General features: G+C 39.2%; 107 protein-coding genes and 1 tRNA gene (2 of these 108 cut by a window edge). 50 read left to right on the plus strand and 58 right to left on the minus strand.

The window, feature by feature from the left end:
* On the minus strand, positions 1 to 945 hold the 5' end (the start) of the coding sequence (locus GQR45_RS07535; RefSeq protein ID WP_165725580.1) for a pitrilysin family protein. Its footprint begins 1,938 nt before the window's first position; the window shows 945 of its 2,883 coding nt (coding positions 1-945); its start codon is at positions 943 to 945; its stop codon lies beyond the left edge, outside the window.
* Between the two features lie 250 nt (positions 946 to 1,195).
* Between GQR45_RS07535 and GQR45_RS07540 the strand changes: the two genes are divergently transcribed.
* A complete protein-coding gene (locus GQR45_RS07540; protein ID WP_024593278.1) occupies positions 1,196 to 2,152 on the plus strand; it encodes a methylenetetrahydrofolate reductase in 957 nt (318 codons plus the stop codon).
* Positions 2,153 to 2,482: 330 nt separating this feature from the next.
* Here the strand turns inward: GQR45_RS07540 and GQR45_RS07545 are convergent, their stop codons facing one another.
* The 3 genes from GQR45_RS07545 to GQR45_RS07555 form a co-directional block, all read right to left on the minus strand.
* Positions 2,483 to 3,463, minus strand: coding sequence for a sensor domain-containing diguanylate cyclase (locus tag GQR45_RS07545; protein ID WP_165725581.1), 981 nt, complete (start codon positions 3,461 to 3,463; stop codon positions 2,483 to 2,485).
* Between the two features lie 58 nt (positions 3,464 to 3,521).
* Positions 3,522 to 4,769 carry a DEAD/DEAH box helicase gene (locus GQR45_RS07550; protein ID WP_165725582.1) on the minus strand — a complete coding sequence of 416 codons (1,248 nt, stop codon included), beginning with the start codon at positions 4,767 to 4,769 and terminating at the stop codon, positions 3,522 to 3,524.
* A gap of 177 nt (positions 4,770 to 4,946) precedes the next feature.
* Positions 4,947 to 5,648 (minus strand): DUF3581 domain-containing protein, encoded by a 702-nt coding sequence (locus tag GQR45_RS07555; protein WP_165725583.1) that lies wholly within the window; start codon positions 5,646 to 5,648, stop codon positions 4,947 to 4,949.
* 112 nt (positions 5,649 to 5,760) lie between these two features.
* On the opposite strand from GQR45_RS07555, the gene GQR45_RS07560 reads away from it, so the two are divergent.
* Positions 5,761 to 6,630 (plus strand): CPBP family intramembrane glutamic endopeptidase, encoded by an 870-nt coding sequence (locus tag GQR45_RS07560; protein ID WP_165725584.1) that lies wholly within the window; start codon positions 5,761 to 5,763, stop codon positions 6,628 to 6,630.
* 104 nt (positions 6,631 to 6,734) lie between these two features.
* Entirely contained in the window at positions 6,735 to 7,127 is a 393-nt protein-coding gene (locus GQR45_RS07565) for a hypothetical protein (RefSeq protein ID WP_024593283.1), read from the plus strand.
* 16 nt (positions 7,128 to 7,143) lie between these two features.
* On the opposite strand, the gene GQR45_RS07570 is transcribed toward GQR45_RS07565, so the two are convergent.
* The 4 genes from GQR45_RS07570 to proB all read right to left on the minus strand — a co-directional run bounded on the left by GQR45_RS07570 (position 7,144) and on the right by proB (position 10,710).
* On the minus strand, positions 7,144 to 7,443 hold the full coding sequence (locus GQR45_RS07570) for a 2OG-Fe(II) oxygenase (protein WP_165725585.1): 300 nt from the start codon (positions 7,441 to 7,443) through the stop codon (positions 7,144 to 7,146).
* A gap of 163 nt (positions 7,444 to 7,606) precedes the next feature.
* Positions 7,607 to 9,091, minus strand: coding sequence for a glutamate--tRNA ligase (gltX, locus tag GQR45_RS07575; RefSeq protein ID WP_007581594.1), 1,485 nt, complete (start codon positions 9,089 to 9,091; stop codon positions 7,607 to 7,609).
* A 39-nt stretch (positions 9,092 to 9,130) separates the two neighbouring features.
* Positions 9,131 to 9,490, minus strand: a complete 360-nt coding sequence (locus GQR45_RS07580; RefSeq protein WP_165725586.1) for a glutathione S-transferase N-terminal domain-containing protein — start codon at positions 9,488 to 9,490, stop codon at positions 9,131 to 9,133.
* 116 nt (positions 9,491 to 9,606) lie between these two features.
* Entirely contained in the window at positions 9,607 to 10,710 is a 1,104-nt protein-coding gene (proB, locus tag GQR45_RS07585) for a glutamate 5-kinase (protein WP_165725587.1), read from the minus strand.
* Between the two features lie 119 nt (positions 10,711 to 10,829).
* Between proB and GQR45_RS07590 the strand changes: the two genes are divergently transcribed.
* The gene (locus GQR45_RS07590) at positions 10,830 to 11,789 is read left to right on the plus strand and encodes a DMT family transporter (protein ID WP_024590057.1); all 960 of its coding nucleotides are present in this window, start codon (positions 10,830 to 10,832) and stop codon (positions 11,787 to 11,789) included.
* On the opposite strand, the gene GQR45_RS07595 is transcribed toward GQR45_RS07590, so the two are convergent.
* The 3 genes from GQR45_RS07595 to pdsO are packed head-to-tail and all read right to left on the minus strand — an operon-like array spanning position 11,684 to position 15,105.
* A complete protein-coding gene (locus GQR45_RS07595; protein WP_165725588.1) occupies positions 11,684 to 12,289 on the minus strand; it encodes a class GN sortase in 606 nt (201 codons plus the stop codon). The genes GQR45_RS07590 and GQR45_RS07595 overlap by 106 nt on opposite strands.
* Positions 12,290 to 12,306: 17 nt before the next feature.
* Positions 12,307 to 14,328, minus strand: a complete 2,022-nt coding sequence (locus tag GQR45_RS07600; RefSeq protein WP_165725589.1) for a marine proteobacterial sortase target protein — start codon at positions 14,326 to 14,328, stop codon at positions 12,307 to 12,309.
* 45 nt (positions 14,329 to 14,373) lie between these two features.
* Positions 14,374 to 15,105: a sortase-associated OmpA-like protein PdsO gene (pdsO, locus tag GQR45_RS07605; RefSeq protein ID WP_165725590.1), complete on the minus strand. Its 732-nt coding sequence runs from the start codon at positions 15,103 to 15,105 to the stop codon at positions 14,374 to 14,376.
* A gap of 204 nt (positions 15,106 to 15,309) precedes the next feature.
* Between pdsO and pdsR the strand changes: the two genes are divergently transcribed.
* The 3 genes from pdsR (at position 15,310) to GQR45_RS07620 (ending at position 18,583) form a co-directional block, all read left to right on the plus strand.
* Positions 15,310 to 15,999: a proteobacterial dedicated sortase system response regulator gene (gene pdsR / locus GQR45_RS07610; protein WP_165725653.1), complete on the plus strand. Its 690-nt coding sequence runs from the start codon at positions 15,310 to 15,312 to the stop codon at positions 15,997 to 15,999.
* On the plus strand, positions 15,999 to 18,137 hold the full coding sequence (pdsS, locus tag GQR45_RS07615; protein WP_165725591.1) for a proteobacterial dedicated sortase system histidine kinase: 2,139 nt from the start codon (positions 15,999 to 16,001) through the stop codon (positions 18,135 to 18,137). The genes pdsR and pdsS overlap by 1 nt, the downstream gene beginning before the upstream one ends.
* A 281-nt stretch (positions 18,138 to 18,418) precedes the next feature.
* Positions 18,419 to 18,583, plus strand: coding sequence for a hypothetical protein (locus tag GQR45_RS07620; RefSeq protein ID WP_007581574.1), 165 nt, complete (start codon positions 18,419 to 18,421; stop codon positions 18,581 to 18,583).
* A gap of 5 nt (positions 18,584 to 18,588) precedes the next feature.
* Here the strand turns inward: GQR45_RS07620 and GQR45_RS07625 are convergent, their stop codons facing one another.
* Positions 18,589 to 19,839, minus strand: a complete 1,251-nt coding sequence (locus tag GQR45_RS07625) for a multifunctional CCA addition/repair protein (RefSeq protein WP_165725592.1) — start codon at positions 19,837 to 19,839, stop codon at positions 18,589 to 18,591.
* Positions 19,840 to 19,971: 132 nt separating this feature from the next.
* Between GQR45_RS07625 and GQR45_RS07630 the strand changes: the two genes are divergently transcribed.
* Positions 19,972 to 20,199 (plus strand): hypothetical protein, encoded by a 228-nt coding sequence (locus GQR45_RS07630; RefSeq protein WP_007581571.1) that lies wholly within the window; start codon positions 19,972 to 19,974, stop codon positions 20,197 to 20,199.
* Between the two features lie 30 nt (positions 20,200 to 20,229).
* Here the strand turns inward: GQR45_RS07630 and GQR45_RS07635 are convergent, their stop codons facing one another.
* The 4 genes from GQR45_RS07635 to GQR45_RS07650 are packed head-to-tail and all read right to left on the minus strand — an operon-like array spanning position 20,230 to position 24,095.
* Positions 20,230 to 20,730: a DUF1543 domain-containing protein gene (locus GQR45_RS07635; RefSeq protein ID WP_165725593.1), complete on the minus strand. Its 501-nt coding sequence runs from the start codon at positions 20,728 to 20,730 to the stop codon at positions 20,230 to 20,232.
* An 8-nt stretch (positions 20,731 to 20,738) separates the two neighbouring features.
* Positions 20,739 to 22,088, minus strand: a complete 1,350-nt coding sequence (locus tag GQR45_RS07640; RefSeq protein ID WP_010553151.1) for a sigma 54-interacting transcriptional regulator — start codon at positions 22,086 to 22,088, stop codon at positions 20,739 to 20,741.
* A gap of 2 nt (positions 22,089 to 22,090) precedes the next feature.
* Positions 22,091 to 22,636 (minus strand): hypothetical protein, encoded by a 546-nt coding sequence (locus GQR45_RS07645; protein ID WP_024607489.1) that lies wholly within the window; start codon positions 22,634 to 22,636, stop codon positions 22,091 to 22,093.
* Between the two features lies 1 nt (position 22,637).
* Positions 22,638 to 24,095, minus strand: coding sequence for a HAMP domain-containing sensor histidine kinase (locus GQR45_RS07650; RefSeq protein ID WP_165725594.1), 1,458 nt, complete (start codon positions 24,093 to 24,095; stop codon positions 22,638 to 22,640).
* Positions 24,096 to 24,425: 330 nt separating this feature from the next.
* Between GQR45_RS07650 and GQR45_RS07655 the strand changes: the two genes are divergently transcribed.
* From GQR45_RS07655 to GQR45_RS07670, 4 genes are all read left to right on the plus strand, one after another.
* Positions 24,426 to 24,659 carry a cag pathogenicity island protein Cag25 gene (locus tag GQR45_RS07655; RefSeq protein ID WP_007581561.1) on the plus strand — a complete coding sequence of 78 codons (234 nt, stop codon included), beginning with the start codon at positions 24,426 to 24,428 and terminating at the stop codon, positions 24,657 to 24,659.
* A gap of 24 nt (positions 24,660 to 24,683) precedes the next feature.
* Positions 24,684 to 24,911 (plus strand): hypothetical protein, encoded by a 228-nt coding sequence (locus GQR45_RS07660; RefSeq protein WP_007581559.1) that lies wholly within the window; start codon positions 24,684 to 24,686, stop codon positions 24,909 to 24,911.
* Positions 24,912 to 25,098: 187 nt separating this feature from the next.
* Positions 25,099 to 25,335 (plus strand): hypothetical protein, encoded by a 237-nt coding sequence (locus tag GQR45_RS07665; protein ID WP_007581558.1) that lies wholly within the window; start codon positions 25,099 to 25,101, stop codon positions 25,333 to 25,335.
* 9 nt (positions 25,336 to 25,344) lie between these two features.
* Positions 25,345 to 25,581: a calcium-binding protein gene (locus tag GQR45_RS07670; RefSeq protein WP_007581557.1), complete on the plus strand. Its 237-nt coding sequence runs from the start codon at positions 25,345 to 25,347 to the stop codon at positions 25,579 to 25,581.
* Between the two features lie 57 nt (positions 25,582 to 25,638).
* Here the strand turns inward: GQR45_RS07670 and GQR45_RS07675 are convergent, their stop codons facing one another.
* Positions 25,639 to 26,091 (minus strand): energy transducer TonB, encoded by a 453-nt coding sequence (locus tag GQR45_RS07675; protein WP_165725595.1) that lies wholly within the window; start codon positions 26,089 to 26,091, stop codon positions 25,639 to 25,641.
* Positions 26,092 to 26,271: 180 nt separating this feature from the next.
* On the minus strand, positions 26,272 to 26,793 hold the full coding sequence (locus GQR45_RS07680) for an energy transducer TonB (protein ID WP_165725596.1): 522 nt from the start codon (positions 26,791 to 26,793) through the stop codon (positions 26,272 to 26,274).
* 172 nt (positions 26,794 to 26,965) lie between these two features.
* Here GQR45_RS07680 and GQR45_RS07685 point away from each other — a divergent pair, with 172 nt between their 5' ends.
* Positions 26,966 to 28,648: an amidohydrolase gene (locus GQR45_RS07685; protein ID WP_165725597.1), complete on the plus strand. Its 1,683-nt coding sequence runs from the start codon at positions 26,966 to 26,968 to the stop codon at positions 28,646 to 28,648.
* A 52-nt stretch (positions 28,649 to 28,700) separates the two neighbouring features.
* On the opposite strand, the gene GQR45_RS07690 is transcribed toward GQR45_RS07685, so the two are convergent.
* Positions 28,701 to 29,540 (minus strand): HDOD domain-containing protein, encoded by an 840-nt coding sequence (locus GQR45_RS07690; RefSeq protein WP_024590070.1) that lies wholly within the window; start codon positions 29,538 to 29,540, stop codon positions 28,701 to 28,703.
* A gap of 296 nt (positions 29,541 to 29,836) precedes the next feature.
* Between GQR45_RS07690 and GQR45_RS07695 the strand changes: the two genes are divergently transcribed.
* A complete protein-coding gene (locus GQR45_RS07695; RefSeq protein WP_165725598.1) occupies positions 29,837 to 31,537 on the plus strand; it encodes a Zn-dependent hydrolase in 1,701 nt (566 codons plus the stop codon).
* A gap of 41 nt (positions 31,538 to 31,578) precedes the next feature.
* Here GQR45_RS07695 and GQR45_RS07700 read toward each other — a convergent pair whose 3' ends face one another.
* Positions 31,579 to 31,983 carry an HIT domain-containing protein gene (locus GQR45_RS07700; protein ID WP_007581544.1) on the minus strand — a complete coding sequence of 135 codons (405 nt, stop codon included), beginning with the start codon at positions 31,981 to 31,983 and terminating at the stop codon, positions 31,579 to 31,581.
* A 111-nt stretch (positions 31,984 to 32,094) separates the two neighbouring features.
* On the opposite strand from GQR45_RS07700, the gene GQR45_RS07705 reads away from it, so the two are divergent.
* Positions 32,095 to 34,320, plus strand: coding sequence for a S9 family peptidase (locus GQR45_RS07705; protein WP_165725599.1), 2,226 nt, complete (start codon positions 32,095 to 32,097; stop codon positions 34,318 to 34,320).
* A gap of 142 nt (positions 34,321 to 34,462) precedes the next feature.
* The gene (locus tag GQR45_RS07710; protein WP_165725600.1) at positions 34,463 to 36,100 is read left to right on the plus strand and encodes a methyl-accepting chemotaxis protein; all 1,638 of its coding nucleotides are present in this window, start codon (positions 34,463 to 34,465) and stop codon (positions 36,098 to 36,100) included.
* Positions 36,101 to 36,172: 72 nt separating this feature from the next.
* Here the strand turns inward: GQR45_RS07710 and GQR45_RS07715 are convergent, their stop codons facing one another.
* A complete protein-coding gene (locus GQR45_RS07715) occupies positions 36,173 to 37,693 on the minus strand; it encodes a leucyl aminopeptidase family protein (protein ID WP_165725601.1) in 1,521 nt (506 codons plus the stop codon).
* 129 nt (positions 37,694 to 37,822) lie between these two features.
* A complete protein-coding gene (gene dinB / locus GQR45_RS07720) occupies positions 37,823 to 38,875 on the minus strand; it encodes a DNA polymerase IV (protein ID WP_024590076.1) in 1,053 nt (350 codons plus the stop codon).
* A 727-nt stretch (positions 38,876 to 39,602) separates the two neighbouring features.
* Here dinB and GQR45_RS07725 point away from each other — a divergent pair.
* The 3 genes from GQR45_RS07725 (at position 39,603) to GQR45_RS07735 (ending at position 42,139) form a co-directional block, all read left to right on the plus strand.
* Positions 39,603 to 40,037 carry a thioesterase family protein gene (locus tag GQR45_RS07725; RefSeq protein ID WP_010553137.1) on the plus strand — a complete coding sequence of 145 codons (435 nt, stop codon included), beginning with the start codon at positions 39,603 to 39,605 and terminating at the stop codon, positions 40,035 to 40,037.
* Positions 40,038 to 40,046: 9 nt separating this feature from the next.
* The gene (locus GQR45_RS07730) at positions 40,047 to 41,099 is read left to right on the plus strand and encodes an aldo/keto reductase (protein ID WP_165725602.1); all 1,053 of its coding nucleotides are present in this window, start codon (positions 40,047 to 40,049) and stop codon (positions 41,097 to 41,099) included.
* A 116-nt stretch (positions 41,100 to 41,215) separates the two neighbouring features.
* On the plus strand, positions 41,216 to 42,139 hold the full coding sequence (locus GQR45_RS07735) for an ABC transporter substrate-binding protein (RefSeq protein ID WP_165725603.1): 924 nt from the start codon (positions 41,216 to 41,218) through the stop codon (positions 42,137 to 42,139).
* Here GQR45_RS07735 and GQR45_RS07740 read toward each other — a convergent pair.
* From GQR45_RS07740 to GQR45_RS07765, 6 genes are all read right to left on the minus strand, one after another.
* Positions 42,090 to 42,710: a fumarylacetoacetate hydrolase family protein gene (locus GQR45_RS07740; protein WP_165725604.1), complete on the minus strand. Its 621-nt coding sequence runs from the start codon at positions 42,708 to 42,710 to the stop codon at positions 42,090 to 42,092. The two genes, GQR45_RS07735 and GQR45_RS07740, sit on opposite strands and share 50 nt — an antisense overlap.
* Positions 42,711 to 43,089: 379 nt before the next feature.
* Positions 43,090 to 45,057, minus strand: coding sequence for a hybrid sensor histidine kinase/response regulator (locus GQR45_RS07745; RefSeq protein ID WP_165725605.1), 1,968 nt, complete (start codon positions 45,055 to 45,057; stop codon positions 43,090 to 43,092).
* A 10-nt stretch (positions 45,058 to 45,067) separates the two neighbouring features.
* Positions 45,068 to 45,529, minus strand: coding sequence for a response regulator (locus GQR45_RS07750; RefSeq protein WP_007581526.1), 462 nt, complete (start codon positions 45,527 to 45,529; stop codon positions 45,068 to 45,070).
* On the minus strand, positions 45,530 to 47,014 hold the full coding sequence (locus GQR45_RS07755) for a sensor histidine kinase (protein WP_165725606.1): 1,485 nt from the start codon (positions 47,012 to 47,014) through the stop codon (positions 45,530 to 45,532). It lies immediately after the preceding gene.
* A 38-nt stretch (positions 47,015 to 47,052) separates the two neighbouring features.
* Positions 47,053 to 47,262 carry a histidine kinase dimerization/phospho-acceptor domain-containing protein gene (locus GQR45_RS07760; protein WP_007581523.1) on the minus strand — a complete coding sequence of 70 codons (210 nt, stop codon included), beginning with the start codon at positions 47,260 to 47,262 and terminating at the stop codon, positions 47,053 to 47,055.
* Between the two features lie 14 nt (positions 47,263 to 47,276).
* Positions 47,277 to 48,617, minus strand: coding sequence for a sigma-54 dependent transcriptional regulator (locus GQR45_RS07765; protein ID WP_010553131.1), 1,341 nt, complete (start codon positions 48,615 to 48,617; stop codon positions 47,277 to 47,279).
* Positions 48,618 to 48,850: 233 nt separating this feature from the next.
* Here GQR45_RS07765 and GQR45_RS07770 point away from each other — a divergent pair, with 233 nt between their 5' ends.
* The gene (locus GQR45_RS07770; RefSeq protein WP_010553130.1) at positions 48,851 to 49,366 is read left to right on the plus strand and encodes an NUDIX hydrolase; all 516 of its coding nucleotides are present in this window, start codon (positions 48,851 to 48,853) and stop codon (positions 49,364 to 49,366) included.
* A gap of 218 nt (positions 49,367 to 49,584) precedes the next feature.
* Positions 49,585 to 50,961, plus strand: coding sequence for an NAD-dependent succinate-semialdehyde dehydrogenase (locus GQR45_RS07775; RefSeq protein WP_007581517.1), 1,377 nt, complete (start codon positions 49,585 to 49,587; stop codon positions 50,959 to 50,961).
* 759 nt (positions 50,962 to 51,720) lie between these two features.
* Here GQR45_RS07775 and GQR45_RS07780 read toward each other — a convergent pair.
* The 4 genes from GQR45_RS07780 to GQR45_RS07795 form a co-directional block, all read right to left on the minus strand.
* Complete coding sequence (locus GQR45_RS07780; protein ID WP_029751226.1) at positions 51,721 to 52,035, minus strand: hypothetical protein; 315 nt, start codon at positions 52,033 to 52,035, stop codon at positions 51,721 to 51,723.
* A 243-nt stretch (positions 52,036 to 52,278) separates the two neighbouring features.
* Positions 52,279 to 53,352, minus strand: coding sequence for an endonuclease/exonuclease/phosphatase family protein (locus GQR45_RS07785; RefSeq protein WP_024593313.1), 1,074 nt, complete (start codon positions 53,350 to 53,352; stop codon positions 52,279 to 52,281).
* 23 nt (positions 53,353 to 53,375) lie between these two features.
* Positions 53,376 to 53,738, minus strand: coding sequence for a hypothetical protein (locus GQR45_RS07790; protein WP_165725607.1), 363 nt, complete (start codon positions 53,736 to 53,738; stop codon positions 53,376 to 53,378).
* Between the two features lie 76 nt (positions 53,739 to 53,814).
* Positions 53,815 to 54,063 carry a TIGR03643 family protein gene (locus GQR45_RS07795; protein ID WP_007581511.1) on the minus strand — a complete coding sequence of 83 codons (249 nt, stop codon included), beginning with the start codon at positions 54,061 to 54,063 and terminating at the stop codon, positions 53,815 to 53,817.
* Between the two features lie 123 nt (positions 54,064 to 54,186).
* Here GQR45_RS07795 and GQR45_RS07800 point away from each other — a divergent pair, with 123 nt between their 5' ends.
* The 3 genes from GQR45_RS07800 to GQR45_RS07810 all read left to right on the plus strand — a co-directional run bounded on the left by GQR45_RS07800 (position 54,187) and on the right by GQR45_RS07810 (position 57,696).
* Entirely contained in the window at positions 54,187 to 54,876 is a 690-nt protein-coding gene (locus GQR45_RS07800; protein WP_165725608.1) for a transporter substrate-binding domain-containing protein, read from the plus strand.
* Positions 54,877 to 54,904: 28 nt separating this feature from the next.
* The gene (locus GQR45_RS07805; RefSeq protein WP_165725609.1) at positions 54,905 to 55,561 is read left to right on the plus strand and encodes a YoaK family protein; all 657 of its coding nucleotides are present in this window, start codon (positions 54,905 to 54,907) and stop codon (positions 55,559 to 55,561) included.
* Between the two features lie 74 nt (positions 55,562 to 55,635).
* Positions 55,636 to 57,696 (plus strand): TonB-dependent receptor, encoded by a 2,061-nt coding sequence (locus GQR45_RS07810; protein ID WP_165725610.1) that lies wholly within the window; start codon positions 55,636 to 55,638, stop codon positions 57,694 to 57,696.
* A gap of 36 nt (positions 57,697 to 57,732) precedes the next feature.
* Here GQR45_RS07810 and GQR45_RS07815 read toward each other — a convergent pair whose 3' ends face one another.
* On the minus strand, positions 57,733 to 58,524 hold the full coding sequence (locus tag GQR45_RS07815) for a helix-turn-helix transcriptional regulator (protein ID WP_033038023.1): 792 nt from the start codon (positions 58,522 to 58,524) through the stop codon (positions 57,733 to 57,735).
* A gap of 106 nt (positions 58,525 to 58,630) precedes the next feature.
* On the opposite strand from GQR45_RS07815, the gene GQR45_RS07820 reads away from it, so the two are divergent.
* Entirely contained in the window at positions 58,631 to 59,827 is a 1,197-nt protein-coding gene (locus tag GQR45_RS07820; protein ID WP_165725611.1) for an MFS transporter, read from the plus strand.
* Here GQR45_RS07820 and GQR45_RS07825 read toward each other — a convergent pair.
* The 4 genes from GQR45_RS07825 to GQR45_RS07840 form a co-directional block, all read right to left on the minus strand.
* The gene (locus tag GQR45_RS07825; RefSeq protein WP_007581505.1) at positions 59,816 to 60,037 is read right to left on the minus strand and encodes a hypothetical protein; all 222 of its coding nucleotides are present in this window, start codon (positions 60,035 to 60,037) and stop codon (positions 59,816 to 59,818) included. The two genes, GQR45_RS07820 and GQR45_RS07825, sit on opposite strands and share 12 nt — an antisense overlap.
* A gap of 96 nt (positions 60,038 to 60,133) precedes the next feature.
* Entirely contained in the window at positions 60,134 to 60,547 is a 414-nt protein-coding gene (locus GQR45_RS07830) for a GFA family protein (RefSeq protein ID WP_007377055.1), read from the minus strand.
* Positions 60,548 to 60,781: 234 nt separating this feature from the next.
* Positions 60,782 to 62,074: an amidohydrolase gene (locus GQR45_RS07835; protein WP_165725612.1), complete on the minus strand. Its 1,293-nt coding sequence runs from the start codon at positions 62,072 to 62,074 to the stop codon at positions 60,782 to 60,784.
* A 216-nt stretch (positions 62,075 to 62,290) separates the two neighbouring features.
* Positions 62,291 to 63,187: a LysR family transcriptional regulator gene (locus tag GQR45_RS07840; protein WP_165725613.1), complete on the minus strand. Its 897-nt coding sequence runs from the start codon at positions 63,185 to 63,187 to the stop codon at positions 62,291 to 62,293.
* Between the two features lie 137 nt (positions 63,188 to 63,324).
* On the opposite strand from GQR45_RS07840, the gene GQR45_RS07845 reads away from it, so the two are divergent.
* Positions 63,325 to 63,924, plus strand: a complete 600-nt coding sequence (locus GQR45_RS07845) for a short chain dehydrogenase (protein ID WP_165725614.1) — start codon at positions 63,325 to 63,327, stop codon at positions 63,922 to 63,924.
* A 118-nt stretch (positions 63,925 to 64,042) separates the two neighbouring features.
* Here the strand turns inward: GQR45_RS07845 and GQR45_RS07850 are convergent, their stop codons facing one another.
* Positions 64,043 to 65,149, minus strand: coding sequence for a hypothetical protein (locus GQR45_RS07850; RefSeq protein WP_165725615.1), 1,107 nt, complete (start codon positions 65,147 to 65,149; stop codon positions 64,043 to 64,045).
* A 229-nt stretch (positions 65,150 to 65,378) separates the two neighbouring features.
* Here GQR45_RS07850 and GQR45_RS07855 point away from each other — a divergent pair, with 229 nt between their 5' ends.
* The 4 genes from GQR45_RS07855 (at position 65,379) to GQR45_RS07870 (ending at position 69,235) form a co-directional block, all read left to right on the plus strand.
* On the plus strand, positions 65,379 to 66,293 hold the full coding sequence (locus GQR45_RS07855; protein ID WP_165725616.1) for a LysR family transcriptional regulator: 915 nt from the start codon (positions 65,379 to 65,381) through the stop codon (positions 66,291 to 66,293).
* A 108-nt stretch (positions 66,294 to 66,401) separates the two neighbouring features.
* Complete coding sequence (locus GQR45_RS07860) at positions 66,402 to 68,357, plus strand: TonB-dependent receptor (protein ID WP_165725617.1); 1,956 nt, start codon at positions 66,402 to 66,404, stop codon at positions 68,355 to 68,357.
* Between the two features lie 117 nt (positions 68,358 to 68,474).
* Positions 68,475 to 68,942, plus strand: a complete 468-nt coding sequence (locus GQR45_RS07865) for a DUF4405 domain-containing protein (protein ID WP_165725618.1) — start codon at positions 68,475 to 68,477, stop codon at positions 68,940 to 68,942.
* Positions 68,942 to 69,235: a hypothetical protein gene (locus GQR45_RS07870; protein ID WP_165725619.1), complete on the plus strand. Its 294-nt coding sequence runs from the start codon at positions 68,942 to 68,944 to the stop codon at positions 69,233 to 69,235. Before GQR45_RS07865 ends, GQR45_RS07870 begins: the two co-directional genes overlap by 1 nt.
* A gap of 104 nt (positions 69,236 to 69,339) precedes the next feature.
* On the opposite strand, the gene GQR45_RS07875 is transcribed toward GQR45_RS07870, so the two are convergent.
* Positions 69,340 to 70,332 (minus strand): fatty acid desaturase, encoded by a 993-nt coding sequence (locus tag GQR45_RS07875; RefSeq protein ID WP_165725620.1) that lies wholly within the window; start codon positions 70,330 to 70,332, stop codon positions 69,340 to 69,342.
* Positions 70,333 to 70,722: 390 nt separating this feature from the next.
* Here GQR45_RS07875 and GQR45_RS07880 point away from each other — a divergent pair.
* Positions 70,723 to 70,807 (plus strand) — tRNA-Leu (locus tag GQR45_RS07880).
* Between the two features lie 217 nt (positions 70,808 to 71,024).
* On the opposite strand, the gene GQR45_RS07885 is transcribed toward GQR45_RS07880, so the two are convergent.
* The 4 genes from GQR45_RS07885 to GQR45_RS07900 form a co-directional block, all read right to left on the minus strand.
* The gene (locus GQR45_RS07885; protein ID WP_010553103.1) at positions 71,025 to 71,498 is read right to left on the minus strand and encodes a VOC family protein; all 474 of its coding nucleotides are present in this window, start codon (positions 71,496 to 71,498) and stop codon (positions 71,025 to 71,027) included.
* 100 nt (positions 71,499 to 71,598) lie between these two features.
* Positions 71,599 to 72,069, minus strand: a complete 471-nt coding sequence (locus GQR45_RS07890; RefSeq protein ID WP_165725621.1) for a GFA family protein — start codon at positions 72,067 to 72,069, stop codon at positions 71,599 to 71,601.
* A 103-nt stretch (positions 72,070 to 72,172) separates the two neighbouring features.
* The gene (locus GQR45_RS07895) at positions 72,173 to 74,245 is read right to left on the minus strand and encodes a catalase (RefSeq protein WP_165725622.1); all 2,073 of its coding nucleotides are present in this window, start codon (positions 74,243 to 74,245) and stop codon (positions 72,173 to 72,175) included.
* 243 nt (positions 74,246 to 74,488) lie between these two features.
* Positions 74,489 to 75,322, minus strand: a complete 834-nt coding sequence (locus tag GQR45_RS07900; protein WP_007581470.1) for a mechanosensitive ion channel domain-containing protein — start codon at positions 75,320 to 75,322, stop codon at positions 74,489 to 74,491.
* Between the two features lie 301 nt (positions 75,323 to 75,623).
* On the opposite strand from GQR45_RS07900, the gene gss reads away from it, so the two are divergent.
* The 5 genes from gss (at position 75,624) to GQR45_RS07925 (ending at position 84,480) form a co-directional block, all read left to right on the plus strand.
* Positions 75,624 to 77,492, plus strand: a complete 1,869-nt coding sequence (gene gss / locus GQR45_RS07905; protein WP_165725623.1) for a bifunctional glutathionylspermidine amidase/synthase — start codon at positions 75,624 to 75,626, stop codon at positions 77,490 to 77,492.
* A gap of 133 nt (positions 77,493 to 77,625) precedes the next feature.
* The gene (locus GQR45_RS07910; protein WP_121953954.1) at positions 77,626 to 77,994 is read left to right on the plus strand and encodes a DUF2237 domain-containing protein; all 369 of its coding nucleotides are present in this window, start codon (positions 77,626 to 77,628) and stop codon (positions 77,992 to 77,994) included.
* Positions 77,995 to 78,230: 236 nt separating this feature from the next.
* On the plus strand, positions 78,231 to 78,755 hold the full coding sequence (dps, locus tag GQR45_RS07915) for a DNA starvation/stationary phase protection protein Dps (protein ID WP_010553097.1): 525 nt from the start codon (positions 78,231 to 78,233) through the stop codon (positions 78,753 to 78,755).
* A gap of 624 nt (positions 78,756 to 79,379) precedes the next feature.
* On the plus strand, positions 79,380 to 82,319 hold the full coding sequence (locus tag GQR45_RS07920) for a TonB-dependent receptor (RefSeq protein ID WP_165725624.1): 2,940 nt from the start codon (positions 79,380 to 79,382) through the stop codon (positions 82,317 to 82,319).
* Between the two features lie 421 nt (positions 82,320 to 82,740).
* Positions 82,741 to 84,480, plus strand: coding sequence for a SulP family inorganic anion transporter (locus GQR45_RS07925; RefSeq protein ID WP_165725625.1), 1,740 nt, complete (start codon positions 82,741 to 82,743; stop codon positions 84,478 to 84,480).
* Positions 84,481 to 84,532: 52 nt separating this feature from the next.
* Here the strand turns inward: GQR45_RS07925 and GQR45_RS07930 are convergent, their stop codons facing one another.
* A complete protein-coding gene (locus GQR45_RS07930) occupies positions 84,533 to 85,210 on the minus strand; it encodes a glutathione S-transferase family protein (protein WP_165725626.1) in 678 nt (225 codons plus the stop codon).
* Positions 85,211 to 85,387: 177 nt separating this feature from the next.
* Here GQR45_RS07930 and GQR45_RS07935 point away from each other — a divergent pair, with 177 nt between their 5' ends.
* From GQR45_RS07935 to GQR45_RS07950, 4 genes are all read left to right on the plus strand, one after another.
* A complete protein-coding gene (locus GQR45_RS07935; RefSeq protein WP_165725627.1) occupies positions 85,388 to 86,158 on the plus strand; it encodes a DUF1223 domain-containing protein in 771 nt (256 codons plus the stop codon).
* Positions 86,159 to 86,464: 306 nt separating this feature from the next.
* A complete protein-coding gene (locus tag GQR45_RS07940; protein ID WP_165725628.1) occupies positions 86,465 to 87,145 on the plus strand; it encodes a CsgG/HfaB family protein in 681 nt (226 codons plus the stop codon).
* Positions 87,145 to 87,492, plus strand: a complete 348-nt coding sequence (locus tag GQR45_RS07945) for a DUF4810 domain-containing protein (protein ID WP_008165258.1) — start codon at positions 87,145 to 87,147, stop codon at positions 87,490 to 87,492. Before GQR45_RS07940 ends, GQR45_RS07945 begins: the two co-directional genes overlap by 1 nt.
* Before the next feature lies 1 nt (position 87,493).
* Complete coding sequence (locus GQR45_RS07950; RefSeq protein ID WP_008165257.1) at positions 87,494 to 88,171, plus strand: DUF799 domain-containing protein; 678 nt, start codon at positions 87,494 to 87,496, stop codon at positions 88,169 to 88,171.
* Positions 88,172 to 88,295: 124 nt separating this feature from the next.
* On the opposite strand, the gene GQR45_RS07955 is transcribed toward GQR45_RS07950, so the two are convergent.
* Complete coding sequence (locus GQR45_RS07955) at positions 88,296 to 88,604, minus strand: hypothetical protein (protein WP_165725629.1); 309 nt, start codon at positions 88,602 to 88,604, stop codon at positions 88,296 to 88,298.
* A 184-nt stretch (positions 88,605 to 88,788) separates the two neighbouring features.
* Between GQR45_RS07955 and GQR45_RS07960 the strand changes: the two genes are divergently transcribed.
* Both GQR45_RS07960 and GQR45_RS07965 read left to right on the plus strand, forming a co-directional pair.
* Positions 88,789 to 89,919, plus strand: coding sequence for a beta-lactamase family protein (locus GQR45_RS07960; RefSeq protein ID WP_240920182.1), 1,131 nt, complete (start codon positions 88,789 to 88,791; stop codon positions 89,917 to 89,919).
* A gap of 433 nt (positions 89,920 to 90,352) precedes the next feature.
* Complete coding sequence (locus tag GQR45_RS07965) at positions 90,353 to 91,627, plus strand: alpha/beta hydrolase (RefSeq protein WP_165725630.1); 1,275 nt, start codon at positions 90,353 to 90,355, stop codon at positions 91,625 to 91,627.
* Positions 91,628 to 91,651: 24 nt separating this feature from the next.
* Here the strand turns inward: GQR45_RS07965 and GQR45_RS07970 are convergent, their stop codons facing one another.
* Positions 91,652 to 92,473, minus strand: coding sequence for an AraC family transcriptional regulator (locus GQR45_RS07970; RefSeq protein ID WP_165725631.1), 822 nt, complete (start codon positions 92,471 to 92,473; stop codon positions 91,652 to 91,654).
* Between the two features lie 126 nt (positions 92,474 to 92,599).
* Here GQR45_RS07970 and GQR45_RS07975 point away from each other — a divergent pair, with 126 nt between their 5' ends.
* Positions 92,600 to 93,070: a YHS domain-containing (seleno)protein gene (locus GQR45_RS07975; RefSeq protein WP_008165251.1), complete on the plus strand. Its 471-nt coding sequence runs from the start codon at positions 92,600 to 92,602 to the stop codon at positions 93,068 to 93,070.
* A gap of 111 nt (positions 93,071 to 93,181) precedes the next feature.
* On the opposite strand, the gene GQR45_RS07980 is transcribed toward GQR45_RS07975, so the two are convergent.
* Positions 93,182 to 93,523, minus strand: coding sequence for a YajD family HNH nuclease (locus GQR45_RS07980; RefSeq protein WP_007581433.1), 342 nt, complete (start codon positions 93,521 to 93,523; stop codon positions 93,182 to 93,184).
* A 144-nt stretch (positions 93,524 to 93,667) separates the two neighbouring features.
* Here GQR45_RS07980 and GQR45_RS07985 point away from each other — a divergent pair, with 144 nt between their 5' ends.
* On the plus strand, positions 93,668 to 94,144 hold the full coding sequence (locus GQR45_RS07985; RefSeq protein ID WP_007581432.1) for a YqhA family protein: 477 nt from the start codon (positions 93,668 to 93,670) through the stop codon (positions 94,142 to 94,144).
* A gap of 95 nt (positions 94,145 to 94,239) precedes the next feature.
* Here GQR45_RS07985 and GQR45_RS07990 read toward each other — a convergent pair whose 3' ends face one another.
* From GQR45_RS07990 to GQR45_RS08000, 3 genes are all read right to left on the minus strand, one after another.
* Entirely contained in the window at positions 94,240 to 95,175 is a 936-nt protein-coding gene (locus GQR45_RS07990) for a hypothetical protein (RefSeq protein WP_165725632.1), read from the minus strand.
* 85 nt (positions 95,176 to 95,260) lie between these two features.
* Positions 95,261 to 95,875 (minus strand): ACP phosphodiesterase, encoded by a 615-nt coding sequence (locus tag GQR45_RS07995; protein ID WP_165725633.1) that lies wholly within the window; start codon positions 95,873 to 95,875, stop codon positions 95,261 to 95,263.
* A gap of 154 nt (positions 95,876 to 96,029) precedes the next feature.
* Complete coding sequence (locus GQR45_RS08000; protein ID WP_007378461.1) at positions 96,030 to 96,524, minus strand: hypothetical protein; 495 nt, start codon at positions 96,522 to 96,524, stop codon at positions 96,030 to 96,032.
* Between the two features lie 468 nt (positions 96,525 to 96,992).
* Here GQR45_RS08000 and GQR45_RS08005 point away from each other — a divergent pair, with 468 nt between their 5' ends.
* Positions 96,993 to 97,376 carry a hypothetical protein gene (locus tag GQR45_RS08005; RefSeq protein WP_165725634.1) on the plus strand — a complete coding sequence of 128 codons (384 nt, stop codon included), beginning with the start codon at positions 96,993 to 96,995 and terminating at the stop codon, positions 97,374 to 97,376.
* Positions 97,377 to 97,570: 194 nt separating this feature from the next.
* On the opposite strand, the gene GQR45_RS08010 is transcribed toward GQR45_RS08005, so the two are convergent.
* From GQR45_RS08010 to GQR45_RS08020, 3 genes are read right to left on the minus strand one after another with little or no spacing between them, the layout of a single operon-like run.
* Positions 97,571 to 100,273: a hypothetical protein gene (locus tag GQR45_RS08010; protein ID WP_165725635.1), complete on the minus strand. Its 2,703-nt coding sequence runs from the start codon at positions 100,271 to 100,273 to the stop codon at positions 97,571 to 97,573.
* Positions 100,266 to 100,985, minus strand: a complete 720-nt coding sequence (locus tag GQR45_RS08015) for a PP2C family serine/threonine-protein phosphatase (RefSeq protein WP_165725636.1) — start codon at positions 100,983 to 100,985, stop codon at positions 100,266 to 100,268. The genes GQR45_RS08010 and GQR45_RS08015 overlap by 8 nt, the downstream gene beginning before the upstream one ends.
* Positions 100,985 to 101,659, minus strand: coding sequence for a VWA domain-containing protein (locus GQR45_RS08020; RefSeq protein WP_165725637.1), 675 nt, complete (start codon positions 101,657 to 101,659; stop codon positions 100,985 to 100,987). The genes GQR45_RS08015 and GQR45_RS08020 overlap by 1 nt, the downstream gene beginning before the upstream one ends.
* A 481-nt stretch (positions 101,660 to 102,140) precedes the next feature.
* Between GQR45_RS08020 and GQR45_RS08025 the strand changes: the two genes are divergently transcribed.
* The 3 genes from GQR45_RS08025 to GQR45_RS08035 all read left to right on the plus strand — a co-directional run bounded on the left by GQR45_RS08025 (position 102,141) and on the right by GQR45_RS08035 (position 104,546).
* Positions 102,141 to 102,386 carry a DUF4235 domain-containing protein gene (locus GQR45_RS08025; protein WP_002958040.1) on the plus strand — a complete coding sequence of 82 codons (246 nt, stop codon included), beginning with the start codon at positions 102,141 to 102,143 and terminating at the stop codon, positions 102,384 to 102,386.
* Between the two features lie 400 nt (positions 102,387 to 102,786).
* On the plus strand, positions 102,787 to 103,095 hold the full coding sequence (locus tag GQR45_RS08030; protein ID WP_007579961.1) for a hypothetical protein: 309 nt from the start codon (positions 102,787 to 102,789) through the stop codon (positions 103,093 to 103,095).
* Positions 103,096 to 103,397: 302 nt separating this feature from the next.
* Complete coding sequence (locus tag GQR45_RS08035; RefSeq protein WP_165725638.1) at positions 103,398 to 104,546, plus strand: hypothetical protein; 1,149 nt, start codon at positions 103,398 to 103,400, stop codon at positions 104,544 to 104,546.
* 724 nt (positions 104,547 to 105,270) lie between these two features.
* On the opposite strand, the gene GQR45_RS08040 is transcribed toward GQR45_RS08035, so the two are convergent.
* The 5 genes from GQR45_RS08040 to GQR45_RS08060 form a co-directional block, all read right to left on the minus strand.
* The gene (locus GQR45_RS08040; protein WP_165725639.1) at positions 105,271 to 106,581 is read right to left on the minus strand and encodes a hypothetical protein; all 1,311 of its coding nucleotides are present in this window, start codon (positions 106,579 to 106,581) and stop codon (positions 105,271 to 105,273) included.
* A 739-nt stretch (positions 106,582 to 107,320) separates the two neighbouring features.
* A complete protein-coding gene (gcvP, locus tag GQR45_RS08045; protein ID WP_165725640.1) occupies positions 107,321 to 110,212 on the minus strand; it encodes an aminomethyl-transferring glycine dehydrogenase in 2,892 nt (963 codons plus the stop codon).
* 161 nt (positions 110,213 to 110,373) lie between these two features.
* Positions 110,374 to 110,763: a glycine cleavage system protein GcvH gene (gene gcvH / locus GQR45_RS08050; RefSeq protein ID WP_024590231.1), complete on the minus strand. Its 390-nt coding sequence runs from the start codon at positions 110,761 to 110,763 to the stop codon at positions 110,374 to 110,376.
* A gap of 73 nt (positions 110,764 to 110,836) precedes the next feature.
* On the minus strand, positions 110,837 to 111,919 hold the full coding sequence (gcvT, locus tag GQR45_RS08055; protein WP_165725641.1) for a glycine cleavage system aminomethyltransferase GcvT: 1,083 nt from the start codon (positions 111,917 to 111,919) through the stop codon (positions 110,837 to 110,839).
* A gap of 117 nt (positions 111,920 to 112,036) precedes the next feature.
* Positions 112,037 to 112,636, minus strand: a complete 600-nt coding sequence (locus GQR45_RS08060; protein WP_010554322.1) for a hypothetical protein — start codon at positions 112,634 to 112,636, stop codon at positions 112,037 to 112,039.
* A gap of 126 nt (positions 112,637 to 112,762) precedes the next feature.
* Here GQR45_RS08060 and GQR45_RS08065 point away from each other — a divergent pair, with 126 nt between their 5' ends.
* Together GQR45_RS08065 and GQR45_RS08070 are read left to right on the plus strand one after the other, a co-directional pair.
* A complete protein-coding gene (locus tag GQR45_RS08065) occupies positions 112,763 to 113,614 on the plus strand; it encodes a LysR family transcriptional regulator (RefSeq protein ID WP_007579940.1) in 852 nt (283 codons plus the stop codon).
* Between the two features lie 188 nt (positions 113,615 to 113,802).
* A protein-coding gene (locus tag GQR45_RS08070) for a TonB-dependent receptor (RefSeq protein WP_165725642.1) crosses the window boundary here: on the plus strand, positions 113,803 to 115,343 show its 5' portion. Its footprint extends 625 nt past the window's final position; only the first 1,541 of its 2,166 coding nucleotides appear in the window; its start codon is at positions 113,803 to 113,805; its stop codon lies beyond the right edge, outside the window.

Raw genomic sequence — 115,343 nt, forward strand, 5'->3', positions numbered from 1 at the left:
AAGCTGTGAGATTAAATCAAGTGCCGCTCTGTCTTTTTTAGCAGGCTCCCACGCAGCGCCTTTGTACGATACAAGTAACCAATGCCCTGGTAGCGCTTCATCTTGCTGGTGCAAATATTTTGGTGCTTGTTGAACAGGTTCTGCTTTAATGTCAGCAACATAGTTACCCTTTTTCCAGCTGCCCCAATGCTTTTTAACCATTGCCATTGTTGCTTGTGGATCTACATCGCCCACAATAACAAGTGACACATACTCAGGTTTATAAAATTTAGCAAAAAACTCTTTCCCGTACGCCATTTGATCTGGCATGGCTTCTATGTCTTTAAAAAAGCCCATAGTGGTGTGTTTATACGTGTGCTTATCAAACGCTTCTTCGCGTACAGCGCTTAATAATTTACGAATTGGACTCGCGTTGTTTTTTAAGTACTCACCTTTTACCGTTTGTGCTTCTGTTCTAAATTGCTCTTCGGTGTAGGTTAAATTTTGAAAAATATCAGCTTCAAGCTCAAGTACTTTATCAAGATGCTGCTTTGAAAAGTTTAAATGGTAGTTTGTATAATCGTTTGTTGTATATGCGCGGTTATCGACACCTGAATTTTTTAATATGTCTGAATACACATCTTCAGGGTATTTTTGTGAGCCTTTAAACATCATGTGTTCAAAAAAGTGAGCAAAGCCTGTTTTACCCTCTTCAACTTCGTTACGCGATCCAACCGATACCGGAATTTGCAGCGACACTACGTCAGGGTAATCAGTTTTAACAACCATGACACGTAGGCCGTTTTCTAGCTCTTCAATGACATAATCTTGTGAAAAAACACGATCATCAGCTTTATTTACTTGTTCTTGTTGTGCTGTTGTTTGCGTGCTTTGATTTTGTTGCATTGCGCAACCCGTTAATGCCAGCGATACCGCTAAGCTGGTTGCTAATAATTTAAATTTCATTGTTGTCCCTTTTTAAATTGAGCAAATTTGTTGTCAGATTTAACTCTCTAATTATGCCCCAAAGCCAATAAATATAAGAGCCCCAAGGGAATTTATTATGTAAACAACTGTGTCAATTATAAATTATGGGAACAAGCACTATGAATAAACATCATGTTAGTTGAAAAACTTTCACTAAATAAATCTATCTAGACGTCTAAATGGCTGCTATATTAAATCCATCAAAACAAACTTAGCTGGAATGAGGATTATGGCTTTATCACTAAAAGAGAAGATAGTGGACACCAACCAAGGTGTTTATCTTATTGGTACTACCCCGCCTAAAATTGGCACCGATAAAGCGCAATTAAAAACCATTGCAGAAAAGCTATTAGGTCGCTTACACGAAATTGAATACGACGGCGTGATAATTTACGACATTCAAGACGAAAGCAGCCGCACTAATCAAGACCGCCCATTTGCGTTTAAACAAACCGTTGATCCGCGTGAATACAGCCATTTACTTCGTAATTTATCTGCACAAGATGTGATTACTTATAAAAGTGTTGCGCAGCGTGGCGTAGGCGAATTTAAAGATTGGCTAAGTGAGACTAAAAACGACTACGATTTACAAAATGTTGTATTAGTAGGTAGCCCGTCATCAATAGGCGATATAAAGCTAAGCCTGCCAGATGCTTATAAAGCAATGGCTGAGCAATCAGATGATTTCTTTTTAGGTGGCGTTACGATTGCCGAGCGCCATTCAAGTAAACGAAATGAGCACGAACGATTAATAGAAAAAACAGCACAAGGTTGTCAGTTTTTTATATCGCAAGCTGTTTACGACGCACAAGCTACTATAGAGCTAATTACTAGCTACGCACGTACATGTAAAGCACAAGGGATTACACCTCAACGTATTATATTAACGTTTACCCCGTGCGGCGGCGAAAAAACCTTAGACTTTATGCAATGGTTGGGTATCTCAGTGCCAGAGGCAACTAAATGGCGCATGCTTGATGCAGACAATACATTAAGCGAATCAGTCCGTATTTGCCGCGAAAACCTCGACTTAATACTTAAAAGCTGTGCGCATTTAGATGTACCGCTGGGCCTAAATATTGAAAGCTTAACAAACCGTAAAGAAGAAATTGACGCGTCAATTAACTTATACCGTTTATTAAAAGCCATTATGGAATTAAACCTTGCGGAAAAGCTAATAGCTTAAAAGCTAGGTAAGAGCTAATTAACACCCTTCTTGGCAAGCCTCATGGCTTGCTTTTTTATGTCCGTTCTTTGAAAAATTAATTAATAAATACAAGTAAAGATTTGCAGCTTAAGCTATTTATTGAAGGTGTTTTTGGTTATTACTCTCAAGCCTTTTTAAGGCAAACCCCATAGAGGAGCACATAACACCAAAAATAATTCCCTCATTAGATATAAATCTAATGCTAGGGACGTTTCAAATAAGCTTATTATTGCTAAGGAAAAAATAAAACCCATCGCAGAAGAAACCAACCAAGTTTGTGTGGCATGAGTCATGACGAACCTCCTTTTATTATTGTGCTTTTTTAGCGAGCTTATACGCTTGTTTATTTTTATACATTGCGTGGTCTGCATCATTTAATAGCGCTTCAAAGGGCTGCTTTTGTTTATTAGTAAAACTATAACCAATACTAAGCGATAAATCGCAAACGTCTTCTTTGAGTAAAGCTTTTGAATACTCAGAGGATATTTTATCCATAATGTAGTTAATTTTACTCTTATCGCTTACTTGCATTACTGCAACAAACTCATCGCCACCTAAGCGTCCTACTATATCAGCATCTCTTAAATGCGTTTTTAGCGTATCTGCCAATATAATTAAGGCTTTGTCGCCCACCTCATGACCAAAGGTGTCGTTTAATTTTTTAAAGTCGTTTATATCAATAAACAAACAGCATACGTCAAAGCCTAAACGTAGCGCTAAGTTAAGTTTTTGCTGGGCTAATAAGTTAAGTGCTCGGCGGTTATAAATATTCGTTAATGAGTCTAACATGGCTATTTCGCGCATTTGCTCATAGCTATACACAAGCGCTAGGTCGTCTTCAATCAAATCGCGTAGTTGTTCTATGAGTTCAAAATATTCATCGGTATAGCTTGTTATTTTAGTGTCTTTTAAACATAACGTGCCAAACACTTCGCCTTCAGGCCAATGAATAGGTAAACCTAGGTAGGATTCAACACCGTCTTCAACTACTTCTGGTAGGGTATTCCATGTATCGTTATTACTTGCATCATTAACATATAATGTATTGTTAGTTTCAGCTACGTGGCGACAAAACAGAGGTGTTTGAGGAGGAAGTATAGGATTGGTCTCAAAGTTAGAGCCACCTTCGTTACTTCTAATAACAACGCGATAGCCTTTGCTTGTTGCCTGAACTATATAACCAGACGGGGCTGAAAAAAGCCCCGTTATAAGGTCGATTGTTTTTTGCCATTTATGCAAAGATATTTGGCCATCAATACCAGAAAATGCCCATTGATCAATTTCAAACATTGCTTTACCTCGGCTATTTAGTAGCTCCAGTATAGGCAAAAAAGCAAAGTAAAAGCTATTATTTACGACGTCTGCTTGGCTCTCTTTTACCAGTGATGCGTTTTTTATCGCGATCTTTTCGCGACTTGTTAGTATTTTTACGATTATCTTTTGGCTTTTTATTAGGATCTGGCTCGTAACCTTCTAACCACTGCGGCGTTAAACGCGTATCGAGTAGTACTTCAATTTCTTCTAGCAGCCATTGCTCATCAAGACTTACCAGCGACATAGCAAGTCCTTGTTCACCAGCACGACCTGTACGGCCAATACGATGCACGTAATCCTCGGCAATGTACGGTAGTTCAAAGTTAATTACGTATCTAAGTGTAGAAATATCTAAACCACGCGCAGCTACATCGGTTGCAACAAGTACGCGTGTAATACCTTCTTTAAAGTTTTGCAATGCACGGTCGCGTGCGCCTTGCGATTTGTCGCCATGGATTGATTCGGTTTTTAAACCATCTTTACACATTTCTTTAGCAAGCTGATCAGCCATTTGTTTTGTGCGAGTAAAAATAAGCACTTGGCGCCAGTTTTTCATGCCAATCATGTGCGATACAAGTTCGCGCTTACGATCCTCATCTACAGCGTAAATAACTTGCTCTACTTCAACCGCGGCTGAGTTACGTTTATCAACTTCAATTAGTTCTGGGTTTTTAAGTAACTTTTTACTGAGTTCAAACACGCTGTCATCAAACGTAGCTGAAAATAGTAAAGTTTGGCGATCGCCCGGGATATGTCGCAATATACGTCTAATTTCATCAATAAAGCCCATATCAAGCATGCGGTCAGCTTCGTCAAACACTAAGGAGTCTACGCTTGAAAGTACCACACTGCCTTTAACTATATGATCAAGCAAACGCCCAGGTGTTGCCACTATAACTTGCGCTGTTTTAAGTGCTTTTATTTGAGGGCTAATACTTGCGCCACCATAGGCTAAAGCGCCATTGATATTAGTGCCTTGTGCGTACTTTTCAAAGCTTGCAAATACTTGCTGAGCAAGCTCACGGGTTGGCGTTAAAATTACAACGCGGGCAAGGCCTTGCTCATCTTTTTTAGGGGTATTTAAAAGCTTATGTAATAAAGGTAAAACAAAGGCGGCGGTTTTACCCGTACCTGTTTGCGCGCTGCCCATTACATCACTTCCGGCTAAAATAGGCGGAATAGTTTTAATCTGAATTGCGGTAGGTTGAGTGTAATTATTTTGCTCAATCGCTGTTAATAATAACGGGTCGAGATTAAGTGATGAGAACGTAGTGGCAGACATAGGCTTAGCTTTAAAATAACAAAGAGCGCTATTGTACGCATATTACTGTACTGCGTAAATTAACCAGTCCAGAAAAGTATTTAATCGTGGTTGCTCACTTTCACTTTAGCGCTAAAAACAATAAAAAAGGCGCTAAATAACAGCTGTATTTAGCGCCTTTTATAATTTGCTGTAGCTTTAAGCTGGCTTTAGTGTCGCTTTACGCTCGTTGTAAAACGCGATTAAATCGTCAACTGTTGCTTGGCAGTATTCGCGTATACCCGAAACTACCATATGCTTTTCACCACTACCCACTTTAACGCCATTTTCTAACAGGTTAAAACGTAGTGTAATTTTTCCGCGCTTACCGGCATACTCAAAACTAGGCTCTGCAAACTCAAGTTCTGGTTCTGTAATATCAAGATTATCAAGATTGATAAGCATTGATTCGTAAATAATCATTGGGCGAGCAGGGTTTATCATTACCTCTTGCTTGCCCATTAATGGAATAATTACATGCGGAAAAGTAGTACCAGAAAACTCAACATAATTTTTTATAAGACTATTAGTTAGTGCTGGGCATTGGCTGGTTTTACCGCTGCGCTTTACCTTTAAAATAACTTTTTCGCCATTGGTTACATCAAACTCATCAGCCCCTTCAGGGAAGTTAAGTTTGGTGTTTTCATCAACCATACCGGCAAAAGTAAATTCCATTTGTTCACTAATACCGTAGCGGTCTAGTACCAATGAAAAAAGTAAGTCTCCTGGCGCGCAAAACTTTTTGGCATCTTTGTCATGAAGTGGATTAAAATCGTCAGCAACGCATTTAGCGAATCGACAACCTTGCTCACGAGAGATAGAAACATAATCAGCATGCTGCTGAAAAAAAGGACTTAACATAGTGTGTTCACTGCTTAAACTGCTTATAACCTATCTATATTACCAGAAAAAAAATACTGAGAGGTCGAATCTGTTAGATTAGTTGCTAAATAAAACAGAGCAATAAAAAACAATGACCTTTTATTTATTAGCGCTATCAATTATATGTGTTTTTCCGTACTGCAAAATATCAATAATGCGGCAACCCCTTTGGCACTACTTACTAGCTTTAAGTGTTGTAAGTGCATATTTTCAAGGTTATATAAATTTATATGCCCTGCTGTTAACCGGGCTTTACGTTGTTTTATACTACTGTGCGCTAAATACAAAGCAGGCAATAATACGCGCTACTTTAAGTACTGTTTTTATAGTTTCCTCATTAGCATTAGCACTTCATTGGGTACCTGGTTTTAATAACCTCCCTATTGTTATAAACGAGCGTATTACAAGCGATGCGATTGCTTTTACCCTTTATGCTAACTTTGATAAAGCTATGGCTGGGTTATTTCTTTGTGCTTACTTTTATTCGAATAAAAAAACTTTAAAAGCAGACTCTAATAAAGCAGACCCATTAAACGTTAAACAAGCTACTTTAATAATTATTACTACTGTTTTAGCTTCGCTCACTGCGGCTTTAATGCTTGGACTTGTAAGCTTTAACCCTAAGGTTCCTGGCTTTTGGTTAGCCTTTATGGCTATTAATCTTTTATTTACCTGTGTTGCCGAGGAAGCTTTATTTCGAGGTTTACTACAAACTAAGCTTAGCAAAATAATTACACCGACCCGTTTAGCAATACTTGCCCCTTTAATTACTGCAGGTATTTTTGCTTTGGCACATTTTGCTGGAGGAATTAACTATGTATTGGTTTCATTTATTGCAGGCTTGGGGTATGGCTATGTTTTTTATAAAACGCAGCGCTTAGAGTGGGCTATTTTATGCCATTGGTTGGTTAATGTTTGCCACTTCTTTTTGTTTACTCACCCTATGCTCAATAAAATCTAAATACATTTACAAATGCTAACAATTTACTTAGTAGTAAACATTGCCCGCATTTGATTTTGTTAGTAATTTACTATTTCAAATAATAAATTAAGGGACTAATAAATATGCTACGTTTTATAACGGCAATAACAGTGCTCGCCACAATAACGGGTTGTTCAAGCATGACTTATCATACAGATATAGACAACGGCGTTTTATCTCAAGAAATTGGCACCTACGTTAATAAAAGAGATTTACAGCAATTTTATAGCGACCAAGAAGCACACGAAAGTGGCGCTACACTCCTAGGCCGAATAGAAGGTGAAAGCTGTGATGGCGACGGTATGGGTAACAATAATGTAAGCTATAACCGCTCTAAATCAAACGCAATTGATTTACTTAAAGCTGATGCCATGCGCAGAGGCGGAAATGCTTTTACTATTAATTCTTGTAGTGAAACGTCTGTATCGTATTGCGACCTATCTGTTTTATGCACCGGACAGGCCTACGACTATTAATAAGTAAAAGTGCAAATTATATATTAAGCGCAAAGCTAAGTAGTACACGCTTTCCAGACTCGATTTTAGATACGCAGTGTTCGTACTTATCGGGTCTGAATAAATACACGCGATTAAATAAATTTATAATGCATTTTGAGCATTTAAATACCCCACCCGCTTTAGGTTTTTCTAATACAAAGTTGAGCTTGTAATAGCGCCCTTGCTGCACAGGGTCAATATGGTTCATTACGCTGTGATTAGTTGGGTAAGTAACAAGGTTTATCGAAAATGTATTACTGCTAAAAATGGCTTTGTTTTTAACGGTTGCAATCATACTGCCTCCTATGAGTTTACATGCCCTATTGTATCATTGGGCTAAGTACTAATACTTTAGTTAAACAATATCAAAATACGATGTCATATAGCTAAACAGCCTGAAACAAAAAAGCCGAACTTATTTTACTAAGCTCGGCTTTTAAAAGTACATTGTTTAGCAACTATGCACTTGGGTATTCGCGGTACGCACGCTCTATATTTTTAGCCTGCTTTTTAGAAATACCTAAATGAGCAAGTGCAACACGTAAACGAGCACGTGATAAGTCAGACCCCAATATTTCCATTGCATCAAGCACTGACGTACTTGACGTTTTGCCAGTAATTGCGACAAATATTGGCTCTAAAAAGTCTTTAATCTTAAGCTCGTGGAATGTTGCAACTTCTTTTGCAATTGCAAAAATAGCGGGCTTTTCAAAGCTACGTAAACCTTCAAGCTGCCATACAAAAAATTGTAGCGCTTGGCGAATCACGTTTTCGTCTGCTTTGCCGGCTGTTAATAGCGCAGGATCGTAAGTTGGAATACCACCTACAAAGTGCCCTGCAAGCTCAACCATATCCGACAGCGTATTAATACGAGTTTTAACTTCTGGTAATATTTTAGCGAGCATTTCGCCATTAAACTTCCAATCAACAAAGCGCTGAATTAACTGCTCGTCGGTTAGATTTTCGCGGATCCACATGCCGTTTAACCAGCTTAATTTATCTACGTCGAATACTGGACCACCAAGCGATACGCGCTTCATGTCGAAGTTTTCAATCATCTCGTTTAACGTGAACTTTTCACGCTCATCTGGCATTGACCAACCCATACGGCCTAAGTAGTTAAGCACGGCTTCTGGCAGGTAACCCATTTCTTTATAGTAGTTAATAGACGTTGGGTTTTTACGCTTAGACAGCTTTGATTTATCTGGGTTACGTAGTAATGGTAAGTGACCAAGTACTGGCGCTTCCCAACCAAAATCTTCATATAGTTTTAATAACTTAGGTGCTGAGTTAATCCACTCTTCGCCACGGAAAATATGGCTAATTTCCATATGGTGGTCGTCAACTACGTTCGCTAAAAAGTACGTTGGAAAACCATCTGCTTTTAAAAGCACTTGCATGTCTACGTTTTCCCACGGGATCTCAATTTCATCACGTAGGTAGTCGTTAAACTTAAATGTGCCTTCGCTTGGGATTTTCATACGTATAACGTAAGGTTTGCCTTCAGCTAAGTTTGCTTTAATTTCTTCATCTGTATGGTTTAAACCACGACCGTCATATTTAGGGCGTAGGCCTTCTGCCATTTGCTCTTCACGCATTTGATCAAGCTCTTCGCTTGTTGCAAAGCAGTAAAACGCTTTACCATCATCAACTAACTGATGCGCGTATTTTTTATATAAATCGCTACGCTCAGATTGACGGTAAGGACCAAATTCGCCCCCCACATCAGGACCATGATCCCACTCAAGCCCTAACCAACGTAGGCTATCCATAATCGCAAGTTCAGACTCTGGCGTGCTACGTACTTGGTCTGTATCTTCTATACGAAGTACAAATTCACCGCCTTGTTGTTTAGCAAAACAGTAGTTAAATAAGGCGATATAAGCGGTGCCAAGATGCGGGTCACCAGTTGGCGACGGGGCAACACGGGTGCGAATTGTCATGGTATATTCTCTTTAAATAAGTGAGATAATAAAAGTGGTTTATGCAGCTACTTTGTTTAAGTAAGCAATAATATCGTTTGATTCATACAGCCATTGTACTTGGCCGTTTTGCTCTATACGCAGGCAAGGCACTTTAACTTTTCCGCCTTGTTCTAGTAGCTCTTGACTATATTGCTCATTGTCTTTTGCATCACGCGTTTCTATGTTTAAGCCTTCGCGTTTAATGGCGCGGCGTACTTTTACACAAAACGGGCATGCTTTAAATTGATACAGTTTAAATTGTGAGGTTTGCTGATCAAGCTGTGCTTGCTCGTCGCTTGCACGCTTTTTACTGCGAGGAGTAAATACAAAATTAAAGAATAAGATTATACAACCTAAAAACCAACGAACTAATTTCATGTTCTGTGCTCTGCTTACAACAATTTAAGGAGCCAGATTTTAGCACAAATTTACAATCAAAAAAGTGTAATACTGCGAGAATTACACTCAAGTAATTTAATTTACTAAAAGTGCTTCTATAGCAAGACCATATCATCCCTATGAAGTACTTCTGCGCCACTATCGTAATCGAGTAATTGGCCTATTTGACTAGAATGCGCACCCTTTATTTTGTTTACCTCGGTACTACTAAAGCGCGTTAAGCCCCGTGCAATTACTTGATTTTTATTATCTATTAAATCAATTAAATCACCGCGTTCAAAACGTCCAAATGCATTAGTAACGCCTTTAGCAAGTAAGCTTGCGCCTTTATTTTGCAGCGCTGTAATAGCACCTGTATCAATAACAATTTGGCCGGTACTTTTAGGCCCGGCTAGTAACCATTTTTTACGGCCATCTTTTGGAGCGGTGAGTTGTAAAAAACGCGTGCCTGGTAACTCGTCACTCATGCATTTTAAAATAACGTTTTTACCTGCGCCTTTAGCAATAATAACTTCAACACCTGCGCGCCTTGCAATGTCGGCGGCTTGCAGTTTAGTCGCCATACCGCCGGTGCCTAAATTTGTACCACTGCCACCAGCAAGTTGGCGCAGCTCATCGTTTATATGTGTTACTTCACCAATGAGGGTGGCATCGGCGTTTGTGCGCGGATCGCTGGTAAATAACCCTTCTTGATCGGTAAGTAGCAGTAACTTATTAGCATTAGCCAAAATAGCGACAAGTGCCGATAAATTATCGTTGTCGCCTACTTTTATTTCGCTGGTAGCGACTGCGTCATTTTCGTTAATGATGGGTACAACGTCGTAATTTAATAATGCATTGAGTGTATCGCGGGCATTAAGGTAGCGCTCTCTGTCGTCTACATCAGCGCGAGTAAGCAGCATTTGCCCCACATTTACCCCATATAAAGCAAACAAGCTCTGCCAAATGTGAATAAGTTGACCTTGTCCAATTGCAGCAAGCATTTGTTTATCAATTAAGCTTCTGCCACAGGGTTTTAATAGTTGTTCGCGCCCAGCAGCAACTGCACCGCTCGATACTAAAATAACGTGATGACCCTGCTTTTTAAGCTCGCAACATTGGCGTACTAATTCAACCATATGTGCTTTGTCTAGCTTATCGGTGCCGCCAGTTAGTACGCTTGTACCAAGCTTTACAACTATTACCTGTTCCCTTTGCATGTGCTTTTTACTAATGATTAATTAAAGATGAATTAATTTATACCAGCTCGGTATTTTTGAACAAGTTAAAAATTTTCATGCTAGGATCTGATTTTATTAAATTAAGTAAATTACTCTCTATGCCTGCCAGTTTATGTTTAATTATTGCCACCTTTTTATGGGGCAGCTCTTTTATTGCGCTCAAATACGCCATTGCTATTTACGACCCTGCATTGGTGATATTTTTACGCATGCTCACCACGTTAGTTTTGTCGCTTTGTTTATGGCGCTACGTTATTCGGTTTGAGTATTTAAAAGGTGACTGGAAGTATTTAGTGGGTATGTCGCTTGCTGAGCCTTGCTTGTACTTTTTATTTGAAGGCCATGCAATGGAATACACATCGGCCTCGCAGGCTGGGGTTATTGTGTCGTGCTTGCCCATTATTATTGCGCTACTTGCCTTTTTATTGCTTAAAGAATACATAAGTAAATCCATCGTAGTCGGTTTTACGCTGTGTATTGGCGGCAGTATTTTACTTACGCTTCTTTCACCAAGTACCGACCAAGCACCTAATCCGTTGCTGGGTAACTTTTTAGAGTTGATGGCTATGGTGTGCGCTGCATTTTATACCGTAAGTATTAAACATTTAGCTAATCGCTACTCGCCGCTTACTTTAATTGCGTTGCAAGGTATTAGCGGCAGCTTGTTTTTTGCTCCGTTTTTATTTTTTATCGACCTGCCAAGCGAAAACCAACACGACTTAACCGCGCTTATGAGCATTTTGTATTTAGGTTCGTGTGTAACCCTTGGTGGCTACGGCATGTACAACTATGCAATTAGCAAAGTATCGGTATTAACCGCTGCTGCGTACTCTAATTTAATTCCTATTTTTACACTTATTTTGTCAGCTATTATTTTGGGCGAAGTGCTCAACGTTTGGCAATGGCTGAGCATATTTGTGGTATTTATTGGCGTAATGATAAGCCAGCGTCATCAAGAACTTGTGGTTGATATACCGCTTAGTGAATCAGGCGAAGACATTTGCGCAGATACAAGCAATCTTAAATCAGTACCCGAGGCAAGCGAATCAAAAGGGTAACAGGTAAGCAAATACAGCCCGGGTGTTTGTAAAAATGTGTTTTGGGATTGATGAATAACCTTAATCCCCGTTACCTTATAATTTTGTATCACCCCACTTTGCAGCTGCAAAGTAAACGCTTCCCCCACTTTGGCATTTTGTAAAAATGCAAAATGGGTGTCGTTATGCCCTGCTATTAGCGCGCCTTTTTCGTTTCCAAATTCTTTTCCGCCAAGCTCCCCTGCGGGTAAAAATTGGCTAGGCGCAAACGCTAAGTTACGGCCACTCGCTCCAGCCAATACACTTAATGTTTTATTATGATTTGGCCAATCAAGCTTTGCAGTAACGTAGCTGTCGGCGTAATACCAAGGCTTTACTTTAGTACTGGGTGATTTAAGCGCCTCTTGCCATGCTTGTTCAATTAATACTTGAGCAAGCCACGCTTTTGCCTGCATATAAGTACCGTGACCAAATAATCCAAGCCCAGCTATTAGTAAGCCCGCACTTAGCCACTTTTTCATTTTAAGTCTCTTTTCATTTAGGGATTCGCTCTGTGTTTAAATTTAAGAGCGCCAAATCCCAATAATAAAATACAGCCTAATAATATGTGCAGCCTACTTTGCCCATCGGTTTGTGGTAAACGCATTGCCATACCTTGTGGTACTGCATTACTAGCTTGCGCCGTTTGCTCTGCCACTTCTTTTATTTGAGTTTGTTCAATTGCTATAAAAGCAGTAAACGGGCTAAGTAATTGATGAGTAAGCGCAAGCTCCTGTACTTCATCTTTAACTGTATTTTGCTCGTTGTATAAAAGTAATGACTTAATTTTTTGGCGCGCCCACAGTTTTGCTACACCTTGAGCGCTTGAGCTATTTTGTGTACTTAATTTAATACTTAAAGGCCCTTGTGCTGTTTGCCCAGCAAGTACCACACTTTTAGCATTATTAAGTTTTATAGCGACCATGATAGGCTCGCCAAAATATAAATCAGGTAGTGGTGACGGCCAAAAATCTAAACTGTTACCGCTTTCATCGCTTAGCGCCAAATTAGTAATAGCCGGATGCGCAAGCTTATCAAACAACTGCTGCATTTTAGGTTGCACCTCGTTTGTGCTGCCTATAAACGTAAATGACCCCTTACCGACATCTGCCGCTCGGCGCATAAAAAAGCTGTTAGGTGCGCTGCCAATACCTACCGTAAATAAGCGGCTATCGCCTAATTTACTTTGAATGTTTTTAAATAATGCATCTTCGTTGCTTACGCTGCCATCAGTTAAAAATACAACTTGGCGTACAAAACCATCAAACTCGCTGCCATCAAGTACGGCATTAAGCGCACCTTGTATTTCAGTGCCGCCGTCGGCTTCTAGGCTATAAATAAATCGCTCTGCACGGCGTAAATTAAAGTCACTGGCTATAAGTGGTTTATCGCTCATTGGAGTTACTATGTTGTCAAAACCAATAATGTTAAAGCTGTCGTCGCTATCGAGTAATGACAGCGCATAAAACAAGGCTTTTTTAGCTTGCTCCATAGATTGCCCGTGCATAGAGCCAGACGTATCAACTACAAATACCATTTCACGAGGTAAGCGTTGAGTTTGTGTAAAGTGATCCCCTGGTGGCATTAGCATAGCAAGTCCGTATCGGTCACCATTTTCAAACTGCTGAGTAAAAAATGCGGCTTGAGCTTGCTCTTTTTGCAGCGGTTTAAACTCAAGTACAAAGTCGCGATTAACTGCATTTGTCTCATTTAACGCTATTTTATATTGCCCAAATGCTGTGTTTTGTACATCAACATTATGAAATTTAGAATTGATATCCACCAGTTCTAAGCCTACATCTATATCAATGTTTAAGCTAAATTGGCTGCTTGGTACGTTATCAATTTGAGTACTATTTTGAGTGATGTTTTGAATGCTGTAAACAGGGCTTAACCATCCCGTTGGGAGCGGATTAACATGCGCTTGATTTTGAGTATTAACCTCAACTTCACCACTAATCGCATGATAACGCGGTGTAATAGTAGTAGGAAATCTAATAGCAAATGTGCCGCTGCTGTAGTCAATTATTTCTTGATACTCAAGCTCAATAATCACTTGCTCACCAGGACCAATATTTGCCACATTCGTAATAAACATATTGGCGCGTTGCTGGCGTACTAGGGCAGCTTGCTTACCTGCTTTTTTAGCCTCCTCGTATTTTTTTTCGGCCTCTACCTTTTTATCAATTTGGCCTTTAATGACTCGCTCACCTATACGCATCGTCATCGCATGTACGGCGCTTTCATCAGGCAATGGAAAAACGTAGCGCGCGTTAACTGCAAACGGGTTTTCGTTTTGATAAGTCTGCATTACTACAACATGATTAATTAGGCCAGTTAAGGTCATATTGGCGTCGCTTTTTAATATTATTGCTGGGCCTGCTGGCGCACCATTGCTATCAAAAAGCTCTAACTTGGGTGATTGCGCATGGCTTTTAAAGCTAGCTAACAGCACAATCGCTATGAATATAAAAATGCTTACTTTAGTAAGCATTTTGGTTGGTTTACTCAATTTAAACATAAATCACTCCATCGAACGCTTAGCTTTACTTAGATTCAGTTAGTTTTAGTTACTCGCCGTTTGGCCATTTACACTATTCATTGAGCGAGTGGTAAGCGTTACGCGTCTATCAAAAAAGTTATCTTCCACCGTGTTGCTGTTAGCCAATGTTTGCTGCTCGCCAAATGCCTGCGTGCTTAAGCGTTTATGGCTCACACCGTGTTTTATTAAATAGCTTTGCACGGCATTTACACGCGCTTTAGAAAGTAAAAGGTTAGCTTGCTCATCGCCGCGTTGATCGGCAAAGCCACTTAAATCAAGTGCGAGTTGTGATTGGTTGTTTAACAAGGTAACGAGTTGATCTAACTGCAGCGCAAAATGCGGGGCAATAACACTTGAACCTGTTTTAAATTGCACCGTCATCGCCAATAAGTTATTAATTTGAACTTGAGTTAACTGCTCATTTTGATTGGCAAGCACTTCTAGCTGTTGCTCTAACATATTATTGTGGTTAAGCACGTGTTGGTAATCGCTGGTTTTTTCTTTCATGACCGTAATTGCACGCTCTTGCTCTGCAATTTTGTTATCAGCTACTTTTGAATCACCTATTAAGCCACCGGCAAATGCACCAATAAACGCACCAATTGGTCCGCCCACTACGCCGCCAATAATAGCGCCTGCACCTAGCCCAATAGCCGTTTCTTTATGGGCTTCTTTTGATGGCGTGTTAGATGTTGAGGCAATTGCTGGAGTACAAAAACTAGCAACCAGTGTTAACGCGATTAATGTCTTCTTCATGATTTGATCCTTAAACTTACTTTTTAATTTGTGATGTTTTGTTTTGATGGCTTTATTAAAACAAGCTCAAGTGGCAATAAAGGGGAGCAAAAATGGCAAACTGCTGAGCAATTGTGGCAAAAAAATGGCAATTGCCTTTTTAAGCGTACTTAGCTTAAAAACTTCGTTATAGTGCACAGCAGAGGCAATAGGATAATGATTAGAATGAAAAAAATAGCCATCGTTGAAGATGAAACCGCAATCCGCGAAAACTACATAGAAATGCTGAGCGCACAGGGCTACCAAGTAAGTGGCTTTGCCGATCGCGCTAGCGCAGAAGCTGCATTTAAAAATGCCCTGCCCGATTTAGCTATTGTTGATATTGGCCTAGGCCATGAAATAGATGGCGGTTTTTTACTGTGCCAAACATTGCGATCGCTTTCTAAAACACTGCCTATTATTTTTTTAACCGCCCGCGATAGCGAAATAGATACTGTATGCGGCCTGCGCATGGGCGCCGACGACTACCTAACAAAAGACATAAGCTTGGCTCACTTGGCTGCGCGTATTGGTGCGCTGTTTCGCCGAATGGAAGCACTTGAACAACCTGCTGATGCAAACGCACTCATAACACGCGGGCAGTTAACGCTCGACACACAACGCATGCAGGTATTTTGGCTGCAACAATTAGTTGATTTAACCGTAACCGAATTTTGGATGCTGCATTCACTCGCCCAGCGACCTGGCCATGTTAAAAGCCGTAACGAATTAATGAGCGATGCAAAAATTTATGTAGACGACAGCACCATTACTTCACACGTAAAACGTATTCGTAAAAAATTTATAGCACTCGATAGCACCTTTGATTGCATAGATACCGTGTATGGCATGGGCTATCGGTGGGAACAACACTAATGCTACGATTTGGTCTGCGCAGTAAATTTATATTACTTTCATGTTTTTTGTTTTTGCTACCGTGGCTTGGCTACGAGTACGTGTGGGAAATGGAAAAGTTTTTACGCCAAGGCCAAGAAAAAACCCTCGTAGGCACCACTCGAGCACTTGCTACTGCATTACATGAGCGCCCCGCATTATTTGACGAGCAAACCAACTTTTTAGACCAAGTAGTAAAAGGCCGCGATTTATACGCTTATAATCTTAAAAACCCTATTCAGCTCGACGGTAAACTTAACGATTGGGACAGCTACCAGCCGTTATTTTGGCACTACGACAAGCGCTACTTACAAAAAACAGATAACAAACATCAAGCCAGTGACTTATCGTTTGATCATATGGTGGGAAAATTTGATAACTACTTATACGCCGTATTTAAAGTCACCGACAATACCCTTATTTATCGCGCTAAAAATAGCTTAAGCATTACCAATAACGATTATTTACAAATTGGCCTAAAAACGCCAGACGGTCAGTTTAATACTTACATTATTGCGCCGCGCCAAGATGGTTGGGTTAATGCGTTTGATGCAAATACCAAAGCCCCTTTTACAAAAATTCAGGGCTATTTTGAAAGTACCAAATCAGGATATAACGTAGAGCTGCGCTTTCCTATTAACATGCTGGGCAACAAACTTGGCTTTGCCATTGTTGACATTGATAGTAAAGAGGCATTGTTAGAGCCTAAAATAATGTCGACCTCAAACTTAAATAACCCAAACGATTTAGGCTCTGTATTAGTCCCTTCTCCAGAAATTAGCCGTATTTTAAAAGGCATGGGCCACAGTGGTAGCCGCATTTGGGTGGTCGATAACCATCATCGCGTACTTGCGCAGTCGGGTACTATTCAAAATGCAGATGGCGTTTGGGCTGATGGACTTGCTAACCAAGCACCTGAAACTTGGTGGCAGCGCTTTGAGAAAAATTACTTACACCCAATTTACTATAAAATATTAACGCGCCCCGAAAATGAGTTTTTAGATACCCTGCACGATGTAGCTTCTATGCAGGGCACACATTTAGCGAAAGCATTAAAAGGACAACCAGCATCGTCTTGGCGCTTAACCCCCGACAGCAAAGCCGTTATTTTATCGGCCGCTTACCCTATTTGGATTCAAGACCAAGTAATTGGCGCGGTAATAGCAGAGGAAACCACAAACGGCGTACGTACGCTGCGTAATAAGTCACTCGAAAAACTCTTTAACGTTATTTTAGCTGTGATGCTAATTGGTACTGTGACTTTATTCTTTTTTGCCTCACGTATATCGAACCGAATTAGGCGGCTGCGCGATACAGCTGAACAAGCAATTGATGCACAAGGGCGTGTTACCGGCAGTATTAATTACAGCGATGCTAACGATGAAATTGGCGATCTGTCTCGTAGTTTTTCAAACATTGTGAGCCGACTTGGTGGCTATACCGATTACTTAGAGAATATGTCGTCGCGATTGTCACATGAGCTGCGCACGCCTGTTGCGGTAGTACGCTCATCACTCGAAAATTTACAAAGCTTGCCACAAAATGAGCTAAGTCAAAAATACCTCGATCGCGCCAGCGAAGGCGTTGAACGCTTAGGTAAAATTATAACCACCATGAGCGAAGCCACTCGCCTTGAGCAAAGTATTCAAAGCAACGAACCTGAACCTTTTGATTTACAAAAAGTAATAAATGGCTGCATGCAAGGCTATCAGCTTACTTACCCAAACCAGTTATTTACGCTTGATGTATGCCAAAACAAATTACCTATGCAAGGTGCACCGGAGTTTATAGCTCAGCTACTTGATAAGCTTATTAATAACGCGCTGGAGTTTAGTGAGGCCAATACGGCTATTAATGTAGGCCTTAAGCAGAGCGAAAATAAAGCAACATTAACAGTGAGTAACACAGGCCCTGCGTTACCCGAAGGATTAACTGAGCATATTTTTGACTCTATGGTGTCGGTACGTAGCCAGCAAATGCAGCAACAGCCACATTTGGGGTTAGGTCTTTATATTGTAAGGCTGGTGTGCGACTACCATAAAGGCAGTGTAACAGCGCAAAACAACGAACAAGGTGATGGTGTAGTGTTTACCGTAACACTGCCGTTAGTTAATGGTTAAGGCTGTATTTATACCGTTATATTCGTACCGTTATATTTATAGCCACAGCATTATATGCAAATAGTAAGTACGTAATAAATTAAATTCAGCTGTATATTTTTAGTTAAAAAAAGTTATTTTAATTTACCTTAACTCCATATAAATTAACAAATAAACCCCTCTCATCCCTCAAAACCTGCCGGTTACAATTTAGTACAACTTCAAATGTAACTATTCACTTTTAATTCAGTCGAATGACCATACCCTACATCATATTAAAGTATTAAATTGAAGGAATACTCATGAAACCATCACTAGAGCGTGAAGAACTAGACTTTATTTTTGACTTATACAGGCCCTCTAAAAAACCTGAGTCTGAAAATGTAAAACCAAAAAGTACAAACTACAAAGAGCTAAGAAAGCACGACGCGACTAAAAACCAAGGCGTATCGCACTACTTAGTCTAATTTTATTACGCTTGGGACTTCTCATGTTCTAAAAATGCTTTAATGCAGTTTATTTCTGCAAGTTTTACTTCTTCGCCTATTTCAGGGCCTTTTTTGCCATTTTTAAGTGCATTTTGCACTACCTGCTTCTTATCCATTTTTTGCAGTTCAGTATGAATTGCTCGCAGCTTAGCTGATTGCGGGTATGGCTTATCAACAAGTGTTTCACCACGCCCTTGTGCATCGCATTGGCATGCTTGGGTAAACGCTATAAAACGTTCTGGGTGTACCAACGCATTTAAGTTAGTCACTATTAGCTTGTGAATGGTTTGCGGCCTTAACTGATCAATCGTGTGGCAAAGGGTGTGATTATCACTGGTGAGTACACCAACATCGCGAAAACGGTTAGGCACTTTTAAGCGCTCACAAAACGCCTCAATAACTGCAACACCTTCGCGTTCGTGCCCACGTAGGTTTCCATATTTTTTAAAACTAAGCGCTTTTCCAAAATCATGGGTTAGTGCAGCAAAACGAGTTTCCAAGTTAAAATTCAAATCCGCTGCACGCCTAAGTACCAGCATAGTATGTACAAATACATCACCTTCAGGATGATGGTTTGCCGGTTGCGGTACATTAACCATGCGCTCAAGTTCTGGAAAAACACCTAAGCCTTGCAGTGCTTCAAAATAAAGCTCAGGGTACTTTTCACCCAGTGCTTTTTCAGTTTCAAGCCACACGCGCTCAGGTACTAAATGATTTAGCTCACCTTTATTTTTAAGCTCGCGCATTAATGCATACGTACTTGGGTGAATACGCCAATCACTGCCATAGCGCGCTAAAAAACGGGCAATACGCAGTACTCGAACAGGGTCTTCTACAAATGCCTCAGTGGTGTGGCGCAGTGTTTTATTTTGTAAGTCAGTTTGGCCATTAAACGGGTCAATAATATTACCGTGTTCATCAAGCGCCATTGAATTTATGGTTAAATCACGCCTTGCTAAATCTTCTTCTAGCGTCACTGTTGGGCTGGCATCAACCACAAAGCCTGTATAGCCTTTGCCGCTTTTACGCTCTGTGCGCCCTAGCGCATATTCTTCTTTTGTTTTTGGGTGTAAGTAAACCGGAAAGTCGCTACCTATTGGCACAAAACCAAGCGACTGCATTGTGTCTGGCGTTTCACCAATCACTACATAATCGTTATCTTTTGATTTTATATTTAGCAGTTTGTCGCGCACTGCACCACCAACGAGGTAAACTTTTTTTAAGTTACTTTTCACTTTATTCCCATAAACATTAATAAAATTGTTTGATACTAATCATAACATTAATTAAAAAATTCTGCGGTGTTTGCCAAGCTTAAGTAAGCTCATTACAATGGCGCATTATTTTCAGCTATAGCCTCACAATTAATGAAAAACCATTCATCAAAAAAAGAACTTATGTTACTACCTATTTTATTAGTGGTTATTTTAATGTGTGTGGCGGGTCACTTTTTACTACAAGCAAATTTTCAAGACAGTAATGTGGTTGAATACATGTTAGCAGCACTGCCGTTTGCTATGTTTGGATTGGTTATTGTGGCGTTTAAAATGGCGGCTAAAAGCGAAAAGGATGAACAAAACGAGCAGGACTCTTAGTCCTGCTTAGTTTTAGCTACTTATTATAATTTAAAGTATGTGATAGCCAAACCAGTCTGGCTTTATAGGCTGCGATATACCGCTGGGCGTGAGCTTAATGTTTAGCTGGCTGTCAAGTAAATCAATGGCAAAGCAATCGTCTACGTCATGTAAATCATCTTTATGGATATGGCTAAGCCCTGCTAGCAAATCGCTTTTAGCTCGCTCTTTCGCTTCATGGCTACTGCTTGCAACATACAGTGCAAAGTCGTGTTGCTCAGCCATAGAATCACTTCTGTAAGCGCCTAAATTTACAAAATAGAGTTGTTTATTTTGCTCCACATAGCTATCGACTACTTCTATTTTAAAACCATCTATATGATTAATTGCCATGTAGCTATCCATGTGAACACTACTTCTGTCGCCTACCCATTGGCTTTTTAACTTTGAATAAGTTTGCTCTATGGTTTGCCCTACAACAAAACGAATATCATGCATTTCAATGTGGCAACCTTGAATCCGGCCACCTAAATACACCATAAATAACTGCATGCTTTTCCTTAACCTAAATTATCAACATCAATATTATGCTTTTTAATCAACTTATAAAAATCTGAGCGATTGCGCTTAGCAAGCTTAGCGCCTTCGGCTACGTTACCACCTGCCATTTTTAAAGTGTTAATCACATAGTCGCGCTCAAACTCTTTTTTAGCGTCGTTTAGTGATAATGGTTCTACGTTTGTTTCATTACTATTTAGCGCAGCTAACACTAAGTGCTCTGAAATAACATCGCTTGGCGTTAATGCTACAACCTGCTCTACTACGTTTTGTAATTGGCGGATATTACCTGGCCAGTCGTAACGCACAAGCGCATGCATAGCATCGCTGGCAAAGTGTTTTTCAGTTTGCTTCATGCGCTTAGCAATGCTTGCACTAAAGTGCTGTGCTAATAAGCTTATATCTTCGCGGCGCTCACACAGTGGCGGTAATTTTAAATTAACTACGTTTAAGCGATAGTATAAATCTTCTCTAAATTGCTGGTTTAAAATAGCTTCAGGAAGATTTTTATGTGTTGCCGATACAATACGTACATCAATCGCTATTTCTTCTTGAAAGCCTACGGGGCGAATTGTTTTTTCTTGTAATACGCGCAGTAACTTAACCTGCAAGTTAAGTGGCATATCGCCTATCTCGTCTAAAAATAGCGTGCCGCCCTCAGCTTGTTGAAACAAACCTTGATGATCTTTAATTGCGCCCGTAAAAGAGCCTTTTTTATGACCGAATAATTCAGACTCTAAAAGCTCCCCTGGTACAGCGCCGCAGTTAATTGCAACGAAAGGGCCACCGCTTACATGACTATGCTGATGAATCGCCTGTGCGAGTAGCTCTTTACCTGTACCACTAGCCCCCGAAATCAATACATTAACTTGCGTTGGCCCAAGTAGTTTTACTTGCTCTAACAAGTGCAGCATTGCACCACTGCGCGTAACTATGTTACTTTTAGGTGCTGCTTCATCTGCATTAACACCATGTATTTCTATCGCTTTAGCAAGGCTGTCAAATAGCTCATCTTTATCTACAGGTTTAGTTATAAATGCAAAAATGCCCTGCTTAGTTGCCTCTACGGCATCAGGAATTGAGCCATGCGCTGTCATCATAATGACAGGTAATGCAGGGTAGCGGCTTTGCAACTGACGATGCAATGCCATGCCATCCATTTCATCCATACGTAGGTCGGTTATTACGGCGTCAAACACTTGGCTTTTAAGTATTTGTAGTGCGGTTAAGCCGCTTTCACAGGTCGTTACTTCGTATCCTTTTGATTCGATACGAATAGCGAGCAGTTTTAATAAGCTAGCGTCGTCGTCAACGAGTAATACTTTTGCACCTTGCACTTTAGTTGCTGCCATAGTTACTGCTCCTTAGTTTCTTCTCGTAGTAAAAGCTGCTGCTCAATAGTTGCTAACGATGAGAGGGTTTCTTGCATTTTATTGTTAAGTGCTTGCTGCTCTTTTTTAGCATTTATTTGCATAGTCACTTGCTGCTTTTGAAGCCATAAATATTGCTTTATATCATCTGGCCAAAAGTAAGCAAGATCGAGTTTTAGCAACTTAGTCATTACCGTATTTGGATCATCATTTATGTTTAAGCACATAAATTTAAAAAAACGTTTAAGATCGTTTTCACCTGTAAAAATATCTTTTTTTGGCACCAATTTAAATCCGCCACACTGATTAGCGTGCCATGCAATAACTTGCTCTGCAGGCGGATAGCTAGGTTCAATTTTTGGTCTGGGTTTTGGACTAGGTTTACTGTTTTTGTCATTCGTTATTTTGGTATCGACCACAGGTGCAGGTGTAATTGACACACGCTCTTCTTGCCCATTATTAATTTCACAACCTGATATAACCATGCTGCTACTGAGCACACATAAAATAGCGATTAAACGCAAGCGCATGTTAATTAACTCCTAGATTTTTTGTTATGGGAATTTTAATTGAAAACCGGCAACCATGCGGCTCGTTATGCTCAACAGTAAGTGTACCTCTTAGCTGTTCAACAGATTCTTTCACAATAGTTAAGCCAAGCCCACTGCCTTGCAGCGTAACATTTTTACTGTGTTTACCTTGATAAAATGCGCTGAAAATTTGAGTTTTTTCTTGCTCTTTAATACCGCACCCTTTATCAAGTACAGCAATGCAAAGTTGGTTTTGCTCAAGCGCTAAATTAATAGTAACGCTTTGCTTATCTTGTGAAAATTTTAAGCCATTTGAAATAAGCTGAATTAAAATCATCTCAATAAGCTCACTAGGTAAAGCAAGCTGTTTATTAGGTAAGTTATTTTGCCATTGCAGAGCTTGCTGACGCGCACTTAAGCGATGTTCAAAATGGCTATTAATTTTATTAATAAGATAGCTAAACTCAACTTCGCTTAGGCTGTCTTTACTGGTGCGAATCGCATTATAACTCAGCAGGCTGTCAATCATTGTACGAAGGCGCACCATAGATTGGCTAATAAGCTCAAGCACTGCTTTTTGCTCAGCAGTAATTGGGCCTACTATTTCATCAGTTAGTAAGTCAGTGCCTTCGACCATTGAAGCAAGCGGCGTTTTTAGCTCATGGGTAACATGGCGTAAAAAGGTATCTTTTTGCTGCTCAAGCATATGAAGTTGCTCTTGCACCCATTGGAGTTTTTCTCCTAGCTCAACTAGCTCAGCGGAGCCTTTCACAGATATTTTTTGCTGCCAATGCCCCTGCCCTAGCTTATCAATAACTGTAGTTAACCCTTTTAGTCGCCCACTTATACGCCATAAAAAACCACCACCAACAATTAAAGTAAGCGGAATAAGTGCCACCAGCCAGTTTATAAATGAAGTTTGTAGGCTTGTAAGCTCATTTTGGTTATTGGTAATTTGCGCTTCATTTTTATCACGTAACCATAAAGTAAGCTCAGCAACTAAATCGCTCACTGGCACAAATAGCTCCGCTTGCTGTTGTTTTTGCTCAACAAGCTCTACATGCGCTGTTTGTAAGGTGACATATAAGCGTTGCCATTGGTGGGTGTAATCTTTATCCGTGTTTACAAATTTAAGTTCATCAATACTTTGCAGGGATGATTGCCATTTATCGACAATGAGCTTATCTAACGATTCGCTTTTTAATACCCAGTTTTGCCGAGTGGCGCGCTCAAGGCTGTTGAGTTCTTGTTTTAGAGTATTAAACGATTTGGTAACTTGGTAGTTGTTACTCACGATACTTTGAGTCACTGCTAATTGCTTGTTAAGCACATTTAAAAATACAATCACCACTATAGAAAGCGGGAGTAACGAAAGCAGCATACTCATTGCAAATTGCCCAATTAAATTAGGCCGCCAGTTAAGCATTGCATGGTATTTTTTAGCTATGGTTGCTGGCATTTCGTTTAGTCCTTTTAAGTTAAGCGTTCTATTATTAAGTGCTTACCTTATACACTAGCTGAACCAGCAATTATATTTAATACGATTAACAGCCAGCGCTACAAAAACAATGTGTCGCCAAATAGAGACAACGTAAATCATTGATTTTTAAACCCTACCTTTAATCTCACTACATAGTGTTGCAAAAGGCACACAAAAATTACAATAAACCCCGTAAAAACTTCCCACCCCTTTTAAGTTAAAAATATAAACACTTGAAAATTAACAACAATTATTTTTGGCATCATTTTTGTAGTAGGAGTAATAACTTTAATCAATAAGGAAATAATTATGAACAAACGCATTTTAGTAATTTCATCATTACTGGCTTTAGGCTTTTTAGGCGCTAACGCACACGCAATGGACGTTCACGCGACTTTTAACGAGCTTGATAAAGACAGTAACGGCACATTAAGTGAAGCCGAAGCAGGTGAAGATGCCGTTCTACACGAAAATTTTTTACAAATTGATACTAATCAAGATGGGCAATTGTCGCTAGATGAATTCAAAAAATTTATTCAATAAACTCATTTAATAAGGAACGTGATTATGAAACAACTTATAGCCGCTTTTTCATTAATGTTTTTAGCAATTAGTGCTACCGTAATTGCATCGCCAACAAACGTGCGCTTTGCCCATTTAGATAAAGATATGGATGGACAAATATCAATTGTAGAAGCTAAGGAAGACAAGGAAGTAATGAGACAATTTGCCGACTTAGATGAAGACGGTGATGAAAAAGTCTCAAAAAAAGAATTTGAAAGCTTTAAGCCTTAATGAGTAATTACTGATTAAGCTTTACTTAAGCTTGTTACAAGTAAACTGAATTTAAAAGCATTTGCCATAATCCCTGAGGGAGTGTGTAAAAGGATTTAATGTTGGGAGTTAAATTACGGCAAGTGCTTTTTTCCTTTTTACTTTATTTTAGCCACGAACTTTTAATACATCTTTTGGAAGGAAGACCATGAAGATACTTTCCCTTGTTATAAGCATTTTAATGCTATTAAGTTTTGATGCCGCGGCACTTGATGTAAAGCAGCGCTTTGATCACCTAGATAGTGACAAAAGTGGCTATTTAACACACGACGAACTTGATCCCCAACCACAACTTTTAAACACCTTTGTAAAATGGGACAAAAACCAAGATAATCAAATTTCGCTAGTCGAATTTAAAAGTTATCTAACTAACAACCTTTACTAAGTGATTTGTATGAAAAGTATTAGCTATATAACGCTGCTGGCGTTTAGTATTTTTAGCGCATTTAGTTTTGCCGCAAGTAACGACATTGCAAAGCAATTTAAAAAGCTAGATAGGAATAAAGACGGTTTTTTATCACGTTCAGAAACCGCTATAGACCCGGCTTTGTGGTCACGGTTTTCAAGCTACGACAGTGACAAAGACGGTAAATTAGCATTAAATGAATATGGCTTATATGCAAGTAAGTAGTTTTATAGCTAGGTAAACAAGCACCTAGCTTATTATATTTATATCTATTAATTACGTTCAGGCTTTATTTTTAGAACAATGCGCCAAATACTCTGCATCAGTAGGTTTTGGGCTCACCATAAAATCCATTTTGAGATAAGTTAGAATAGATTGCTTACTCATATTTTCAGTTGTCGCTTTCCAGCGCCATAAACCCACAGCAGCTGCCGCATTATTATCAAACACACCCTCAGGGTAAGACGAGATAACCTTATACCCTTGGGCTTCACCTTGTGAATTAATTAACGTAGCAAGCTCAACACAACCTGAAATACTTCTTTTTGCAGCTTCTATCGGATATCGCGGCTCTACTCTTTTAACAACATCCCAATACTCACCTGCCTTACTTCGCAGTTCAGGACTCGATAAATCAATAATACTCAGCATTTCATCGCTTACTTGTTTATCAGACGTTGAACTACAGGCTGTTAGCATCATACTCAAGGGGAGTAATAAATAGAGAGCTTTCATAGCATTTCCTTATTCTTGATGCTTATTTAGTTATTTGTAATATTCGTATTAAACTCATACCCATCAGATTTTATAAAGGTTCGATCCAAAATGTTACACACACCGAAAGTAACTTTAAAGTGAGGTAAATAAGTACTTTTTTTCAAACCTTGTAATTTTCTCGTTACTTGAAATGTTTCATCAGTAGGAGATTTTTTTAATTTCACCTGTTACTTGAAATGTTTCGCCAGCCGGACAATTTTTTAAATATTTTTTACCTACTGGTATTGAATCAATCATGAAATCAATTCTGATATGAGTAAGTACAGGTTGTTTAGCTACATTTACGGCAGTAGGTAGCCAAGCCCATGCACTTAAAGATCTCGCTGCGGCTTCATCAAATAATCCTTTAGGATATGAGGAAATTACTTTATACCCCTGCGCCTTACCCTCAGAATTAATAATAGTCATTAACTCTACACAGCCCGCTAAGCCTTTTTTTGCTGCCTCTACTGGGTATCGTGATTCAACTTTTGTAAAAATACTCCAATAGTCTTTCACCCTATCGCGCAGCTCAACACTTGATAAATCTATATAATCGCGTATTTCAGCATTGGATACATCAGTATGGTTTAGCTTTTCTACACTTTTATCTGCAGTAGGTGTCGATCCACATGCCGCAAGTAATGAAGTTAATGGGAGTAATAAATAGAGGGCTTTCATAGCGTTTCCTTATGCTTTATTGATTATTTTACATACTAAATAATCACATTAATTACCTATTTTGTAAACAGTTAATATAGAGAAAAGCCTTAAAATGAGGTCTATCAATTCATTGGTATTATAAAATCAAGTTTGTTAATGTAAGTAAATTAACAATAAAAATTAAGTAACTATGCCACTCAAAAAAATAATCAAACCACTCATACTAGCCAGCCTTTGCGCTAGTTCTAGTTACACTCTCGCACAAACAAAAGTAATTTATAACGCCAATGGTTATACCCCTTTATACAAAGGTGAAGTACAGCAGTTTTCTACCCTCGTTATTAAAAATGGCAAGGTAGTTAAGCTCGGTAGCGAAACACTTAAAGATAGCTACCCAGATGCCAAGCTAATTGACGCGCACGGTAATACCTTATTACCTGGCTTAATTGATGCTCATGGGCACGTTATTGGCCTAGGAGATAATTTATCGCAACTTGACGTACGCGGCGCAACATCGGTTGATGAAGTAACAAATAAACTAAAAGTATTTGCCGATAACAAACAAGGTTGGATTATTGGGCGAGGTTGGAACCAAGAGCTTTGGGCTGATACACGCTTTCCTACGGCTAAAGATTTAGACAAAGTAGTGAGCGATCAACCTGTGGTTCTTTCGCGGGTTGATAGTCACGCCATTTGGGTTAATTCAAAAGCGCTCGAACTTGCTGGTATTACCGCCCAAACAAAAGCGCCTGAAGGCGGTGAAATAATTAAAGACGAATTTGGCAATCCTACGGGTATTTTTGTAGATAAAGCAGAATCGCTAATTACCCAGCATATGCCAGCCCCTTCAAAGCAAGATATAAGTGACTCACTAGATGCAGCAGGTAAGCATTTATTAAGTTTAGGCATTACCTCTACTCACGATGCAGGTATTGATAAAGCCACATGGGAGGTTTACAAAGAGCGCGGCGACCTTGGTAATTTACCGCTACGTATTGTGGCAATGTTAAGTGGTGCAAGCCCTGATTTAGGCGCAATGTTAAAGGCAGGCCGATACCACGACAAAAATGACTTTATGGAAATTCGCAGTGTTAAAGTTTACGCCGATGGCGCACTTGGCTCTCGCGGAGCCGCTCTGATTGAAGAATACGCAGACAGACCTGGTCACCATGGTTTAATGCTTGAAACACAAGAAAAACTCGAAGCGCTCTTTACACAAAGCTTTAAAAGCGGCTTTAGCGCAAATACCCACGCAATTGGCGATAAAGCAAATAAAGTAGTACTTGATGCTTATCAAAATGTGTTTAAAAAAACGGGCGGTATATTACTACGTAACCGAATAGAGCACGCACAAATTGTAACGCCTGAGGATATCCCTCGCTTTAAAGCGTTAAAAATAATCCCTTCAATGCAGCCAGTACATGCCACATCTGATATGCATATGGCAGAGCAACGCTTAACTGAAAAACAATTAAGCGGTGCCTATGCTTGGCAAACATTTTTAAAGCAAGGATCGGTTGTTGCAGCAGGCTCTGATTACCCGGTAGAGCTTGCAAATCCATTTGATGGTTTGTATTCAGCCATTACACGCATGGATCATAACAAACTACCTGAAAACGGCTGGCGCGCAAGTGAAGTACTAAGCCGCGAAGATGCATTACGTGCATTTACTCTCGGTGGCGCTTATTCAGCTCATCAAGAATTTAAGGTGGGTAGTTTAGAAAAAGGTAAATGGGCCGACTTTATTTTAATTGATAAAGACTACTTTAAAGTACCTGTTGACGAGATATACAAAACAAACGTACTGCAAACATGGGTAGCAGGAATAAAACGGTACGAAAAAACCAAAACAGAAAATACTATCGATAAATAAATAAAAAGGGTTAACGCAAGTTAACCCTTTTTATTTGTGTAATAAAACATGTTTAGCTAAACATGTTTTTCACATCTTTTAGCATATCGTTGTATTCATCACTTGTGAATAATTGCATAGACGGTATTACACCTTTATCTATGTACGTTTGCAGCGCTGCTGACTTATCAGAAACCTGTAATGTTCCCTCTAAAATAGCGCCTACTCGAATAAAGTCTACGTAACTAACTTTATCAGGTTTGTAACTTGGATCTGCCCAGCTTAGAGCTACATCAACAAACTCTTTAGGAAATTCCCACGCTTGCATAATCGATGAGCCAATTTTCCCACTCAGCTTTTGAATTGCGTGCGCTAAAAAGCTTGGGTTGGCAAACACTTCAGGGTGGCGCTCAGCTTCTGTTAAAATTGGTAATACACCAATATTGTAAACAAGCGCAGCTAATGTAATTGAATCACGATTTAATGAAGTGTGTTTATTGTTTTTTAAGTAAAACTCCATGAGTGTTATTGAATGGCTAGCAACGGTTAATGTTTTTTGCCAAGCCTTGCCCATGTAGCCTTTAATTAGCTCATTGTTTGATACAAATAATTGCTCCATAGCCATAGCTGTTGCAATATTTTTAATTTGGCGCAACCCAATGCGAGTCACTGCTTGTTGTAAATTAGATACTTTTACAGAACGTCCCATAATCGCACTATTAGCTACTTTTATCATACGAGCTGAAAGCGCTGGGTCTTGTGAGATTACATCTGACATTTGCATTAAATTCACATCAGGGTTATCTGCAGCTTGGCGAACCTTAATCGCTACTTCAGGTAGCGTTGGTAAAACCAACGTATCGTTATTTATTCTATCGACTAGAATCGTTAATAAAGCGTTTTCTGTAGACATAAAGCTGCCGTCCTTTTGTGTTCAGCCTGTAAAGTAACTGCAAACTCAGGCAGTTAATTTTCGTATTAGTAATATAATTAGTATTGTCTAACTTACCGATAAAGTTAAGAAAATTATAGAAGTTTATTTTTATTTATAATGCTTTATCGCTCATGCCTGCCTTACAACGCCAAATACTTGCTATTTACTATTTAGTTTTGCTTTAATGCACTCACAATAAGGAAGCGTTTGTACATATTTAGTCTTTTAACTAAAGCAGTACAAATTATTAAACTTACTTTTTAACAGGCAATATAATGATCTTAAATAAAATTAGCCAAGCAATTATGCTCTCTGGTGTCGTTTTTCTTAGTGCATGTTCTGAACAAGCGCCGTCTTCTACCGACAACACAGCCACAGAGCTTGCTCAAAAAAGCAGTGCACAATCAGGCCCTGAGCTTATTAATGCAAATAACCAACGTTTAGATATTTACACCGACTTTAGCCTACAAAGTGATTTATCGCACTTAAGCGATAACCAACGAGCAATGGTTGCAAAGCTTATTGATGCTTCAAAAATAATGGATGAGTTATTTTGGAAACAATCTTTTGGCGAAAATAAAGACGCTTTTTTAGCAAAACTAAACGACGACAAAGTACGTAAATTTGCCGATATTAACTACGGTCCATGGGATCGTTTAAATGGCGATGAAGCGTTTTTATCCAGCTATAAAGAAAAACCTCTTGGCGCACAGTTTTACCCTGCCGATATAACCAAAGAAGAGTTAAACAATGCAGATGTTGAAGACAAAACAGGCCTTTACTCTTTAATTAAGCGTGATGAGCAAGGTAAGCTTTACAGCGTGCCATATTCAAAAGAATACGCTAATGGGCTTGCAAAAGCCGCTGACCTTTTACGTCAAGCAAGCAAACTTGCTGACGATAAAGAATTTGCTAACTATCTAAACTTGCGTGCTGATGCTCTACAAAAGGATGACTTCCAAGTATCTGACTTTGCTTGGATGGACATGAAAAACAACCCAGTAGATGTGGTTATTGGTCCAATTGAAACTTATGAAGATCAATTATTTGGTTACCGCGCAGCTTATGAATCTTACGTACTTATTAAAGATTTAAAATGGAGCGAACGCTTAGCTAAGTTTGCCGCATTTTTACCGGAGCTTCAAAAAGGCTTACCCGTTGATGCTAAGTACAAACAAGAAGTACCAGGCTCTGACGCCGACCTAAATGCATATGATGTTGTTTACTACGCTGGGCATTCAAACGCGGGGAGTAAAACAATTGCAATTAACTTACCAAACGATGAGCAAGTACAGCTAGAAAAAGGAACTCGTCGCCTGCAACTTAAAAATGCGATGCGTGCTAAATTTGATAAAATTTTAGTACCAATTTCAAAGCAGTTAATTGTACCTGAGCAGCGTAAACACATTACTTTTGATGCATTTTTTGCCAATACGATGTTCCATGAAGTCGCTCACGGTTTAGGTATTAAAAATACAATCACAGGTAAAGGTACTGTTCGTCAATCATTACAAGAACACGCAAGTGCGCTTGAAGAAGGTAAAGCCGACATTTTAGGCCTGTACATGATTGAGCAATTACTTAAAAAGGGCGAAATTACAGAAGGAACTATTGAAGATTATTACACGACCTTCATGGCGGGTATATTCCGCTCAGTTCGTTTTGGAGCATCAAGTGCGCATGGTAAAGCAAATATGATTCGCTTTAACTTTTTTGCTCAAGAAGGCGCTTTTTCTAAAAATGAAGAAGGCCTGTACCGCGTTAATATGGAAAAAATGAGCATTGCAATGGCCAAGCTTTCTCGCTTAATTTTAACCTTACAAGGTGATGGCGATTACGAAAAAGTAGATCAACTAATTGCAACGCATGGCGATATAAAAGAAGAACTTGCTGAAGACTTAGAAAAACTAAGTAAAGCAAATATCCCTGTAGATGTAACGTTTAAACAGGGTAAAGAAGTACTAGGGCTTAAGTAGTTTTAGTTAAACTTAGCTAAACCCTAAAAAAGCGTTGCAGCTTAAAACTGCAGCGCTTTTTTTAACGCTGTAATTTGTACATCTGTATACGGCACAGCTGGATACTTTCCCCAAATTGGCGCAGGCCAAGCAGCATCAGTAGTAAAGCGTGCAATATGGTGAATATGTAATTGCGGCACCATATTACCTAAAGCCGCTATGTTTAACTTATCAGGGCTAAACACATCCATTAATAATTTACTTAGCTTGGCTGACTCTTTTAAATACACAATTTGATCATCCTCAGATAAATCAATTATCTCTTTTAAGTTAGCCTGCCTAGGCACTAATACAAACCACGGATATTGGCTGTCGTTCAATAAAAGTACTTTACACAGTGGCCAATCGGCAAGCTCTATACAGTCGCGTTTAAGTTCTGGCGCTAGTTTAAATTCAGGGTTAGTCATTGTTATTTCCTACTTTGTCTTTAATAATCGCCACTTTATAGCATTTAGTTGCAGTTGCACACGCTTGGCTTTACCATCAAAGCAATATTTATAATAAGCTAAGGCAACCTTGTGCTAAAAAAAATAAAACACCTCTCACTAGCCCTCCCATTAATGGTTGGCGCTATTAGTGTTCAAGCAAAACCTTTATCGTTGGAGCGTATTTTTGACGATCCGAGCCTTTCAGGTAAATCACCTGTACAACTTAAATTTTCGCCTGACGGCAGCCGTGTAACTTATTTACAAGGCAAAAGCGATGACTACAACCGCTACGATTTATGGGAATACAATCTAAAAGATAACACCAACCGTGTGCTAGTTGATTCGGCAAAGTTATTTTCAGGCCCAGAAAACCTATCTGATGAAGAAAAAGCACGCCGCGAACGCCAACGTATTTTTGGTAAAGGCATATTAGAATACAAATGGTCTAAAGACGGTAAAGCACTTTTATTCCCACTTAACGGTGACCTTTACTATTACGATTTAGCCTCTGCTAAAAGTAAAAAACTAACCGACACTGAAACATTTGAAACCGATGCACGCTTTTCACCTAAAGGTAACTACGTATCGTTTATTCGAGAGCAAAACCTATTCGCTTTAGAGCTTGAATCAGGTAAAGAGATTCAGCTTAGTAAAGATGGCGGCGGCGTAATTAAAAACGGCATGGCCGAATTTGTAGCTCAAGAAGAAATGAGCCGCATGACCGGTTACTGGTGGTCAGGTGATGAAACTAAAATTGCTTATACCCGCGTTGACGAAACTCCAGTAAAAGAAGCTATCCGTAACGAAATTTACGCTGATGAAGTTAAATTATTTAACCAACGCTACCCGTTTACAGGTACTGATAACGTAAAAATTCAACTCGGTGTGGTTAAGCTAAATGACCAAAAAGTAGATTGGATTGATTTAGGTAAAGATGAAGACATTTATATCGCGCGTGCTAAATGGCTAAAAGACAGCAATACACTGTCGTACCAATGGCAAAATCGCTCGCAACATAAATTAGAGCTTCGTTTTTATAACAGCGAAACTAAAGTCCAAAAAGTAGCATTAACCGAAAACAGCGAAACGTGGATTAACCTACATTTTGATCTTGAGTTTTTAAAAGACAAAAAACATTTTGTATGGGCATCTGAGCGCGACGGTTTTAAACACTTATATCTGTATCGTACAAACGGTCAACTTGTACGTCAAATCACCTCTGGTGATTGGGCTGTTGATAGCTTAAAAGGTATTGATGAGAAAAAAGGCATTGTTTACTTTGCCGGTCGAAAAGATACACCGCTTGAAAGCCATTTATACAGCGCGCCTTTATTTAAAAAAGGCGATGCCAAACGTATCACCGAAAAAGGTCAGTACCATAATGTTGTGCTAGCAAAAGACAGCAAAACCTTTATCGATAATAGCTCGTCTGATAATAAACCAAACTCAGCAGCGCTTCGCAAAGTAAACGGCGAATTTATTACATGGCTTGAAGAAAATAAGCTTGATAGTAACCATCCGCTTACTCCTTATTTAAGCGACTTAACAAAACCAGAATACGGCACAATTAAAGCCGAAGATGGCCAAGTTATGCATTACCGTTTATTTAAGCCTAGCAACATTACTGATGGCAAAAAGCACCCTGTTATTGTTAACGTATACGGCGGCCCGCATGCTCAACGAGTGACGAATAGCTGGCGCAGTAAAAACTTGTACTTTCAGTACATGGCGCAACAAGGTTACGTAATTTTTCAACTGGATAACCGTGGTTCGTACAACCGTGGTAAAAAGTTTGAAGATGCTATTTATAAAAACCTAGGCGTGGTTGAAGTTGCCGATCAAATTAAAGGCGTAGAGTTTTTACGTACACTTGATTACGTAGACCCACAACGCATCGGTGTTTATGGCCACAGCTACGGCGGCTACATGGCACTTATGACTATGTTTAAAGCAGGCGATTACTTTCAAGCCGGCGTATCGGGTGCTCCTGTAACCGATTGGGCTCTATACGATACGCATTACACAGAGCGTTATTTAGGTCACCCTGATACGAATGCTAAAGGGTATGAAGACAGCGCAGTATTTCCATATGCTGATGGCTTAAAAGGCCCATTAATGATTTATCATGGAATGGCTGACGACAACGTGCTGTTTACTCATTCAACTAAATTGTTTAAACAACTGCAAGATAACGAAAAACAGTTTGAAATGATGACCTACCCAGGCTCTAAGCACAGCCTACGTGGTAAACAAGTGCAAACACACTTACATCAAACAATTACAAACTTCTTTAATCGTCATTTTGATGTTAAATAAGCAAGTAAAGTAATAACAGACTAAAGGCTGATTGATAAATCAGCCTTTTTTTTGCATTAATGGGCGTTAAGCCTAGATTAAACTCTTTTTTTAGCTACGCTTATTCTATGCGCTAAAGCGCACACTTTTTGAGGATAAATGTATGCCTAGTCTACGTAGTTTTAGTATATTCCAACGTTTCTCGCTGCTCATAGCTATTGTTGTATTTGGGCTTATAGCGCTTAGTGTAGCCAGCCTAACTCACCAATATAGCTCTCTTAAAAACGAGCAGTACCTTAAAACACAAAATGTAGTAGAAACTGCGTACAGTATAATCGAGCACTTTTATGACCTTGAGAAAAATAATACTCTCACTCAACAACAAGCTCAATCGCAAGCACTTAATGCAATAAGAGCTCTGCGCTACGACAAAACCAATTACTTTTGGATTAACAATTACCAGCCAAAAATGGTTATGCATCCTATAAAACCTGCTCTTGAAGGAAAAGATTTAACCAATAATAAAGACCCTGACGGCAAAGCATTGTTTGTTGATATGGTTAATATAGTTAAACGCTCTGGCGAGGGATTTATTCCTTATAAATGGCCAAAACCAGGTAAAGAAAAACCAGTTGAAAAAATCGCATTTGTTAAAGGTTTTAATCAATGGCAATGGATTATTGGCTCAGGTGTTTATCTTGATTCAATTGACGAAGCATTTAGCGAGCAACGTAATCTAATAGTCGTCAGTGCAACAATTATGATTATTGCTGTTATTTTACTTAGTTACTTTATAGGCAAGAGCATTTTAATACCTACTCGTTTAGCAGCCGATATGATGAAAGATATTTCACAAGGTGAAGGCGATTTAACTCGTACATTAAATGAATCCGGTAACGATGAAATATCTGAACTATCACACTCATTTAATTTATTTGTTTTAAAAATGCGAGAGTCTCTTGTTCATGTATCACAAAGTGCAAACGATGTAAGCGAGCATGCGCATACAGTTGATGATTCAAGTAGAACAAGCCACTCGTTTATTGAGCTTCAAAACGATAGCTCAACCCAAGTTGCAGCTGCCATGGAGCAAATGACTCACCAAATACATGATGTAAGCCGTAACGCCGAAGCCGCAGAGCAAGCAGCTAAAGATGCAGCACAAAACGCATCAACGGGTAAAAATGTAGTTGCGCAAACAATTACAGCAATAGAAACACTCTCAAGCAACATAGAAACAGTCAGCCGTGTAACAGAAGATTTAGCCAACGAGAGCCATAATATAGGCTCTGTACTTGATGTAATAAGAAGCATATCGGAGCAAACAAACTTACTGGCATTAAACGCTGCCATTGAGGCTGCTCGCGCAGGAGAGCATGGCCGAGGGTTTGCTGTTGTTGCAGATGAAGTAAGAACATTGGCCAGTCGTACAGGGCAAAGTACCGACGAAATTCAAACCATGATCACTAAACTTCAAGAAGGTGCAAAAGCAGCAGTAGAAGCAGTTAAATCAAGCCAAGCACTTTCAGTTTCTACCGTAGATCAGGCGTCATCAGCCAATACTTCACTTAATGAAATAGAACGACTTGTTTCAATTATTACCGAAATGAACAGCCAAATCGCACGCGCCACAGAGCAGCAAACTCAAGCTGCCGACGAGGTTAATTTACGTATTAATGAGCTATCTCAATCAACTGAGCAATCATTAAATAATACTAAACAGCTTACCGATGCCAGTGATAATCTTAAACAAAGTAGCCAAGAGCTTTCGAGCGTAGTTAATCGTTTTAAATTAGATTAATCGATACCGTTCTCATAAAATGCAAAAAGCCCTGAATTAACAGGGCTTTTTTATTGCATGTAAGTTTTTAGCTTACAAACAGTAACGTGCAAACAAGCTCGTTACTGATGCAGCCGTTGGCTTGCCATGCTGCCAATCACCGCCTTCAACACCGCTTCCTGCAATGTCCATATGCACATAAGGCAAAGGTTGCGCAGAGTCGTTACCGTGCTTATCAAGCCCACCAACAATAGCCATAAACGCCATAGGGAACTGATGTCCACGCGCAGTAACTGCAGATGCCGCATTATTGCTCGAGAGTACATCGTCTGCTAGCGTGCGTGGTTTAATAAAGTCGTAATCTTCACGGCGAGAGCGCGATACTTCTGCGCCATCGGCCCACAAATCTCCAAGGTCAGCTATTTGACGTGAAACACCAGCGCTACGAGCTGGACCGTTTTCAACATACGCACCGTAAGGACCCATTGCACGTGCCGCGTGACCCGTTAATGTAGCAACAGTAAACAACGTTGGGTTTATTTCGCCTTTAGCTAAATCTTTCATTTCGCTAAGCAGGTCGCCCATTGCTAAGCGCCCTTCTGCATCGGTATTACCAATGCGTACACGGATACCTTCGCGGCTAGTAATAATTTCATCTGGCACAAAACAATCAGAACCAATAGAGTTACGAACAACAGCCAAGTACGATACTACTTTAACGCCTTTAGGCTGATAATCCGCAACGGCTTTCATAAAGCCCGCAACAGAAGCAGCGCCGCCTTTATCACGGCTCATGCCTGCCATATGGCCACCTACTTTTAAATCTGCACCGCCTGTATCGTATACAAGACCCTTACCTACAAACATAAGTGTACGAGTAATTTCGCCCTCTGGTACATATTCAAGCTTAACAACACGTGGGTGATGGCGCTCAACTGCATACGATGCACGAGCAACAGTGCTTAGCATTGGGTAGTTTTTATCAATAGCTGCAATATCATCAATTACGTCAACTGCAATGCTTGAGCCTTTAAATAAATCAACGCAGTAATCAGCAAAACGTGGTGGAGCCATACGCTCAGGTTCGGTGCCACACAAGTCACGCGCGGCATATTGGCCTGCAGCAATTGCATTAACAGCTTTGATTGTTTGCTCGCTTGCGCCAACTAAACCAATTTGAGTAATAGGTTCAATACTTTTACCGTGATATTCACGCGCTTCTAATGGCTGCCATAAGGCTTGGCAAGCGCCTAAATAAGCAACTTCTAAAGCATGCTGATAACGGCTATCGCCATTTAAATTTGGTAAAAATAATGCAGGGTTAACACTACCCGACGCTTTTGCTTCGTTAATTGCTAATTTAGCAGCATCAAAATAACGGCGAACATCGTCGTAATCTCTATTTAACGGACCCGTTGGCGCAAGTACAACGCGTTTGTTTTCAATCACTAATAAAGTAACTTGTTTACCAATACGAGAATCAACTTTTGCTTGGTCTAAAATAGCATCACGTAATGAGTTATTTGGTAATAGAGAAAAGTCATCACTAATAATAATAAGCGCATCATGAGATGTGCATTCAAGGCTTGCACTAACCGCTTGAGGGTATGCCATAAATAAAGTCCTGTTAGAAAACATAAGCCCCTATTATCGTCGATTTAAATATTGAAGACCAGCAAGGTGCGATGAGCTAATTATACAACTTGCCAATAAATGGCAACTTGGGGTTACAGGCTTTACAGCTTAATCGAGAATACTCAGTTGGAAGTTTTGTTCTGGCTCGCTTTTAATGCCAACGCCTATGCCAAGTAATCTTACAGGTTGTTGTAGCCCTCGTTGATAGGCCTTAGTAAGGAGTTGAATAAATATTTCTGTGTTTAGCTCGTGGTATGCCTGATCGGCTGAGGTCACTACAAAATTTGCAAACTTCACTTTAACACTCAGCTTATTAATACGGTTTTGTAATTGCTGTTTATTAAGCCTTAAAACTAATTCGTCTAACAATTTTGGCAGCTCATCTAAGCACTCTTGCAAACTTGTTTTATTGTATTCGTAGGTATGCTCAACACTCAGCGACTTTCTGATGCGATCTGTTGATACTTTACCAACATATTCACCTGCACATTTTTGATAAAGCGACACACCAAAATTACCCACATGTTGCTGCATCCAGTTAACGCCTTTTTCACGTACATCCTTGCCGGTATATAAGCCTTTTAAATTTAGCTTTTCGAGCGTTACTTTACCCACCCCCGGAATTTTCCCCAGCGGTAATTGCGCTAAAAAGTCATCGACCTCATGAGGCAAAACGACAAATTGACCATTCGGTTTTTTTTCGTCGCTGGCTATTTTGGCAATAAATTTAATCGGTGCAATGCCTGCTGATGCAGTGAGCCCGGTGGCATTGTAAATATCGGCTCTTATTTGCTGTGCAATAAGTGTGGCACTGCCTTTACAAGCGGTGCTGTCTGTTACATCTAGGTAGGCTTCGTCTAAAGAAAGAGGTTCAACTAAATCTGTGTAGCGGCTAAATACTTCACGTATTTGATTTGAAGCTTCTTTGTATACAGCCATGCGCCCAGGGACAATAACTAAATCGGGGCATAATTGTTTAGCATGATAGTTCGACATAGCCGATCGCACGCCATATTCTCTAGCTATATAGTTAGCGGTTGAGAGTACGCCTCGTCGGCTATTGCCTCCAATAGCAAGCGGTACACATGCAAGTTTTGGATTATCTCGCATTTCTACTGCTGCATAAAAGCAATCCATGTCTATGTGAATAAACTTCTTCATCACCACAACAATAACTGGTTATTTATACAGTCATTATTATAGAATCAAATGTGATAAGCAAGCCTAGGGCCTGTTTATCTTTCGAGGTTAAATTTGCAGCAGTATGTTTGGTATTTAGGCAAGGCAGAGCCTATGTAGTGTGGTTATTCCCCATAAATAGGCGATAACGTAGCACAAATGCCAAACATACGCTGCCCGAAGGGTTCTGCCTAGGGGCAATTTACTCTTTGTTGCCTACATGGATGTAGGTAAGGGGCGTGAGCAGGACGCGGAAGCTTTGCTCGGTTTTTACTTAGCCCACTAGGTCACAAACCTCGCGCCGCGATTAAATAGCCCCTAGATTGAAAAAATTTTAATCCTGAAAGGTCAACAGGCCCTAGTTAACTATTAAAAAAAGCGCTTATTACCTTCTTGCTCTTTATAACCGCGCAACCAAAACATAACCTCGAAAAAAAACCCCGCTAACATCAAAATAATAGCGCCTGATTCGTTACCCATTGCGTAACAGGTAAAAGAGGCTATAAAAACCAAACAAGCTAAGGACCAGTTAATTATGTTCTGCATATTTCTACCTCTGTGTGTTTTCTGTGTTTGTCTGTGTAATTTAACTGTAGACCTAAAATTAAATAGGTACAATCATCTTATAAAAAAACATGCCATTAATTACCTTGAGCTCGTAACCCCATGTTGATAATCTAAGTACTTTAAAATTAAGGGCCAATAAATAATGCAAACGTTTAAAGATCAGCACCCTATCCATACCGACATCACCGTAGCGTGGGCTGATATGGATGCACTACAACACGTAAATAATGTAGTGTATTTACGTTACTTTGAAATAGCCCGAATCGACTTCTTAAATAAAATAAATCTGTTCGATACAATAAGCCCTAATGGCGTGGGCCCGGTAATAAGCGAAAATAACATTCGTTATAAACGCCCAGTTACATTCCCAGATACGCTTACAGTCGGTGTTACTATTTCTGATATAAAAACAGACCGATTTGTTATGAATTACACCGTATTTAGTCACGCACAAAACGCTATAACAACAACAGGCACTTCAAAAGTGGTTATGTTTGATTTTGAAACAGGCCAAAAAGCCCTCATTGCAGAGCCTCTTTTATCGGCGTTAGTTAGCTACTCTCAAGACGAGCAATAAGGAATTCTCATGCAATACAGCCCACTTGGCAGCAGTGGTATTAACGTTTCAAGAGTATGTTTAGGCAGTATGACTTGGGGTAAACAAAATACTCAAAGCGATGCTGATGAACAAATAGCCTACGCGCTAGAGCAAGGCGTAAACTTTATTGATACAGCCGAAATGTATGCAGTACCGCCCTCTCCAGAGACCTACGGAAAAACTGAGGAAATTATTGGCGATTGGCTATCACGTAATCAGCAAAAGCGCAGCGATGTGGTACTTGCTACAAAAATTGCAGGCAATGGATTATCGTGGGTACGTGATGGTGGCAATATTACGCGCCAAACGGTAATAGAAGCCGTAGACGATTCACTTAAGCGCCTTAAAACCGACTACATTGATTTATATCAGCTGCATTGGCCAAACCGCTCTACCCCGCACTTTGGCAGACAATGGCCCGGCACTCTTAAATTTACCGACGTAAATACACAAGAGCAGCAAGCTAGTATGCTTGATATTCTAGAGGGCCTTAATGAATGTGTTAAAGCAGGTAAAATTAAGCACTGCGGTTTATCTGACGATACGCCATGGGGTATAAGCCAGTTTTTAAGTTTGGCCAAAGAGCATAACTTACCGCGTATGGTATCTATTCAAAATGAGTTTAGCTTAGCGCACGCTAAAGACTGGCCGTATTTAATAGAACAATGTGTACACGAAGATATTGCCTACTTACCGTGGTCGCCTTTAGCGGCTGGTTTATTAACGGGTAAATACCTAAACGGTGCTCGCCCAGAAGGATCACGTTGGACCTTCATGCAGCGCAACGGTATTTTTAGAGATACACCCAATGCAGAGCAAGCCACTAAGCAGTATGTTGATCTGGCTCATGCAAACAATATTACTCCAGCACAACTAGCACTCGCATGGTGTAACCAAGTAGATGGCGTAACCTCTTCAATTATTGGTGCAACAAGCATAGCCCAATTAAAAGAAGATATTGATGCATTTAACATCACGTTAAGCGACGAAATTCTTAGTGAGATTAACACTATATTTAAAAACTATCCTATGCCTTATTAAGCATATACCAGTTAAAAGCAGCCTTGAACAAGGCTGCTTTTAACTAAAATATTTGACCCTACTACAACCAACACTATACTTTAATTAAGTTTTCTTAATTCAATGAACACTTATCAATGCTGAAAAGCGGATACTATGCATTTTGTCTATTAATTGTATTTAACGCGCATGCTGTTGAACAAAAATTACAGCCTCTAGAAGAAATTATTTGGCTGCAAAGTTACACGCCCCCTTTTCATATAGCTAAAAGCGAAAGTGCACCACAAGGCGGTATTTGCGACAACCTAACCGAGCAACTCATTAGAACCATAACAGATGTAAAGCATACCCGCTTAATTGTCTCTCAGCAGCGTATAAATAAATATTTAAGTGAAGGAAAAAACGTATGCTTCCCGTGTGTTATTTATAAAAAACATAATAACCAACTACTTAACTACTCAAATCCAACAACGGTATATCCCCCATTTTCAATTATCACGACTAAAGAGCTAAAGCCCAAATTAGAAGAAAAGCACGGCTCGCCTATTCACCTTATTAATTTATTAACCGACCCGCAATACGTATACGGGCAAGCTGCTGCACGTAAATTTACAACTAAAATTAATACAATTATTGAAAATACAAAACGAGATAAAGAGTCGTCGTTAAGTTGGAGTAGCGAAAATGAAAGTCAGGCTGTTATAGCACGCTTGAGTCACGGCTTTTTAGACTACTCAATTGATTACCCGTTTATGGCCGATTACTTTAATAAACAAGGAGAATATACGAATATAGAGAGTGTACCAATTGCAGAAAATGACATTCAATTTATACGAGGAGCAATAGGTTGTGCGGCTAACGCACCTAATAATTTTGCACAGCAAGCGCTTAAAAAAATTAACCGCGCACTAAAAAACAATGTACTACAATCGCCTGAGTATCAACAAAGTCAGCATAATTGGCTTAAAACTACCTTTGCCGACTTTGATCAACACTACCAACAGCAAGTTATTAATTTTTACTTACTTGCCACTGATGCTCAAGCAAGCACTGATCGTTAGTATAAAGTGCCACAGCAAAAATACTTTTAGCTGTTACCTCACCTACGCCCGACGGTGTGCCTGTCATTACTACGTCACCATCTTCTAAGCTCATAAATTCACTAATTTCTTGTAAAATTGAGTCCGGGCTATGCAACATAAAATGAGTATCGCCTTGCTGAACTACTTTATTATTAATTTTAAGTTCAAAGCTAAAGTGCTTCATTACATCAGTTAGCGCTACAAAATCAGTTAAAATTACAGAGCCGTCGAACGCTTTAGCGCGCTCCCATGGAAGTCCTTTATTTTTTAATTTACTTTGCACAGTACGCTTAGTTAAATCAAGGCCGAGTCCAACCCCTACAAATTTTTTATTTTTAACTACAAAACATAGCTCGGTTTCATAATGCAGTGTATCGCCGTTATGAGCCGCAAATAACGTATTTGTAATCGCGCTATTTGGTTTGTTAAATAAAACCATTTGATCTGGTGTTTCGTTGTTTAGCTCTGCAATATGTGCGGTATAGTTTCGACCAACACAGACTACTTTTGATGGTGTTAATTCTTCAGATACTAACTTTATTGAATACATATAAATAATGTCTCAGTTATTGGACCTGTTGACCTTTCAGGATTAAAATTTGTTCAATCTAGGGGCTATTTAATCGCGGCGCGAGGTTTGTAACCTAGTGGGCTCGATAACTGCTCCTGCGTTATTCTACTGACTTACATCCATGTAAGAATAAGTAAAAACCGAGCAAAGCTTCCGCGTCCTGCTCACGCCCCTTACCTAAATCCATGTAGGCAACAAAGAGTAAATAGCCCCTGGGCAGAACCCTTCGGGCAGCGCATGTTTGGCATTTGTGCTACGTTATCGCCTATTTATGGGGAATAACCACACTACACAGGCTCTGCCTTGCCTAAATACCAAACATACTGCTGCAAATTTAACCTCGAAAGATAAACAGGCCCTAGCTAATAAGCGTTTCAAGTAAGCTCAAATTAATAGGTTTAAGTAAAACTCGGTCAATATTTAAATCTTTTATTTCTCTAGGGTCTGGCTCTGCGCCACTTACAATCACCAAGCGTAGCTCTGGATATCGCTCATTAATCTGCTTGCCTAAATCAATGCCACGCCCATCGGGTAAATGCATGTCTAACAATACCTTATTAAATTGCTGGTCGTGATTAAGTATTTGCAAACATTGTGCGCAGCTAGACGCAATGACGGTTTCAACGCCTAGACTTTCTAAAAGTAGCTGCGTAATTTGCGCTGCATCGTGATCGTCTTCAACAAGTAAAAAGCGCTGCTTTTTCTCGGTTAAGCCCTTACTACAATTTATATCTTTAGCTTGCGGTGCATGCTCTGGCGCTACCAAATAATCTTGCAAACATTGATATAAAGCCGCGCTATCAACAGGTTTTGGTATTACATCGTTAAAGCCAAGTGCAGCAAGCTCCTCATGTATGCCTTTCATAGTAGCGGCAGTGAGCGCGATTATTGGGCCTTTGTAACCCATTTTCCTAAGCTCTATGGTAGCTTCCTTGCCGCCCATTACAGGCATATGAATATCAATAAAAATAATGTCGTAAGGCGCTTTATACGCATCTGCAATACGCACTTTTTCAAGCGCTTGTTGGCCATGTTCGGCATAATCGACGCGCGCACCACAGGTACTGATCATATGACCAACTAGCATGCGTAAATCACGTAAATCATCAACTACTAATACTCGCCCATGCACTTTACATGGAGCCGATTTACTTTGTAGTTGCGGCGCACTGCTAAAATTAAGTACCTGTCGTTCTACTTCGCTAATATCACCTGGGTAAACCGAAATAGTAAACGTAGAGCCTTTACCAATTTCAGAATGCAAACTAATATCACCGTGCATACGTGCTAACAATTCAGCACATATTGCCAAGCCTAAGCCTGCGCCACCTACAGAGCGTGATTCTACATCAGCTATTTGTTCAAATGGCTTGAATATTAGTTCTTGTTTTTCAGGGGCAATGCCCATGCCTGAGTCTTTAATGCTAAAAAATAGCATTTCACGATCATCAACCCACTGCGTCCACGCATTAACAACAATTTCGCCTTTATCGGTAAATTTAACCGCATTGTTTATTAGATTTATTAAAATTTGGCGAACTCTTGTTGCATCAAGTCGTGCAACCAAAGGTAATGGCTGATGAGATTCAAAGCGCAGCGTAAGGCCCTTATCTAGCACCGATACGCGCATTAGCGTGTATACATCGGCAAGCATGCTATCAAGGTTAACTTCGCTTAGGGTAAGTTCCAGTTTATCGGCGGCTATTTTAGATAAGTCGAGCACATCGTTTAACAGGCTCAATAAATGTTTACCGTTTCGATAAATAACACCCAATTCATTTTCTGCTTGCTGACTAAAGTCGCTCTGCATTAATAGTTCGGTGTAACCTAAAATAGACGATAGAGGAGTACGTAATTCGTGGCTTAAATGAGCTAAAAAGCGGTCTTTTGAGCGATTTTCAGCTTCGGCCTTTAAACGCTCTACTCGCTCGCCTTCAACATCTTTACGAGCAAGTGCATAACGAATAGCGCGCGCAAAGCGGCTCGAACTCATTTCTGTTTTTATTAAGTAATCTACTGCACCGGCATCAAGCGCTGCCGAGTCTAACTCGTCGTTTGACTGCCCGGTAAGCATAATTATGGGACCGCTAAAGCCATTAGCAATCGCTTCTTTTAATACATCTAAACCATTAGATGCACCCAAGCGGTAATCAAGCAGGCAAATGTCATGCTCGTTTTTACTAAGCGTTGCAATTGCCTGCTCTGGGGAACTTATCCATTGAATGTTAAACGTGTGTGAATCCAATTGGTCCAGATAGTCGCAGGTGAGTATGTAATCATCTTCATCATCTTCTACAAGCAGCAACTGAGTCACTTTATCTAACATACAATCTCCATTAATCGTTAAATGTTGTCGGTAGCTCTACAAACTCTACCCAGTATTTTCCTAGCGTTTTCATCAAATCAACTAAACCATCAAACGTCACTGGCTTAGTAATATAAGATGCGGCACCTAAGTTATACCCTTTAACCATGTCTTCTTCTTGCTTAGACGTAGTTAAAATAACAACCGGAATTCCCTTTAAATTAGGGTTTGCTTTTATAGCTTCAAGTGCTTCACGACCATCCATTCTTGGCATGTTTAAATCAAGTAATATCAATCCTGGTCGTGGCGACACTGTTTTGTCTTCAAACTTACCTTTACGTTCTAAATATTCAAGTAACTCAACGCCATCTTCAACAAAATGAAGTTCGTTAAGTACACGGCTTTCAGCAAGGGCATCTTGTGTTAACAAACGATCATCTTCATCATCATCTGCCATTAAAATAGTAATAGGTTTTACTTTTGAATAGGGCATTTAAGCCTCTCCTTGCAATGTGAAAAGCGCAGCTTCCACAGGTAGTTTTATAATGAAGGTTGCACCTTCACCGTCTTTACTTTTTGCTGTAATTGTTCCGCCATGACGTTCCACAATACGCCTACATACAGAAAGGCCAATACCTGTGCCTTTATATTGTGAGCGACCGTGCAAACGTTGAAACGGTACAAATATTTTATCGGCATAGTCTTGTGAAAAACCAATACCGTTATCTTCTATGGTAATAACTTGAAAACTTAAATGTGCATTATGATCCGCACTAAATATGTCTTTATCCTGATAGCTGATTTTTATATGTGGACTTACATCTGGGCGCCTAAATTTAACAGCGTTCGACAATAAGTTTAAAAACAGCTGCTGCATTTGGCTTTTATCAGCCTGAATAACCGGCAAGTCTTCTACATCAATTTGTGCATCTGACTCTTTTATCGCAATCTCTAAATCACTTAATATATCGGTTACTACTTCGTTTAAATTTGTATCATCGAAGTCTTTGCCGCGTGTAGTAATACGCGAGAACTCTAATAGGTCATTAATTAAGTTAGACATACGTTGCGCTGCATTTTTCATGCGGCCAATGTAATCAATCCCTTTTTCACCAAGCTCATCTTTAAACATGGTTTCTAGGCGGTCACTAAAGGCTTGAATTTTTCTAAGCGGTTCTTGTAAATCATGGCTCGCTACAAAAGCAAACTCTTCAAGCTCTCGATTACTTCGGCTCAGTTCGTCAGAATACAACGTTAATTCTTGCGTACGCTCAGACACTTTAGTTGCTAAAGTCTCGTTTTGTTTTTCAAGCTCAAAACGATACTTAGCTGCATTTCTTAAATTAAGACGTGTCATTACAAACATACCGATAATAAGTAATAAGCTTGTGATTGCTGTAATAGCAAACGTGATTTTAGCTTCATTCTTAATTTGCGCTAACTTTGAAAAATGGCTCACTTTAAAGAGTAATTCACGGTCTTGAATTTCATTAACATACTCTCTAATTTGCTTATAAAGCTCCCGACCTTTATGTGTATTTAACACATAAATTGCACGTCGCTCTTTGTCATCCAATGCTAGGTTTACAGTTTGCTTCAGCTCTTTAATTTTGCTATCAACTAGTACTAACAACTGAGCAATACGCTCAGCTTGGCCGTCAATCTCAGAGTGTAGTGACTTAACATGATCTGTTTGAGCTTCAATTTGTTCAATAGCATCGTAATAAGGCGTTAAATAGTCAGTCTCTTCTGTTAATAGATAACCGCGCTGACCAGACTCAGCCTGCACTATTGATAAATGCAGTTGCTCAATTGCCGTTGTCAGCATATTAGTGTTATCTAAACTCTTTTGGGTTTGCGTTAAACCTTGAATCGTATTCAATGCTAAAACTGCGTTACCTACAATAATACTTAACACAACAACTATAAAAGCTGCCCAAGTAACATTCGCTTTACCTTGCTGTTTTTGCTTGCTCATTTAGCTTCCCGAATTAGAGTTTGTACAACACTTACTATTTATTGAGAGTCAGTTATTTTTTGTAAACTTTCACTACACTGTTGGCAATTGTTAATAATTTTATCAAGTGCATCTAGCGCTTTTTCTTTTGGCATATCGTTTTCAAGTACCAACTTAATAAGCTCTGCATTCATCGATATACGATTAAGCGGCGCTCTTGCATCGTGTACTAATTTATTTAGTTGCTCTGTTTGGTTATCGGATGTCATGCCCTTCCTCAAATCTATTTATATTCGCCAATACCGCCATATGCATTAAGGCGGTTATAAAGTGTTTTGGTGCTAATACCCAGCATTTGTGCAGCAAGCGTTTTATTACCTTGCACCTTATCAAGCGTTGCATGAATAAGTTCTTTTTCAACTTCTTCAATGGTTTGTCCTGCTGATACTGGCTTTTCGGCCGCTTGATTATTAACGCGCGAAAAAGGCGACTCTAAGTTATCAGGTAGAGTAATATCGCTAGTTTGCGGATCGCTCATAATAAATGCACGGTGTATAGCGTGGCGAAGCTCTCGCACATTACCTGGCCATTCATAGCTTTGTAACTCTTTGAGCTGCGCTGGCGTCCAACTAAATGGGGTACCGTTTTCATCATTAAGCTGATCTAAAAATGCTTTAGCTAATAAAGGAATATCTTCTTTTCTATCGCGAAGTGGCGGTATATCAATAGGAAAAACAGCCAACCTAAAGTAAATATCTTCACGAATAATATTATTTTGCGCTAAATCGGTAAGCGAGCGGTTAGTGGCTGAAATAACACGACAATTGGTTGGTATTTCTCTGTTACCACCTACGCGTGTTACTTTTTTAGTTTCAAGCACTCGCAGTAAATTTGGCTGCATATCAATTGGCATTTCGGTTACTTCATCTAAAAACAAAGTACCGTTATTTGATTGCTCAAACACACCTTCTTTACGTGCAATTGCGCCTGTAAATGCGCCTTTTTCGTGGCCAAATAACTCACTACCAATTAACTCTTTTGAAAGTGCGCCACAGTTGCTAGCAACTAATGGGCCTTCGCACTGGCTTGCGTTATGAATAGCTTGAGCCACTACTTCTTTACCTGCACCACTTTCACCCATAAGCATCACGTTAGCGTTTGTTTTAGCTACGCGTTCAATCATGTTGTATAGTTTTTGCATTGGCTCAGACTCACCAATTAACCCACCAAAGTGGCGTGTAATACCGCTCGACTTGGCTTTTTTAACTGTTTTTTTAGGGCCATTTAAAACGAGTTCTAAATCTTCGCGTTGTAATGGTTTTAATAAATGCCCTACATTTGGCTCACACATTTCAGCTAAAATGCCTTTAACTGAAGGATGACCCGATATAAGTGTAATTTTTGGAGATTGCCCAATCGTTTTTAAATGATCAAGTAAGTGCAAACCGCTACCATCAGGTAACATAAAATCAAGTAGCACATGGTCAAAGGTATTATTTTCAAACCATTGATGTGCTTCTTTTAAACTGGTGGCGGTGCTTATATTGTGGCCGAGGAATTCGACTATGTGGCAAACAACGTCACTAAATTCAACGTCATCGTCTACTAAAAGTATGTCTAACATGATAAATCCCTATGCTTTTTTTCTTATTCTACGCATCCTAAATATTAATTTAAAGGCACGCCTAGAATCTAATTACTTAAATAGCTAAGTAATCCAATGCTATTTATTTTACCAACCTTACATTTACGTATGCTTAAAAAAAACGATCACAAATTACGAAAAATAATTAAAATCGTTTCTATTTGTAGAATGGTAGCAACTGTTATCATTAGAAGCTTAAAAAAGGAGACGAAATGCAGCAATTAAAAACCTTAGTTCATTCAGGTATTAATATTGACCACGGTAGTCAGTTTACGCGCTTAACAGCTCGCGCCATTGTTATTAAAAATAATAAAATACTTTTAATGTATACAAACCGCTATGAAGATTACAGCTTACCTGGTGGCGGAGTAGATGAAGGCGAAAGTATTGAACAAGGCTTAATTCGCGAACTAAGCGAAGAAACCGGTGCACAACAAATAAGTGTAGTTAAAGCCTTTGGACTCTATGAAGAGTATCGCCCTTGGTATAAAGAAGACTTTGATATTATCCATATCAAATCGTATTGCTTTGTATGTAATATTGCCGACGAGTTTGGCAAAGCACAGTTAGAGCATTATGAGCAGCAAAATGGCATGACTGCTAAATGGGTTGATATTAACGATGCAATTGCTCATAACGAGCGCACACTTGCTAACAGTGAAAAACAAGGACTCTCCATTTTACGAGAAACCTACCTACTAAAGCGCATTGCTAAAGAACTTCTATAAGTTGAATAAGCATGAGCAGTCAACCTTGTAAATTTTGCATCAATCAGAACTTTTTACTGCTTTGGATAATATATTCATAGTAGTAAAAAGTTATTAGCAGAATAAAAAACCCAAAATAGATAATACATTTCAATAGCTTGAGATTAATTAATACTGTTTTTTTGATATTGGCTTTCGTTTTGCACCCTTATAGATAATTAATTTGTAAGGAGATAGAAATGAGTAACACAGTTAAAACGATTAATCCGGCAACTGAGCAAACCATTGAAACCTACACGCTACTTTCTCAAAAAGAAGCAGAACAGGTAATCGAAAAATCTCACGAAACATATTTAAAATGGCGCTTAACGTCGTTCACTGAACGTGCGAGATATCTTAATAAGTTAGCCTCACTTTTCGAAGAGCAAAAAGAATCTATCGCAAAACTCATGACCGAAGAAATGGGTAAAGTATACGAGCAAGGCTTTCAAGAAGTTGAACTATGTGCAGGAATTTGTCGTTACACAGCCGAACAAGGCCCACAAGTACTTGCTGACGAAGAACGTGATATGGACGGCGGCCGTGCAATTATCAGCTACCAACCAACAGGTGTACTGTTAGGTATTCAACCGTGGAACTTCCCGCTTTATCAGGTAATTCGCTACAGTGCTGCCAACATAATGGCGGGTAACACAACCGTATTAAAACATGCTGGTAACGTATTTGGCATGGCTGAAAAAATTGAAGAGCTATTTAAACAAGCCGGTTTCCCAGAGTACTGTTTCAGCAACTTACTCATCGACGGTAAAACCGCCAGCTCACTCATTGCGCACAAAGCAATTAGCGGCGTAACCTTTACGGGTAGTGATGCCACAGGTAAAAAAGTAGCTGCAGAAGCGGGTAAACACGCTAAAAAAACAGTGTTAGAACTGGGTAGCAACGATGCATACTTAGTACTTGATGACGCTGATTTAGAGCTTGCAGTTAAAACCTGTGTAACAGGTCGCATGATCAATAACGGCGAAACGTGTGTTTCAGCTAAACGTTATGTTGTTGTTGAGTCACTTTACGATGACTTTAAAGCACAAATTAAAGAGCAGTTCGAAGCCATGAAAATGGGCGACCCAATGGCAGATGGCACAGACTTAGGCCCAATGGCTCGTGAAGATTTACGCGACGGCATTCACGACCAAGTAATGGAATCAGTTAAAGCAGGTGCAAACATAGTAACGGGTGGCGAAATACCATCGCAAACAGGTTACTACTACCCACCAACGCTACTCGATAACTTATCACCTGGCATGCCGGCCTACGATGACGAATTATTTGGCCCTGTCGCTTCGCTTATTAAAGCGAAAGATAACGACGATGCTATGCGCATTGCCAACGATTCTCGCTACGGTTTAGGCGGTGGTATTTTCTCAAAAGATGAGAAAAAAGCCATTGAGCTTGCTAAAAAGTACTTCGACACCGGCATGATCAACATTAACGGCTACGGTTTAGCACAACCTAACCTACCATTTGGTGGCGTTAAAGGCAGTGGCTACGGCAGAGAACACGGCGGTTTTGGTATGCGTGAATTTGTTAATGTTAAAAGCATTATGATCGCCAACTAATTTAGCTGCATAAATGTTTTAAATACAGATTCTAATATGTGTTTAAAACACAAAATTACTAAGCCTAAAAGTGGGTAACCACTTTTAGGCTTTTTTATGACTTTTAGAAAGTAGTTTTCAGGAAACAATACTTAGTTTTTAGTAAGAGACAGTACCAAATTTTAAGAGATAGTACCGAGTTTTGGATATATTCGTAGGTGCGATTTTACATCGCGCTTTTAATCTGAGGAGTCAAAGACTGCAAACATAGCCTTCAATGGGGAATAAATATCGTGGTCTAATTTTATATTTAATCGTAGACACTTATATCACCTAAGTGTTTAGTCGTTTTTCAATGCTCTAGCTAAATCATTTACTGCGGCCTGAACAACTAGCCAAGAAATATCACATGTATCTGCATCAGGGTACATTTTACTAGCCATTTGCTCATAAGGATGTATTAGATTTCGGGACCCTCAAAGTGCATGAGAGGACTGTCTAGTATTTAAACCTAACCAACCTACATGATGTGTTACATCAATTACTATTTTTCGCTTACTAGCGTTACTTATAGCTGGCTCTTGGTATTTTACGAGAAAGTTTGATGAGGAATGGAGAATGATTAGGTAATATTTAGCTAGGTACTCAAAGCGCTTTTTCTCAAGCCCTAGTATTAGAAAAGCTATCGAACGCTTAGTGAATAAACTAAATTGCATAATAATCGAGTTAATTCGTTTATCTGATTTATATTTTCCAACTTCAATAAACTTTGTGCCCATTTTACGTTTCGTATTTTGCTGGAGCATCCATAAAGTGAAAACTGCCCCAGAGTAATAGTAAAAAAAACATGGGCAGAGAAGCCAATATAAGGTCATATTCTACAAAATTGTCGCTAAGCCAATAGCATCCAAAAAACACCATGGGATATATTAAAACGCCCCATAGAAAAAATTTATTCATGATTCTATTAAACAATGGAATATTAATACTAGGCTTACTTCCTAAGCCCATAAGACTAGCGATAACTGCAAATGGGTATACAAGTAAAGGAATAGCACCTAAAACCAATAAAGTAAGCCGAAAAAACTCAAACATATAATCGAACATCCAACGTTTTGAACGTATTAACGCTATTCTCAATGACTAAAAAGTACAAACAAGGCAAGTTAATTGCCAGCGCTTATTTTGAGAGCTTTACCACTCTTTACTTCTAAGAAAACAAGTATATATATTAAAAATAAAGTATAAACCAAATAACACAGTAACAATTCAACACAAGTCAGGCTTCAGCTATTAATAACTCAATGCTTTATATAAATACCGCTATATCTAACGTTACTAATCAAACCTCGGCACTTTTCGCTTGTCGGCCTTACTCATAGCAAGCTCTTGAATTTCTTCTTGCTTGTGCTGCGCCGATTTAGTTTCTAATGATTGCTGATTAGCGTTTTCGTAAGAAAGCTCAGTGAGTAGCGCAAAGTGATCAGAGCCATATTTAGCTAAGCGCTTAATACGCTTTACTTTAAAGCCTTCGCTGTGAAATAAGTGATCGAGCGGCCAGCGCATAAAAAAGTAGCCTGCATGAAAGGTGTTATAAAAACCACGGCCTTTTCGAGGGTCTAAAAAGCCACTTATTTGCATAAACAAACGCGTGCTGCGCGACCACGCTACGTCGTTTAAATCTCCGGCAACTATGGTAGGTCGTGTAGGATTTTTAAGTGCTTTAGCCACCATTATTAGCTCTGAGTCGCGCGGACGTGATGAGTCTTCTTCGGTCGGGCTTGGCGGTGCGGGGTGAATAAAGTGCCCTTGCATTTGCAGGCCTTCATCGTTTTCAAACAAAATATGAATTGAGGGAATATCTTCTTCTATAAGCTCACATATTTGTGCATCGAGTATTTTAAACTTGCTGTATAAGTGCATGCCATAACGATTGTCTTTAGGGCATTCTATGTAATACGGGTAATTTTTTTTAATGACTGATAATTTATTTTCCCACCAGCTATCGCTCTCAAGCGTAATAAGTAGGTCGGGTTGATGCTCATCAACAAGACTAATTAACTGCTCACTTTTATGGTTCGACATAAGTACATTTGCCGACATAATTCGAATGCTATGGTCGATGTGCTTAGGTGCGCTTTGCACTTCTTTTTTAGCAAGCCACGTATACGGGTAAATCCATTTACCTTGTAAAATCATTATAAGTAATGAGGTTAAGGCTATAAATACATAGCCTATTGCGCTACTTTGCCATAATAAAAACAACGAAGTAACAGCTACAAAACTGGCAATATAAAATACCTGCAAACGAACAAAGTCGCAGCTACGCACTAAATAATGCTGGCTGTACGACATAGGTAATAAGGTAACCAGTAAAAAAAAGCCAATAATTATAGCCAGCGCAATGAGCATTTTAATATCCTTATAAAGTTAATTTAGCGACTTAAAATTGAAAGTATTTCTCGAGTATCGTGCACCATATGGATAACTGTACGGTCTATTTCAATACTCACTGTACCATTATCTCTAGAGCGTTCAATCACTCTACCTCGTTTGTATAAATCACGATCTAAATAGTCGCCTCGATGATAGCTTTTACTTAGCCCTGGTGGCGTCCAACCTGCGCGGATTAGCTGCTTTGCCTCTTTTTTAGAAAGGTAGTCATTGTCATTATGCTTATGTGAATGATGCTTTTTATGGCCGTGTTTATGACCATGCTTATCTTTATGCGGTTTTGCATCTGCGCTTATTGAACATAAAGCCAATGCTATTAGTGCTGTGTATATAGGTGCTTTCATAAATAATCTCTAGCATAATTAATAGCTAAAGATTAACAAACACGGATGAACATCATATGAAACAACTAACACCTATTTAACGTTGTTTATATTGTGTTTTACAGTGGCTTCGCATAATAGCGGGATCGCGTAATTTTAAATGTTTTGTTTTACGACCTGCATGGCGCTTACGCCAAACTTTAAAACTGCCTTTTGAAACATTGTCTCGCATAAAAACCACCAGCTGCGGATACTTTAATCCGTATAGCTGCTCTATAGCCTCGTAGGGGGTTCTATCTTCCCACGCCATTTCGATAATGCGTGACTGCTGCTCTGCGTTAAACATGGTATATCTCACAAAATTTAACTTATACGCTAGGTAAAAATACTTAGATCAATGCAATTAAGCTCAGTAACTGTATAATTGGCGTTCAAGTTATGTACTTTAAAAGATATCGAATTTATATTTATGCGCGCAATATTCCTGTTTTTAGCTTTAACTTTACCTTCGTTATTACTTGCAGCGCCAAGTAAAACCCTGCGCTGCGTAACAACCCACTACCCGCCTTTTACTATATTTGATGAGAAAAGCGATACGTTCACGGGTTTAGATATTGAATATTTAACGTTTATTGAGCGTAATTTAAATCTTAAAATTAACGTAATTCATCTGCCATGGGCGCGCGTTAAAAAAGAAATGGCGCTGGGTTACTACGACTGCTATTTCTCTTTGGCCAATACAGAGGAACGTGCAAAGTATTTAGATTTTACAAGCGTGCCTTTGCACACTACTAAGTATGGTTTATTTACTTTAAACAAAGATAAACTGCTCACTGACGATTTATCAAATACCCCAATAGCGATGCTGCGCGGTGTTGCTTTGCCTGAGGTTATTGCTACAAAATACACAATTGATGAAAATAATCTGCTTCGTTCACTTTCAACTAAAGACACTTTTGAGCTACTAGAAAAAAAACGTGTTGAATACGCGATAACTAATTATGAAGCAGGTATGTGGTACTCAAAAGAATATAAAAACATTTATGCTCGGCAACTAAATGAGTTTACATTTCCTACTTACATTGCTTTTAAGCGTGGCGTAATTGATACAAAATTAGTTGATGAACAAATAAAGCGTTTTAAAGCACAAGCTCAATAATTAACTTTGCCATATTAAGAGATAACCAATGTTTACAAAACTACCAAAGTGGGTTGAATATGGCGCGTTTACGCTCGCATTTATAGCGGGCATAGTAAACGCTGTAGGCTTATTAGGATTTGAGCACCAGGCTATTTCGCATGTATCTGGCTCTGTTACTTTACTTGGTATTAAAGCAATAACTAACCCCAGTACTGCCTTATTGCTACTTTCAATAATTGTTAGCTTTATGTTGGGCTCTGCACTGTCGGGATTTTTGCTCTCTGGTGGCTCATTAAAACTTGGTCGTCATTACGACACTTTGCTTTTTATTGAAGGATTGCTACTACTTGCGAGTGCTTATTTACTCAAAAACACATTCGTTTACGGCATTGTTTTAACGTCTGCTGCGTGTGGGTTACAAAATGCGCTAGCCACTAATTACAGTGGTGCTGTTATTCGAACGACACATTTAACCGGTATTTTTACTGACCTTGGTTTAATGCTAGGTAAAGCACTTAAAGGTGAGCAATTTGATACCCGTAAAGGCGTTATGTTTTTACTCATTATTGCAGGCTTTTTACTAGGCGGTATAACCGGCTACGTTTTATTTAAGCATTACTTAGTGCTGGCTTTGGTGTTTCCTGCTGTGGCTTGTTTTGTTTTATCAATTACGTATCGGGTTTATAGGTTACGTACGCTTTAACGCAACGAGTTTAAATGCATATTAAAACCGCATATTATAGAGGTAATGCAATATAGATTACTTTCAAGGAATGTATGAAACCTTATTTTTTGCCGCTGATATTACCCTTTAGCCACACTGCGTTTGCCGATAATCAAAATAATGATGTAATAGAAACCATAACTACTACGGCATCACGTATTGAAGCACTATCGACCCCACTCCCTTTATCAATAAGTACACTAACGCAAGCGAAGCTAAATAGCATAGCGCCTACCCATATTGAAGAAGCCCTGCAACGTGTAGCAGGGGCTAATATTCAACGCGGAAATGGCCAAGAATATTTACCCGCGCTGCGCTCACAAGTACTTTCGGGCGCAGGCGCTTGTGGTGGCATATTGACTCTAGAAGATGGCATACCACTGAGAGCCGCTGGGTTTTGTAATATAAACGAGCTATTTGAGGCGCACAGCGAAATGGCGCAGCGCATTGAAGTGCTAAAAGGCCCTGGCTCTGCACTTTATGGCTCAAATGCTGTGCATGGTGTTATTAATGTAATAACGCCCGACACTACTCAAGGCGGTGGTTTAGTTGGTTTAGATTATGGCTCGTACGGTTATACTCGCTACAAATTACGTGCAGGACAAGATTACGGCAACAGCGGCATAGGCATTAACGCAAGTGTTACCGACGATAGCGGTTACCGCGACGACGAAAGCGTAGAGCAACAAAAAGTTAATATTCGCCATCGCTATTCAAATAATAATTTATTACTTACCTCTGGGCTTACTTACACAAACCTAGATCAGCAAACTGCGGGATTTATTACAGGCTTTGAAAGTTATAAAAACGAAGACCTAGCGCAAAAAAACTTTGACCCAGACGCATTTAGAAAAGCACGTTCATTTAGAGCGTGGAGCAATGCAACATGGCAATTAAATAACAATGATGTGCTCTCTACAACGCTGTATTTTCGCGACCAAAGTATGGACTTTTTTAAGCACTTTTTACCCGGCACACCGCTTGAAAAAAACAGTCAAACCGGCTTTGGTGTGCAATCGCTTTATCAACATAATTTACAAAGTAATGTAAAAGTAAACCTAGGGCTTGATGGCGAATACACGCAAGCCGACTTTACTCAAAGCCAAAATGAGCCCACTCAAGGTTCTGCATTTTTAGTTGCTACAGTACCCCAAGGTAAGCATTACGATTACGATGTAAACGCCACGCTTTATGCCCCTTTTGCATCTATTGATTGGCAATTAAATAAGTGGTTACTTACCGCAGGTGTGCGCTACGAGCATATGCAGTACGACTACACCAATAATATGCTAGCAGGCAGAACAAAAGACGACGGCACAGAATGCGGCTTTGGTGGCTGCCGATACAGCCGCCCTGAAAGTGGGAAAAATAGTTTTAGTAATCTATCGCCAAAGCTTGGGGTTAGTTATCAGTACAATACAAATAACACGCTTTATGCAAACTTTTCTCGCGGTTACAGAGCGCCACAAGCGGCTGAGCTATACCAATTACAACGCGAGCAAACCACTGCAAATTTAAGCGCCGAAATAGCCAATAACGCAGAGCTGGGTATTAAAGGGATTTACGAAAAACTACGTTATGGTGTGTCTGTTTACGCTATGAGTAAACACAATACGATTTACCGCGATAGCGACTTTTTTACGGTAAATAATGGCAGCTCTCGCCATCGTGGTATTGAGCTTGAGCTTGACTACCAGCTCACTAAGTCGCTTGCGCTTAACTTTGCTGGCACTCACGCAAAGCATACTTACACTAACAACCAAATACTTAACGGTTTAAATATAAACGGCAACGACATAGATACCGCGCCGCGTAATATTGCTAATCTCGATTTAACATGGCAAGCACTCAGTAATACGCAATTTGCTTTGCAGTGGCATCGCGTTGGTAACTACTACACCGACCCAGAAAACTTAAATAAATACCAAGGGCATGATGTTCTAAGCCTACGCGCACAGTGGCAAGTTACTAATAACCTTGAAGTGCTTGCCCGCATTATTAATTTAACTAATGAGGCTTATGCGGAGCGCGCCGATTACACCAGTTTTACCGGCGACAGGTACTTTCCTGGCAAACCACGTAACGCGATGCTTTCGGCAACTTATACGTGGTAATGCTTATTTAAGGGCTAAACTTATTTAAGAGCTAAGCTAATTTAACTGATTTAAGTCGCTCATGTATTTCATGGGCGACTTTTTCATCACTTTTTTAAACATAGTAATAAATGCACTCACCGACTCATACCCTAGTAACTCCGACACCTGCTGCACACTTTGCTTATCTGAAAGCGCTTTTAGGGCTGTAATTATATGTAATTGCGTACGCCACTTTCCAAATGTCATACCGGTTTCTTTTTTAATTAACCGCGCTAATGTGCGCTCAGTTAATGCAAACTGCTTAGCCCATTGTGGTAGTGTTTTTCGATTGTTTGGCTTGTTTATAAGCTGATCGCTCATAGTTTGAATTACCTCGTTTTTAGATAATACAAAATCCAGTGGCTGTACAGGCATTTCAATAAGTTGATCAAACAACACCTGCGCTAAACGTGCTGTTTTACTATTTAAAGTATAGTGCTGATTATGCCCAGCCAACTCACACATTAGCTCTTTAACCAGTGGCGTAATGGCTAACGTACAGGTATTTAGCGGCATACCGTTTTTACTACTATCTATAAATAAATGACAAAGCTGCGCGTTATCAGACGCCCTATTACTATGCACCTTTTGTGCTGGGATCCAAATTGCACTGTGCGTAGGCACCATCCACATTTTGGCCGACACTTCACACGTTACATAACCATGTAGCGCTAAAATTAATTGCCCTTTTGGATGGGTATGTAGTGGTATTTCGTGACTTGCATGCGCGTGCTCTATTTTGGCTATTATAGGCTGCGCCATAGTTTCAAAATTTTTAATGTCGTCCCAACCAATTGCATCAAACATAGTTTTGTCTGTTTTTAGTTATTTAATGTCATTATCTCTAAATTATAGTTTTTGCTAAGCCTTTATACTAGCGCCCATTAAGTATTAGCTTTAATGGTCTTCCCTTTTGTTAAATAACACACCTAAATCACGCTTTGCTGGCATATTACTTGTGCTTGGCATATTACTTATTGCCGCAAATTTACGCGCCACATTTACAGGTATTGCACCTGTGCTTGAACAAATTATTAATCACTTTGGGCTTAGCGCATCGCAAGCTGGTTTTTTAACAACACTGCCACTCATTGCCTTTGCGGTTGTATCGCCAATGGCCGCAACTCTTGCTAAAAAGCAGGGGCTAGAGCGCACCTTGTTTGTGGCTTTGTTATTTATACTTGCAGGGGTTGCAGCGCGGGTAATAAATACCTCAGCCATGCTTTTTGTAGGCACCGCTATTATTGGTGTGGGCATTGCCATTGCAAACGTATTATTACCAAGTTTAATTAAGCGCGACTTTCCTGCAAAGGTTGCGTTAATGACCTCAGCGTACGTGCTTACTATGGGCGTGGTATCGGGTGGGTTTTCCACTTTGGTATTTCCGCTTAGTCAGTTAAACGGATTAGGATGGCAACTTGCGCTGGGCTCATCAGCTCTTATTACTTTGGCGAGTATTATTGTATGGATGTCACAATTAAGTAAGCACACAAAACCCGCGAGTATTGCTCAACACGCTGACACGTCAAAAAGTGTATGGCGTTATTTACTAGCATGGCAAATTACCCTACTGCTGGGCTTAAACTCGTTTTTAAATTATATAATTATTACGTGGTTACCTAGCATATTAATCCAAACAGGCCAAAGTGCCACGCAAGCAGGTGCTTATCATGGGGCTTTTCAAATAGCGACTGCATTACCGGGTTTAATATTGATTCCCCTATTGGCAAAATTAAAAGATCAAAGCGCGCTTAGCTTTATTTTAGCCATGTTGAGTGCACTTAGTGCATTGGGACTGCTTTACATGCCTAACTTTGCCTTTGTGTGGACCCTAATGTTGGGCTTTTGCTCTGGAGCGTGTTTTATATTGGGGCTGTCGTTTATTAGTTTACGAACCGATGATTCACAACAAGCGGCGTCACTTTCAGGTATGTCGCAAAGCGTAGGTTATTTACTCGCGGCTATTGGGCCTATGCTAGCTGGTGCATTACACACTACAACAGGCAGTTGGAGTGCGCCATTATGGCTGTGCGCTATTGCCGGAGTACTGTGTGCATTATGTGGTTTGGGCAGTGGTAAAAACACCACTTTAGCTAAATCAGCTAACTAGCTGCTGTAACCACGAAAATAAACCAGACGAAGTTTTGTTGCTCGTGTGTTTTTGCTCATAGCGTTTATTAGTTGCTTCACGCTGTTCACGGCGCTCTTGTGCTAAATTAGCTTTTGCAGCAAAACGCAAGCGCTGCTCTTGAGTAAGCTCATCATTAAAACTAATGGCTGTTTTTTTCACTGCTCGACTGCTTTTAGGTGAACTACACATATTATTCTCCAAATGACTGACTTATAAGTAGACAGTCATTTGGTTAAATAAATTTCAAACCGCTTACTAAAAAGTAATACTGATAACCCCAACTAACTAGTTTTGTGGGGTTGTATCAAACGCAGGTACTTCGTGTAAGCCGCTCAACCAGCTCAATGTTGATTTAGCCCAAATTTGTGCTGTTGGCGTAAATTGATCACGCTGATCAACCGCACCAATACGCAAACCATATACACGGTCAGCTTTAGCTTCGTTAGTTGCATAAAGTGTTGTACCACATGTGCCGCAAAAACCTTGCGCACGCTTGTTACCACTTTGCGCTGTTTTAACAAACTCTTTTGGCTCACCTTGGGTAAATACTACCGAATTTGGCTCTGCAATTATAACGGCTCTAAATGGGCCGCTCGACATACGTTGGCAATCGCTACAATGGCAAACAAGTGCATTATTATTTTGAGACTTTGCTTGGTATTTAATTTCACCACAGTAACAGCTTCCAGTAATTTCCATTATTTAAATCCTTAATGCTTATGAAGATTGAATCGAGATATAAGACCGGCAGTATCGATTCATTATTTTTAAAATATAAAAAAACTGCTCGCCGGTTCATTTGTATATTCGGTTAGGTTTTTAATTTTTGAAAGTGATTTTTAAAAGTTGAGCAAGTGCTACAAACATGATCCGATGTTTTAAATAAAACAGCAATACCACGTTAAGCTAATAGCGTAACGTGGTGCGTTTAAGCTATCTTTTATGTGCGTTTAAATAATCAACAGCTAACAGGCTAAGCGCCTTAGTGCCTACTTTAAACGATGATTCGTCGGCATAAAAATAAGGGGAGTGATTACTAGCCACTGTATTTAAATCTTGCTCACTGGGTGTGCCGCCTAAAAACACAAATACACTTGGCACTTCTAATGCGTAAAACGAAAAGTCTTCTGCGCCGGTTATTTTTCCCATTTCAACTACGTTTCCATTACCCGCTGCTTTTTTAAGACTAGGTAACATTTGCGCGGTTAGCTCTGGGTTATTAATCGTTACCGGATAACCTTCGTGAATGTGTACCTCTGCAGTTGCACCCGACGATTTAGCAATGTGCGTGGCTGTGGTTTTTATTTTTTCAAATATTTGTGCTCGGTTATCCATATCAAAGTTACGAATTGTACCTACCATTTCAACTTCTTCAGGAATAATATTATTGCGTACGCCTCCCGCTATTTTTCCAAACGAGACAATAGCGGGCTCTTTGGTAATGTTGATTTGGCGACTAACAATATGATTTACGCCTGTTACTATTTGCGCAGCTGCGGCAATTGGGTCAACCCCTGTCCACGGTGCAGAGCCGTGTGCCTGCTTGCCATGTACAGTTATTTCAAATCGGTCTGCACTGGCCATTGCAGGGCCACTTCTATAACCAATTTTACCGCTGTGCAAACTAGATGTTATGTGTAACCCAAAAGCAGCTTCTGGTTTGTATTGTTTAAATATGCCTTCTTTAAGCATTAACTCAGCGCCACCCTCTTCCCCCTCAGGTGCGCCTTCTTCTGCAGGCTGAAATACAAACATAATATTACCGTGTAGCTCATCTTTCATGTTTGCAAGCACTTGTGCAGCGCCCATTAGCATAGCCACGTGCGTGTCGTGCCCACAAGCATGCATTATGCCTACATCTACACCACGGTAATTAGTGGTTTTAGTTGATTTAAAATCAACATCGGCTTTTTCAGTAACTGGCAGCGCGTCCATATCTGCGCGTAGCATTACTGTTGGGCCTGGCTTTGCACCTTTTAATAGCCCCACAACACCTGTATAAGCAATCCCTGTTTGTACTTCCATACCCAGCGACTTTAAGTGCTTAGCGACAATACCTGCTGTGCGGGTTTCGCGATTTCCAAGCTCAGGGTTTTGATGAAAATCACGTCGCCAATCAATAACCTGTTGCTCTACCTTTTTCACTTGCTGATCAATGTTTGCATTGGCATTAAACGCACTAAGGGCAGCAAAGCCCAGCGCTATTGAAATTAGTGATTTTTTCATCCTGTTTGTCCTTATTATATTTATTGGTTTTATAATATTGATGAGCACGAGCCCTTATGTATTATTGAGAACATAATTAGTTTGCTCTATAACCACTATTACTGAAGGCTCTACAATAATCAATCCCATTTAAGCTAGATGCCCAACTATGAAGGGCCACTTCACTTTTCACTGGTTTTATCTATTTTTAGTTTGAAGTTTTAGCGCTAATTAAGCCTACCACTTTTGCTTTTGTTGATTTAAAAATGGCACTAAATAGTCCACCAAAGCGCGGACAGTTGGGCTTAATAAACGTTGCGATGGATAGAGTAAATTCACGGGTAATGGGCTTGGTACATAATCGCTTAATATTTCTATTAACTCACCGGATTGAATTGCCGCATCAACGTAAAAACTAGGCAGCTGAGCAATACCTTGATTCGCTATAGCAAAGGCTTTTAAGCTTTGAGAATCGTTAACTTCAAGGCTACCAGCTACTTTTATTACTGTGCTTTTTCCGTCAATTAAGTACGACCATCGCTTGGCATTAGTTACTGCTGTGTTTATTAAACATCGATGGTTTTTAAGATCTTTAGGCGTACTGGGCATGCCGTGAGTGTTAATATAGTGAGGGCTTGCTACCGTTTTAAAGCGCATATTACCAATATTACGCGCGACCATTGTTGAGTCGTTTAAGTGCCCTACACGTATAGCTAAATCAAAGCCTTCTTCCACCAGCTCTACTTTACGATTCATAAGTGAAATTGCTAAATCAACGTCCTGATGCAGCTCTTTAAATTCAGCTAATGCAACCGGCAGCATATATTGCCCAATCATTATGGGAGCTGTAATTTTTATAAGCCCTTTGATTTGTTGTTGCTGTGTTTTGGAGCGGCGAAGTTCGGTGACTTGTGCACGAATATCACTGAGCTTAAGTAAATATGCTTTACCGTCTTCGGTTAAACTTAATGAGCGTGTAGTACGGTTTATTAACCTAATATCGAGCCATTTTTCAAGCTCGTTAATTTGCCTACTAACGGCTGAGGGCACTAAGTTTAAACTCTCGGCAGCGCGGCTAAAGCTTTGCTGCTGGGCTACTTGCTCAAATACCTGAATTGATTTTAATAAATCCATTACTTACTCGCTAAATTACACTTGGCTATTATTCTAAAAATATCACAAATAATATTATTTATTTGTTATTTTTCATCTTTACTGATGAGTTTATTATTACCTTACATTCACAAAATACATTGTTAAAGGTAATAAAAATGAAAGTATTATTAATAGGCGCATCAGGCATAGTTGGGGCAGCAATAGCGGCAGACCTTCATGATCATCAAGTTATTAAAGCGAGCTTTAAAAACAGCGAACACACGGTAGACATTCAAGATAAAGCCTCTATAGAAGCATTATTTAAAAAAGTAGGAAATGTTGATGCGTTTATATCTACTGCAGGTTTAATTGCCTTCGCACCTATAAACGAGATAAGTGAGCAAGATTACACAACAACTGTAGGTAATAAATTAATGGGTAATATTACACTATTTCATGTGGCAACTAAGTACATTAATCAAGGCGGTAGTTTTACTTTTACTTCAGGCTTTTTAGCACAAAATCCTGCGCCTGGTTCAGCAGCTGTAAGCATGGTAAATGCAGCGCTAGATTCATTCGCTAAAGCGGCGGCATTAGAACTTGAAGGCATATTACGCGTAAATACCGTAAGTCCTCATTTTGTAAAGGAAACGATGGAGATAATGGGTATGGATAGCACCAGTGGTATAACCGCTGCTGATACCGCTAAAGCATTTAGACACGCAATTGAAAGTAACCAAACAGGTAAAGCTTTTGATGTAGTCGACTATATTTAGAGCTAAAGCAGATTGCTTGATGTAACAATTCAACCAGGTTATTAATTGAAGCCCTGATATCAAAATAGCTGCTCTAAGCAGCTATTTAAATTAGTAACTTTAAACAGCTAGCAATCTGTTATTTAAGCTTAATTACCGATAAAGTATGTGGATTGTCAGCTTTTTTGTTAACCATATTAGGACTGTCAAACACGGCGTCAAAATTCATAATAATAATATCTTTACCACGAACAATTAATTCAGATGGTGCATCAAGCTCCCCATGAAGTCCTGTGGTATTGCCATTTTGTGCCAGTAACTCTAATTTACCTTGCATATCAATACTATAAATAGCGTTAGCAAATAAGTCTGTAATATAAATTTTGTTAGTACGCTTGTCCCACTTTAAACCGTCGGTTGCAACTAGGCCTTTTGCAAATAGCTCTGTTTTAACTTTTTCATTGCGCTCGTTCATAGTGGTTTTAATTACGCTGCCATCTTCCATAATGCTAGTGTATAAATTACCTTCTCCATCAAATGTTAGGCCGTTAGCGCCAAACTTAAGTGTCGCGTTAGAGGCAAATGTATCAAACAGATGTGAGTCATTATTTTGAGTACTTAAAAAAGGTTTTATATGCGCTGGTTTTTGAGCATTTAACTCACTCAAACCAACCTTATACACACCACTTAACTGCTTAGTACCTTCAAGTTTTAATACTGTTTCTGAAATAAACAGATCATCGCCTTTAAATACCACTGCATTAGGAAATAATAACCCTGTTACAACAACATCCGTGCTTACAGCTTTTCCATTTACGACATTAATGCGTAGTATTCGCGATTTATAACTGCCATCAAACCACATTTGCATGTCAGCTACGTAAGCATTGCCATCTGGGCCGAATGCAATTCCCATAGGTGCAATTTTACCTGTTGATGGCGCCATATCTTGCTTAGTAAAAGTATACCAATTACTAAAATTGTTATTTTTATCAAGCATGCCTATACGGGGCGCAGCAGGTGTTTGCATCTCGCCTATTTTAATCAGTGCATCGTTATGAAAGTTTGGCGAGGTAATATATACATTGCCCTTTTTATCCATATCGCTACTGGCTGGCGAATTAAAGGTGTTAGGTAAATCGACTAATAACTCAGGCGTTAACAATTCTGGTTTTGTAGGCTCAGCTAATGCGCTATTAAAAAGCCCTGTTGCTAGCAGCGCTGCTGCAAAATAAAGTGGTTTCATTATGTTGTATCCTGTTAGTTTAATTTGATACAACCAGTATATTGTTTACTTTAAGGTTTGATAATCAGGGTAAATAGCAAATCACTTTATACATTTTATATATAATTAACGTTGTTTTTTATTTTAAGAGTCATGTTTAAATTCCTAAAAACAAAAGACCTATACGTACTTCGCAAATATAAATGCTAGGATAACAGCTTGTAATACAGGCTAATTATAAAACCAAATTATGAATTTAAATCAGCTCGACCTAAACCTACTCATTATTTTAAAACAGCTATTGAACGAAAAACACATTAGTAATACTGCGTTGACGTTAGGTATGAGCCAACCTTCAATTAGTCGGTCTTTAAGTAAGTTACGTAGTTTATTTGACGACCCATTACTAATTAGAATGGCCGGTGGATATGAGCTAACGCCTAAAGCACAGTCGATTCAGCAAGATTTAAACTCTATTTTGAATATGGTCGAAACACTGGTTAATAAGCAAACCTTTGATGCTAAAACCAGCCAAGCCACTATTAAGTTATTTGGCTTGCCACCACAAATGCACTTACTAATAGAAACCATTATTAAAGATGTGCGCGAACAAGCGCCTAATATCACCCTTGAAATAGACACGTTACCAAAACCGCAATTTTCAGATTTACTAAAAGGCGAAACTCATTTTGTAATAACAGGCCATAAACCAACAAGCTCTGAGGACAAACTGTATCGTCAAGCGTTGTTTGAACGCGACTTTAAATTAATAATGGCAAGTACTCATCCGCTTGCTAATACAAAGCTGAATATTGAATTATTACGTAACTGTAACTTTGGACAAATATCGATTCAGGGAGAAAAGTCACTTTCTATTGCGCACTGCTTTGCAGCACTTGAGATTGATAATATTAATACGCCAATACGCTTAAAAAACTTTTATAGTATTGGCACCATTGCACAAAATACCGATTTAATATTTTTTGTACCGGACCATTTTGCTAATGATATTTGCCGCCATCATGATGTAGTTGCAAGAGTGGTCCCTCCAGAACTAGATTTAGAGCACGATGAAGTCTATTTATATTGGCATCAACGCCATCATAATGATCCTGTTTGCCAATGGTTTAGAGAGCTAGTTAAAAGCAAAGTATTTAAAATATAAATAACCGCTATTCATTATGAGCATATTCTTTGAATTGCCATTCACCATTACGATCTATTTAATACGAATCATTCTTAATAATGTTAAAAATTAAATAAAAGATCAACAATGATAAATATGCTCCCATTTAATAAAAAGTCTCTCCCTCTTATTGTTAGTACTTTATGCGCCAGTATGTCATTTGCTAGCTTGGCCGAACAAGCTCCCGATACATCAGAAACAATCGAAGTTTGGGGTACAACTATTACTAACAATTCGTTATTACAAGACGACATTGAAAGAAAACAAGCTAATCACTTAAGTGACTTATTACGCGACCAAGCTGGTATTGATGTGGGTGGCTCGCATTCAATAGTGCAAGGCATTAATATTCGTGGCGTTGACGACTTAGATTTAAATATTACCGTTGATGGAATTAGCCAAAACAACAACATGTTTCATCACTCGGGTAACTTATTAATTAACGCTGATATTTTAAAAGCGGTTGATATAAAAGTAGGTACTAACTCAGTGCTTACCGGTGGCCTTTCAGGCGGTGTTGCCTTTGAAACCAAAGACGCTAAAGATTTACTAGAGCCAGGGCAAGATTTTGGTGCTCGTTTATATACAAATTTAGGCACTAACGACTATGCTGGAGGCTCTGCCGCATTATATGGCCAGCTAACTGATAATGTTGATGCCTTAGCCTACTACACCTCAACAGACAGAAATAATTTTGAAAACGGCAATGGCGAAGAAGTAACCGGTAACGAAGGTCGTACAATTGACGGAATATTCAAACTAGGTTGGGATGTAAACGAAAGTAATCGTTTAGTATTTTCTTACGATAGATATAACGACAAAGGCGATTACTACGTAAAAACTAACTTTGGTGCTGGCTTTGCTGAAGACTCAAACGCTAAAACAGAAGATATTGATTACACTCGCACAAGTACCTCTTTAGCCTACGAGCTAGATAAAGGCGATGCAATTACCCTACGCGCTAGCGTTTACCGAAACGAGCTAAGCTACATAGCACTTGGTACAGAAGGCAACTCTGAGCATACAGGTTACACAGCGCTTGCCACTTCAAAAATTGCACTTGCTGGCTTTAACCATACATTGCGCTACGGCGGTGAAGGCTATGAGCAAGTATCAAAGCGTATCGCAAACCACGTTCAAACTAACAAAGACACAGCCGACTCTCATGCTGTTTATATTGAAGACGAAATAGCCCTAACCGAACAGTTATTTGTGACCCCAGGCGTGCGCTACAACTATTTTAAAGTAGACATGTACTCTGCTGGTACTAACGATTCATTAAATAAATCGTGGAACGAACTAACGTTTGGTTTAGCTGCTAAATACCTTGTTAATGATAACTGGAGCATAAGCGCAAGCTCTACTGAGTTATTTCAAGGGCCTGGCCTTCGTGAAAGTTACGTTGATTACAGCACTAACTTTGATAAAAACCTAAAAGCAGAAACAGGTGTAAATAACGCCATCGGATTTGCCTTCAAAGAACGTAATGTATTGGGCTTAGATTCTTTAGGCTTTTCACTTAATGTGTTTAAAACCCGCATTGAAGATTACATAGACAACTGGGCAATAGGTAAAGGTCGCCCAATTGGTACGTACGCAAATTCAGGTGATTACGATATTGATGGCTTTGAATCCACGTTCTCACTTCGTAAAGCGCTCTTTAGTGCGCGTTTAAGCTACTCGAAATCTGATTCAGAACAGTTAGAAACGCATGAACAATTACGCTACGAAGTAGGCGATAGTATTTCATTAAATTTAGGCTACGAAGTCCCTCAGTATGATTTAAAGTTTAACTGGACCAGCCTAATTAACAGAACGGATGATTCGGTATCAAGCGGTGCTGATATCCATAAAGTAGGCTATCAAGTTCATAACATCAGCATGCAGTGGCTACCAAGTCAGCTTGAAGCACTTAGCATGACCTTAGGTGTTGAGAATATTTTTGACAAAACCTATTACTCACACGCGTCATACTCAAGCGACACCGTGCAAGATTACGAAGCAGGTCGCAATGTAAAATTAAGCGCGTCGTACGTTTTTTAATTTAAAAGCTCAGTAATAATTTAAGGCTCAATATTTTATTGAGCCTTTTGCTGTTTAGGGAGGGCGTACCTTAAACAGTGGCAATTAAACGGCAATCAATATTAGGGTCATATTACAATGTCTAACTGGAAACAAAACTTACAAAAATTCCGCTATGTAATGGATGCACTACTCCTTATAAGCTTTATGCTAGTAAGCGCACCACAAGCGACGGGCGTACCTTTACATGAATGGTTTAGTTTGTTTTTTATAGTGCCATTTGCAATTCACTTATTACTACATTGGGATTGGATACAGCGCAGCTTTAAGCGCTTATTAGCAAACATAACAGCGCGTGAACGGTTTAACATTATATGGGACTACCTACTTTATATAATGATGTTATTGGTATTTGTGAGTGGCTTTTTAGTGTCGGTTGCTTTACTACCAGCACTTCACATTAGTTTAAACATTCAAGATTTTTGGTCAAAGATGCACCACGATACGGCCACCTTAATCATGCCAATGTTAGGCATACACTTAGCTCTTAATTTTAGCTGGATTGTAAAACTAACCAAACGTATGTTTGCCAAGGAGGCTAAATAATGAAGCACTTAAAACAACAGTGGAAAACCCGCACCAGCATCGTTTTAATTGTATCTGTTTTAGTAAGCCTTATATTGGTGACTTTGGAGCGAACAGATTGGGCTATGCAAATAAACCTACAAGGTTATAGCCACGGCTCAGCTGAAGGAGAAAAGCCAAATATAGCACCGGTATTGATGTATATTTTACCTTTTGTAAAAGAGCTTATTTTAATAGGCGTACCGATGTTATTAACGCTTGGAATAGCAAAGTTATTTGGATTGATAAAAAAGCGATTTAAAAGAGCGGATTAATTTATAGATGATTGCTTTAGTTTTATATCCAACTAAAGCAATCATACGTTATTGAATAGGCAACTGAGCACCTATGTAATAACGGTTTTTACTGAAGTTTTAGGTTATGCCTTGTAAGCATTCGCATTTTTAATGCTCTCAAAATCGTTAAAGCGCACATTATGCTGCGCCATTACTTTAAGTATTTTTTTACTTAGCATTTGGCGTAAATAAAACGGCTGATTTGGCACAAAATGATGAATGGTATGCGTTCTACCAAAGTTAAAACAAAACAAGTGAAACGGCATAAATAAACGACTCGTTAGTACATGTGTTTGTTCAAGCATATTATTAACGCCGCTATAGTAATGCATGCTTGAGGTAACAAAATTAAGCGAGCTTGAGCGAATAACATTAGGAACAATGAGCACAACCATTAAAAATTCAAACGCATTCATTGTACTTAACAACCAGCTAGGCGAATTTAGCGAAAGTGGTATAAATAAATTAACAATATGAAATAAAATAATGCTATATAAAATAGCGAAATACGCAGTCGCTATCGGAAATCCCGCATTAAAAACACTCGAAAAACTAAAGCCATTAATTTCTTTTCTAAAACGTTTAGTAGAAATAACTAACCCTAATAACCCATCTACAATAACTAGCGCACGTAAAAATGGATTTTTAGTACCGTTTCCCACCAAGCGTTCTTCTAAGTCTTGTTGTGTGCCTGAGGTTTTGTGATGGTGTAAATGCATTTTACGTCGGTACCATGGGCTAATAGTATTTGGCCGCATTAACCATACTGTTAGCATCATAAAATTATGCATGAAAGGCTGATTGCTAAAGTATTGTTTATGTATAAGGTCGTGCTCTAACTCATGGGAAATAGACGCAGCAATAGCCGCAAGTACTATACATACCCAAGCAGGTATGATGGCTAAATAATATAAAACACCAACACCAATTAATGCGCTAAGCGATAGCAATAAAATAATTAACCCTAAGGTATTTTGATGTGCAAGTAACGGGTGCTTTTGACGAAGTGATGCTTCCTCTGCCTTAATTGCTTTAACAATCGATTGAATGTTCTGTTTGGCACTTAATTGGGTCATATATAATGTCTTAAAAACCTTGTTGTACAAATAATACCTGAATTAAGCGCAAAATCGGCATAAAGCAGGAATAATTATTGTAATACGGCTAACTATTATCAATAGTTCAATTGCTTATTTATTCAATCGCATAACAGTTTAATAGCACTCATAACCCAAAATATTCGCTTTATATATTAGCCAAAAAGACTTAAAAAAATCACCTGTGGAGTCTCCTTGCTATAAACGATTAATTATCAATCAGTTGTTATTACAAACAAAAGAAAATGCTTGCTGCATACTCTATTGTTTGTATAATGCGGATACAGAATAAGAGGTATATAAGTATCCTTTTTATTTTAAGTGGTTTTTCTTTATCTTTTTATGCTTAAAAGATTAAAGAAAAATTATGCCAGCGTGATGAAATTGGTAGACATGGGGGATTCAAAATCCCCTTCCGAAAGGAGTGCCGGTTCGAGTCCGGCCGCTGGTACCACTTTTTGAACCTCAGCTAATTATTGGCTGAGGTTTTTTTATGCCTAAAATTTAACTAGTAATTTATACTAATTCGCTTTACTAAGTGAGCTACGTTTAGGTAAGAAAACCATGTCGATAACAAGGTAAAACCTAGTTAAGCTGAAGCAAAAGCTACAAGCCTTTCATTAAAGCCGTCACGTAATTAGGAAGGTACATAAATCTAATTAGCATGCTAGTTATGCGTCTTGCTCTTGATTTGTTATATTCCCGATTCGATTATTTAACTCTTCGTCACTAACATCTTCTTTGTGTGTACCAATGATCCATATATGACCAAATGGGTCTTGTAGCGTACCGGTCCTATCACCATAAAACTGGTCATGTACGGGTCTTATTTCTGTTGCACCAAGCTCAATTGCTTTTTTAAATACGGTATCAACATCTTCAACATAAAGCATAAGGCTTAGCGCTGTACCACCGAGCTCTTTTGGGCTTTTTAAATGCTCTTCAGAACCATTATCTGAAAGCATAATATGCGAATCACCAATTATTATTTCTGCATGGGCTATTCCACCATCAGGTAAAGGCATTTGCATTACGTGTTCAGCACTAAATGCATCACAATAAAAATCTATCGCTTTTTGTGCGTCATTCATAATTAAATAAGGTGTAACTGAATGAAACCCTTTTGGTATTGCTGAGACTGCCATAATATTCTCCTTTACTTACGCGGTGATTTTTAATATTTAATAAACTAAATATGCGTTTAATTGCCCCTAAATTTAAGCTTAGCTCATACAAAAAATTGCGTTACTTTTCGAGGTTTAAACGCTCATGCCAAGCAGCAATACTTTCATCAGGGTATTCTTCAAATTGCTTGTCACCTTCATTAATGGGCGCATTTACCCAATTTGCTTTACTACCAAGCATTAAATGAGTGCGCTCTGGCGGTATGGGTAACTCACTATCTATTGCACCAGCAAAGGGGTGAACTTGCTCAGGCCAACGTGCATCGTATAACCACAAGTTAGCACTACAATGCTTACAAAAATGACGCTCTGCAGGGCTAATTTTATCGCCTATTTTTGCATGATAAATAGTTATGTGTTCACGCCCTGTAACCTCAAGCGTGCTGTATTGCGCGTTTAAATTAATAACAAACCCGCCGCTCCCTGCAGTTTTACGGCATATAGAGCAGTAACATAAATTGTAAGGATAAGGGTGTTTTGAGTTGGCCGTAAATACCACTTTGCCACAGTGACAAGCGCCATTAAGCTTCATAATATATCCAATTTTTATTGTTGGCTTGAACTAATACCTTAACTAGGTGAGCTAAAAAAAACCACAACAATTACATGCTGTGGTTTTTTAATTATTGAGCTTACTAACGTTTCCAGAATCTTAAATTACGTAATGTATTTATAAATTTATCGGCTGAATGTGCCTCTAAATCTATCCAACCATTATCTACTTTTCCATCAAGGCCTGCCGCTTTAAATAAAGGCTTAGCCTCATTTGTGTAGCCTATGTATTTCATATGTGCGTACGCATCACTTACAAAGTCTTTAGCTTCTGCTATGGCAGCTAGTTTTTCGGCTCCCTCTTCAGTGGTGAGTACAAGTACCGCATCGTATAAAACCGATGGACCACCATTAATAACCTGATCAGCTTTAAAGTGCTTACCTTTACTGCATTTAGCACCGCCAACTTGTGGGGCAATAATTTCAAAGTTTGCGCCTTCACTTTTAAGTGCATTGGTAACCGATTCAAAGATGTCTGCATTAAAGCCATCACTTACTAAAATACCTAATTTACGGCCTTTGAAGGTGTTGGGCGCATTTTTCAAAATACTTAACGCATCAGATACAGGTAAGTCTTTACGTGTTGGCATAGCAGCTTCAGCTGGGTCTGGCATTTCTTGCAAGCCAAGTCCTTCGGCAACTTTATTTGCGAGGGTTTCGTCAATATTTAACAAGTGCGATACCAAACGTTCTCGTATTGGTAAATGCTCAACTTTAGACAGCTCAAACACGTACGCAGATTGAATATGCGCCTGCTCTACCTCTGTTTGACTTAAATAAAATTGACGGGCTTGACTGTAATGATCGCTGAATGTTTCTGAGCGATAACGCAGTTTATCACCGCCGCTTACTTCAGGCTCGCCTGAGCTTTTAAAGCCATGTACTGGGCATTCGCGCGGGTTGTTTTCGTCGCCGCTCCATGAGTTTGGCTCATAATTAACACGCCCTTTTGGATTGTGCATTGCCATGTGGCCATCTTGCTGAAAATGACGCATTGGACATTTAGGCGCATTGACCGGAATGTGCGTAAAGTTAGGACCACCTAAACGCTTAGTTTGAGTATCTAAGTATGAAAAGTTACGACCTTGCAGTAGCGGGTCGGGTGTAAAGTCGAGCCCCGGTACAATGTTTTGAGTACAAAATGCTACTTGCTCTGTTTCTGCAAAAAAGTTGTCTACAACACGGTCAAGCACCATACGGCCAACAATTTGCACTGGTACTTGCTCTTCAGGTATAAGCTTAGTGGCATCAAAAACATCAAATTCAAATTCATCAGCAAATTGCTGATCAAACACCTGTACACCTAGCTCCCACTCAGGGAAGTCGCCATTACCAATAGATTCCCACATATCTCTGCGATGAAAATCAGGGTCTGCGCCATTTAGCTTAAGTGCTTCGTTCCATACTACAGATTGCATGCCGCCTTTTGGTTTCCAATGAAATTTAACAAATTTATCTTCACCTTTGGCATTAATAAATTTAAAGGTATGAACGCCAAAACCTTCCATAAAGCGTAAAGAGCGTGGAATAGCTCTATCAGACATTGCCCACATAACCATGTGCATTGACTCAGGCGATAAGCTCACAAAATCCCAAAAGTTATCATGTGCTGTTTGCGCTTGTGGAAAACCACGATCAGGCTCGGCTTTAGCTGAATGAACTAAGTCTGGAAACTTCATCGCATCTTGAATAAAGAATACCGGTATATTGTTACCCACTAAATCCCAGTTTCCTTCTTGGGTATAAAATTTTACCGCAAAACCACGTACATCACGTGCTAAATCTGGAGACCCTTTATTACCTGCAACTGTAGAGAAACGAGTAAATACTGGGGTTTTTTCACCTTTTCGCTGAAAAATATCTGCACAGGTTAAATCTTCAAGCGTATCGTAAGTTTCAAAATATCCGTGTGCACCATAGCCTCTAGCGTGCACTACACGCTCAGGAATGCGTTCATGATCAAAGTGAAAGATCTTCTCGCGCATTATGTGATCTTCTAATAATCCTGGGCCACGCTTTCCTGCACGTAATGAGTTTTGATCGTCACTTACAGGGCAGCCCTGCGCGGTAGTCATAGTAGGGTGTTCATCCGACGCTTTTTGATGCAATTCACCGCCATGCCCTTTATTACCTGAGTATTTAAATGATTCAGCCATGTTTAGTCCTTCATACAGTTTGATTTAATGGGTCAATAGTTTTTATGAGCTTTAAAGCTAAAAGCGACTATGCAAATGCAAAATAAAGACCAGCCATCCAACCTAGTAAAAAAGGGCTGTACAGATAACAATGTAGTATTTGAGGTGATTTATAAAAGAAATGGTTACACAGGTATGTAACTTTTTCACACAAAAAAAGAGCACTTTAAAAGTGCCCTTAGGTTTAAATCGTTTTAAATTTAGTTAATCTTTGCTTTCGTTAACTAAAATAACTTTACGATGTGGGAAAGGTATTTCGATGTTGTTTTCATCCAGTGCTTTTTTAATTAACTCTGGCACAGTGTAAAGAATATCGAAGTAATGCTCGCCCTTACAAAAAGGTCTTACTAAAAAGTCTACTGAGCTGTTGTTAAGAGTTTCTACTTCAACAAAAGGAGCGGGATCTTTTAGTATGTGTGGGTGCGCTGCAAGTACGCCATCTATAACTTTACGTACAGCCGTTGTATCTTCACCGTAAGCAACACCAAAATGCATATCCACACCACGAATTGGATGATGTGAATGGTTTATAATTTGCGCGCCCCAAATTTGACTATTTGGAATAATAACCTGTTGGTTATCGAACGTTTGTAAAATAGTAGTAAACATATCTACTTCTGTTACTTTACCAAAACGCCCTGCTGCCTCAATAAAGTCATTCACTTTATAAGGTCTGAAAACTAGTAGCATAACGCCTGCTGCAAGGTTCGACATTGCACCTTGTAACGCCAAGCCTATAGCAAGTCCCGCAGCACCTAGCAAAGCAATAATAGAGGCTGTTTGTACACCAAAGCGATTTAACACAGCAATAATAACGAACGCTAATATGATGTATCGAGCCATGCTGCCTAAAAAGCGAAAAAGCGTGTCATCAAGATGAGTGTATTTATGGCATAAGCCAATAATTAAATTGCGTACTTTGCCCGCTAACCATAAGCCCGCAAGCAAAATTGCAATCGCTAGTAATATGTTGGTTGCCCACGTAATTGCAGCGGGTAAATATTGATTAATATCAATGTTGTTTATTATGTCTTCCATTGTTTTTCCTGTTTTAAAAACTTTTAATTAGTTTTAACTAGTTTCAACTATACCAAGCGCAACAGTTTAACAAAAAATTAACTAAAGTACGAATATAGGTTCAGTTTTACATGTATAAGCGCTTTGAAGGAGGGATTTTTTAACTACTGCTTTTAAAACTATGGATTGATAAAATATAATTTTAAGCCCTATTTAGCGCCAATATTTAATTAAAAATTAAACCCAGTTATATCTTGCTATAACGCAGTTTCGCTCATATAGTCAGCAAATTATCACACCTTTATTTTGAACATCTTTGTTTATGAAATCTTCTGCTCCTGCTAGTGATTTTGGTACCTTATTAGGTTATGCACCTGGTAATGTTGCTGTTTACTCATCTGATTATGATACGGCTGACGAAAGTATTTATCCTAATCGTAGCGCCTATCGTAGTTACCTTGATGGCATTTACATGGGCTATAAATGGCAATGCGTTGAGTTTGCACGTCGATGGATGTATCTCAACCATAGCTATATTTTTGATGATATTGCTATGGCTTACGATATTTTTGAGCTGCGTTCTGTGCGCGATGTAAATAGCCAAAACAGATTACCACTAAACGCGTTTAAAAATGGTGCTAAATATCATCCTCAAGTAGGTAGTTTACTTATTTGGGAGGAAGGCGGCGAGTTTGAAGAAACAGGCCATGTTGCTGTCGTTGTTGAAGTGCACGAAGATAAAATACGCCTTGCTGAGCAAAATGTAGGACATCAAATATGGCCAAAAGATCAAAGCTGGTGTCGTGAGCTAAAAGCAAAAGTAACCAAAGATGGCGACTATTGGATTGAGTGCTCTTACAGCGACGCCACTATTTTAGGCTGGATGACACAAACTGATGAAACAGAATATGCTGAGCCAACGTCTGAGCTAAACACTGATTTATTTATTATAGAAGCCCATAAAGCAGTAGATACAGGCCAAGCAAACAAGTCATGGTTAAATATTGCGAATGACGATGAAGCTGCCTACGTAGAAATGATGCAAGGCCATAAACTTACATCAGTAGCTGAGGATCAACATAATTACTTTGCGATATCTCAAACGGCGCAGCAAAGCATTGAGCATGCAACAAATGAGCTGCATGGCTTATTTATGCATGCAACCGACTATGTACTGCAGCACCCTGAGTTATTAAAAAAGTTTAATTTACCCGATGTTGTGATTAATAAAATTCGCCAATCGTGGGATAACCGCTTAAACCAATTAATTACCAGTCGGTTTGACTTTGCTTTAACAGCAGCAGGTTTAAAAGTTTACGAATACAATTGCGATTCGGCATCGTGTTACATGGAAAGCGGCAAAGTTCAGGGTAAATGGGCAAAACACTTTGGTGTTAAAACAGGTGTAGATGCAGGTCAAAACTTATTTAAAGACCTCGTAAAAGCATGGCGTAAAAGTGAAGTAAAAGGTCTTGTTCATATTCTGCAAGATGATGAACCAGAAGAGCATTACCACGCATTATTTATGAAAGAAGCTATTGAAGCCGCGGGCTTTGAGTGTAAGTTGGTAATTGGCTTAAGCACACTTCGCTGGAATGAATCAGGCAACATAGTAGATGCAGATGGCGCACAACTGAGTTACGTATGGAAAACCTGGTCGTGGGAAACCGCACTTGATCAAATTCGTGAAGAATGCGAAGCCGACCAATCATTAGGTGATAACTTTGAACCACAATTCAAAGCTGGTGAAACGCCACGCTTAGTCGATGTATTACTGCGTAAAAACGTGATGGTGTTTGAACCGCTGTGGACATTAATTCCAAGTAACAAAGCTATTTTGCCAATACTGTGGAGCTTATTCCCTAATCATAAATATTTACTTAATACCACGTTTGAGCTTAACGACGAGTTATTACAAACCGGTTATGTAGTTAAACCAATAGTAGGACGCTGTGGCGCTAATATTCAACTTGTTGATGAACAGCAGCAAGTTATTGAAAAAACAATGGGGCACTTTGCAGAGCAAGACCAAATATACCAACAACTATTTGCACTGCCTAAAGTAGATGACTACTTTGTACAAATATGTAGTTTTACAGCCGCCGGAAAATACTCTGGTGGCGGCGTACGTGTTGATAAAAGCATGATCATAAACGGCCATAGCGATTGTATGGCACTGCGTATTAAATAAATAATACTAAGCCCGCAATTTTGCTGCGGGCTTAAGTTTGTGTAGCCCTTCCTTCTTTTAAGTTTTATAGCTATCTCAAGCGAGTTACTCCTGATAGAGTAAATTTATTAAACACCACAAACTAAGGTATTTCATGGCGAATCAATTTAATGTACTTGGCACACGTTTAAAACTATGTTGCGGTAATGGTGGCTACACACGTGAAGGATTTTGTTATGTACCAGAATCAGATCTTGGCAATCACAGTGTGTGTGCAATTATGACTGACGAGTTTTTACAATTTTCAAAATCACAAGGTAACGACTTAATAAGCCCGAACCCTCTTTACGATTTTGAAGGTTTAAAAGCCGGTGATAAATGGTGCTTGTGTGCATTAAGATGGCTTCATGCTATTTCAGCAAACGTTGCGCCACCAGTGGTACTTGAAGCCACAAATAAAAAATCATTAGAAATAGTGCCGCTCGATGTTTTAAAAGCGCACGAATATATAGCCAAAGTTTAAATACACTTAAGCGTTATTAAATTAAAGTCTGCAGATTTTACAAATGTATGCAGGCTTTTCAAAAATTCAATCACCCCTCCTGCCTCTAAAATCTTAAATTAAAACATAACCTCATGTTTTTAAATTACTTTTAAAAACAATCAACTTACGGCATAACAGTTGCTTCATTAAGTTTAAGTTATGCTAATAACGCAACATATTATATGAGCAACACATTACTTAATGTAGGAGAAATTATGAGTAACAATAACGAATCAAACAAAACAACTAAATTTACCGCGCCAGGTATGAGTGACGAATCAGCTCAAAAAACAATAGCTACGCTAGATAACCGCATGGTTGCATTGATAGATTTACAGCTTACTTTAAAGCATATTCACTGGAACGTAGTGGGACCTAACTTTATTGGCGTACACGAAATGATAGACCCACAAGTAGACATTGTGCGCGAAATGACAGATACAATTGCAGAGCGAATTGCGACTCTTGGTGGAGTGCCCGTTGGTACGCCTAAATCAATTGTAGATCGTCGTACATGGAACGAATACTCAGTAGGTAAAGGGTTAGTAACCGAGCATTTAGCCGCACTTGATAAAGTATACAACGGCGTTAATGGCGATCACCGCAAAGCAATTGAGACTCTTTCTGAATTAGATCCGGTGTCTGAAGATATGATCACCAGCCAACTAGCTGACCTAGAGCAATTTCAGTGGTTTATTAGAGCCCATTTAGAATCATCTACAGGCGAGTTAAAAAGCTAATACATTTAATCTAAGAAAGCCCAGCATTAATATGCTGGGCTTTTTTTTGCGTAAAAATCACTCTATTTATAATCATATATAGATATGTATCAGTAAGCTCTAATACAAAATTCATATAAAAACAATAGAAAATTGGTATTACCAAAACAAATAACCAAAATAAAATTGAATGATTTTACACTCCTTACTATTTCGCAAATTTATAAGCCATAGCCAACCTTTAATGAACATCTCATTATTTTAACATCACTTAAAAAACAAACTAAATACGTATAAAAGTACGGCATAAAATTTAAAAATAGCACTAAAAAGTGTATTTAATAGTACAAATAATATAAAAAAACGCCTTTGGTAAACATACTTCAATAAAATTCACTCAAAATATAAAAAATAAAAATACACCATAAGCCATTAAATTTATTAAATATAAGCAAAATAAAAGAACACTTTGTAATACACCTTGTGAATTTTTGGTAAACAAAGGTTGTAATAAAAGCTGAATTGGACTAATTTCAACCATACCACCTGTATGACACACTACAGGGAAACAGCAGTTAAATTGGTTAACCAAACCAAGTAACAACACACACAATGACGTAAGTCGTACCCAAACGGGAGAGATACATGAAACTCAATCAAATTACTTCAACATTAATTAATAAACATAAAAGAAGTAGCTCTACAACAATCAGTGCAGCAGCCCTTTTATTAATGGCTTCTTCTACTATTGCAGCGCAAGAGGCTCCGGCAGCTTCAGAAACGGCAGCTGCAGATATTGAAGTTATTGAAGTAAAAGGCATGCTAGGTAGTATGAAAGCCGCCGCTATGCTTAAGCGTACTGACGGACGTATTGTAGATGCGATTGTTGCTGAAGACATTGGTAAGTTACCTGATAATAATATTGCAGAAGCACTGCAACGTATTACTGGTGTATCTATTAATACCGATTTTGGTGTGGGTGACAGTGTTTCGATTCGTGGCTTACCTCAAAACCGTGTTGAATTAAACGGTCGCTCTACTATTGGTGACTCTCGTGACGGTATTAGCTTACAAGATTACCCATCAAGTTTCTTAAAAACAGTAGAAGTCGTTAAGTCTCCTACTGCCGATATGATTGAAGGTGCATTAGGCGGAACAGTTAGCTTAAAAACAGTTCGCCCATTAGAGTTAGATAAACTAACTGGCGCAGTTTCATTAGATGGTGAATATGCAGATAAAACAGAAAAAGTAGCACCTATTTTTAGTGGTTCACTTGGTAACAACTGGGACTTTGACGAAATGGGTACCTTTGGTGCCATTGCTATGTTTTCATTCCAAGATCGTGAAATTCGTCAAGATGAAACGTCTAGCCGTGTTAAACCTCAAGACATTGATATTAATGGCCAAGAAGGTAATACACCAAGTGGCAACGCTATCGTACGAGACGAGCACAGTGTTGAACAATATGTAGAACAACGTAAACGTACTGCTGTAAATTTATCACTTCAGTGGGCACCGCAATCTGGTAATGGCATGGTGTATCTTGATTTAAGTGGCACTAAACGCTCTGGTGAGCAAAGTGGTAACTCTATATTAGGTGTTGCGGGTTCGTTATCAACAGATGCAAATACAACTCAAGATGCTAACGGCGTAAATAATTACACGCTAACAAACGAATTTGGTATCCCTAAAACATACAGTGACTTTCGTGAAACTGATTCGTTTTCAAATGCACTTGGTGCAGAGTGGAACCTTACTGACAGTATAAAAATCTCTGGTGAAATTGCAGTAGCATCATCAGAAAGCGTAAGACCTGATTCTGAATTTACACTTCGCCCAATCGAAAAATCAACATTTGAAGCAAGTGGCGGAACTCAGCTAACAAATCATTTATATGATGGTGCATTTTCTCAAGACGGTAATAAATTACCAAGCATCATTCATTCAGATCCTAATGCATTTACTGACCCACAAAACTTAGCACTTCGTACGTTTAAAAGTGAAGATAGAAGAACAGACAATGACGAAACAGCTATTCGTTTTGATGTTGAAATGTTTGAACCTCTCAGCAGCTTAAGCTGGGTGTCTAAAGTAAAAGCAGGTGTACGTGTTACTAACCGCGATTACGAATATGAGCAATACAAAGTAGAAATTAAAGACATTTACAAAAATGCATTTAACGACTCTGATGGTTCATTAGCTACTTTATGGGTTGATGACTACAACGCTGCTTTTTCAAATAGCTTCACAACAGTTAGCCACGACAACTCTTTTGACCAATTAGGTCATTCGGGACAAAATGACCTACTAACGTTTTTAAGCTACAACGGTTTATCTAACCCAGCAAATACTTACGCTCAACTTCAGCAGTTACTTGCAGGTACTAACCTAGCGTCAACAGGGAGTCTTTCAGATAACCAAGAGTTCCAAGAAAGCGCATACCGTAACGTAGTTGAAGATACAGCAGCTGTGTACATATCAGCGTACTTAGACTTTGATAACATCACTGCGATTGTGGGTGGTCGTTATGTGACTACAGATTTAGAATCAAGCGTATTTCTTAATGGTGAAAAAGTAACTGGCGACAATGACTACAGCGACTTTTTACCAAGCTTAAACGTTACGTATAACTACTCAGACGAAACATTATTCCGCTTTGCTGCTGCAAAAGTTATGCGCCGCGCTGACTTTAGCGAGCTAAGCCCTGCATTTGACGTTAATAATGACATTACAGGTGCAACGCAAGGCTCTATTGATTTAGAACCATACCGTGCAACGCAATACGACTTATCTGTAGAGCATTACTTTGATGAAGGTAACGTACTATCTTTCGCAGTATTTTATAAAGATGTTGAGTCTTTCTTAAGTAACGAAAGTAGCTGTGTAGCTGCATCAAGCACTTCAACAGGTCAAAACGTAACTCAGTGGAACCAAGTATGTCAGCTTGACGTTGCAGGTGTATCTCAAGACAACCTAGTTTACTCAGATGCGACTGACTACCCTGTAGATATAGATGGCTTTAACCATGTTGCAGGCTTGCGTGACGCAGGACTAACGGGTATTGATACAGTTAAAAATGTAAACGGTGAAAACGGCTCAGTACAAGGTTTTGAAGTTGGTTACCAACAGTTCTTCACAAGCTTACCTGGTGCATTTTCTGGCTTAGGTGTTAATGCAAACTACACGTATGCAGACAGCGAACAACCAAACGGCAACCCATTATTAGATATTTCTAAAAATACGTACAACTTACAAGTATTTTGGGAATACGAAGGGTTCTCTACTCGTATCGCTTATAACTACCGTGACAGTTTCTTAGATACTGAAAACGAGAAACGCGTAGAAAATATTAATTCAGACGGCAGCATTTCAGCAGAAGGCACTGTTTACGGTAATAACTACCGTGACGACAGAGGCCAGTTAGATTTCTCTGCAAGCTGGGATATTAACGAAAACGTGACCTTAGTAGGTAATGCGACCAACTTAACGGGTGAGCCTTCAATCTACCTATCTGAACTAGGTGGTGCTTGGAAGTACACTGAAGCGGATCGCCGTTACAGCTTTGGTATTCGCGCTAAATTTTAATTTTCCCTAGGGCGTGTTGTCCTTTGGTGGTTGAATTTGCAGCGGTATGTTTGTTTTTTAGGCAAGACAGAGCCTATGTAGTGTGGTTATTCCCCATAAATAGGCGATAACGCAGCATAAAGACCAAACATGCGCTGCCCTTTGGGTTCTTTCTAGGGACGATTAACTCTTTGTTGCTCGGTTTTTACTTAACCCACTAGGTTACAAACCTCGCGCCGCGATTTAATCGCCCCTAGATTGAAAAAATTTCAATCCACAAAGGTCAACACGCCCAAGACACTAAAGCCTGCTTTTATGCAGGCTTTTTTACGTCTATAAAAAAGTAGCTTTATATTACGTAAAAAACACTCCCTCCTAGCTATACTTATTTGAATATTAAATTTACTATCAAAACGTTGTAACTATTAGCAAGGATACTGAAGTGCTGTCGCGTTTATATAATTTTATGCCGGGTTTAGATACATTGCTGCACTACGAGCGACAATGGTTTGCTGATGATGTAAGAGCGGCGCTATCGGTAGCTGCGGTAGCTTTACCTGTTGCCATTGCTTACGCACAACTAACCGGTGTTAACGCCGCCGTAGGGTTATATTCTTGCATACTGCCAATGATGCTATATGCGTTTTTTGGCACTTCTAAACAATTAATAGTCGGCCCTGATGCCGCCACCTGCGCCGTTATTGCCGCTGTAGTAACACCTCTTGCTGCAGGTGACAGCTTTAAGCATTGGCAACTTGTTGTCACCATGACCGCCATGACCGGCTTTTGGTGCTTTATAGCCAGTAAATTTAAGTTAGGTGTATTAGCCGACTTTTTATCTAAACCTATTTTAATGGGCTTACTAAACGGCGTAGCTATCACTATTATTGTTGGTCAATTTTCTAAAGTATTCGGTTTTACCTTTGATGAGCGCTACTTACTTGAACGCCTAGGTGGTGTACCCACATACCTAGCGCAAACACATGTTCCCACCTTACTAATGGCCTTGTTTACACTGGCGGTTTACTTTGCCATGAAGCGCATAAGACCCACGTGGCCTGCGTCTATGTTCGCCATAGCTTTTGGTGCGCTTTTGGTATGGATTTTTGATTTAAAACAACTTGATATAAAAACCATTGGCACCGTAACTGGCGGGCTTCCCGTTTTTAATACCCCTGTTTTTGATTTAGGGATTATTCGTGAGCTAGTGGTACCCGCACTTAACTTAGCCATCGTGAGCTTTGTTAGTATGATGCTAACTGCCCGCAGCTTTGCTGCTAAAAATGGCTACGACATAGATGCCGATAAAGAATTTAGAGCGTTAGGTATTGCCAATATTGCGTCAGCCCTTTCGCAAGGCTTTGCAGTCAGTGGCGCCGACTCACGCACCGCTGTTAACGATGCAACAGGTGGTAAAACGCAGTTAGTATCAATAATTGCAGCGGCCATTATTGCGCTCATAGCCGTGTTTTTAACAGCCCCACTTGAATTTATTCCAAGCGCAGCGCTAGGTGTTGTACTCATTATAGCCTCTGTTCATTTACTCGATTTAAAAGCGGTTTGGCAATTAAAACGAAAAGATAAACAGGCATTTTATCTCGCCTCAGCCACCTTACTTGCGGTGTTATTTATTGGCGTTATACCAGGGATCACACTTGCTGTATTACTGGGGTTATTTCAATTTATTCGCACTGTTATGCGCCCAACTGACAATATACTCGGCGTAGATGTTAACGGTGTAGTAAGAAGTTTAGACGCCACAGATAAAGCAAAAGCGGTGCAAGGCGTCTTTATCTATCGCTTTAACTCACCTTTAACTTACTTTAATGCCAGCTACTTTAAACGTAGATTACTTGAGCAATACGCAAGACAAAAAGACGATACACAATGTGTAATAATTGACGCTGTGCCCTGCTTTACTCACTTAGATTTAAGTGTAATGGCCATGCTTGCCGATCTAGATGTTATATTTAAAAAGCGCGATATAAGGCTTGAACTTGCAGGTAGAAAACGCCAACTCCTTTCATGGTTTGAAATTGCAGGAATGAAGTCAGGAAAAGAAGGTATATATATTCACTCAGACCTATACATCGCCCTAAAAAGAAATAGCGTAAGCCAGCATACACAAGAAGTTAGCTTGTTTGAGTCAGACGAAAATAAAGAAGCGCTCACACAACCATAAAATACTAAACAGCAGATCAGCTAACTGATCTGCTTATTGTATTAAGTACTTTTTATACTTTAGGGTAGTTTGAAGGGAAAAATGCTTTTTTAGCGTCTTCATCAAACTCTTTTTTAAATGCCACATCAGTACCAATTACGCGTGCACGTGCAACCGCTGGGCGGCTATCAATGCTTTCAAACCAACGCTTAAGATTTGGGTACGGTGCTAAGCCCTCTTCACCTAATACAACCGGTGCTTTATCAATCCAGCCCCATGCAGATACATCAGCAATGGTATACGTATCACCCACAATAAAATTACGACCTTCAAGGTGCGTATCAAGCACTTCGTAATGGCGCTGCGCTTCACGTAAATAACGATTAGCCGCGTAATCAAGCCCTTCTGGCGCCATGTGTCTAAAGTGTACACTCTGCCCTGAATACGGACCTAAACCAGATGCGATAAACATTAACCACGACAGCATTTCAGCGCGATCATCGCCCTTGCCTTCTAGCTTTCCATATTTTTCAGAAAGGTACATTAAAATAGCGTTCGAATCGAATACACGCGTTTCACCATCAACTATTGCAGGTGCTTTAGCATTTGGATTAATTGCTTTAAATTCAGGTGTATGTTGCTCACCTTTTAAAGTATCAAGAGGAACAAGTTCAAACGGTAAGCCTGTTTCTTCTAAAAAGAGTGCAACCTTCATTGGGTTAGGAGTATGGTGAAAATAAAATTTAATCATGTAAAGTTCCTCAATTATTGAGCAACGATTAAAGCACAACTTGAGCGGGTGTTCAAATTAAGTTTTAACCAAGTAAAATATACAGTTAAAACGTGATTCAATTGTGAGTATTTCGTGATACTTCAATCGTAAATATCATTTAGGCTGAATGCAATATCAACCTTTGCGAGAAGTAACATGCCTTTTAAAGCACTATCCCGTCCATTTTTTATCTCACTTGTTGGGTTAATAATTTTTTGCTTTCAAAGCCAAGCTGCTGAGCAAGTAACTATTACCAGTACAGCTAATCCGACTACCTTTTTAGAGCTTTACACATCGCAAGGTTGCAGTAGTTGCCCACCAGCAGAGCGCTGGATTTCAACGTTTACAGATGATGAAAAACTATGGACTGATTTAATCCCTATTAATTTTCATGTTACTTATTGGGATTATTTAGGATGGAAAGACCCGTTTGCCTCTGCTGTTTTTAGTAAAAGACAACGTACTTATAAGGCACTCGGCAAAAGCCGTATTGTAGCAACCCCAGGATTTATGGTTAACGGCAGCGGGTGGCAAGGTTGGTTTTATAAGCAAGCTATTCCTGTAGCTAAAGCCCCTTATTTAGGTAATTTAAAAGCGACTATAAACAACAGTAAAATTAATCTCGAATACGATACTGTTAATACCAAAGATGATACTAACCAAAACTTAATAGCCCATGTAGCTCTGTTAGGTTTTGGCATAGAAACACAAATACACAGCGGCGAAAACGCAGGCCATAAGTTAAAACACGACTTTGTTGTTATTGGCTACGAGCAAAGTGACATGCAGACCAGGCAGCAATTATCATTAACTGACTTACCCCTGCCTCGCGCTAATAATGTATCGCCAACTAAGCAAGCCTTAGTATTTTGGGTATCTGAAAAAAGCGACCCTACCCCACTACAAGTTGCAGCAGATTGGTTTTAAAAGTTAAGGTTAATTGGAATAAAATTATTAATTAACAACTCAGCGCGTAATAAATGCTCTTTATATAAACTATAGAAAAAAGCTTCTAATAATTTAAAAACTAATGAATTAGCATTATTCCTGTAAAGAATTTATTCTTTTTTATTGTGTGTATCTGTGTAAAACATAAATAACATTGTATTTACATCAACTTTTGTTTATAAAGTAAGTTGAATGGACTCTTGAAATAAGCAATTGACTTATAAGTATAAAAATCAAGCGCCTATCAATAAAAACTTCTGCAATTATCTATATGGACAAAAATTTATGCGAATTAACCAAAGCCACATTAAAACAATTGTAATCGCTGCAATTACAGCTTCGTCTTTAGCTGGGTGTGCTACAACATCATCAAAAGTAATAGAAACACCAACTGTTGCTAGCTATAACACAACCTACTCAGGTACAAAAAGCAAACTAGTCGTAGGTCAGTTTGTAAACCGTTCGAGCTTTCAAAATGGTATATTTTCATCAGGCCAAGACCGTTTAGGCAGCCAAGCAAAAACAACACTAATGAGCCACTTACAACAAACAAATCGCTTTAGTGTGCTTGATCGCGACAATATGGCAGCCCTTGCAGAAGAAGCAAAGTTAACAGGTACAAAACAAGTTCTTAGCGGTGCTAAATTTGTTGTAACTGGTGATGTAACAGGGTTTGGCCGTAAAGCTATTGGCGATCGCCAACTTTTTGGTTTATTGGGTAAAGGTAAATCGCAAATTGCTTACGCTAAAGTAACGCTTAATGTTGTTGATGTTACTACATCAGAAGTTATTTATTCAGTGCAAGGTGCTGGTGAATACAGCTTATCAGAACGTGAAGTTATTGGTTTTGGTAGCACAGCTTCATACGATGCCACATTAAATGGCAAAGTACTTGACCTAGCTATTCGCGAAGTCGTTAACAAGTTAGTTACTGGTCTTGAAGCTGGCCAATGGGGCAATAAATAATGAAAAAGCTAATTACCTTAGCATTTGTTTGTATAGCCCTAACGGGTTGTAACTCAACGAAAGAACCTATTTACTATTACGGTGACTATAGCACTGCCGTATACGCCTATTTAAAAGCAGATGACGTAACAGCTGAAGAGCAAATTAGTATGCTTGAGCAAATTATTGCCGATGCTGCAAACAAAAGTAAGAATGTTGCGCCTGGGCTACATGCTCACCTAGGTATGCTGTACTTTGAAACGGGTAATCCTTCATTAGGCACTACTCACTTCGAAACTGAGAAATCACTTTTCCCAGAATCAGTTCATTACATCGACTTCCTTCTAAAATCTGCGAAAGGCGCTTAATATGCTTAATTTAAAATCATACACAGCGATCGCATTAGTCGCATTACTCGCTGGTTGTGTTTCACCTCCACCAGCACATGACTACACAGCGTTTAAACAAGCAGACCCTCACTCAGTTATTATTTTACCTCCGCTAAATAATACACCTGAAGTAATTGCACCATACAGTGTGATGACTCAAATGGTCGCGCCTATAGCTGAGTCGGGTTTTTATGTTTTTCCTGTTGCTTTAGTTGATCAAACCTTTAAAGGTAATGGCCTCACTGTTGCAAGCGACGTGCACCAAGTACCGGTAAATAAATTACATGAGATTTTTGGTGCAGACTCTGCGCTTTACATCACTATTGAAGAATACGGTACTAGCTATGTTGTAATTTCTAGCGAAACAGCTGTAACTGTGTCAGCCTCATTAGTTGATTTACGCACTGGCGAGCAATTATGGCAAGGCAAAGCAAGAGCCTCTTCAGCTGAACAACAAAGTAATGGCGGTGGTGGCCTTGTAGGCATGCTTGTTATTGCAGCAATTAATCAAATTGCTGAAACAGTCACTGATAAAGGCTTTGAAATCGCAGCAATGACTTCAACACGCTTACTTTCTTCAGATGTTTACAACGGCTTATTATATGGACCTCGTTCACCTAATTATGGCCAACCAGCACCAAGCGAAAAGAAGAAATAACTCTTATTGTTATTAACCTAAAGCTTGAAAAGGCCGAACCATTAAATGGGATTCGGCCTTTTTAATAACAGCTTACTTAGCTAAAAGGCTTAGCAAAGTTACTTTTAAGTATTTAGAGCAGATTTTAAAAACTAAAATTAATAGCAACAGAAAAAATAGTTTTTATAAAAATACTAACTAAAAAAGCCACCATAAAAAACATAGCAAATGCTGAAACAGCCCCTCCACCGGTATACCCTGCTTTAGCTTTTTCCACCATCAATACATAAATTCCCAACCCTACACTCACCTTAAACCACTGCCAATAATCGCTCGTAAATAGAGGAATAGCAGCTAAAACGATCGTAGTTATAATTAACTTGCTTCCATCATTTGAGCGCAATAAATAAAAGGCCATTATGGCAATATAAAATAGAGCCGTTACATCAGGCATATCAACAACTTCCTTGTAAAAATTTAATAAAAACTAATAAACGCACCGATTATACCTATTACTGAGCCCCTATAAAATCCGATAATTGTGTTTACTTTTTAGCTGTGCAATATTAACTCACTATAAAACACAAGGATCGCTAAGCCTATTTAGAGGTTTGGTATAAAAACTAAAAAGGATGAATATGATTAAGCCATTTTACGCTAGCTGTTTGTTAGCCCTCTCGCTATTAACACCCAGCCTTGTAAAAGCAAACCCGACGGCCTCGCAGTATCAGGAAATTCTTAACCATAACCTTGCTGAAAACGAGCCTGGGGTATCGGTAATTATAAGTAAAAATGGCAAAGTACTTTTTAAAGGAACGCGCGGGCTTGCCAACCTTGAGCATAACATTGCACTTAATGAGCAAAGCGTTTTACGTTTAGGTTCTATTTCAAAACAATTTACTGCAGCTGCAATTATGATGTTGCAAGAGCAAGGTAAGCTAGCGGTTACCGATGATATTCATAAGTATGTTGCAAGCTTTCCAACAGAGGGCAACCTCGTCACAATCGAAAACTTATTAACCCACACCTCAGGCATCGCCAACTACACAGATGACGACGATCTCTTTGATAAAGAAATACAAGTACCCACCAGCGTTGACGATGCACTAGCGCGATTTGCCAAACACCCAATGGTGTTTAAACCCGGCGAAGCGATGGCTTATTCAAATACCGGTTATTCACTGCTTGGGAAAATAATTGAAGTAGCAAGTGGCCAGTCTTACAAAGACTTTATTGAACAACACATATTTAAAAAACTAAAAATGAATCAGAGTAGTTATGAAGGGCAAGAACTTGTTACCCATCGCGCATCTGGCTATGAGCAAACAGAACAAGGATTTATCAACACCAGCTACATTAATATGGATTGGCCATATGCCGCAGGTGCGCTTATATCTACTCCAACTGACTTAAACATTTGGTTTAGTGCGTTATCGTCTGGCAAGCTTATTAGTAAAGCAAGTTATGAGAAGATGGTCAGCCCTTTTAAACTAAACGACGGCAGCGTTTCATCCTATGGTTACGGATTAATTATTAAGCCTTTGAATGAATACACCGTAATTAAACACACTGGCGGAATAAATGGCTTTTTAGCACATGCACGCTATATTCCAGAACAAAAGCTATATGTTGCAGTACTGGCTAATTCAAACCACATAAATCCTATTTTTATCAACGAAAAACTCACAGCCAGAGCACTAGGTATTACACTCCCCGAGTTTAAAAAAGCAGAGGTAACAGAGCAGCAATTAGCTGCCCGTATTGGGTGATTACCGTATTGATAAAAACACCTTACGCAGCCTAATTTTTGAAAATGATGTTTTGTATTCAAAGCGCACTGGTGGCGATAAAACAAAACTTATTACGATGTCTAAAAATAGATTTTACTATCCTAATTCAAACAATTACTTAGTAATAGAAAAAAACAGCCGAGGGCAATTAGTGATGAAATATTTTAGTGGATTATCAACAACGCCTACTGAGGCGATTAAGATTTAACTTTATAACCCTCCCAAAAACAATGCCCGCAGCTTTCTCTACTTATAAGCTCGGGTATTTTCATTTTAAATCCTCGTTAACGCAACAATAAATTATAAAATTAGTATGTGATGTGTAAAAGGTAATAAATATGTTACTTTTTATACGCTAATTTTATACTTAACCTCTTTAAAAAAATTTACAAACCGAAAATAAGGAATAAGCATGCTTTTTCACCCTCTAGGTAAATCCTATATTTTCGCCCCTTTGCTCATTATTTTGCTATCTGCTTGTACTTCAAACCCAGCTTTAATGCCTACACCCAATTTATATGTAAGTACGCCTTATTCAGAAGCCCAAGTACCTAAAAACCTACATAATACAAGTATGGAATTACTCTATGTTACAGACCGAGCAATTTCTGAAAAAGAGGGGGTTATGTATAACGCAAGTCGCTCGCCATCAATTGCGTACGGTGTAGCAAAAGTAAATTTTGGCGATAGGTCGTTGCAGTGGGGTGAGCTATTAAAGCAAAGTAGTCTTAAAAATCGCTCCGCAAATTTGACTTACGTAATGGAGAAAGCGGATGAATTAGGTCGCTTCCCTTTATCGCCTTATAAATTTAGACGCGTAAAAAACAAACTCCAAATTGACGAAGATATTTTAGAACGCAAAATTTTTCACGAAACCCAGTTAAACAAAAACATTAATCAGCGTTTAAAAAACAGTAATAATAAAGACGTTATTTTGTTTGTGCATGGCTTTAATAATACCTTTAACGAATCGGTATTTACCCTTGCCGGTATATGGCATTTTTTAAACCGACAAGGCGTACCTATTGTTTACTCTTGGCCTGCTGCCGCCACAGGATTAACCGGCTATTTTGAAGATAAAGAGTCTGGTCAATTTACTATTTTTCATTTAAAAGAAACCTTACGACTACTTTTCAAAAATCCTGAAATAGAAAACATTCATATTATTGCGCATAGCCGTGGCACCGATGTAGTAACCACAACACTTAGAGAGCTTATAATTGAGAACAGAGCCAGTGGCGGAAACCCCAGAGAAGACCTGCGTATCGAAAACTTAATTTTAGCAGCCCCTGATCTCGATTTTGGTATTATTAAACAAAGACTAATGGCAGAGCAATTTGGACCTGCATTTGGACAAATTACCATTTACACCTCTCAAGAAGATAGCGCATTGGGTATTTCACAGTGGCTAACAAACAGCTTGAGCTTTGGTCGGTTAAACACCAAAGATGTAAACATAAACGAGCAAGACATATTCACTTCTGTAGGTAACGTAAGCCTAATTAAAGTACCTAAATCTGGCAGCCTAATAGGCCATGACTACTTTCATAGTGATCCGGCGGTCAGCTCAGATCTTATTAATTTAATATTACATAAAGCATCGCCAGGCTCTAGCAAACGACCTCTACAAAAGCTCGAAAACAATTTTTGGTCGCTCGATTCAAATTACCTAATTAAAAACAAATAGTAATTAGCACACAAAAAATAACGCTTACTGCTGACTCAATAACCACTCTTTTGGCGCTTGCCCTGTTTTTTTTCTAAATACACGGGCAAGTGCAGAGCCATTTTCGTATCCAACCTGATTAGCTACTAAATCCATATTTTGATTTTTTAAAATAAGCTTTTTAGCAACCGACAAACGCCAATCAGCCAAATAGTCTGCCGGTGTTTGCTCAATTACTCGCTTAAAGGTATCGGCAAATTTAGAGCGCGACATACCACACTCCTCAGCCATAGCGCTAAGCGACCAGCTTTGCTCTGGGGTTTGGTGTATTTTTATTAATACCTTAGCCAACTGAGGATGGGCAAGCCCTGCCATCATCCCGCTTTTAATTGTGCCTTCTTCTAGTACTTTACGAAGCACACTAATTAAAAATACATCGCATAAGCGATCTATAATTAAATGCTTACCGCTGGCGTCTTTAAATGCCTCTTCAAAAATCCAAAAAGCGCTCTGCGTTAATAATCCATCACCCGCTAATTCGTAATTTAAGCAAAAAGGCAGCGCCTGCAATAAAGGGCTATGCCCGCCACTTTGATAGCTAATTTGTGCACACACTAAATCAGCACCGTCACCCTTATCCGAAAATAAACAGTGCCCTGTAGAGTGAGGAAAAAAAATAACCGAAGGCGTAGATAAAACTACTTCAAAGCCACTATTACTACGCACTTTTAACGTACCAGAACGTAATAAATGTAAATGCCCAACACCTTGATCGTCACTAAAGTCACTCGTACCGCACATGTTCCCACTAAAAAACACATTGGCATTAAGCGAAAAGTGACTCAGTACACTCGAAAGTACGTCCATAAGCGCCTCTTTGGATTATTGGTATGAAAATATAGACTAATAGACGCATATTAACCAAGCAATAACGATAAAGTACAGTTGAGTTTTAAACAAACACACTAATTAAATTACCCTTTGGAGATACACATGAAATTTTCGACACTCACTAAATCAGCTTTTTTTGCAGCATCAGTCCTTGCAAGTTCACTAAGCTTTGCAGCAGACATAGACGCAAATGCCGACGTTAACGACATTGCAATTAGTGGTTACGATACCGTTGCTTACTTTACCCAAAACAAAGCGGTAACAGGCAGCTCTGAATATACTGCAACGCATAAAAATGCCATTTATAAGTTCAGCTCAGCTAAGCATCGCGACTTATTTAGAGCTAACCCAGAAAAGTACGCACCACAATTTGGTGGCTTTTGTGCGTTTGGTGTATCAATGGAGAAAAAGTTTGACGTAGATCCAGAGGCTTTCAAAATTGTTGAAAACAAACTTTATTTAAATCTTGATAAATCGGTTCAAAAACAATGGCTAAAAGACGTACCTGGCTTTATTACTTCAGCCGATTCAAACTGGTTTGACATAAAAGACAAAACAGCAAAAGAGCTTTAATAAAACCAATTTAAAGTTAATTTTGAGGTTGCTTCGGTTTATAACCGTTCATCCTCAAAATGCCATTTAAATTAATAAAATTTTAGATTTAAGCTCTTAATTTAACTAATATTACTTTGATTTATTAAGCATCGCTTTTAAATCGGCAAATGGAGAATGCGTTGCAGCCTCAACTTTGCGATCTGTAGTCGACCCGCCATACATAATATGCTCGTGGTATTTATTGTGCTCATTGTCGTGGCAATAAATACACAATAACTCCCAGTTACTTCCGTCTTCAGGATTATTACTGTGGTTATGATCAACATGATGCACCGTTAACTCACGTAAATTAGAGTACTCAAACTCACGAGCACAACGCCCGCATACCCAAGGGTATAATCTTAAGGCTTTTATTCTATAACCTTCCTCTTGCTTAACATAAGCCTGAGGTACATCGTTATTCTTACTCATAATATTCCAGTTAAATTTGTTATTTCTATGCTTAACAAGTAAATAGCCAATATGTTAAAGCAAATATAAAAGTAAAAAGTTCGTAAGGGATCTAACTTAAGCTACGTTTCGTATAAGTCAGGTCTAATTATAAAGTTGAGCAACATGGAAAATATATTCCAAACAAGTCGGTTTTTGGTCGTAATCGCCGTTATTACCGCTGCAATATCATCATTACTCGTTTATGTTTCATGCATTAATATTGTAGCTAATATAGTAATAACAACGCTATTTGACCTGCCTGATTCAGCTAAAGCCGGTAAAGCCCTAATAGTTGAACTACTGAAAATTCTTGATTTGCTACTGATCGGAATTACCTTACAAGTTATTGCTATTAGCTTGTACCGACTATTTATAACACCATCTAAGCCTGAGGAAAGTAAATTTCTTGCTGCTTTCAATATTAAAGACTTTCATGATTTAAAAATAACTCTGGTACAAGTAACTTCGGTTGTACTGGTAATACTATTTTTAGAGCACGCAGTTGAGTTCGGCGGCACAATAGAAACACTCTACTTAGGTATTGCCATTGCGATCGTTATTGCAGCATCTACATTTGCATGGCGCTCAATGAAAGACTAACTAAGCACTCATTACTATTAAGTAATTACATGCAGGTGTAATTACTTATCCCTAAAATTCTGAAAAAACTTAAGTGAGAGCCCCAGCACTCAATATTAAAAAAACTTAATTACTGACAAGTCACCAAAAGAAGTATCTATATGCCTACCTGTTTGCTCCCACGCACGTAGTACTACCATGAGTTTTTTGTTACTTGAAGTCCAAGAAATACCACCGCCGTATGCCGCTACTTTTTCACCGCCCGAATCTTTTAACCCCAGCCCAGGGTCTGTATTTCGAATATTTCCCTTACCTACTTTGTATTCAGCAAATACGTGAACATTATGCGGCAACGAAAATGATAAAAGCGAGCCAATACTCGCCCCGTACGAATTAGAAATTAACTTAGTGACCTGTGGTGCAGACGAATTTAAAAAATCAGCCTGAAACACAATATTATCTTTACTCTCAAGAGATACATGCTTGAAAGACCACGCGCCAACAACACTTAACGACAAATCAAATTTGCTGCTTAGCTTTGGTCTATTAAGAAAAAAATGCTCAAACAAAGACTCTTTATTATTGAAGGTATAGAAGTTGTGTTGGCCAGATAGCTCAAACTTGGTTGAACGTGTATTTTGCGAGAAAATTTGATCCGTTTGATTGCCGCTTAAATTGCTAGCCGTGCTTTGCAGCCCTTCAAGCGTTTGATAGTTAAAAGTGATTTTAGAATTTTTAAATTTTCTATACGAAAGCAGTATATCTTGTGTTTTTGTTTCAACATCATCTTCAAAAATATCGGCAGAGTAGCCAATTTCAATGTCGTTAATATCAAAAAACACACCCACACGTTGATTGTTTATGGGCTCTAACGAAAACAGTGTTTTTTGATTACTCCCAGCCAAGTCGTCGTATATTAACGCGTGGCTAGTGTTAGGGTTTGAAATAGTGGTGCGTATCGACTTTAAGTCAAAGTCAAAAGCCAATACAGCACCAGATTGAAATGCCGCTAAAACGGCAAAGCTCACAATAACCAAGTAATTGCGATTCATTAAAAACACTCAAAAATTAATTTGTATTAGAGTAGCGTTTTTTCCACCTTAAATTATCACAAAAGGTTAACAATTGATGAAAACTTTAAATAATGCGCTTTATGTCATTTTTTGGAGTGCTCTCAAGGTCAAACTCACTTACATGCTTAATTAGCTCCGGGAAGAACGCTAAAAACACGGCTTCTAATTCATCGTAGTTACGCGCTATATCATCAGCCGCCCCCGCAAAGTTATTAGTAAAACGGATGCGGTTAGCAATATTATCAAGTGCTACTCCTATTCCCTCAACGGTTTCGTACTCTTTAAACCAATCGTTTTTAGTCATGCTTGTTACAACATGCTGCATACGCGTTGGCATAACAGGTATGCGATTATTTAAAAGCTGATAGCTGGTGTACTTAAAGTCACTTAAAGGTTGCTTGCTAAATCGTTGCCAATGCACAATTAAAAAATGATCAAACACCACATCAATAGCTACACCAGCAAAGCGCTTACGCTCGGGTGAAAAGTACTGTTTAGCGTGTTTTACTGCGCGGTGGGAGTCGGTAAATTTATCGACTAAATAGTGGTTATCGAGCCCGTTTATAACCGTATTTGGTAAGTGTTCTACATGCCTTTTACCACCAAAGTCGCCCAACAAGTTCCCAAAGTGAGAATCGGCTGTAGGCTGTGCTAAATAAAGGTGAGCTAAATAATTCAAAGTGTTCTCGGGCTTGGTATTAATACAGTTAAAATAATAACTTAATTGTAAGCGCTACTTAAAGTTAGATTTTATGCCTAATCAAAAAAATAGCATAAAAAAGGTGAAACTAAGTTTCACCTTTCATATTAATTTTGAAACTAATTAGCTAGCATTACGCTGTAGAAACGTTACTTGCGCCTGCATTGTTAAGTATTTCTTCAATAGCGTTTTTGTTGTCACTATCGTACTTAATACCAATTAATATAGAGCCTTTTTCAATGGCATCTTCATAATACTTAATTTCGTGCTCGGGGATAAACGCACCAACTGCGGCACCTAAAGTACCACCAACTGCAGCGCCTGCGCCACCAGCAGCAAATGCAGCGACTAATGGACCGGCAACTAATAAGCCTGTACCACCTGTTGCTACAGTCCCTACGGCAGTAAATCCGCCAATAATTGCAGCAAGAATACCACCTGAAGCCGCGCCTATAATGCCGCCCTCGGCAGCTTTAGTACCTTCGTCTACAGCAAAATCTTCCTTTGCGTATGAGTCGTTGGCTACAATACTAATATCAGCTTCATTAATACCTAAAGCTTCTAATCTATAAATTGCGAGTGTTGCTTGTGATGCACTTTCGAATAACCCAGTAATAACGGTACTCATAATAACTCCTTTATTTATTTAAGAAAATACACTTACTACCAAGCAAAACTCAAACCAAATAAATTATCATTTAAAATCAATAATATAAAACAAAATCTCGTACTAACTCTCTTATTATTAGAGTAAAAATTGCTAAATTTTGTAAAAAACTCCTATCTACATAAACAAAATTCCTTGCGAAATAAAGAGAGGTTTTTATCACTCTCTTGTCTATGGTTATTACCGTGCTTACCAATAAAATTAAAAACACCAACAGAGCATTATTTTTCATGCGATTTGAAGGTTAAAACAAAGACGCTTATCCTCTTCAATTCCCCTACCCAGTTACAATTGTGTTTTATTAATTCAGTAAAGAGTCAGTCTAATTTTGTTATCACTGTGGTTCATTTTTCGGTGCGCATGAATCGTAAAATACTGTGCTAAATCTCCTTTTTATATTGCCCTGCTATTAGCAGATATAGGCCGCCCATGGATTACGAAAACAACTTTTTATGTCAATCACAGCAAGCTGCACTGCAACAAGCGCTAATTAATACCAAGCTTTTAAGTCGCCTTTCAATAAATAGTGAAGATGTACCTTCGCTTGAGCAACAAGCTTATGGGGCTATTGCAGTTATGCTTTATCGCCTTAATTTGCAAAAAATAAAATGGTCATCATTTTTAAAAACAGCAATAAACACAGCTAGCAACGCCTGCCAATGGTTATCCATCGAGCTTGCAAGATGCCAACAAGAATACAAAGCCCAACCTAATGACGCTGTAATAATTGAGCAAAACGCTCTTTTGAATGGTATTTTTAGCGAAGAACTCGCCTATATCGGTGCCTTACTAGGAACTGAAGCACAAGCTTAATATAGCAAGTAACAAAGCCCACCAACCAATAACGCCCAAGTATACTTTTAAAGAAAAAGGTTATGGCTAAAAATAAATATATAAGAGAGGTTCAAATATAAAGTCAACAATCTTGCTCGTATTATAAAAAAATCAATTTCAGTATTACAATCATTACAGCCCTTGTGGTATGCATTTTAAAGTTGAAGCATGAATTATTCCTTCATTGCTTCAACATTCAAAAGTTCGAGTTGATATCGTTGCTTTTCAAATCTTGTTTTACTGCTTTTTGATAAAACGTCAAAAAATACAAACCAGCCTAAAGCAACCTGACTACCATCGTGCGATAAGCTAGCGCTCAAATAACTAAGATAGGCTGTATTAGATGGAGAATTTGATTGGTTGATTGGATCATAAGTTTTGTCTAGTTCGGCTGCTAACAAAAACTCATTTTCTAAAAAGTTTAGTTTAAAAATAGAAGCCTTCGCTTTTATGTAATCTCGCCTTTTGCTTGCTGTGATCCCTGAAAGTAAAACATCGCCTGATTTGCTCAACATAAATTGTCGGTTAAACCTCAGGTCGCCCATTACCTTAGAGTCAGAACTGAAATTCGCCACAAGTACAGACCTACTAATATTTGCTGGTACTTTAGTTACCACTTTATCTGGACTTAGTTCATTTTGTTTTAACGTGACTATTTGGTCATTTGGCAAGCGGATAGCCTGCCAGCCTTGCGCTGTTTTTTTCCATAATTTAATAACCGGATGAGCAATGGTTACCTCTACAGGCGTATTAAGTATATGGAACCTTGTGTTATTTTGCTCAGGTTGAATGTATTCACCTATCGCTAATACATCGCCTTTAAGATTAGTTGCAATATCAACCCCTGACATTTTATTAGAGTCAGGCAACGAAGCAAAATTAGTAGTGACTTGATAAGTGTTGTTAACTAACAAAAGCTCTGTCACAAAACCCTGATAATTTTTTCCATATTGCTCACTTTTAGCCAAAGCGACAAATAACCTTTGTCCATTATTAACACTCAGTAAGCGGGTTACATTCCACTCATCCCACTCCTTAGAAAGCCTTTGTTTTATTATCGGTTTACTTGGGTTGGCAATATCGTAAACAACTAATTCAAAATTGCTGAGCATGACAATTTTTTTACCATTTTCAGTGATGTTAAAACGCCAAGGTCGATAACTATCTGCCGAAACACCTGTATTCTCATCGGGGAAACTTTTTTCTGCTTTAAAATCATTAAATTTAAAACTAACTTTTTTTTGCATACCTATTTGCGTTACGTGCGTGCAAATATTGGGATCGTATTTACAGTTATAAACATAACCTTGCTCACTATTACTGTCATACTGCCAATCATCTAAGTGGTAAACTCTATCGCTTCGATATTCAAGTTGCCCAACTTTTTTACCTGCCATTTCAAAATCAATTTTACTTAAACTAACTTGAGGTGAATCACTAGGGAATATTCTACCAAAGGGAGAGTGTTTAATGAGCGGAAAAGCGTCAGACGATTTAAAACCAGTTAACTGATAAAAAGGGATTTCAACTAATTCTCTCGACTTATTTAGCAAAACCATGTCATGTTTATAATAAGTCACATTACCTAATAATGAGTTGGCCGTTTTTGCTTTATGAACTGTTTTATGTTCAAACTTAACCCCTTTGTTTTCTACTGGTTTAGTTTGTATATGAGAAGGCGTTGCTTGCGGTTGGCTATAAGTTGACTCTGGGCTAACACCACCACGAAAATTAACCACAAGAGTTACAATGATCGCAATCGTAAAAAATACAGCATACACCCCTATACCACTACCAGGTTGGTTATTAGATGACTGACTTGAATTATTTATAGGGGCACTGCGCTTTACTGCAGACTTAATATTCGGTTTTATATTTTTTTTAACTTGCGCTTTTTTTTGATTAAGCTGGCAATGTGGACAAGCTTTTTGCCAATAGGCATGATCTGAATTTTGTTTACATACTTTGAGCTTTAAACTTTGTTCTAGTAGTAACTTTTGCCATATATTAGCTTTAGTTCGTACTCTACTCGTTAAACTTTGAGTAAATGCTTTTGACAAAACGTCAGAAAAATCAGTGTGTATACTCCACGGAGAAGGCTTTATTTTTGCATGAACTTTTATTGCATATGGATAAAGGCCCTCAGTAATTTTAGTTTGGTTGTCGCTTGGTAAAGAATATCCATTTTTAGATACGCCTTGGAATGGGTGTAAACCGTTATTTAACAGCTGAAAGAGTATTGTAGTCAACGCGAATAAATCTTGACCGACTCCTAACTTTTCAGGTGGTATTTTACCGCCAAAAGCTTCGGGGGCAATATAACCAGACGTATATTGATGCCCCTTAAATCTCTTTTTATCACCTTTAATCGAAAAGCCGTCGCAATCTAAAACCATTACATCACCAGTGTGCTTATCAAAAGATAAGTTTGCTGGTTTTAAATCAATAATATAATGACCCAAACGGTGAAGCTCTGCGACCTTACTCGCTAAACTAATCGCAACGGTAACCCTAAACTTATAACTGTCGGTTATTTTTAATGACTCACGCAAGCGTTTAGAAAGTAACATTTCAATAGTGTAGCAACGACTTAAATCAAGTAGAGGCATTGCATAACCAATAAAGTTATTTTTTTTATCACTTATAACGGCAACAGGCCAACAAATTCCCTCTGCTGTCGGCGCATTCGACAACATCTGCCACAATTTATCTTGCCGTTGCATATCTTTGTTTGGATCATGATAAATTTTTAAAGCTAACTTGTTGTCAATAGTAGCGTAAATAGTGCCATCAGCACCGCTATTAATCGGCTTTTTTTTGTACTGTACTTGCGCTGTTTTTCCATCAAGATAAATTAGGTTTACGCTATTACTCATTCAATAACCAAACTAAGGTTTTATCATCGTTTGTAATACTATTGGTACGAGGATCACTTAAAGTGTTTTTTAGTGCGTGGCGTCCTGTTGCGTCATCTACACTAGCTAAGTAATTGTGTATCGGTAACAAAAAGTTAGTTGTGGGTCTATAAGGATTTGTTAATGCAGCAAAACTAGCCGCGCCATCAGACATTAAAAACCAGAGTTTATAACGTTCTGGAGCACACATAATACGTAAGTGAGATTGCCAATCAGGTAAAGTAAAAAAATAAGTGGTTTCGGCAAATTCGCCATTTTCAGGTTCGCTGACAATAAAATCAGACCAATCTTCAGGGTTAATACCAATAACAATCCCATCACCAATATGAAACACTAAACTTCCCTCATGAGAAGTTGCCACGCCACATAAGGTGGCATGATAATCCGATATTTCACCTTGCAGGGCAACGCACTTTCGAGCTTCACTAATTGCAGTTTTTAAGCTTACTATTGCGCTTTCGCCAATCGTTTTTTCTTGAGCTAATGCTTCACATACTTTATCAATTAATTGCTTTGAGCCTAGATGTGAATATTGCGCAGAGCCTGCTCCATCAGATACACAAGCGACAAGTCCCATTGCCGTTTTTTTTACTTGCCAAGCGTCTTGGCAAGGTATCTTGCCATCAATATGCGATGAACCAGTAACTGAGCAGCCAAGAAATCGCCCAGCCATTAAATCTCAACCTCAGCCCACTCATCGGCTGAAGGAAGGCGCACTTTTTGACCAGGAACACTTGCTGATACTGTTGCCATAGAACGACTAAGCCAAACAAAAAGTTCTGTAAAATTTAATCCTTTCAATTTTTTTGCTGATTTATTAGAAAACTGCCCCAGCGCTGCAAAATCTGCGCCTTCAGTACCTATTGGAAAAATAACAACTTTTTTATCTTCTTCAGCTTTACGGCACGCATCAGCTGATTGTTCCCAATCCAAATCTGTCGGACAGCCATCAGATAATACGATGATCCAAGGTCGAGTACTTGAAATACCATTCTCGTCATATACTAACTTTTGTTGTTGTACCTCATTAAGTGCCGTCGTCATTCCTGCACCTAATGGGGTTAAGCCTCCGGCTTCAATTGTTGGTGCTTTAAAATCTACAGCATCTACCCATGGCTGTATTACCTCTACATCATCATGACCTCCAACAGCTAATACAAGAACCTGCACTTTTAATGCGGCAGACAAATCACTTTTTAATTGTTCTTCAAAAACTTTAAGACCAAGGTTGAGCTGCTTTAGAGGCTCACCAGCCATTGAGCCAGAAGCATCTAGCACCAACACACATGGAGTTCTTTGATTAGCGTTATCGATAAATTCAACGCCTGGAATTGCATCATTATGCATAAGTAATTAAGTCCTTTTAAATGGGAGGTTTTTAATCAATAATTTAGAGTTTACTAAATTTTTATCGACTCAAATATATTATAAAAATTAATTATATTAAAGGTTTAAAGAAAACTAAAAACAACAGATTAGTTATTCTTTAATATTAAAACTAAAATAAAGATTACGTCGATACTTGCAAATACAGCTGCAAATAGACTTTCCATCAATACCCACTTAGTGAGAACCCCCTCTCCTTGCTTAATGCATTATTTTAAATACGTAACCAATACCATCCCTAAATTAAGTAGTTATTTAATAAATACAAATACTCGCGGGGTTTAATAAAGCTTTAGCGGAAGAATATTAAAGTGTAGATTTTAAAATAGCCCGATTTAAAGGCTTTACGGTTCTATCGGTATATAAATTGCTGTTACTAATGTTCTTACTTAAAGAGTTACACATAAATAACGCTGCCGTTATTTATAAAAAGGAGAACATTATGAGTAATAAACAACTAATTACGACGATAGGTATAGGACTCGCCGCTGCATCAGCAGGTATGTTAACAAGGAAAACTTTACAAAAATCGTGGGAAAAGGTTACCAACGAACCAGCCCCAAAAGATAGACCAAGCGAAGAAACAGATCTTAAAGAGGCCGTTACATGGGCAGTGGTCTCAGGTATTGGTGCGGGTGTTGCAAGAATGGCCGTACGTTATGTGCTAGACAAACGCCGATCTAAATAAGCCCTCCCTATTAATACCTCTTATAAGTATTAAGCGTAATGCGGTGAGGCTCTAAAGGCGGCTTGCGACAACCAATACCCAGTTGTCGCAAGCAACTTTGCTAAAGCCTTGATTAAGGTTACTTAACTATTGAGCTAAAAAACATATTAATATCCAAACCGGGGTTCTGTGGTTAAATTTAAAATGTCGGATGGCACGGCTGCGCCGCTTATCCAACCTACGTAGGTTGGAAAAACTGGAGGTGCCTTGTGACAAGACCCTTTATTTTAAGCAGATACACTCTATTGAACATTAACCTATTAAACATTAACTCTCTTTCAAAGTTGTTGCCTGCCTACAAGCTTGCGTATAATGCACGCATTCCGGCTGCATTTTTTAGCCGCTAACTTGGATTTTAATAATGAAAAAACTCTCTGCAGTGCAAATAAAACAGCAAGCACTTGTACTTAATACTGCTGAAAAATTAGAAGAACAAGGCCGTGCTGAGCTCCCAGGCATGCTGCAATGCTGGTTTGATGTGGAATACCACTTATTTCCAAGTACACTACTGCTGTGCTTTCAGTTTGAAAACGAGCAAGCCTTAGCGGCCGCAGAGCCTGACTTATTAAAGTGGCAAAAACGCTTAAGCGGCGCAATGCTTAAAAAGGGCGTGATTTTAAAAGATATGCGTAAACATTTAGTGTTTACCTTAAAAGGACCTGACGATTAATAGAGGGTTTTAAAGGGATATAAGGCCTTTCGCTCGTGTAGCCGAAGCGCATAAAACCATAATGAAAAGCCGTTGCATTGCTGTAACGGCTTTTTACTTTTATCAGAGCTTAAAGTAGTACCTATAAAGATCAATTTTTGACTCAGGGATTTTTATTAGCCGATGATACTAATTGGCCGTTAAACAATACTAATGCACGGCAAAAGCAAATATCAGTTGATTCAACGTTAATTGGTTGCCCTAAGTTAGCAATAGTAGGATAGTAAATTACACATAAACAATAGCTTTATCTTAGGAGTATTATGATCAAAGTATTATTAGCGACCAGCTTAATTGCCTCTTCATTCGCTGCTTTAAGTAATCCTTTAACTGTTGAAGAACAGCGTATCAACAAAGCACAATCAGCAATGCCAAATGTTTTAAATGCATTTACCCCACAAGTATCAAGTTTTGAGCAACAATTTAAAGAATTAAACGACTTTAAAAGTGCAAAAACATTAGTACAAAGCTTCAGCTTTGAACTGTGGGAAAACGCAAAACAACGCATACTAAAAACCAATAACTACGACGACCGAGAGCTTTACTGGGCACGCCTGCTTTCAAGCAAAGTAATACGCACAACGTCACCTAAATTTTCAATTACGCAGGCTCAACTAAATACTTTACTAACAATGCTTGAGGACGGCAGCAGAGGCCGTACCGACCTTGCTTTTTCATCAGGCAGCACTAAAAAAATATTACTAACTGGCTTTGACCCATTTTTACTCGATAAAAACATAAACCAAAGTAATCCTTCAGGTGTTGCGGCGTTATTACTCGACGGCCAAGTTATTAATTACAACGGCATAAGCGCAGAAATTAACACCGTTATGGTGCCTGTGCGCTACGAAGACTTTGATCAAGGTATAATAGAATCGCTACTTGCCCCCTACTACGCACTTAATAATGTAGACATGGTAGTAACCGTAAGTATGGGCAGAACAGAATTTGATTTAGAGCACTTTCCGGGTAAACGTCGCAGTGTAACTGCCCCCGATAATGCCAATATTGTGTATGGTGGAACGCAAACAAGCCCAGTAATACCAAAGCTTAATGGCAGACCACTCCCGGGCAACGAGTTTGTAAAATTTAGCTTGCCTTTAACTTACATGCAACAAGCCAAAGGCCCTTATAAAGTTATCGACAATCACGAAGTCACCACGCTTGAAAAAACCTATAAAGCCGGTTCGTACGGCGAGCTTAAAAATAGTATTGCGGTTAATGGCGGTGGTGGTGGTTACCTGTCTAACGAAATATCGTACCGCAGTATTCGCCTGCGCGATGCGCTTAATTCAAGTATACCTACAGGGCATATTCATACCCCACGTATACAACAATTCGAACCTGAAACAGAAGCTAAAATAGTAAAACAAATAAAGGCAATGCTAGAGCAAAGCTTAGTAGCGCTATAGTTTAGAACGACTAGTTTAAGCACATAATAAAGGGCAATAACATTGCCCTTTATTTTCTCATGCACTCTCCCACGGTTAATCACATGGTAAACGCATTTTCATATTCTATTCACAGTGGTCTAGACAGAGTAATTAACTCGATGAGCAATAAACTAAAAAGCTAGGTATTTGATGTCTAGTCAAAATTTAGTGCCTTTGGTTCCACTAGAAAGTCGACTTGCTGCACAGTTGTTATGGGGCTTTGGGGATTTGCATGAAGGCTAAATCCTTTTACCATACTATAGAAATAATTAACCCCTCGCAGGGCGCTGAGCTTACGGGTAGCGGGAGGGGTGTTGTTGATGTCAATAATAGAGATTATAAGTATAATTTCAAGGCATTTGTTGTTTGGGCCGATATTGGCACTAAACGATGACTGAGAGGTAAGCCAAGAGCCTTAATTAATCATCAATGATGCTCAATTAAAACGCTTAAACTCATATGGCGTTCTTTATTCAAGCCATGGTGTATATTCACACCAATCGACGTCATTAATAGTTGTATAGGGTACAGTGCGTAGCCATATTTAAATTGAGTTTAAATAATAAGAATACTTGATTTTTGAATAAAAAGTTCAAGAAAACACAGCAGCCTGCTTGACTGGAACTTTCTAATGAGTGACCCCTTTGATTTTAATGTATAAGGCCAAAAATGTGGCCTTATACTACAAAATAAAACGTGACAACTAATACAACTCAGCACCTATGAATATATATACGTAATTACTAAATTCAGGCTTAGTTAAATGCCCGCCTTCAGAAATCGTATCTAATAATTGTGCATAACTGTTTGCATCGGTTGCATTACCAGCATAGCCATAAAGTAATAACGTTAGCTCTTCTAAAATAACTTCATCGGTAGGTTCAGGAAAAATACTACCGAAAGATAAATCAGGAATTTGACCGCTTATGCCACCTCTTATTGTCCAATCAAACCTGCTTTCTGCAGCATCATCAACTAAAAAACTATAACCCCATGTTGTTCGAGCAAACCGGTTATCTACATTGCTAAAGTCAAAGCTTGCATCATTGTTTTCAGTAATCTGAAGTAAACTAAACCCTAAATCATCAGTAATCGTGGGAAGCTCTGTCAGCTGATAATCACCATCAGTTTCTATTGCGCTTCGAGCATAACTGTGGATATCAACTTCAACACCATCTACGTTCATCGGGTCGGACATAAAATCAAACTGCACATAAGAATTGTGCTCAGTTACTGTGGGGAATATAAAAAGAGTGTCTGATATTCCTGAAAAACTATATTGAACAAACTGATAAGTATTTTCAGCTTCAATATAACCTCTAGTACTAGAATAATCAGCATTAAAATCTAATTGAACAGGAACTTCAACACCGTCATGAATAAAATCTTCATCAGTTAGCGTAATAACTGACGAGTTTACCGGTACATCAATAACTGCTGCTTTTGCATCAACTGAATACCTAGACAGCGCTGTTAAATAGAGCTTATTGTCACTAGGACAAATATTTACAGAACCTGAAACCTCATTACCTTGAGATTGGTATATCGTGTAATCAGATGCAATCGTACTTAGCGCTGTTGTATCAACATTATATTCAGTACACCCACAACCTTCGCTAAAGTTATTAAAATAAAACTTGCCTAAATTAGCTCTATTTTCAATATCAAGCTCAGTGAAAATTTGCTTATAACCACCGTCGGTCTCATCAACCACATCGCCCAGTAATGATACATGTCTTGTACCAGAAGGTAGTTCACCTGAGAAATTACCTTGGGCGTCGGTTTTAACAGAGCCTATAGCATCACCATCGTCGTTATGAAAAACAACATCAGTTTGATACGCAGAATCGGTCCCGCACTGGCGAGTTAATGCTTGTAATGAAATAGTTTGAAGCTGAGCAGTACTGCCGCCATTTAATGAGCTTGCAGAATTCCCATCTGATGAAGAGCCACCACATGCGCTGAGCGTTAAAGAAAGTGCAATAGCGAGTGGGGTAAGTATAAATTTATTCATTTTTATTAGTCCATTAAGTTTATTCCGTTTCATTATCTCAACTTAAATAGAGCAACAACAAGTTATTTAGCAACTAAATTGCAATAATTTGTAAACAAAAAAACATACAACTCACAAATAAAGCCAACAAATAGCCATACCTGCAAAGTTAAGCATTTATTAAAGCTAAAGTTACTCGCTAAAGTCTAGAATACAGAAAAATGCAAAGGGTCAGGTCTTGTTTCTTGCCAAGGCCAAAACAATTATCACGTTTAACACCTTCCCCCGTCACCACGCCATTAAAATGAGCAATTGATTAGTAATATCGCGTATGGATGCGCGATAAGACGAAGATAGACCAGAGAGGGACCAGCGGCAGCCCCTCTTTGGCTGCTGTCGCCAGCGCGACAAAACCTTGAATAAGGTTTCTAATCTTAAAAAAATGCGAAACGTATTCGCGTTATCGATGATGGTGACCTCAAACACCTATTCAAATACTTATTCAGGCTGCCGCCCGCGCGTCAGCAAGCTAAACGCCTACAATAAATAACACATACTCTTGGCTTTTAAGTGAGTAAGTATATTTGTGATTTGTTGGGTTTCGTTTCACTCTTCCCAACCTACGCCCATATAATTTATGGCGAATCACCACACACAAAAAAGCCGTTGCATTGCTGCAACGACTTTTTTAATTTTGATAAATTCCCAAACTATAATGGGACTTACTACCCATTAAAGGTCAAAAAATTAGTCTCTGTTCTTAGTCGCGATAAGTCTCAACCGATGGACAAGCACACACTAAGTTACGGTCGCCGTATACGTCATCAATACGTGTAACGGTTGGCCAGAACTTGTTTTTAGCTACTGCAGGCACTGGGAATGCAGCGTAAAAACGGTCGTACGCGCGGTCCCATTCGTTACCTAATACGTCGCCTTGTGTATGCGGTGCAAACACTAGCGGGTTGTTTTCGATTGACCATTCGCCAGAGATTACTTTTTCAATTTCGCCTTTAATTGACACCATTGCTTCGATAAAGCGGTCAATCTCACCTTTTGATTCAGACTCAGTTGGCTCAATCATTAATGTGCCAGCTACTGGGAACGACATAGTTGGTGAATGGAAGCCGTAATCTTGCAAACGCTTAGCTACGTCCATTTCAGTAATGCCTGATAGCTCTTTAAGCGGGCGTAAGTCAACAATACATTCGTGAGCAACACGGTTGTTACGACCACGGTATAAAATTGGGAAATGCTTGCTTAGCTCATGCGTTAAGTAGTTAGCATTAACAATTGCCATTTCAGTAGCTTGTTTTAAGCCCTCGCTGCCCATCATGGTGATGTAAGCCCATGAAATAGGTAAAATAGCGGCTGAGCCGTAAGGCGCTGCCGATACCGCACCGTTACCGATGTTAGTACCTGGTACGTTAATTACGCTGTGGTTTGGCATAAACGGCGCAAGGTGCGATTTAACACCAATTGGGCCAACACCTGGACCACCGCCACCGTGTGGAATACAAAATGTTTTATGCAAGTTTAAGTGCGATACGTCTGAGCCAATAAAGCCTGGGCTTGTTACGCCAACTTGCGCGTTCATGTTTGCGCCGTCCATGTAAACTTGGCCGCCGTGCTCATGAATAATGTCACAAATTTCGCGAATTGTTTCTTCGTATACGCCGTGCGTAGACGGGTATGTGATCATGATGCACGATAAGTTTTCAGACACTTCCTCAGCTTTCGCTTTAAGGTCAACCATGTCTACGTTACCGTTTTTGTCGCAGTTAACTACCACAATTTTCATGCTCGCCATTTGCGCTGATGCAGGGTTAGTACCGTGCGCAGAGCTTGGGATCAAACATACATTACGGTGTGCATCGCCGCGTGACTCGTGGTATTTACGAATCGCGATTAAGCCTGCGTATTCACCTTGCGCGCCAGAGTTTGGCTGTAGTGATACTGCATCGTAACCGGTAATGTTTACTAACCAGTCGTGTAGCTCGCCAATCATTATTTGGTAACCCTCTGCTTGATCTAGCGGGCAGAATGGGTGAAGGTTTGCAAACTCAGGCCACGTAATTGGGATCATCTCGGCAGTCGCGTTTAGTTTCATGGTACATGAGCCTAACGAGATCATTGAGTGATTAAGCGATAAGTCTTTGCTTTCTAGTCGCTTGATGTAGCGAAGCATGTCTGTTTCGCTGTGGTAGCTGTTAAAGTTTGGATGCGTTAGTACTTCGTCATCACGTACTAAACTTGCAGGAATTGACTCGCTGCCATTTGCTTCAACGTCGGCTGCAATAGCGTCAACACTTAGGCCATGGCCTTCGCCTAAAATAATATCGAATAACTCAGCTACATCGGCACGTGTTGTTGTCTCTGATACCGAAATTGAATACTCGCCTTCGTGGTTTGTTGCAAAGTTTACGCCTTTTGCAATTGCACGTGCTGTTACGTCGTTTTTGCTGTCGCTTACTACTGTTAGCGTATCAAACCACGTGCTGTGCTTAAGTGCGATGCCTTTAGCTTTAAGACCACTTGCTAAAATATCAGCAAAGCGATGTATACGCTGCGCGATAGTTTTTAAGCCTTGTGGGCCGTGGTACACCGCGTAAAACGCTGCCATGTTGGCAAGTAATACCTGCGCTGTACAAATGTTTGAGTTGGCTTTGTCGCGGCGAATATGTTGTTCGCGCGTTTGCATTGCCATACGTAGTGCGTCGTTACCTAAACGGTCTTTAGATACACCAATAATACGACCTGGTAATGAACGTTTGTATGCGTCACGTGTTGCAAAAAATGCAGCGTGTGGACCGCCGTAACCCATAGGTACGCCAAAACGTTGAGCCGAACCAAGTACTACGTCTGCGCCTAGTTTACCCGGTGCTTTTAATAGTAATAAACTCATTATGTCGGCAGCAACACAGGCAATGGCCTTTTTGCTTTGTACGCCAGCAATTAGGTCAGTTATATCTACCACTTCGCCTGATGTAGTTGGGTATTGGAACAATGCGCCAAAAATGTCGTGATTTACGGCATCTTCTGCTTTACCTACAATTATTTCAAAACCAAACTGCTCGGCACGCGTTGTTACTACGTCGATTGTTTGTGTGTGTACGTCGTCGGCAATAAAAAAGGCATTGGCTTTTTTAGCTTTTGATACGCGTTTTGCAAGGCCCATAGCCTCTGCAGCGGCTGTTGATTCGTCAAGTAGTGATGCACTTGCTAAATCAAGACCAGTTAAATCTAGGGTCATAGTTTGGAAGTTTAATAATGATTCTAAACGCCCTTGAGCAATCTCTGGCTGATACGGTGTGTACGCTGTATACCAACCTGGATTTTCTAGTACGTTACGTAAAATTACGTGCGGTACGTTAGTTGGGTGGTAGCCTTGGCCAATGTACGATTTGAAAACTTTATTTTTGCTGGCTACTGATTTTAGGTAGCTTAGTGTTTCAACTTCAGTACGGCTTTCGCCAACTGTTAGCGGTTGTTCTAGACGAATGCTAGCCGGTACAGTTTGGTCAATGAGCTCTTGCACACTCGATACTTCTAAAGCACTTAGCATATCGCTTACTTGTGCTGGGCTTGGCCCAATATGGCGGCGAATAAAATCTTGCTTTTGCTCTAGTTCTTCAAGAGATTTGGCGTTTGACATGAATCCAGATTCCTATGATCCTAAATGCTAATGGGTAACTAGCATTAATTAAAATATTTGACGATTTAACAGTTCACTCAGTATGGGGTGGTGAGCTGTAAAATCATAAAAGCCCCATTTTTATACATTAAACGGGGCTTTTAGTTATCTTCAAAAAATGATTATTCTTCGTCGATAGTGTGCGAGTAACCTTCAGCGTCTAATAAGTTGTCTAGCTCAGACTCGTCAGATGCTTTAATACGGAATAACCAGCCGTCGCCGTAAGCGTCGTTGTTTACTGTTTCAGGTGAATCTTCAAGCTCTTCGTTAATTGCAACAATTTCGCCACTGATAGGTGCGTAAATGTCTGATGCTGCTTTAACTGACTCTGCTACTGCACAGTCTTCGCCAGCGTCTACTTCGTCGCCAACTTCTGGTAATTCAACAAATACCATGTCGCCAAGAAGTTCTTGTGCATGCTCAGAAATACCAACAGTAAATGTACCGTCGCCTTCACTGCGAACCCACTCGTGTGAAGGTGCGTATTTTAACTCGCTAGGAATATTGCTCATTTTATTTGTCCTTTGGTTTATATTGGGAGGATACCAATCGCAATAATTATTGTGATTGGTATAACCAAATTATTTAAATTATTGATTTACCGTTACGTACAAAGCTAGGCTTTACTACTTTAACGTTTACTAATTTTTTACGCATTTCTACTTGAGCTGTGTCGCCCGTTGAACGTGGTACACGTGCAAGGGCTACACTAAAACCAAGTGTTGGTGAAAAAGTACCTGATGTAATAATACCTATCCCACCGTCAACAATTACTTTAGAACCGCTACGCAAAACGCCTTTTTCTTCAAACACTAAGCCAACTAGTTTGTCAGTGCTTTTTTCTGCGCGTTGCTTAACAAGTACGTCACGGCCAATAAATTCGCGATCTTCTGGTTCCCATGCAATGGTCCATGCCATGTTAGCTGCAAGTGGTGATACGCTTTCGTCCATATCTAGGCCGTAAAGGTTCATACCGGCTTCTAAACGTAGCGTGTCGCGTGCACCTAAACCAGCAGGCTTAACACCTGCGTCTAGCAGTTGTTGCCATAAATCGGCTGCTTGGTCATTCGGTACTACTATTTCGTAACCGTCTTCGCCAGTATAACCCGTTGTGGCAATAAATAAATCACCTACTTGAACACCAAAAAACGGCTTCATGCCTTCAACAGCTGCTTGTTGCTCAGCATTTAAAAGAGTGGCTGTTTTTGCTTTAGCGTTAGGGCCTTGTACTGCAATCATTGCAAACTCAGGGCGCTCTGTAACAGTTACGTCAAAGTCGCTCGATACGTTAGCTAAATGCGCTAGGTCTTTTTCGCGCGTTGCTGAGTTAACAACTAGGCGGTAAAAGGTTTCGCTAAAGAAATAAATAATTAAGTCGTCTATTACACCGCCTTGCTCGTTAAGCATGCCTGTGTAAAGCGCTTTACCTGGTACGGTTAATTTTGCAACGTCGTTAGCTACTAGCTTACGTAAAAATGCTTGTGCTTGAGGCCCTTCAATATCAACAATAGTCATGTGTGATACGTCAAACATACCTGCGTCGGTACGCACGCTATTGTGTTCTTCTATTTGTGAGCCGTAGTTGATTGGCATTTCCCAGCCATGAAAATCAACCATTTTAGCGCCCGCTTCTAGGTGCTTAGCATGTAGTACAGTTTTAGAAGTCATAACATTCCTTCACGTTTAAATTAACCCTGTTTAGGGCGTGGCTTAAATAGACTTTAATTGCTTAATCGCAATTAAAAACAGGTAAACATTGTTGTGTTCACCTGTTGTTTGTATTCGTTATGCGGCTTCACTATGCATAAGTGCAAAACCTTGCGCTTGCATGTAGCTTTGCCATTTTTGTAATTCTTGTTGTTTAGCGACTAATACAAAGTGTTGTTCGTCGTTTTTATCAATGGCGGTAATAAATACATCACCACTTTGCGCACCGTAGCATAGTTGCGCGTCAGAAAGGCGCAAACCGGGTGTTAATTTAAAAGCATTTACTAGAGTATCAAACGCGTTGTCGCCACTTAAAATAAAGCTTGCTAGGTCGGTGCGTACTACATAATCAATATCAAAACGAAGCTGTTGCTCGTTTATAAGTGCTTGTAGTTGAAGGCTTGCGTTGTGTGGCAATACAAATCTAAAGGCGGTTTCGCTAAAGTAATAAACAGCAAAGCTGAAGTCAGAATTATAGTCGCCATCAAGCGTGCCTTTTAAGCCTAAACCGCTGGCGGTAAGCTTAGTTAAATCAAGGCCTAAAATAGTGCTTAAAAATACACTGGTCTCGGTGCCGCTAAAATCCATTACAACGTGATTGTTGTTAGTTTGCAAAGCGTTAGTAACCGCACTACTTGCGTTGCTGTGGCGGGCAAACATTATTGGGTTAAAAGTCATAACAAACACCTGTGTATTTTCGATTACAAAAGTATATTGCCCACGCCTACCAACAACAAATTGTAATTTTTTATCAATTGATAAATAATACTTATATATATAGCTATATAAATTGTAATTTTAAATATGAAAAACATATCAACAGACGGTTTACGTACTTTTGTAATGGTAGTTGAAATAGGTGGCTTTGCTAAAGCAGGCGATTTACTTGGCCTGTCGCAACCTGCTGTCAGTTTGCAAATAAAGCGCCTAGAAGACGTGCTTGGCTATAAACTATTTAAAAAACAAGGACAGCGCCAAGTATTAAACCAATACGGCGAGCTATTATTGCCTATGGCAAAACAAATGATGCAACACAACGATGCTATTTTGCAGCAGTTCACATCAGAAAACATTGCAGGTAAAGTGCGCTTGGGTATTCCGAGCGAATTTGCAGCGCGTATTTTACCTTCTATTATTGGCGACTTTGTGGCGCTCTACCCTGAGGTGTCGTTAGAAGTTAAGTCGCGTTTAAGTAAACATTTACTTTCGGCCTCAAGGCAAGATCAGTTCGATTTAGTACTTGCGCTAAATGAGCGACTTAACTCCGATAAGTTTCCTATTTTTATGCAAGACGAGCTGGTGTGGGTGGGCGACCTGTCACTTGCGCAAAACGACGTGGTTACGCTAGTTACTGCACCAGAGGGGTGTATTTATCGTCGCCGTGCAATTGATGCATTAAAAAGTGCGGGCATAAAATACCGAATTGTATATAGCAACGCCGATTTAACCGGCCTTATTGCTGCATTAAAAGAAGGCTTAGGTATTACCGTACTTGCTAAAAGCACAGTACCGAGTGAGCTTAACTATCAAGTTCAAACCAAACATTTACCCACGCTTGGTAATATTGGTATTAGTTTAATTAAAAGTTCGGGTGAATCTGACCATGCAGTAGACAAACTCGCGGAGTTTATAGCGCTACGTTTAGGTTATAGCTAATCAAAACTTTATAACGAGTAAAGCAATTACAAACTAATACAAAAGAAACAATTTAGTTAACAAAGTTGCATAAGTAGGTGCTTTTAGTTCTATTAAACTGAATAATTAAATACTTAATAACATTGATTCGTATTCGTTAACGTGTTCAAATTACGCCAATTAAGATAATTGACATGATTAGGAACACAATGAACCCTAAGTTTTTAGTATCTACCCTGGCAACTGCGGTTGCTTTGTCTTTTAGTGCTACTGCAATGGCAAAAGACACCAGCAATAAAGAACAACGCTTTGAACAAATTACCGTTATTGGCTCAGAACAAGCAATTAACGATATTCCTGGTTCGGCTACGTTTATTTCTGATGAAGAACTTCAAAAATTCAAATTTACTGATATTTCTCGCGTTTTAGCGTCTGTTCCGGGCGTGTACGTGCAAGAAGAAGACGGCTACGGCCTTCGTCCTAATATTGGTATGCGCGGCACAGGTACTGGCCGTAACGATAAAATATCAGTAATGGAAGACGGTGTATTAGTTGCACCAGCACCATACTCAGCACCATCTGCTTACTACTTCCCTACTACGGGTCGTATGGAGTCTATTGAAGTATTAAAAGGCGCGGCATCAGTTAAGTACGGCCCACGTACTACGGGCGGTGTTTTAAACTTACTTTCGCGCAGCTTACCTACTGAGCCAAATAGCTCAAAAGGTATGGTAGATGCAGCCCTTGGTGGTGATGGTTACTACAAAGGTCACGCTTACTTCGGTAAAGAAAAAAACAACACAGCAGGCTTAATTGAAGTATTTACTTACGGCGCAGACGGCTTTAAAGAGCTGCCAGTAGGTAATGACAACACCGGCTTTGAAAAAACAGATTTACTATTAAAGTTTGGTCATACGTTTGGTCAAAACGATGCGCATAATCTTGAGCTAAAAATTAAGTACTCTGACGAAACATCAGACGAAACATACATGGGCTTAACTGACGAAGACTATCAAGAAAGTCCTTACCGTCGTTATGCTGCATCGCAAAACGATGAAATGAATACTCGCCATAACGCATACCAACTTAACTACGCGTACCGTTTTGGTGATGGCTATGAATTTTTAGCTACGGCTTACTTAAACGATTTTCATCGTAACTGGTATAAAGCCAGCAAAGTAAGCGAAAGCTACCTTGAGCAATACAGTGAATTTGAAGCAAACCCTACAAGCGAAGGTATTGAAGGTATTGAAGGTATTGGTATTAAAGCTAATAACCGCGATTACCAAGCTAAAGGTATTCAGTCTGAATTACATATTCCTGCAGGCGATCACTATGTGACTGTTGGCGTACGTTACCACGAAGACGAAATGGATCGTTTTCAATGGGAAGACAAATACACACTTAATCAAGACCTAAGCTTAACGCTTACAGAGCAAGGCGTTCCTGGCTCTGACAGCAACCGTGTAGATAGCGCAGAAGCAAGTACCTTGTTTATTCAAGACGAGTGGACAATTGATGCATTAGTAGTAAGTGCAGGCCTTCGTTATGAAGACATTACTATTACGCGTGAAGAGTGGTCTAAATCAGATCCAACACGCAGCAACGGTTTAACTAAAGATGTGTCGAACGACACAGAGATTTTAGTTCCGTCGTTAGGTGCTACTTACACGCTTAACGAAAACGTAACGCTACTTGCGGGCATTCAAAAAGGTTATGCACCAGCAGCACCTGGTAATGCTGACCAAGA

Source organism: Pseudoalteromonas sp. SA25, from assembly GCF_011378705.1.
Lineage (GTDB): Bacteria > Pseudomonadota > Gammaproteobacteria > Enterobacterales > Alteromonadaceae > Pseudoalteromonas > Pseudoalteromonas arctica.

Excerpts from the sequence above, each read along its gene's own strand:
- GQR45_RS07715 (WP_165725601.1), bottom strand. The coding sequence starts at position 37,693 with ATGGCATACCCTCAAGCGGTTAGTGCAAGCCTTGAATGCACATCTCAT.
- GQR45_RS08020 (WP_165725637.1), bottom strand. The coding sequence starts at position 101,659 with ATGCATAATGATGCAATTCCAGGCGTTGAATTTATCGATAACGCTAAT.
- GQR45_RS07790 (WP_165725607.1), bottom strand. The coding sequence starts at position 53,738 with ATGAAAGCACCTATATACACAGCACTAATAGCATTGGCTTTATGTTCA.
- GQR45_RS07650 (WP_165725594.1), bottom strand. The coding sequence starts at position 24,095 with ATGCCAGCAACCATAGCTAAAAAATACCATGCAATGCTTAACTGGCGG.
- gcvT (WP_165725641.1), bottom strand. The coding sequence starts at position 111,919 with ATGACTTCTAAAACTGTACTACATGCTAAGCACCTAGAAGCGGGCGCT.
- pdsR (WP_165725653.1), top strand. The coding sequence starts at position 15,310 with ATGAAAAAAATAGCCATCGTTGAAGATGAAACCGCAATCCGCGAAAAC.
- GQR45_RS07740 (WP_165725604.1), bottom strand. The coding sequence starts at position 42,710 with ATGTATTCAATAAAGTTAGTATCTGAAGAATTAACACCATCAAAAGTA.
- GQR45_RS07850 (WP_165725615.1), bottom strand. The coding sequence starts at position 65,149 with ATGAAACCACTTTATTTTGCAGCAGCGCTGCTAGCAACAGGGCTTTTT.
- GQR45_RS07730 (WP_165725602.1), top strand. The coding sequence starts at position 40,047 with ATGCAATACAGCCCACTTGGCAGCAGTGGTATTAACGTTTCAAGAGTA.
- GQR45_RS07655 (WP_007581561.1), top strand. The coding sequence starts at position 24,426 with ATGAACAAACGCATTTTAGTAATTTCATCATTACTGGCTTTAGGCTTT.
- GQR45_RS07675 (WP_165725595.1), bottom strand. The coding sequence starts at position 26,091 with ATGAAAGCTCTCTATTTATTACTCCCCTTGAGTATGATGCTAACAGCC.
- GQR45_RS07940 (WP_165725628.1), top strand. The coding sequence starts at position 86,465 with ATGCGAATTAACCAAAGCCACATTAAAACAATTGTAATCGCTGCAATT.
- GQR45_RS07845 (WP_165725614.1), top strand. The coding sequence starts at position 63,325 with ATGAAAGTATTATTAATAGGCGCATCAGGCATAGTTGGGGCAGCAATA.
- GQR45_RS07770 (WP_010553130.1), top strand. The coding sequence starts at position 48,851 with ATGCAGCAATTAAAAACCTTAGTTCATTCAGGTATTAATATTGACCAC.
- GQR45_RS07885 (WP_010553103.1), bottom strand. The coding sequence starts at position 71,498 with ATGGCAGTCTCAGCAATACCAAAAGGGTTTCATTCAGTTACACCTTAT.
- pdsO (WP_165725590.1), bottom strand. The coding sequence starts at position 15,105 with ATGAAGAAGACATTAATCGCGTTAACACTGGTTGCTAGTTTTTGTACT.
- GQR45_RS08060 (WP_010554322.1), bottom strand. The coding sequence starts at position 112,636 with ATGACTTTTAACCCAATAATGTTTGCCCGCCACAGCAACGCAAGTAGT.
- GQR45_RS07855 (WP_165725616.1), top strand. The coding sequence starts at position 65,379 with ATGAATTTAAATCAGCTCGACCTAAACCTACTCATTATTTTAAAACAG.
- GQR45_RS07580 (WP_165725586.1), bottom strand. The coding sequence starts at position 9,490 with ATGAAATTAGTTCGTTGGTTTTTAGGTTGTATAATCTTATTCTTTAAT.
- GQR45_RS07865 (WP_165725618.1), top strand. The coding sequence starts at position 68,475 with ATGTCTAACTGGAAACAAAACTTACAAAAATTCCGCTATGTAATGGAT.
- GQR45_RS07695 (WP_165725598.1), top strand. The coding sequence starts at position 29,837 with ATGATCTTAAATAAAATTAGCCAAGCAATTATGCTCTCTGGTGTCGTT.
- GQR45_RS07975 (WP_008165251.1), top strand. The coding sequence starts at position 92,600 with ATGAAATTTTCGACACTCACTAAATCAGCTTTTTTTGCAGCATCAGTC.
- GQR45_RS07960 (WP_240920182.1), top strand. The coding sequence starts at position 88,789 with ATGATTAAGCCATTTTACGCTAGCTGTTTGTTAGCCCTCTCGCTATTA.
- GQR45_RS07660 (WP_007581559.1), top strand. The coding sequence starts at position 24,684 with ATGAAACAACTTATAGCCGCTTTTTCATTAATGTTTTTAGCAATTAGT.
- GQR45_RS07890 (WP_165725621.1), bottom strand. The coding sequence starts at position 72,069 with ATGAAGCTTAATGGCGCTTGTCACTGTGGCAAAGTGGTATTTACGGCC.
- GQR45_RS07835 (WP_165725612.1), bottom strand. The coding sequence starts at position 62,074 with ATGAAAAAATCACTAATTTCAATAGCGCTGGGCTTTGCTGCCCTTAGT.
- GQR45_RS07690 (WP_024590070.1), bottom strand. The coding sequence starts at position 29,540 with ATGTCTACAGAAAACGCTTTATTAACGATTCTAGTCGATAGAATAAAT.
- GQR45_RS07725 (WP_010553137.1), top strand. The coding sequence starts at position 39,603 with ATGCAAACGTTTAAAGATCAGCACCCTATCCATACCGACATCACCGTA.
- GQR45_RS07595 (WP_165725588.1), bottom strand. The coding sequence starts at position 12,289 with ATGAAAAAGTGGCTAAGTGCGGGCTTACTAATAGCTGGGCTTGGATTA.
- GQR45_RS07755 (WP_165725606.1), bottom strand. The coding sequence starts at position 47,014 with ATGAGCAAGCAAAAACAGCAAGGTAAAGCGAATGTTACTTGGGCAGCT.
- GQR45_RS07910 (WP_121953954.1), top strand. The coding sequence starts at position 77,626 with ATGGCGAATCAATTTAATGTACTTGGCACACGTTTAAAACTATGTTGC.
- GQR45_RS07640 (WP_010553151.1), bottom strand. The coding sequence starts at position 22,088 with ATGGCAGCAACTAAAGTGCAAGGTGCAAAAGTATTACTCGTTGACGAC.
- GQR45_RS07620 (WP_007581574.1), top strand. The coding sequence starts at position 18,419 with ATGAAACCATCACTAGAGCGTGAAGAACTAGACTTTATTTTTGACTTA.
- GQR45_RS07900 (WP_007581470.1), bottom strand. The coding sequence starts at position 75,322 with ATGGAAGACATAATAAACAACATTGATATTAATCAATATTTACCCGCT.
- GQR45_RS07735 (WP_165725603.1), top strand. The coding sequence starts at position 41,216 with ATGCTGAAAAGCGGATACTATGCATTTTGTCTATTAATTGTATTTAAC.
- GQR45_RS08000 (WP_007378461.1), bottom strand. The coding sequence starts at position 96,524 with ATGAGTACCGTTATTACTGGGTTATTCGAAAGTGCATCACAAGCAACA.
- GQR45_RS07985 (WP_007581432.1), top strand. The coding sequence starts at position 93,668 with ATGGAAAATATATTCCAAACAAGTCGGTTTTTGGTCGTAATCGCCGTT.
- GQR45_RS07815 (WP_033038023.1), bottom strand. The coding sequence starts at position 58,524 with ATGTTTGATGCAATTGGTTGGGACGACATTAAAAATTTTGAAACTATG.
- gltX (WP_007581594.1), bottom strand. The coding sequence starts at position 9,091 with ATGACAATTCGCACCCGTGTTGCCCCGTCGCCAACTGGTGACCCGCAT.
- GQR45_RS07800 (WP_165725608.1), top strand. The coding sequence starts at position 54,187 with ATGCGCGCAATATTCCTGTTTTTAGCTTTAACTTTACCTTCGTTATTA.
- GQR45_RS07785 (WP_024593313.1), bottom strand. The coding sequence starts at position 53,352 with ATGCTCATTGCGCTGGCTATAATTATTGGCTTTTTTTTACTGGTTACC.
- GQR45_RS07810 (WP_165725610.1), top strand. The coding sequence starts at position 55,636 with ATGAAACCTTATTTTTTGCCGCTGATATTACCCTTTAGCCACACTGCG.
- GQR45_RS07710 (WP_165725600.1), top strand. The coding sequence starts at position 34,463 with ATGCCTAGTCTACGTAGTTTTAGTATATTCCAACGTTTCTCGCTGCTC.
- GQR45_RS07565 (WP_024593283.1), top strand. The coding sequence starts at position 6,735 with ATGCTACGTTTTATAACGGCAATAACAGTGCTCGCCACAATAACGGGT.
- dps (WP_010553097.1), top strand. The coding sequence starts at position 78,231 with ATGAGTAACAATAACGAATCAAACAAAACAACTAAATTTACCGCGCCA.
- GQR45_RS08025 (WP_002958040.1), top strand. The coding sequence starts at position 102,141 with ATGAGTAATAAACAACTAATTACGACGATAGGTATAGGACTCGCCGCT.
- GQR45_RS07745 (WP_165725605.1), bottom strand. The coding sequence starts at position 45,057 with ATGTTAGATAAAGTGACTCAGTTGCTGCTTGTAGAAGATGATGAAGAT.
- GQR45_RS08005 (WP_165725634.1), top strand. The coding sequence starts at position 96,993 with ATGGATTACGAAAACAACTTTTTATGTCAATCACAGCAAGCTGCACTG.
- GQR45_RS07670 (WP_007581557.1), top strand. The coding sequence starts at position 25,345 with ATGAAAAGTATTAGCTATATAACGCTGCTGGCGTTTAGTATTTTTAGC.
- GQR45_RS07840 (WP_165725613.1), bottom strand. The coding sequence starts at position 63,187 with ATGGATTTATTAAAATCAATTCAGGTATTTGAGCAAGTAGCCCAGCAG.
- gss (WP_165725623.1), top strand. The coding sequence starts at position 75,624 with ATGAAATCTTCTGCTCCTGCTAGTGATTTTGGTACCTTATTAGGTTAT.
- dinB (WP_024590076.1), bottom strand. The coding sequence starts at position 38,875 with ATGAAGAAGTTTATTCACATAGACATGGATTGCTTTTATGCAGCAGTA.
- GQR45_RS07795 (WP_007581511.1), bottom strand. The coding sequence starts at position 54,063 with ATGTTTAACGCAGAGCAGCAGTCACGCATTATCGAAATGGCGTGGGAA.
- GQR45_RS07630 (WP_007581571.1), top strand. The coding sequence starts at position 19,972 with ATGAAAAACCATTCATCAAAAAAAGAACTTATGTTACTACCTATTTTA.
- GQR45_RS07935 (WP_165725627.1), top strand. The coding sequence starts at position 85,388 with ATGCCTTTTAAAGCACTATCCCGTCCATTTTTTATCTCACTTGTTGGG.
- GQR45_RS07590 (WP_024590057.1), top strand. The coding sequence starts at position 10,830 with ATGCCTGCCAGTTTATGTTTAATTATTGCCACCTTTTTATGGGGCAGC.
- GQR45_RS07945 (WP_008165258.1), top strand. The coding sequence starts at position 87,145 with ATGAAAAAGCTAATTACCTTAGCATTTGTTTGTATAGCCCTAACGGGT.
- GQR45_RS07965 (WP_165725630.1), top strand. The coding sequence starts at position 90,353 with ATGCTTTTTCACCCTCTAGGTAAATCCTATATTTTCGCCCCTTTGCTC.
- GQR45_RS07920 (WP_165725624.1), top strand. The coding sequence starts at position 79,380 with ATGAAACTCAATCAAATTACTTCAACATTAATTAATAAACATAAAAGA.
- GQR45_RS07635 (WP_165725593.1), bottom strand. The coding sequence starts at position 20,730 with ATGCAGTTATTTATGGTGTATTTAGGTGGCCGGATTCAAGGTTGCCAC.
- GQR45_RS07990 (WP_165725632.1), bottom strand. The coding sequence starts at position 95,175 with ATGAATCGCAATTACTTGGTTATTGTGAGCTTTGCCGTTTTAGCGGCA.
- GQR45_RS07700 (WP_007581544.1), bottom strand. The coding sequence starts at position 31,983 with ATGACTAACCCTGAATTTAAACTAGCGCCAGAACTTAAACGCGACTGT.
- GQR45_RS07775 (WP_007581517.1), top strand. The coding sequence starts at position 49,585 with ATGAGTAACACAGTTAAAACGATTAATCCGGCAACTGAGCAAACCATT.
- GQR45_RS07870 (WP_165725619.1), top strand. The coding sequence starts at position 68,942 with ATGAAGCACTTAAAACAACAGTGGAAAACCCGCACCAGCATCGTTTTA.
- GQR45_RS07980 (WP_007581433.1), bottom strand. The coding sequence starts at position 93,523 with ATGAGTAAGAATAACGATGTACCTCAGGCTTATGTTAAGCAAGAGGAA.
- GQR45_RS08010 (WP_165725635.1), bottom strand. The coding sequence starts at position 100,273 with ATGAGTAATAGCGTAAACCTAATTTATCTTGATGGAAAAACAGCGCAA.
- GQR45_RS08040 (WP_165725639.1), bottom strand. The coding sequence starts at position 106,581 with ATGAATAAATTTATACTTACCCCACTCGCTATTGCACTTTCTTTAACG.
- GQR45_RS07570 (WP_165725585.1), bottom strand. The coding sequence starts at position 7,443 with ATGATTGCAACCGTTAAAAACAAAGCCATTTTTAGCAGTAATACATTT.
- GQR45_RS07540 (WP_024593278.1), top strand. The coding sequence starts at position 1,196 with ATGGCTTTATCACTAAAAGAGAAGATAGTGGACACCAACCAAGGTGTT.
- GQR45_RS07970 (WP_165725631.1), bottom strand. The coding sequence starts at position 92,473 with ATGGACGTACTTTCGAGTGTACTGAGTCACTTTTCGCTTAATGCCAAT.
- GQR45_RS07685 (WP_165725597.1), top strand. The coding sequence starts at position 26,966 with ATGCCACTCAAAAAAATAATCAAACCACTCATACTAGCCAGCCTTTGC.
- GQR45_RS07600 (WP_165725589.1), bottom strand. The coding sequence starts at position 14,328 with ATGTTTAAATTGAGTAAACCAACCAAAATGCTTACTAAAGTAAGCATT.
- GQR45_RS07895 (WP_165725622.1), bottom strand. The coding sequence starts at position 74,245 with ATGGCTGAATCATTTAAATACTCAGGTAATAAAGGGCATGGCGGTGAA.
- gcvP (WP_165725640.1), bottom strand. The coding sequence starts at position 110,212 with ATGTCAAACGCCAAATCTCTTGAAGAACTAGAGCAAAAGCAAGATTTT.
- GQR45_RS07555 (WP_165725583.1), bottom strand. The coding sequence starts at position 5,648 with ATGTTAAGTCCTTTTTTTCAGCAGCATGCTGATTATGTTTCTATCTCT.
- GQR45_RS07955 (WP_165725629.1), bottom strand. The coding sequence starts at position 88,604 with ATGCCTGATGTAACGGCTCTATTTTATATTGCCATAATGGCCTTTTAT.
- GQR45_RS08035 (WP_165725638.1), top strand. The coding sequence starts at position 103,398 with ATGATCAAAGTATTATTAGCGACCAGCTTAATTGCCTCTTCATTCGCT.
- GQR45_RS07860 (WP_165725617.1), top strand. The coding sequence starts at position 66,402 with ATGATAAATATGCTCCCATTTAATAAAAAGTCTCTCCCTCTTATTGTT.
- GQR45_RS07680 (WP_165725596.1), bottom strand. The coding sequence starts at position 26,793 with ATGAAAGCCCTCTATTTATTACTCCCATTAACTTCATTACTTGCGGCA.
- gcvH (WP_024590231.1), bottom strand. The coding sequence starts at position 110,763 with ATGAGCAATATTCCTAGCGAGTTAAAATACGCACCTTCACACGAGTGG.
- GQR45_RS07780 (WP_029751226.1), bottom strand. The coding sequence starts at position 52,035 with ATGTTTGAGTTTTTTCGGCTTACTTTATTGGTTTTAGGTGCTATTCCT.
- GQR45_RS07875 (WP_165725620.1), bottom strand. The coding sequence starts at position 70,332 with ATGACCCAATTAAGTGCCAAACAGAACATTCAATCGATTGTTAAAGCA.
- GQR45_RS07765 (WP_010553131.1), bottom strand. The coding sequence starts at position 48,617 with ATGTTAGACATACTTTTAGTAGACGATGACGTTGAATTTAGTGACGTT.
- GQR45_RS07930 (WP_165725626.1), bottom strand. The coding sequence starts at position 85,210 with ATGATTAAATTTTATTTTCACCATACTCCTAACCCAATGAAGGTTGCA.
- pdsS (WP_165725591.1), top strand. The coding sequence starts at position 15,999 with ATGCTACGATTTGGTCTGCGCAGTAAATTTATATTACTTTCATGTTTT.
- GQR45_RS07830 (WP_007377055.1), bottom strand. The coding sequence starts at position 60,547 with ATGGAAATTACTGGAAGCTGTTACTGTGGTGAAATTAAATACCAAGCA.
- GQR45_RS07805 (WP_165725609.1), top strand. The coding sequence starts at position 54,905 with ATGTTTACAAAACTACCAAAGTGGGTTGAATATGGCGCGTTTACGCTC.
- GQR45_RS07760 (WP_007581523.1), bottom strand. The coding sequence starts at position 47,262 with ATGACATCCGATAACCAAACAGAGCAACTAAATAAATTAGTACACGAT.
- GQR45_RS08065 (WP_007579940.1), top strand. The coding sequence starts at position 112,763 with ATGAAAAACATATCAACAGACGGTTTACGTACTTTTGTAATGGTAGTT.
- GQR45_RS07560 (WP_165725584.1), top strand. The coding sequence starts at position 5,761 with ATGACCTTTTATTTATTAGCGCTATCAATTATATGTGTTTTTCCGTAC.
- GQR45_RS07545 (WP_165725581.1), bottom strand. The coding sequence starts at position 3,463 with ATGTTTGAAATTGATCAATGGGCATTTTCTGGTATTGATGGCCAAATA.
- GQR45_RS07750 (WP_007581526.1), bottom strand. The coding sequence starts at position 45,529 with ATGCCCTATTCAAAAGTAAAACCTATTACTATTTTAATGGCAGATGAT.
- GQR45_RS07645 (WP_024607489.1), bottom strand. The coding sequence starts at position 22,636 with ATGCGCTTGCGTTTAATCGCTATTTTATGTGTGCTCAGTAGCAGCATG.
- proB (WP_165725587.1), bottom strand. The coding sequence starts at position 10,710 with ATGCAAAGGGAACAGGTAATAGTTGTAAAGCTTGGTACAAGCGTACTA.
- GQR45_RS07825 (WP_007581505.1), bottom strand. The coding sequence starts at position 60,037 with ATGTGTAGTTCACCTAAAAGCAGTCGAGCAGTGAAAAAAACAGCCATT.
- GQR45_RS07550 (WP_165725582.1), bottom strand. The coding sequence starts at position 4,769 with ATGTCTGCCACTACGTTCTCATCACTTAATCTCGACCCGTTATTATTA.
- GQR45_RS08030 (WP_007579961.1), top strand. The coding sequence starts at position 102,787 with ATGAAAAAACTCTCTGCAGTGCAAATAAAACAGCAAGCACTTGTACTT.
- GQR45_RS07950 (WP_008165257.1), top strand. The coding sequence starts at position 87,494 with ATGCTTAATTTAAAATCATACACAGCGATCGCATTAGTCGCATTACTC.
- GQR45_RS07665 (WP_007581558.1), top strand. The coding sequence starts at position 25,099 with ATGAAGATACTTTCCCTTGTTATAAGCATTTTAATGCTATTAAGTTTT.
- GQR45_RS08015 (WP_165725636.1), bottom strand. The coding sequence starts at position 100,985 with ATGGCTGGGCGATTTCTTGGCTGCTCAGTTACTGGTTCATCGCATATT.